Raw genomic sequence first — 115,343 nt, 5'->3', positions numbered from 1 at the left:
CGGAACTGAACCGGTGAGACGTTGACCGCGACGCGGATCTCCGCCGGCCAGTTGGCGGCCTCGGCGCACGCCGTGTTGAGCACCCAGTGACCGAGCTCGTTGATCAGGCCGGTCTCTTCCGCGACCGGAATGAACTCCGCCGGTGAAATCATGCCGCGTTGGGGGTGGCGCCATCGCAGCAGCGCCTCGCAGGAGGAGACCTTGCCGTCCTCGAGGTTGAGCACCGGCTGATAATAGACCTCGAGCCCGCCATCGGATATCGCCTGACGCAATTCGAGTTCCAGGACTCGTCGCGCCTTGGCACGGGCGTCCATACCGACCTCGAAGAAGCGATAGGTCCGCCGTCCGTCGCCTTTGGCGCCGTACAGCGCGAGGTCCGCGTTCCGGAGCAACTGGTCGAGATCGAGCCCATCGCCGGAGGCGAGCGCGATGCCGATGCTGGCATCTGTCGTGATCAGGTGGCCCGCGCACTCAAACGGCGCCCTGATCGCGGCGTAAATTCCTTCAACAAGTTGAATGGTTTCCGCCTGTTTCTTGATACCGGTTTGAATCACGGCAAACTCGTCACCGCCCAGCCGCGCCGCGACATCTGTATCCTTCAGGCACAAGCGCAGCCGTTCGCCTACGCCTTTGAGCAACTCATCGCCGATCGCATGGCCAAGCGCATCGTTGACGCTCTTGAATTCGTCGATGTCGATATAGAATACCGCCAGCTGTTCGCCCGGACGGACCGCCTTCAACGCCTGTTCCAGTCGCTCGCGAAACAGGAGCCGGTTGGGCAGGTCGGTCAGCCCGTCATAATGCGCCAGATGGGCGATTTTCTCGTCAGCGCGGGTGCGCTCGGTGATGTCCTCGATCGTGGCCACCCAGCCCCCCGCATTCAGCGGCCGGTTGACGATCTCGATCGCCCTGCCGCCCGGCGCTTCCGTGAGTTGCCGCGTGGCTTTGCCGAGCGACACGGTGCGGATGATGGCATTGCAGAACGCGTCGACATCGCCGTCAAAGGATCCGGTTTCTTTGCGGTGTTCGATCAAGCGATGCATCGTGCAGCCGGGCTTCGCCACATCGGGCGACAGGCCAAACATATCGATATAGGGCTGGTTGCAAATGACGATGCGCGCCGATGCATCATAGAGAACAAGACCTTGCGGGATATTGTTCACGGCAACGGTGAGCTGGCGCCGTTCGGCCGCGAGCCGCTGCTCGGACAATCGATGGCGCCTCAGCAGCAGAGCGACGACGAGTGCGAGGATCACGACGAGGGCAAGCAGTACGCGTTCGCGAAGCTCCCACGCCGATGTCGCCACGCCAGCCGAAATCGCCACGACGATCAGGACGGCACAAAGCGCCAGGCGCCTCACCGTCCCGGTCCGCTCTACAGGATTCGCAGCATCGCCCGGCATGTAATGGCCGCTATCGAAAGTCATCTCGTCCGTCCCAGCGTGACATCGTTACGCACGACAAATGGAAGGCGGGTTACAACATGCGGTTAGCAATCGGTTACCGCGATACAGGGACTGATACTTGATCTCGAGTCCGGTACCGGACGTTGCCGGCCCGATCAAATCCGGCCTCTCCCCGACGTGGTAAACGAATGATTAATCCGGAGCCGATCGCACGCGCGCGCACAAATGCAAAAAAGCACTGATTTTGCTGCACAACTGGCGTGTTTTGGCCATGGTGGGCGCCTGCTGCAAAACGAAGACTGAGCGGGATGCAACAGATTTAGCCAATCTGGAACCACGCCGGTTTAACCGTTTCGCTAGTCCCGGCCGCCCATAATGCGGCCAGACCAATCTCATGACATGCCAGGTTCAACATCGTGACATCCTTCGGACGTGTGATTTCGGTGCGCGGCTCCCTCGCCCGGGTCGGACTTCTTGCGGTAAGCCATATGGCTACCTCGGAAGTACGCGCCACTGTCGGCCGCTTCATCAGCATCCGCTGCGCAACTTCCACCATCGTCGCCATGATCACCGACGTAACCTGCGAGGATCTGCCGAGCTCCGATAATTACATTGCCAGCGCGGGCGTCGACCTGCTCGGCGAAATCCTCGGCGGCGATCGTCCGAAATTCCAGCGCGGCGTCACCAACTACCCGACCATCGGCGATGCCGTCGAGCTGATCACCAATCAGGAACTCCGCACGGTCTATGCCCCGACCGGTTCGGACCAGATCAATGTCGGCACGCTGCAACAGGACCGCTCGGTCATCGCCTATGTCGACGTCGAGGAAATGCTCTCCAAGCATTTCGCGGTGCTCGGCTCCACCGGCGTCGGCAAATCGACCGGCGTGTCGCTGCTGCTCAACGAAATCCTCAAATCGCGGCCGAACCTGCGCATCTTCCTGCTCGACGTCCATAACGAATACGGCCGCTGCTTCGGCGACCGGGCGCTGGTGCTCAACCCGCGCAACCTGAAACTGCCGTTCTGGCTGTTCAATTTCGAAGAGATCGTCGACGTCCTGTTCGCCGGCCGCCCCGGCGTGCCCGAAGAGCTCGATATTCTCGCCGAAGTCATTCCGATGGCGAAGGGCATCTACACCCAGTACCAGAACGCCGACCGCGTCGGCCTGAAGCGGATCGATCCCAAGGCGATCGGCTATACCGTCGATACGCCGGTGCCGTATCGCCTGGTCGATCTGATTTCGCTGATCGACGAGCGGATGGGCAAGCTGGAAAATCGCTCGTCGCGCATCATCTATCACAAGCTCATTTCGCGCATCGAAACCGTGCGCAACGACCCGCGCTACGCGTTCATGTTCGACAACGCCAATGTCGGCGGCGACACCATGGCGGAAGTCATCAGCCATCTGTTCCGCCTGCCCGCCAATGGCCGGCCGATGACCATCATGCAGCTCGCCGGCTTCCCCGCCGAAGTCGTCGATTCCGTGGTGTCGGTGCTGTGCCGCATGGCGTTCGATTTCGGCCTGTGGAGCGACGGCGTCTCGCCGCTGCTGTTCGTCTGCGAAGAGGCGCATCGTTACGCCGCCGCCGACCGCAATATCGGCTTCGGCCCGACCCGCAAGGCGGTCTCGCGTATCGCCAAGGAAGGCCGCAAATACGGCGTCTATCTCGGCCTCGTCACGCAGCGTCCGGCCGAACTCGACGCCACCATCATCTCCCAGTGCAACACGCTGTTTGCGATGCGCCTTGCCAACGACCGCGACCAGGCCCTGCTGCGCTCGGCCGTCTCGGACGCCGCCGCCAATCTGCTGTCGTTCGTGCCCTCGCTCGGCACCCGCGAAGTGCTGGCGTTCGGCGAAGGCGTGGCACTGCCGACGCGGCTGCGCTTCAAGGAAGTGCCGATCCACCAGTTGCCGCGCAGCGAGGCCACGATCGCGACCGCGCCGTCGGTCGCCGCCGGCCACGACATGCATTTCGTCAGCGCCGTGCTGGACCGCTGGCGCGGCGCGACCTCGCATCGCGACGTTCCCAACGATCCCATGATCAACGAACGGCCCGCCGCACGAACGCTGGAGCCGCGTTCTGTCGAAGCGCCGATGCTGCAGCCGTCGCTCGGCCTGGATCCCGACCGCTTCTCGCTGTTGAAGAAGCCGCTGCGCTGACAGCTTCTGCGGACCTCGCGTTCGCGCCAATTTTCCTGGCGCGAACCGGTATCCACATCATTCGAAAAAGCGATATGGTTCCGGCATGAGCGCCGCATCGCGCGGCCAAAGCCGGGACCATTCCATGACGCAGCCTGTTGCAAAGCGATTTCCGACGCCCTCCCTCGACAAGCTGCCGGAGGATATCCGCACCCGTATCCTGGCCGTGCAGGAGAAATCGGGCTTCGTTCCCAACGTCTTTCTGACGCTGGCCTACCGTCCCGACGAATTCCGCGCGTTTTTTGCCTATCACGATGCGCTGATGGAAAAGGACAGCGGCCTGACCAAGGCCGAGCGCGAAATGATCGTGGTGGCGACGTCCAGCGCCAACCAGTGCCATTACTGCGTGATCGCCCACGGCGCGATCCTGCGCATCCGGGCGAAGAACCCTGTCATCGCCGACCAGATCGCCGTCAACTACCGCAAGGCCGACGTCACCCCGCGCCAGCGCGCCATGCTCGACTTCGCCATGAAGGTTAGCCAGGAGGCGAACACGGTTTCCGAACAGGATTTTACCGAGATCGCCGGCCACGGATTCTCCGACGACGACATCTGGGACATCACGGCGATCTCCGCGTTCTTTGCGCTGTCGAACCGGCTGGCCAACGTCACCGCGATGCGGCCCAACGACGAGTTCTACATGATGGGGCGGCTGCCGAAATAGCCCGCGGTCGTCATGCGCAGGTTCCATGAGACTCTGCGGGGATAGGCCTGCGTAGATGCGCACCAACATTTTATGTTGGAAGCACGGCCGGCATGCTAAACTGGACCACAACCTTTGCGGACCGACTGCAGTGAAGACCCAGCTGCCCATACAAAGGGATGACGAGCACGTCGTGGTCAAATTCCGGCCGCGCACCTCGGCCCATCCCCCCAGCCGGCGGGACGACCCTGCCGCAGCCAATGCCCAGCCGGCCGCCCCGACCAATGCCCAGCCGGCGGCAAACGATCTGTCCCGCTACGAACGGTCCCGCGACGAGCCGGACGACTTCCGTCATCGCATGCTGGCCAATGTCGCCGCCTTGTCCTTTACCGTGGCGCTGACGGCGATCGGGATCTGGCTCGCGGTGAGCATTGCCGACCTGCGCAAGACTCAGGATTGCGTGCTGATGGGACGCCGGGACTGCGCCCGGATTTCCGCGATGCCGCACAGCTAGAAGGCAGGCCTAAACGGCCGTTTTTGCCTATAAATCGGTCCACGGTGGGGTTGCCAACCTCCATTGAACTCAGGGCTGCGCTCCGATATACGGGCTCTCGACTCCGGCCGGGGGAAAAACGCCGCGCCCGCCTCCTCCTAGCCGTCACGGATTTATCTCCAGTATATCAAAGGCTTAATGATGTCTTCTACATTCGATCAGATCGCCAACATTATCGCCGAGACTTGCGACATTCCGCGCGACACGATCAAGCCGGAGAGTCACGCCATCGACGATCTGGGCATCGACAGCCTGGACTTTCTCGACATCGCCTTTGCCATCGACAAGGCGTTCGGGATCAAGATGCCGCTCGAAAAATGGACCCAGGAGGTCAACGACGGCAAGGCGACGACTGAACAGTACTTCGTTCTGAAGAACCTCGCCGATCGTATCGACGAACTGGTCGCGGCCAAGAACGCGGGCACGGGCGCGTAACCGCCCACCATGGACCTTGATTATTTCAAGCTGATCGATCGTATCGTCGACCTCAATCTCGGCGAACGGACGATTGTGGTCGAAGCCCAGGTTCCGGAAAAGCACACCATTTTCGAGGGGCATTTCCCCGGCTTCCCGATCATGCCCGGCGTCCTGCTGACCGAAGCGATGGCGCAGAGTTCGGGCTGGCTTTTGCTGGGCGTCTTGAAGTTCGAGCGCATGCCGTTCCTGGCCATCGTCAAGGAAGCCAAGATGCGGGGTTTCGTCAGTCCCGGTCAGTTGCTGACGATCGAAGCCAAGGTTGAGCATGAAGGTTCCGGCTTTGCGGTCACCAAGGCCAAGGGCCGCATCGGCAAAGAATTGAAGTGCAGCGCTGAAATAACCTTCGGCCTTACCCCATTCCCCGACCCTGCCTTTCGCGTCCACATGGACGCGATGGCCGAAAAGATCGGGTTCCCCATGCAGGTGCTGAAGCATGACTGAACCCACGGCATCGGGTGCGAAGGAAGTCTGGATCACCGGCATCGGCATCGTGTCCTCGCTCGGTGAGGGACTGGACGCGCATTGGGATGCGCTGAACCAGAAGCGCATCAATGTCGACGACAAGCGCTTCGCGCCTTACATCGTCCATCCCCTCGCCCCGGTCAGCTTCGACGCCCAGATCCCGAAAAAGGGCGACCAGCGCCAGATGGAAGCCTGGCAGCGCATCGGCACCTATGCCGCCGGACTGGCGCTGGATTCCGCCGGCGTCAAAGGCAACCAGGAAATCCTGGGACGGATGGACATGATCGTGGCCGCCGGCGGCGGCGAGCGCGACATTGCCGTCGACCTCGCGATCATGAACGCCGACGCCAAGGGCAATTCGAGTCCGGCCTTCCTCAACGAACGGCTGATGAATGATTTGCGGCCGACGCTGTTTCTGGCCCAGCTCTCCAACCTGCTCGCCGGCAACATCGCCATCGTCCATGGCGTGTCCGGAACCTCGCGTACCTTCATGGGCGAGGAAGCAGCCTCCATCGACGCGGCGCGGATCGCGCTGGCGCGGATCGAATCCGGGCAGAGCGAGATCGCGCTGGTCGGCGCCGCGCATAATGGCGAGCGCCCCGATCTGCTCATCCTCTATGAATTCGGCGACTTCAATCTGACCGAGAAGTACGCCCCGGTATGGCAGCGCGACGATAAAGGCGGTTTCGCGCTTGGTTCCGCCGGCTGCTTCCTGGTGATGGAATCCCGTGAGCACGCCGAAGCGCGCGGCGCCAAGCCCTACGCCCGGCTCACCAGGGTGGTCGCCGACCTCGCCCAGCGCAAGCAACCCGGCGCGGTGACGAAATCGCTGGAAGCGTTGTGGCCGAAGCTCGGCGTCACCGGCGATGTCGGCAACCTGATTACCGGGGCGACCGGCGTCGGACCGGTGACGTCGGAAGAAAAGGAATTCCTGCGCCAGCACCCCGGCTTTGCCGTGCGCGCGACCGGGACGATGTTCGGCCACACGCTGGAAACCCAGTTTCCGCTGGGACTGGCGCTGGCGGCACTATCGCTGTCGCGCGGCGCGCTGTTTCCGCCTAACGATCCGACCGGGCTCGAGGTTGAAAAGCCTGGTGTGCCAGACCAGATTGTGGTGCTCGGGGCCGGTCACTGGCAGGGCGAAGGCATGGCGCTGGTCGAGGCCATCAAGTAGCGCGTGATCCGGAACCACAACGCTGTTCAGGAGAGATCACGCCGAGACCATAAATTGAGCGCGCGAGCGCTTGCAGTTGCGGCGCAGCATCGACGGGGGAAACATGTCAGCACCACGCGATAAATTCGGCAGGCCGATCGTCGTCGTCACCGGCATGGGCGTCGTGACGTCGCTTGGCGCCGGCAAGAAGGACAACTGGACCAGGCTGACCGCGGGCGAATCCGGTATTCGCACCGTGACGCGTTTTCCGATCGACGGCCTGAAGTCGACGATGGCGGGCACGGTCGACTTCGTCAGTGTCGATCCCGTCTCCTCGACGGGATTGACCGAGCAGCTGGCTAAACTGGCGACCGAGGAAGCGCTCGAACAGGCCGCCATCGGCGGCAAGGCCGACTTCCCCGGGCCGCTGTTCCTCGCGGTGGCGCCCGTCGAGGTCGAGTGGCCGCAGCGGCTGGAACTCGGACGCGCGATCGGAAAGACCGATTTCGGCTATGAGGACATGCTGCGCGTCAGCGGCGGCGGCCGGTTCTCGGCGTTCCATCACCGTTTCATGTTCGGCTCGGTGGCAAGCCATCTGGCCGAGACCTACGGCACCAAGGGCTCGCCGATCTCGCTCTCCACCGCCTGCGCGTCCGGCGCGACCGCGATCCAGCTCGGCGTCGAAGCGATCCGCCGCGGCGACGCCGACGCGGCCCTGTGCGTGGCGACCGACGGCTCGGTCAATCCGGAAGCCCTGGTGCGGTTCTCGCTGCTGTCGGCGCTATCGACGCAGAACGATCCGCCGCAAGCAGCTTCAAAACCATTCTCCAAGAATCGCGACGGTTTCGTCATGGCGGAAGGCGCCGGCGCGATGGTGCTGGAAAGCTATGAGTCCGCAATGGCGCGTGGCGCAAGGATATTGGGCGTCGTCGCCGGCTGCGGCGAACTCACCGACTCCTTCCACCGCACCCGCTCCAGCCCGGATGGCAAGCCGATCATCGGCTGCATGCGCAAGACGCTGGCGGATGCCGGCCTCGAGCCGGAGCAGATCGACCATATCAACGCGCATGGCACCGCGACGCCGGAAAACGACAAAATGGAGTACAACACCACCGCCGTCGTGTTCGGCGATCATTTGCCGAAGATCCCGGTGTCGTCGAACAAGTCGATGGTCGGGCATACGATTTCAGCCGCCGGCGCGGTCGAGGCGGTGTTCTCGCTGCTGACGCTCGAGCATCAGCGGATTCCGCCGACTATCAACTACGAGGTTCCGGATCCGGCCATTTTGTTCGACGTCGTCGCCAACAAAGCGCGCGACGCCCGCGTCACCGCCGTGATGTCCAACTCGTTCGGATTCGGCGGGCAGAATGCCTCGCTGATCCTGACGCGTGAACCGGCCTAGCAGCTGCGCTTTTTGAGAACATGAACCGCCTGCTCCTACGCACCAAGGCGCGCCTGCGCGACGCCGCCAAGCCGGCCACGGAAGCCGCCGTGGGCGCGCTGACGATCGCCCTGCTGCGCACCACGCGCTATTTCGATCCGGACAAGACCGCCAATTTCTTCGGCCGCGTCACGCGCTTCATCGGCCGCAGGCTGCGTGAGGACCGGATCGGGCGCGAGAATCTGACGGCCGCCTTCCCGGAAAAATCACCGGAAGAGATCGAGAAGATCCTGGCCGGCGTCTGGGACAATCTTGGCCGTATCGGTGCTGAATTTGCCCATCTCGATCACATCTGGGATTACGACGTCGATCATCCAGACAAGCCGAGCCGGGTCGAGTTCGGCGCACGGACCAAGCAGATCTTCGATCAGCTCAGGGACGACGGCAAGCCGGCCATCATCTTCGCGAGCCATCTCGGTAATTGGGAAATACCGGCGCTCGGCGCCGTCGCGCACGGGCTCGATTGCGCGATCCTGTTCCGGCGGCCCAACAGCGAATCCGCCGATCGAGCGATCGAGCGGATTCGCGCCGTCAAAATGGGCACGTTGATTCCGGCCGGCCGTGAGGCGCCGCTCAAGCTCGCCGAAGCGTTGCAAAACAACCAGCACGTCGCGATGCTGGTCGATCAGTATTTGACCAACGGCGTCGAGGTCACCTTCTTCGGCCGCAAGACCAAGGCCAATCCGACGCTGGCGCGGCTGGTGCGCCAGGTCGAATGCCCGATCCATGGGGTGCGCATCATCCGCCTGCCCAACCATCGCTTCCGCGCCGAACTCTCCGAAGAGGTCAAGCCGGTGCGCGATGCATCGGGGCAGATCGACATCGCCGGCACGATGCAGGCCGTGACCTCTGTCATCGAGGGCTGGGTGCGCGAATATCCGGACCAGTGGCTGTGGCTGCACCGCCGCTGGCGGTAGTACATCTTTTCTTTTCGTAGCCCGGATGAGCGAAAGCGACATCCGGGACTGGTCTCAGTGGTGTCCCCGGATATCGCGGAGCCTGTCATCGGGCGCGCATTCGCGCAACCCGTTGGCTCATCCGCGCTACAGGCTGGCCTAGCCACCGAACACCAAACCGAGGCTCCACGCCTTCATCGCGACGGTCGCCCCCAGGACAAAGATGATTTGCAGCAGCGTGCGCGTTGAAAAGAACGTGAGGATGTTGGTCATGTGATGCTCCCGGCGGCAGCTATAGAATCTGCCCCGGGTTCCGGCAACAGTAGCGCAGCAGAATCCGGGATCTCACGGCATTGCCCGATATCGCTCCGCTCATCGGGGCTACGGCTACACCGCCGCTGGCGGCCAGACGGGCCTCAGGCGTTGATGTCCGCATAGGCGCCGGCGGCCCCCTGCGGAACTGAATAACCCGTCTGCCGCTGGGCGACGGCCTTCTGCCCTTCCGCCTGCATCGCCTCGAAGGCCGCATCCAATTGCTGGCGTGTATAGCTTGTCGACACGCTCTGACGTGGCCGCCATGCGGATTGCGTGATCGCTGTGGAAGCCTTTTCGATCGTTCCGCCCACGGCCTTCGCGATACGTTCCGCGCGCGATTGCGCCAGATCAGGGCCACCGTTCAGGCCTGGCGGATCCTGCAGGTCTCCGACCGTTGCCGCAGCGGCGTTCGTCATCACCGACGACCCGCCGTTATAGAGGGTGGCAACGATCTTGCCGTTGACCTTGACGGTCGCATAGATGTTTTGCGGCGCATTGTCGGGCACATCGGTGGCGGCGGCAGCGCTAGCGGCTTGCGTCGTCAACCACATCATCGCCATCCGGTCGCGCAGCTCGGGATGGTCCTTGATCGAGATGGCCTTCAGTCCCGATGTGTCGAGCTTCTTCAGGTCCGAAACCGGAACGCCGGGCTTCGCTTTTTCCGTTGTGGTGCCTGCATCTGCCTGGGGCACGGGTAACGCGTCGGCCCGCGTCAACACCGTCGTCGATAAGGTTTGCGCGGGACGCAAATAGCTCCCGGCACCAGCCATACTCGTAATCATCGATACACCCTTCCGCAGCAACTAGGGTGGAAGCAATCACCGTGCCAAGCGGAAATGCCTGAAACTGCTGGTGTCCTGTCCGCGAAAGAAGTTTCACACCGGAAAATCTTGCCGACAACGGCATGTATTTCCACGCACGTGTATCTCGTCCATTACCGACGGCACCCTACACGTTTCCTCCGCAAGCAATGACCCATACGCGCGAATGCTCGCTGCCGACGGCGCCTGCGAGGACCGCGCCCATCGCCAACGCTCCGCTCGGCTCCGCCCGGATGCCGCATGTCTCGTGGAGCAGCGCCATTGCACCCTGCACAAGCTGGTCATCGACCGCGCACACCCGGACGTTCGACCGTTCCAGGATTTCGAATGCGCGCGTCCCGACCTGACGCGAGCGCAGCGCATCGCATATCGTATCCCCTGAAGGTTCGATCCGGACCGGCATCCCCGCTTCGCGTGCCCGGGCATATCGTCGGTGGGTGGCCGGCTCGACAACATAGATCGCAGCGGAAATAGACCGCGACCGCAGCGCAAGAGTCACGCCCGCAGCCAGTCCGCCACCACTGCAGGCCACGACCACCGCATCGGAAGCTGGACTGCTCGCCTCAATGGCGGCTGCCACCTCGGCACCAAGCGTATAGCTTCCCGCAATCATCTCGATGTCTTCGAAGGCATGCAGGTTGCGCCAACCGCGTCTTCGCGCTTCCGTCTGCGCACGTGCAGCCAACTCCGACCGCTCGGCGAGCTTTATCTCAGCTCCGGTTTTCCGCGCCTGATCTCGTTTGAGATCTGGTGCGTCGCTTGGCATCATCAGACATGCCGGTTTGTCGAGCACCTGAGCCGCCAAACCAACCGCGATTGGAAAATTTCCTGCTCCGGCAGCAACAACACCTCGCTCGGCGTTTCCTACCCCAAGTACGGCACCGCGAAACTTGAACGATCCGCTGCGTTGAACGGTCTCGTCCTTGACGTGGATCATCCGCCCGACCTGCGCGTCCAGCACGGGAGAGGTTCGCAAAGGAGTCTTTAGTGCGTGGCGAGCAATGAACTGGAGATCGCCGGGGGACGGAACGACCAAAGGACCAGGCATTAGCGGCAAATGCGAATGAACATCGCCGCTTATCGGGCGAATTCACATCTGTGTCTAATCAGCTGTTGTGACGGCCCGACTTTTCTCGTGAAGGCTGACCCGCAATATTTCGCCGCGCGATCGTGCCGATAGATTCTACTTCCCGGTCTTCACCCGGGTCCAGAGCCGGTTGATGATGCGCTGGGTCGCGGGATCGCGGGCGTTGATCACGAACAGCTTTTTCTGGATCGCCTCATCGGGATAGATGTTCTTGTCGCCCAGGATTTTGGGATCGACCAGCTTCTGGCTCGCCAGATTGCCGTTGGCGTAGGACAGGAAATCCGAATTCTTGGCGGCGATCTCCGGGCGGTAGAGGTAGTCGATCAGCTGATAGGCTTCCGCGACGTTCCTGGCATCGGCCGGGATCGCGAGATTGTCGAAGAACATCTGCGCGCCCTCCTTCGGGATGGTGTAGCCGATCTCGACATCGTTCCTGGCCTCCGCCGCCCGGCTGCGCGCCTGCATGATGTCGCCCGACCAGCCGACCACGAAGCAGATTTCGCCCGACGCCAGCGCGCCCAGATATTCCGACGAGTGAAACTTGCGGATATAAGGCCTGATCCTGGTGACGAGATCGGCGGCCTTTTCCAGATCGGCCTGCTTGGTCGAGTTCGGATCGATGCCGAGATAGCTCAGCGCCGCGGGCAGAATGTCGTCGGCGGAATCCAGCATATGGATGCCGCAATCCCTGAATTTTGCGAGGTTCTCCGGCTTGAAGACGATGTCCCAGCTGTCGATCTTGGCGTCAGCGCCCAAAATCTTCTGCGCCGTTTTGACGTTGTAGCCGATCCCGGTGGTGCCCCACATGTAGTTGGCGCCGTAATTATTGCCGGGATCGTAGGTCGCAAGCTGCTTCGTCACCACCGGCCAGGCGTTGGCAAGGTTGGGCAGTTTCGACTTGTCGAGCTTGAGGAAAACCTTGGCCGTGATCTGGCGCTGCAGGAAATAGCCGGTGGGAACGACGACGTCGTAGCCGGATTTGCCGGCCAGCAGCCGCGTCTCCAGCGTCTCGTTGGCGTCGAACGTGTCGTAAGTTACCTTGATGCCGGTTTCCTTGGTGAAATCCTCCAGCACGCCAGGCGCCATGTAGTTCGACCAATTGTAGAAATTGACCGTGCGCTCTTCGGCCCGCGCCGGCGACAACGACAGGATCGCGGCAACCGCGGCAATGAAACCGACAACATTGCGGGTCCGCTCGCGCATCTCGTCTACCTCTTTCGGCGATGCACCGCGTCCGACAGACGCTCCAGCGCCGTGTCCAGCGTGGCGTCCTTCTTGGAGAAACAAAAACGCACCACCGACGTCACGGCATCCTGTTCGTAAAAGGCCGACACCGGGATCGCGGCGACCTTGTAGTCGTTCACGATGCGATGGCAGAATTGCACGTCGGTCTCGTTGAGTCCGAGCGGCGACAGGTCGACGGTCAGGAAATAAGTGCCTTGTGATTTAAGGACAGGAAAGCCGATGCTCTCGAGCCCCTTCGTCAGGCGATCCCTGCTCCGCGCCAACTCCTTGCGCATGTCGTAAAAATACTCGGCCGGCTTGTCGAGACCGTAGGCGACGGCGGCCTGCAAATTGGGCGCCGTCGTGAAGGTGAGAAACTGATGCACCTTCGCTGCCACGCGCAGCAGCGGTGGCGCGGCGCAGACGAATCCGATCTTCCACCCCGTCAGCGAAAAGATCTTGCCCGCGCTGCCGACCTTGATGGTGCGGTCGCGCATGCCGGGGATCGTGATCAGCGGGATATGCTCGCGGCCGTCGAAGGTAACGTGCTCCCAGACCTCGTCGCAGATCGCGATGGTGTCGAACTCCTGGCAGAACCGCGCCAGCAATTCGAGGTCCTCGCGCGGATAGACTACCGCAGCCGGATTGAGCGGGTTGTTGAACAGCACCGCCTTGGTCTTGTGATTGAAGACGCTGCGCAGCATCTCCTCGCTGAGCCGCCAGTCCGGCGGCTCGAGGCGCAACAGCCGCGGGATGCCGCCGGCCTGCCGGATGATGGGCAGGTAGCTGTCATAGACGGGCTGGAAGCAGACGACTTCATCGCCGGGTTCGACGACGGCAAGAATGGAAGAGGTCAACGCCTCGGTGCCGCCCGACGTCACCATCACTTCGCTCATCGGATCAAGCGAGAGGCCGTGCCAGCGTCCATAGTGCGACGCGATCGCCTGCCGCAGCTCCGGAATGCCCATCATCGACGGGTATTGGTTATAGCCATTGATCGACGCGTCCGCGGCCGCGCGCCTGATATCCTCAGGCCCGGGATCATCAGGAAAACCCTGGCCGAGATTGATGGCGTTATTGTCGCGCGCGGCTTGCGACATCGCCTCGAAGACGGTGACGGGAAGGTCGGCGAAGACCTTGTTCATGGAGGTCATTTTTTCAAAGCAGTCCCTGCAAAACTCAGCCGCCGGCCTTGGTCTGCAATCCCGCAGCCTTCCAGCCGATGATGCCGCCCGCCAAATGCTTGTCATAGGGAAGCCCCGCGGCCTGCGCCGCCAGTGACGCCGTCACCGAGCGCTTGCCGGAACGGCAGGCAAAAACCACCTGCTTGCCCTTGGGGTCCGGAATCGCCGCCAGATCGAACGACTGCAGCGGAACCACCACGCCGCCAGGATAGGCTTCCACGGCGACCTCATTCGGCTCGCGCACGTCGACGAGCAGATAGCGTCCCTCCGCCATCCCCTTTGCGACATCTTCCGGCGTCAAATCGTGCACCTGATGGTCCGCCACGTAATATCCTCCCGACATCCTGCTTTGAGGGTCCCGCCCGCCAGCCGGGCGCCAAAGTCGCCTCTGGCGCGGCGAAAATCAAGCGCTGCGAACGGTTTAATGGACCACCGAAACGGGGTCACGCGGCCCCCGCGCATGGCGCCATTTATTCTCTGGCGGCGGCGTTTTCAGGTCGAAAGTTGCCTTGCTATGGGCCAGGCTCCGACCGACGTCAGCGAACCGGTCACCCTGTAACCCCGTCGCAGATAGAATCCCATGGCATTTGGGCTGGCTTCCGCACGAACCGTCTCAAAGCCCCGTCCACGCATCAGCGCTTCGAGCCGGTCAAGTAACCCGGCGCCGACGCCCTGCCCGGCATATTCGGGAGCCGTGTACAGCCCCTCCAGGACATCGCCGTGGATGGCGCCCCACCCGGCCACGACGCCATCCAGTTCGGCAATCCATATTTCCAGGTCGCGAAGCTTCCGCTCCATTCCGGCAGGCGCGAGCTTCCTCGCCCACGCCTCGGCGTCTGCGACCGGCATTTTCGGCGGCGCCAACTCTAGGATGGATCGTCGCCGCACCTCGAACAGAAGCGCCGCGTCGTCGAGCGTAGCCCGGCGGTGAATGGCAGCAGCAGCCATGTGACCTGTGATCCAGCGGCGGGACGCGAGTCCCGCGCGCGGACGTTATAGCAGGTCGCAGCGCCTAGATCGTCACCTGCGTTCCCACCTCGACCACGCGCCCGGTCGGGATCTGGAAATAATCGGTGGCGTCGTTGGAGCTGCGGCTCAGCGCGATGAACAAATGATCCTGCCAGCGCGGCATGCCCGAATGCGCGGCCGGCTTGAGCGCGCGGCGAGACAGGAAAAACGACGTTGCCATGATGTCGAACTGCCAGCCGAGCTTGCGGGCGAGCGCCAGCGTTCTCGGCACATTGGGCTGCTCCATGAAGCCGAACCGCAGCGTCATCTTGGAGAAGGTCTCGCTCAGTTGCTCCATGCGGATCCGTTCGGAATCATCGATCCGCGGCGTCGGCGCGGTTTCGATGGTGAGAATGACGTTCTTTTCGTGCAGCACCTTGTAATGCTTCAGGCTGTGCATCAGCGCGGTCGGCGCGCTCTCGGGGTCGCTGGTCAGGAACACCGCCGTACCGGGGACCCGCTGCGGCGGCCGTTTTTCCAGCATCGCCGCCAGCTCGACCAGCGGGAATTCCAGCTTGCGCGATTTCTCGAACAACAGGCGGCTGCCGCGCCGCCACGTATACATCAGCAGCATCACGATGCCGCCCAGCGCCAGCGGCACCCAGCCGCCTTCGAACACCTTGAGCAAATTGGCCGCAAGGAAGGTGAGATCGAGGAACAAGAACGGCGCGATCAGCGCGGCGGCGGCCACCGCCGACCATTTCCAGACCCGCCAGATCACGACAAAGCCCATCATCGCCGTGACCACCATGGTTCCGGTCACGGAGATCCCGTAAGCCGAGGCCAGTGCGCTGGAGGAGCGGAACAGCAGCACCAGCAGAATCACCGAAATGAACAGCAGCAGATTGATGCGCGGAATGTAGATCTGGCCGGAATGCGACTCCGAGGTGTGGCGGATTTCAAACCGCGGCATCAGGCCGAGCTGGATCGCGGTGCGCGTCAGCGAATAGGCGCCGGTGATGACGGCCTGGCTCGCGATCACGGTCGCGAGCGTGGCAAGCGCCACCATCGGGATCAGCGCCCAGTCCGGGAACATCAGGAAGAACGGGTTTTCGATGGCCTTGGGATCGCCGATCAGGAGCGCGCCCTGCCCCAGATAATTCAGCGCCAGCGACGGCAGCACGATGGAGAGCCAGGCGGTCTGGATCGGCCGTTTGCCGAAATGGCCGAGATCGGCGTAGAGCGCTTCCGCGCCGGTGACGGCGAGAAACACCGCGCCAAGCGTCACGAAGCCGATCACGCCATGATGGGTCATGAAGGAAACCGCATGGAACGGGTTGAGCGCCAGCAGCACTTCGGGATGACGCATGATCTGCGGCAGAGCCGCAACCGCGATGACCGCGAACCAGACGCACATCACCGGCCCGAAGAACGTGGCGACCCGCGCGGTGCCGCGCGACTGAACCGCGAACAGCACGATCAGAATGATCACCGTGAGCGGCACGACGTAGTGGTCGAACGTCGAAGTGACGAGCTTGATGCCTTCGATCGCCGACAGCACCGACAGCGCCGGCGTGATGACGGCATCGCCGTAAAACAACGCGCCGCTGATGATCCCGAGCAGCACGATCGCGGCGGCGCCCTTGCTGTTGCGGACACCGCGCTGCGCCAGCGCCATCAGCGCCAGCGTTCCGCCTTCGCCGTTGTTGTCCGCGCGCAGCAGGATGACGACGTATTTCAGCGTCACCACGACGACCAGCGCCCACAGGATCAGCGAGAGAACGCCGAGGACCGCCTGAGGATCGGCGCTGCTTGTGCTGCCGCTCGCCGCCACGATGGCCTCGCGCAGCGCGTAGAGCGGGCTGGTGCCGATGTCCCCATAGACCACGCCGATGCAGCCCAGCATCAGCGCCTTGAAGCCGGCGGTGCAATGCGCTTCCCCATGCCCGTTGGCCGCGGGCGTTTCCGCCGCGGTAATCGCAATCTGGGATGACATCAGACAGGCCCCGGTTTTTGCCGCACTGCACAATAAGGAAGTGCAGGCCTATACTCCTGTCGTGAATGCATAGGTTAGCCTGAATTCAGGCCTCCGATATGCATTCCGCGCATGGGTTCCAGGCGGCTGACGGGCCAATATTTCGTCAGATAATCAGATGGTTACCTGAGTGCCGACCTCGACGACGCGACCGGTCGGGATCTGGAAATAGTCGGTGGCATCGTTGGCCGATCGGCTCATGGCGATGAACAGGTGGTCTTGCCATTGCGGCATTCCCGACTGCGCCGACGGCTTCAGCGAGCGCCGCGAGACGAAGAACGAGGTCGCCATGATGTCAAACTGCCAGCCGAGCTTGCGGGCGATCACCAGCGCCTTGGGCACGTTCGGCGATTCCATGAAGCCGAACCGCAGCCGCACGGTGGCGAATTTTTCGCTGATGGTCTCCATCTTGACGCGTTCGGCCGGATCGACGCGCGGCGTCTGTGCGGTCTCGATCGTCACGATCACGTTGTGCTCGTGAAGCACCTTGTTGTGCTTGAGATTATGCAGCAGCGCCGTGGGCACGAAATTCGGATCGCTGGTCAGGAACACCGCGGTGCCCTTGACGATGTGCGGCGGACGCTTTTCGAGACTCTTGATCAGGTCGATCAGCGGCACCTCGATGCGCCTCGTCTTTGCGATCAGGATCGCCGCGCCGCGGCGCCAGGTCCAGATCATCACCGCCATCGCGACCCCGAACAGCAGCGGCACCCAGGCGCCCTCAAGCAGCTTCAACAGGTTGGCGGTGAAGAACGCCATATCGACCACGACGAGCGGCAGGATCAACGCGGCCGCTGTCGCCGCGCGCCAGTTCCACAATTTCCAGATCACGACAAAGCCCATGATGCCGTCGACGACCATCGTGGTGGAGACGGCGATGCCGTAGGCCGACGCCAATCCGCTCGAGGTGCGGAACAACAGCACCAGCAGGATCACGCCGAGCAGCAGCATCCGGTTGACCCGCGGCAGGTAGATCTGCCCGGCATGGGTCTCGGAGGTGTAACGAACCTCGAACCGCGGCAACAGGCCGAGTTGCACTGCCTGCCGCACCAGCGAATAGGCGCCCGTGATCACCGCCTGGCTCGCGATCACCGTGGCCGCCGTCGCGAGCACCACCAGCGGCAGCAGCAGGATTTCGGGGGCCAGCCGGTAGAACGGGCTTACGATCGCCGTCGGATTTGACAGCACCAGGGCGCCTTGCCCGAAGTAATTGATCAGAAGCGCCGGCATCACCAGATAGAACCATCCGGCCTGAATCGGCTTGCGTCCAAAATGCCCGAGGTCCGCATAGAGCGCCTCGCCGCCGGTCACCGCCAGAAACACCAGGCCCAGCGTCACCAGTCCGATCATGCCGTGCGAAAGCACGAACTGGATCGCGTAATAGGGATTGATCGCCTGCAAAACGGTAGGATCGTCGCTGATGTGGATGAGGCCCAAAATCGTCAGCGTGGCGAACCAGACCACCATGACCGGTCCGAACGCCGACGCGACGCGCGCGGTTCCGCTGCTCTGCACCGAGAACAACAGCACCAGAATGAATATCGTCAGCGGCACGACATAATGGTCGAGCGCCGGCGCGACGAGCTTGAGACCTTCGACCGCCGACAACACCGAAATCGCCGGCGTGATCATGGAATCGCCGATGAACATCGAGGCGCCAACGACGCCGAGCGCCATCAACACCCAGCTGCGCCGGCCCAGCGCCCGTTGCCCCAGCGCCATCAGGGAGAGCGTGCCGCCCTCGCCATGGTTGTCGGCGCGCAGCAGCAGCAGCACGTATTTGACCGTCACGACGATGAACAGCGACCACAGGATCAGCGAGAGTACGCCGAGCACGATTTCGCGCGACACCGGCCCGCCCGCAGCCGCATGGGTTACGGCTTCGCGAAAGGCATACAGCGGCGACGTGCCGATGTCGCCGAACACCACGCCGATGCTGCCCAGTGTCAGGGCCCAAAAGCCTGAGGTGACCTGCCCCTCATGGGCCTCGGTGGATGTGGCGCTGACAGTCATGACGCGGGAAACACGCTCTCAGTTATTTGCTCAGTTATTTGATCCGGGCGGCTATCGACGCTTCTGCGTCGCCTGTCAATCATCGGCGAGCATAGCACCGCTGGGGATGCGGCACCCAAGCAAAGCAAATTTCATCGCACCAATCGAGAGGTAAGATAGTAGTTGCGACGAATTATGGCTTCAGACCAGGTGGAAGCGGTGGATTTTCGCGCATTAATGTGATGGTCACGCGACGGTTTGCCGGCAACGTCGGATCATCGGGAAACAGCGGTTGACTATCGGCCTTGCCGGATACGGCAAAGACGTGCGATGGCGGCAGGCCCTCGCGCTCCAGAATCTGACGTACCGTGTTGGCGCGATCGGCAGAAAGATCGAACGCGCCATAGTCGCTTCGCGCCGGCAGGAAGCCTGCCGCCGTATGGCCGACGATCGACAACCGCAGCGGCGTCGCCTTCAGCGGAACCGCGAGTTTCTGGATCAGGCGGCGGGTGCGGTCATGGGGCACCTTGGAGCCATCGGCAAACATCGACCGCCCTTCCTGATCGACGATCTCGAGATTGAGGCCCTGGCTGGTCTCCTCGAACATGATGTGCTTGGACATCTCGGTCAGTTCCGGGAGGTCCTGCAACGCCTGCCGCAACGACGCCGAAGCCAGCGCGAACTCACGATCGACCGTAATGCGAGCGCCGCTTTCGCGGGAACGCTCCTTGTCGTCCGGGGTCGGCGTGGCGGAGGAGTCCTCCGGCGAAATATGGGCGGTGTTCTTCAGCTTCGGCCGCGTCGGCAGACCGTCGGATTCGACGATGCCGGAATAGCGTACTTCGGTCTGCACCCCGAACGCTTCCCGCATCGAGCCGGCAACGATCTTCAGCTTGTCCTTGTCCTGGCTGGAGAACGCGACCAGCATCACGAAGAAGGCCAGCAGCAACGCCATCAGATCGGCGAACGTCACGAACCAGCCGTGACCGCCATGTGCCTCTTCGCGTTTTTTCTTGGCCATGCTCTATGTCCGCGCCTGGATGCTGCCGAAGGGTCAGGCCGGCGCCAGTTCGCCTTCCTCGTGGCGATGCTTTTCGGGCAGATAGGCCAGCAGCATCTCGCGCACCAGCGCCGGGCTCTTGGAATCCCGGATCATCAGGATGCCGTCGATGATCAGCGTGCGATTGGTCTCCTCGTCGAGCAGCTTGCCATGCAGCTTGTCGGCGATCGGCAGACAGATCAGGTTTGCGACCAGCGCGCCGTAGAGCGTTGCCAGCAAGGCGACGGCCATGAAGGGACCGAGTTTGGAAGGATCCTGCATGTTCGAGAACATCTGCACCATGCCGAGCAGCGTGCCGATCATGCCGAACGCCGGCGCGCAATCGCCGATGGCGCGATAGATCTTCGAACCTTCGTTCAGGTGCATCAGGAAATTGTCGCGATCGCGCTCGAGGTTGTCGCGGATGAATTCGAGGTCGTAACCGTCGGCGACGTAGCGGATTCCCTTGGCGAGGAACGGCTCGTTAGTATCGACCTTTTCCAACCCGACCGGACCCTGCTTGCGGGCGATTTCGGCGATACGGGCGAGTTCATCGACCAGGTCGCGCGCCGACAGACGGCTCATCGTGAAGGCGAATTTGGCGCCGAGCGGCATGCCATGCAGGATCGCGCTGAGCGGAAACCGGATCAGCGTCGCCGCGAACGAGCCGCCGAAAATGATGATGACGGCGTGGATGTCGTAGAACATCCGGAAATCGCCACCCATCAAAATCAGCGTCGACAGCACGATGGCGCCGGCGACCAGGCCAATGAGCGTGGTGATATCCATTCTGAACTCCGACGCGTACGCGAACGACCTGCCCGTCCTGGACGGTGGCGCGCCCGATACGGGGCCGCGCCAATTGAACCCTACGTCGGCGCTGTTAAAGACGCGTAAAGGTTAAGCCGCGGCCGTGCCGTACAATTGCGAGGGCCGGCGTCCCGGGGCGCAGGAATCCGTCGAATATCGGCGCCATTTGCCGGATCAGGGCCCCGGCGCGATCGCAACCTTTCGCTAACCATAATGCGCCGGCCACCGCGGAGCGCAGGAGCAGTCAGTTCAATCGATCAACTCGCTCGGTCAAGTTCACTGCGCCTGTACGCCGATCCCGGCGGACTTGATGATCGGCCACCATTTGTCGATCTCGGCCTTCTGGAATGCGGCCAGTCCTTCCGGCGTCTGCTGCGCGCGCGGGGCGACGTCGAGCCCCAGCTCGGTAAAGCGTTTCTGGATCGCCGGATCAGCCAGCGCCTCGACGGTTGCCGCGTTGAGCTTGGCAATAATGTCCTTTGGCGTCCCCTTCGGCGCCCAGAAACCGAACCAGCCCGACATATAAAGTCCGGGCACGCCGGTCTCGTCCGCCGTCGGGATATCAGGCATCGAGGCGGAGCGCGCCACCGACAGATTGGCCAGCGCCTTGATCGCGCCGGCACGGATTTGCGGCAGCGCCACCGCACCCTGCACAACCAGAAGATCCACCGTACCTGCGACGAGATCGGTCATCGCCGGTCCTGCGCCGCGATAGGGAATGAACTGCACCTTCTGCTGGGTCAGCTTCTCGAACATGACCCCGGTGACATTGGCGGCCGCGTTCTGGTTGACGAAATTGATCTTGTCGGGATTGGCCTTCATCCAGGTGACGAGTTCGCCAAGCGTGTTCGCCGGCAGATTCTTCTTGGCGACCATCAGCTGCGGATTGTTTGATATCAGCGCGATCGGCTCGAAATCCTTTTCGAGATCATAGTCGAGCTTGTAGATGATGCTGCCAACATGGGTGTCCCACTGCCCGATGTCGAAGGTGTAACCATCCGGCGCCGCGCGGGCGACACGACCGACGCCGATGCTGCCGCCGGCACCGCCGACATTTTCGATCACGATCGATTGGCCGAGCGTTGCGCGCATCCGCTCGGCCATGATCCGGGCGGCGGCGTCGGTGGATCCGCCCGGTGGAAAGGGCACGACGAGCGTGATGGGCCGCGACGGATAGGTCTGCGCCTCGACCTCCGCGACGCCGGCAATGACAAGCAATGACAGCGCCGCCCAAAAGGCTCTCATGACGTTTCCCCTCGTCTGTTGATCACCCCGGCTTTTTGCCGGTGGCTTGTTGTCGCTAGAGCGTTTTCAAGCGAAGTGGACACCGGTTCGCATCAAGAAAACGCGTCAAAACAAAAAGGCAGAGCCCGGTTCTGATTTAATCAGAACCGAACCGGCTCTAGTGAATCTCGGCCGACCGCTTCAGCGCCTCTTTCAGTTTCTCGAGCGTGAAATCCGGGCTGCGCGCGATATCCAGGATTGGCGTCTCGCGGCGGCCGCAGAGTTCGGCGGCGTCCGGAATCTTGGCGGCGATATCGATCGGAATCACGATCGCGCCGTGCTGGTCGGCATGGATCAGATCATCGGAATGCACCGTCATGCCGGCGACGCGCACTTCGCCGCCAAAACTCTCGGCATGCACCCAGGCATGCGACGGACCGATCGATCCGGCCAGCGCCTGGAAGCCCGGCGCCCATTGCGGGATGTCCCGGATAGAACCATCGGTGATGACGCCGAGGCAGCCGAGCGCCTTGTGCACGTTGCTCTGCACTTCGCCCCAGAACGCACCATAGCCGACGTCGGCGCCGTCGATATCCTGGATCACGGTGATGCGCGGACCAAAGCCGGTGCCGACATATTCATAATAGGCGATGCGGCGCTTTGCCTGCTCGTCGGCCGGAAGGCCTGATTTGAGCACCGAGCGGATCGACACGGTACGGGCATAGCCGACCATCGGCGGCAGATTGGGAAACGGGCAGACCAGCGGCTTCGTCGTGTAGCCGATCAGCCGGCGCTCAGGCGCCACGATCTCCATCGCATTGCAGATCGTCGGCGTGTCGTAGCGGGCCAGCGCTTCAAGCACGGAAGCCGGTAGCGGGGCGGAAGCGGACTGGGTCACTGCGTTTCTCTCCTGATTTTTGGGCCGGAATTCTGGACAGCCGGATATCGCTAAGCCCTATAGCCGAGATCGGGTTCGAACCCAACTCGGCCAGCGCTCATGGCAGCTATCTTGGCAGATATAACGGAAGTCGCGTGGCCGCTCAGTTCAGCCGCGCCGGGCGGTCGTCATGCTCGGCTTCGGCGGGAGCCGCCGGGAATGCGGGCGCGGGACCTACGGGAGCGGCGGCATCGGTGGTCGCAGCCGCCAGCGCGGCAGCGGCGTTTCGCTCATGGTCGCGATAGGTTTTCCAGCCCCACGGCAGGGTCAAGAGATACACGACCGTCCCGACCGACAGAATGTACCAGGGATAGCTCACGAGCAGCGCGATGAAGAACACCACCGAGACGAAAACCGGCAGCACCATTTCCGGCGGCACGCGCATACGCACGGTCTTGCCGGAAAGCACCGGCAGCCGCGACACCATCAGGAATCCGATCAGCAGCGTATAGAACGCGGTCAGCAAGGCCGGCGGCTGCGGGACGCCCAAAAACACCAGGTAGATCGGCAGCATCACGGTCAGCGCACCGAGCGGCGCCGGGACGCCGGTGAAATAATTTGCTGCGAACGCGGGCTTGTTCGGATCGTCGATGCTGGCGTTGAACCGCGCCAGCCGCAGGCCACCCGAGATCGCATACACCATGGCCGCGATCCAGCCGCCATTGCCGAGATCATGCAACTGCCAGAAATACAGCATCAGGCCAGGCGTGACACCGAAATTGACGAAGTCCGCGAGGCTGTCGAGTTCGGCGCCGAATTTTGACTGGCCCTTGATCATGCGCGCGACGCGGCCGTCGACCCCGTCCAGCACTGCCGCGAACACGATCGCGGCAACCGCGAGTTCCATGCGGCCTTCGATCGACAGCCGGATCGCCGTCAGCCCGGCGCAGATCGCCAGCAACGTGATGAAGTTCGGCACCAGCATCCGGATCGGAATCGGACGAAACCGGCGACGGCGCATTTCCGGAGATTTGGGATCGGGTGTCATCATGGCTCGCCAATATATAGCAAGCGCCAGCCTGCGCCGCCATTGTGGCGGCCGGCAGGCGCCTCAGCCATTCGGATGGTTAATCGGCGCGGAAGGTCCGCTGCTCGCTGGCGCCGCCGAGATCGGCAAGCACGGTCTCGCCGGCGACCGCGGTTTGGCCCTCGGAAACCAGCGATTTGCCGCCTTCGGGCAAATAGACGTCGAGCCGCGAGCCGAACCGGATCAGGCCGAACCGCTCGCCGGCGCCGATCGTCTGCCCCTCGCGCACGAACGAGACAATACGTCGCGCCACCAGGCCTGCGATCTGGACCACACCGATGCGGCCATGGCCGGCGGTCGAGATCACCAGCGAGTTGCGCTCGTTGTCCTCGCTGGCCTTGTCGAGTTCGGCATTGATGAACGTGCCGGGCCGGTAGGCGATACGGTCGATCCGGCCTGCCACCGGACTGCGATTCACGTGGCAGTTGAACACGCTCATGAAGATCGAGATGCGCAGCAGCGGCCGGTCGCCGAGACCAAGCTCGGCCGGCGGCAACACCTGAGAGATCATCGAGACCCGCCCGTCGGCCGGCGACACCACGATGCCTTCGCGTACCGGGGTGACACGCACGGGGTCGCGGAAGAAAAGCGCGCACCATACCGTCAGGATCGTGCCGATCCAGCCGAGCGGCGTCCAGATCCAGAACAGGACGAGGCTTGCAAGCGCAAAGCCGCCGATGAAGGGATAGCCTTCGGGATGGATCGGCGGGATTTGCGCGCGGATGGAATTGGCAATCGACATCGAGGCTCACTATTGGCTGGCCCGGTCCCGTTCCTTCGGGATCGAGCTGTATTTCAATTATTCCGCAGCGGTGACCAGAGGGTCCTGGACCGGCGGCGGGGTGCGGTTGGGCGCCTCGTTGTCGTCGTCGATCTGCGCGAGTTTCTCCCGCGCCTCCTCGGCTTCGCGCTGCCTGTTCCACATACTGGCATAAAGTCCGCCGGAAGCCAAAAGCCGGGCGTGCGTGCCGCGCTCGGCAATGCGGCCCTGATCCAGCACGATAATTTCGTCTGCGCCGACGATGGTCGAGAGCCGATGCGCGATCACCAGTGAGGTGCGGCCGCGCGAGACCCGCTCGAGCGATTCCTGGATTTCATGTTCGGTATGACTGTCGAGCGCCGAGGTCGCCTCATCGAGCACCAGGATCGGCGGCGCCTTCAACACGGTGCGCGCGATCGCGACGCGCTGCTTCTCGCCACCGGACAGTTTCAGTCCGCGTTCGCCGACCTGGGTCTCATATCCCAGCGGCGACATCCGGATAAAACTGTCGATCTGCGCCAGTTGCGCGGCCTCCTCCACCTCCGCATCGCTGGCGTCCCAGCGGCCGTAGCGGATGTTGTAGCGGATGGTGTCGTTGAACAGCACGGTATCCTGCGGCACCATGCCGATCGAGGCGCGCAGCGACGCCTGGGTGACGTTCCTGATGTCCTGACCGTCGATCAGTATCTGGCCGCCGGAGACGTCGTAAAGGCGGAACAGCAGCCGCGAGATCGTCGACTTGCCCGCCCCCGAGGGCCCGACGATCGCAACCGTCTTGCCCGCCGGCACCTCGAAGCTGAGGCCTTTCAGGATCGGACGCTCGGGGTCATAGGCAAACCGCACGTCTTCGAAACGCACATTGCCCGAACCGACCACCAGCGGCACGGCGCCCGGGATATCCTTGATTTCAGGGTTGCGCGACAGCACGCTGAACATCTTCTCGATGTCGATCACCGCCTGCTTGATCTCGCGATAGACCATGCCCATGAAATTGAGCGGCTGGTACAACTGGATCATCATGGCGTTGACCATGACGAAGTCACCGACGGTGTTGGTGCCGTTGCGCACGCCGATCGCGCACATCAGCATGGTCGCGGTGAGACCGAGCGTGAAGATGACCGCCTGCCCGGTGTTGAGCACCGCCAGCGACGTGTAGGTCTTCACGCTGTTGTGCTCGTAGCGCTCCATCGAGCGGTCGTAGCGCGCGGCCTCGCGCTGCTCGGCGCTGAAATATTTCACGGTCTCGTAGTTCAGCAGCGAGTCGATCGCCTTGGTGTTCGCCTCGGTGTCGGAATCGTTCATCTTGCGGCGGATCTCGATCCGCCATTCGGTCGCGACGTAGGTGTAGTACATATAGATCACGACCGTGACCGCGGTGACCAGCACGTAGCGCCAGTCGAACTGCCACAGCAGCACCGCCATCAACAGCGACACCTCGACGATGGTCGGGATCAGTTGCAGGATCACCATCCGCACGATCACTTCGATGCCGGTGCGGCCGCGCTCCAGCACGCGGGTCAGTCCCCCGGTCTTGCGCTCGAGGTGGAAGCGCAGCGACAGCTCGTGCATGTGCACGAAGGTGATGTAGGCGAGCTTGCGCACCGCATGCATCGCAACGCGCGCGAAGATGCCGTCGCGCCACTGCGTCAGCACCGCCATCAGCACCCGCACCGCGCCGTAGCTTGCGGTCATCAGCAAGGGTGACGCGATCAGCCACAGCGTCCAGTTCGACGGTTCCACCGGCGCGCTGCCGTGGCCGTTGAGCGCGTCGATCGCCCATTTGAAGGTGAAGGGCACCGTCAGCGTCGCGAGCTTCGCGACCAGCAGCAGCACCATCGACCAGACCACGCGCATTTTCAGGTCAGCGCGGTCGCCGGGCCAGATATAGGGCCACAGATGCGCCAGCGTCCCGATCAGGGTCGCCTTTTCGAGGGAGGAGCTATCGGGCAGTGGCGCTTCGTCGGCTCGCGAATCAGTGTCGGCCATGGATCAAGCGCCCAAAAGTCTGATGGCGCGCCCGTTCGCCGTTACATGGTTTCCGTTGATCGTCATTCTGCTCGTCATATAGAGCGTTTAAACGCCGCGTACAGCCTTGAAAGGCAAAACTTTCTCCGGTTTGCCCGTATTTCGGGTTCAAAACCGCTGTGGCAGTATATTCTCGGACTTGAGCTTTCTACGCTGCAGTGCCACATAAATTGCATGAACCAAATCAAAACTGTCTGCGTCTATTGCGGCTCCGGCTCCGGCTCGAACCCCCGTTTCGTGGAAGCTGCGATCGCGCTGGGCAAGGTGTTCGCCGAGAACAGTATCCGCCTCGTTTATGGCGGCGGATCGGTGGGCCTGATGGGCGCGGTTGCCAAATCCGTGCTGGATCACGGCGGCGCCGTGACCGGGATCATTCCGGATTTTCTTGCCAACCGCGAGCGCATGAATCCGAACCTTACCGAACTGGTCGTCACGCCTGACATGCACGAGCGCAAGCGGCTGATGTTCGAACGCTCCGACGCATTCGTCGCCCTTCCCGGCGGCGTCGGCACGTTGGAGGAACTTGTCGAGCAGATGACCTGGCAACAGCTCGGCCGGCACACCAAACCGGTATTGCTCGCCAACATCGACGATTTCTGGGAGCCGCTGATCGCGCTATTGACGCATATGCGCGCCAATCAGTTCATCCGCCCTGCCCTGGACGTCGAGGTTCTGAAGGCCGAACGCGTCGAGGACGTCCTGCCGCGTCTGCGCGCCGCCGCAGCCCTTGCGCCCGCGGGCACCCAGGAGATGGCGCCGGACGTCGCGCGACGGCTGTAGCGGCTTGCGCCTTCACTCACTCGGAAACGTCACCGCCTCGATGCGGTTGCCGTCGGGATCGATCACAAAGGCCGCGTAGTATTTCACGCGATCGTGCGCGCGGATGCCCGGTGCACCATCGGAACGGCCGCCGGCGCTGAGCGCCGCGGCGTGGAAGGCATCGACAGCTTCAGTGGAGCGCGCCCGCAGGCAGATATGAACGCCGCTCTCCGGCGCGATCGGTGACATGCCGGCGCGCAGATTGATCCAGAATTCGGGATAGGTTTTGCCGAAGCCGATGGTCGCGGGGCGCGTCACCAGCTGTGTCAGGCCGAGCGCGGCAAGTGTCGGTTCATAGAAGCGCGCCGCGCGTTCGAGATCGGCAACGCCGACGGAGACGTGATCGAGCATGAATGAGCCCCCAATTTCTCAACGTCATTGCGAGCGAAGCGAAGCAATCCATCGTGCCGCGGAGAAAGTATCGATTGCTTCGTCGCTACGCTCCTCGCAATGACGATTGATAGAGTCGACGCCTAAGCCTCACACCGGCGCGCCTGATTTCACCAGCTTGTAGACCACCGAATCCATCAGTGCCTGGAACGAAGCGTCGATGATGTTGGGCGACACGCCGACCGTGATCCAGCTATCGCCGTTTTCATCCTCGCTCTCGATCAGCACCCGCGTCACCGCTTCCGTGCCGCCATTGAGGATACGCACGCGATAATCGATCAGCCTCAGGCCTTCGATGTACTTCTGATATTTGCCGAGGTCCTTGCGCAGCGCGACGTCGAGCGCGTTAACGGGGCCATTGCCTTCCGCGGCCGAGATCAGCCGCTCGCCGGCGACATCGACCTTCACCACCGCGAGCGCCACCGTGACGCGCTGGCCGTTGGAATTGTAGCGTTGCTCGACATTGACGTCGAACTGCTCGACCCGGAAATATTCGGGCACCCGCCCGAGCGTACGCCGCGCCAAAAGATCGAACGACGCGTTGGCGGACTCATAGGCGTAACCGGCTGCCTCGCGCTCCTTCAGCTCCTCGACCAGCCGCGCCAGCTTCGGGTCGCTCTTCTCGTAAGGAATGCCGGCGCGGTCGAGTTCAGCCATCACATTGGAACGGCCGGCCTGATCGGACACCAGCACCTTGCGATGGTTGCCTACCAGTTCGGGCAGCACGTGCTCATAGGTGTGCGGGTCCTTCATGACCGCGGAGGCGTGGATGCCGGTCTTGGTCACGAAGGCGCTTTCGCCGACATAGGCTGCGTGGCGGTTCGGCGCGCGGTTCAGCATGTCGTCGAGCGTCCGCGACACCTTCATCAAGGTCGCCATCTTTTCATCGGTGACGCCGATCTCGAAGGCGTCCGAAAATTCATTCTTCAGCCGCAAGGTCGGGATCAGCGAACAGAGATTGGCATTGCCGCAGCGCTCACCGAGCCCGTTCAGCGTGCCCTGGATCTGCCGCGCCCCGGCGCGCACCGCCGCGAGCGAGTTGGCGACCGCCTGCTCGGTGTCGTTATGGGCGTGGATGCCGACGTTACCGCCGGGAATGTGCTTGATCACGTCGCCGACGATGGTCTCGACTTCATGCGGCATGGTGCCGCCATTGGTGTCGCACAGTACGACCCAGCGCGCGCCGGACTCGTAGGCCGCCTTGGCGCAGGCCAGCGCGAACTCCGAATTCTCCTTGTAGCCGTCGAAGAAGTGCTCGCAATCCACCATCACCTCGCGGCCGGCGGCCTTGGCGGCGCTCACGCTGTCGCGGATCGAGGCAAGGTTTTCCTCATTTGTGGTCTCGAGCGCGACGCGCACCTGATAGGCGGAGGCTTTCGCGACAAAGCAGATCGCATCCGCCTTGGCCTCGATCAGTGCCGCCAGCCCCGGATCGTTCGACGCCGAGCGGCCGGGACGCCGCGTCATGCCGAACGCGGTGAAGCGCGCATGGTCGAGCTTCGGCTTGGTCGCAAAGAATTCGGTATCGGTCGGATTGGCGCCGGGATAGCCGCCTTCGACATAGTCGATGCCGAGTTCGTCGAGCATGCCGGCGATGATCTGCTTGTCATGCAGCGTGAAGTCGACGCCGTTGGTTTGGGCACCGTCGCGCAGCGTGGTGTCGAACAGATAAAGGCGTTCGCGGCTCATTGTGGCGCTCCCGGCGCGGCCTCGGCCAGCGTCTTCTGCATCGTGGTATTGGCGAGCCATTCACCGTTGATGGTGACGGTGTTGCGCTGCATGGCGACGTAACCGCGCTTCAGGAAGAATTCCTGCGCGTTGTCGCTGACGTCAACGGTAAGAATCTTGGCACCGCGCGCACCGGCAAGCTTTTCCAGCGCGTCACACAGCATGGCGCCGACGCCCTGCCCCACCGCGCTGGGGTGCACGAAGAGCATCTCGATGTGATCGGCGCCCTTCAGGGAAGCAAACCCGACCGGCGAATTCTGCAGCGTCGCGATCAGGGTCAATTCACCGGCCCGCTTCTTGCCGAATTGTTCCTCATCATCGGCCGCCGACGCCCAGGCCTCCTGTTGCGCCTCGCTGTAATCGTCGCCGGTCAGTTCCTGGATCGCGGCAACGAAGATCGCCGCCACGACAGGGGTATCCGCCGCAAGAAACGGCCGTAGTGCAGGTTTGGGCAGCGACTGTCCCATTGCGTCAAAACACTCCGAACAATCTCAGCACGAGCACGACCGCCGCAACGATCACGGCCCATTTGATGAAGATGTAGTAGCGCCAGTGTTTTGGGAAAGGCGTATCCGGTCTGGTCATCACGCAATCTCCCAGCTGGTCACGGGTTTGCCGTCGGCGTCTTTACCGTCCTTGATGACAACGCCCATCGCGGCGAGTTCGTCACGGATCCGATCGGACTCCTTGAAGTCCTTACGCGCCCGCGCGGCGGCGCGTTCAACGATCAGCCGATCGACCTGCGCTGCATCGATGCCGCTCGCCTGCTGTTTCCGACCTTTCCAGTCGGCCGCGCTCACGGACAGGAAGCCGAGTAGCCGAAGTGACGCGGCAAACTCGCCGCGTTCGCGCTTCCCACCGGACGCCGCTGCGTTGCGCAGGCCGTGCAAGACCGCCATGGCCTGCGCCGTGTTGAGGTCATCATAGAGGGCTTCGGTCAGGGCCGGCGCCGGCTCTCCGGCGTCGGCGTCGGCTGCGACGGCGTACCAATCGTCCAGCGTCCTGGCGCTTTCTTCCGCCCCCTTGGTGGTCCAGTCGAGCGGCGACCGATAGTGCGTCTTGAGCATGCTCAAGCGCAGCACCTCGCCCGGCCAATCGGCCAGCATCTCGCGGATCGTGAAGAAGTTGCCTGTTGATTTCGACATCTTCTCGCTCTCAAGCTGCAGGAATCCGTTGTGCATCCAGACCTCAGCCATGCGGTCGGAATGGAAGGCGCAGCAGGTCTGCGCCAGTTCATTCTCATGGTGCGGAAACACCAGGTCGATGCCGCCGCCATGGATGTCGAATTTCTCGCCGAGATGTTTCCAGGCCATCGCCGAGCATTCGATGTGCCAGCCCGGGCGGCCTTCCACGGTGATACCGGCCGGCGACGGCCACGACGGCTCACCCGGTTTGGACGGCTTCCACAGCACGAAGTCGGTGTTGTCGCGCTTGTAGGGCGCGACGTCGACGCGTGCGCCGGCGATCATCTCGTCGAGCGAGCGCCTCGACAAGGCGCCATAGCGCGGCATCACCGAATTTGCGGCGTTCATGGCCTGCGGCGAGAACAGCACGTGGTCTTCGGCGGCATAGGCAAAGCTGCCGGCAACCAGTCTCTCGATGATCGCCCGCATCTCCGGGATATGCTCGGTCGCACGCGGCTGCACGGTCGGGGCCAAGCAGCCAAGTGCGGTGACGTCGTCCTGATACTGCTGATAGGTGGTTTCCGTGACCTTGCGGATCGCCTCGTTCAGCGGCACGCCGGGATAGTCGCGCGCGGCGCGCACGTTGATCTTGTCGTCGACGTCGGTGATGTTGCGTACATAGGTCACATGATCGGCGCCATAGCGATGGCGCAGCACGCGGAACAGCACGTCGAACACGATCGCGGCGCGACCGTTGCCGATATGGGCGAAGTCATAGACCGTCGGTCCGCAGGCATACATGCGGACATTATCGGGATCGAGCGGCGTGAACGGCCGCTTCTCCTTGGTCAACGTATCGTAGAGGCGTAGTTGCATGGGAATCCCGTACCTTGCGGCCGGGCGTCCAGTGATCTCATTTTGAGAAAAGACGGCCTCAGCCAGCGAATCGCTAGCTAATAATCTCGCGGCAAATGCTGCAGATGGCGAGGAAACCGTTCATGGTTCCACCATGTCCCAGCCCGGGGGATGCCGTCAAGGCCCGCCTGCGGCCGTTTGTGAGCCAAATTCGCCGCTAGATGCCCGGCAACCGGCTCATGGTTAATCATTATTAAGACTTTGGGCTTATCTGAGAGCGGCGATCCCTTTTCCTTATTGGGTGCCCCATGCGAATTTCAGCAGCATTTTTTACCAGTGCATTCCTGCTCACCGCCTCGGCCGCTTATGCCGACAGCCGCGTTTTCATCATTGCCAATCAGGCCGACGGCTACGGCATCGACCAGTGCCTCGCCAAAGGTGACAAATGCGGCGCCCATGCCGCCCGCTCCTATTGCCAGTCACGCGAATTTGCTTCCGCCACCGCCTACCGCCGTGTCGATCCCGATGAAATCACCGGATCGGTGCAGAGGGGCGGAAACGACAGGTGTACCGGCAGCGGTTGTGACGAATACGTCGCCATTACCTGCCAGCGCTGACCCGGATCGCCGCAACGGGCCGTTGCTGCATTGCCACACCGGCGCCGCGGAAACGACGTGACGCTGCCCCGAGAAGCAGCTATCAGATGCGGCCTCGGCCGCACCATGCCGCCTTGGCCGCGCCTTTTCGGCTATAAAGCCGCGCGGATTCGTTATCGATGGCTGGACATGCCCCTGACGCTGACTACTCCCTTCTCCCGGTGGATTTTGACCTGCGCCGTGCTGCTAGCTGGCATCGCCGCGACGGATTCGGCTGCGGTCGCACAAGCCGATCCCGCACAATCCAACATGGACGCGCTCGCACAAATGCCTCCCGGAGCAGCGCCGCCTCCGCAGCAGCAGGGCGCGCAAGCCAACCCGATCTGCGTCCGGCTTGAAGGACAATTGGCGGCCGTCGATCGCGGCGCCAGCGGCGGCGATCCCGCCAAGGAAGAACAAATCCGCCGCTATCAGGATGCGGCAACCAAACAGCAGGCCGAGCTTGACCGCGTCACGATGCAAGCGAAGCGGATGGGCTGCGAAAGTTCCGGCTTCTTCTCGCTATTCAACGGCCAGTCGGCGCAGTGCGCGCCGGTCAATAACCAGATCCAGCAGATGCGCGCCAATCTCGAGCAGATGACGACCAGCCTCGAGCGGTTGCGCTCAGGCGGCATCGGCGGCGCCGACCGCGAAAACCAGCGCCGTTCGGTGCTGACGGCGCTGGCGCAGAACAATTGCGGCCAGCAATACGCTGCTGCCGCGCGCAGCGGGGGCAGTTTCATCGACAATCTGTTCGGCAACAACACCATCCCTCCACCGAGCGCCGATCTCGGTGCGCCATCCGGCACGTTCCGCACGGTCTGCGTGCGCACCTGCGACGGCGCCTATTTCCCGGTCTCGTTCGCCACCTACCAGGCGCGCTTCCAGGACGACGAGAGGACCTGCAAGGCGCTGTGCCCGGCGACGGAAGCCTCGCTGTTCACCTATCGTAATCCCGGCGAAGACATCAACCAGGCGGTCTCGGTCAGCGGCCAGCCTTACTCGTCGCTGCCCAACGCCTTCAAATTCCGCACCGAGTTCAACCCGTCCTGCGCCTGCAAAGCCGCGGGCCAGACCTGGTCGGATGCGCTGAAATCGATCGACGAGAAGGCCGCCGCCGAACAGCAGGGCGACATCATCGTCACCGAAGAGAGCGCGAAGCGGATGCAGCAGCGCGCGATGCCTCAGCAGAAGACGGCCCCCGTCGCCAAGAAAGGCACGGCACCGGCAGGCACGACGGCCGCCGCGCCCGCTCCTGCACCTCCGGCGCCTGCCGCCGAGTCTACCGGCGCGACGGACGAGAAGAAGCAGATCCGCACCGTTGGGCCGACCTTCATCCCGCCGAAACAGTAATTACCCGTCGAACACATCAGCCGAGGCGCGCCCCGCGCGAGCGACCAGTTTCTCGTCGGGCGCCGGCAGCGCCTTGCCGTTGTCGCGAAAACGGTTGGTGATGGGATAGCGGCGGTCGCGGCCGAAATTCTTTTCCGTAACCTTCACTCCCGGCGCCGCCTGCCGGCGCTTGTATTCGGCGATGTTGAGCAGCCGGTCGATCCGCGTCACCACATCGGCCGGGAAACCCGCCGCGATGATCGAGGCCAACGGCTCCTCGCGCTCGACCAGCCGTTCCAGGATGCCGTCGAGTATCTCGTAGGGCGGCAGCGAATCCTGGTCGGTCTGGTTCTCGCGCAATTCCGCGGTGGGCGGGCGGACGATGATGTTGACCGGGATGACCTCGCCCGACGGTCCCAGCGCGCCGTCCGGCTTCCATTCATTGCGCAGGCTCGACAGCCGGAACACTTCGGTCTTGTAGATGTCCTTGATCGGATTGAAGCCACCGTTCATGTCGCCATAGAGCGTGGCGTAGCCGACCGACATTTCCGATTTGTTGCCGGTCGTGACCACCATAGCGCCGGTCTTGTTCGAAATCGCCATCAGCAGTGTGCCGCGGGTGCGCGCCTGCAGGTTTTCCTCGGTGATGTCGCGCGGCAGGCCGGCGAAGGTGCCGGACAATATCTTCTCGAACCCGTTCACGGCGTCCGCAATCGGCAGCACCTCGTAGCGGAAGCCCAATGCAGTCGCGAGCTTTGCCGCATCGTCGAGCGAGACCTGCGCGGTGAAGCGGAACGGCAGCATCACGCCGCGGACACGCTCCGCGCCGAGCGCATCGACCGCGATCGCCGCGCACAGCGCAGAATCGATGCCACCGGAGACGCCGAGCAGCACGCCCGGAAAGCCGTTCTTGCGGACGTAGTCGCGCAGGCCCAGCACGCACGCCGCGTAATCGCCCTTGTCGCCTTCGATCAGCGGCACCACCGGTCCATTGCAGCGCCAGCCGTCGGCGCCCTTGGTCCAAATCAGCGTCGTGATGTTTTCCTCGAACGCCGGCATTTGCGTCGCGACCGAAAGGTCGGCGTTGAGCGCGAACGACGCGCCGTCGAACACCAGTTCATCCTGCCCGCCGATCTGGTTCAGATAGACCAGCGGCAACCCGCTCTCGGTGACGCGGGCGACCGCGATCGAGAGCCGCAGATCGTTCTTGTCGCGCGCGTATGGCGAGCCGTTCGGCACCACCAGAATTTCCGCGCCGGTCTCGGCGAGGCACTCGACGACGTTTTCATATTCTTCTGACTCTTCGAGCCAGATGTCCTCGCAGATGGGGACGCCGACCCGGACACCCTTTACCGTCACCGGCCCCGCGGCGGGACCGCGCGCGAACAGGCGCTTTTCGTCGAACACACCGTAGTTCGGCAGATTGGCCTTGAAGCGCAGCGCCGTGATGCGGCCGTCGTCGAGCAGCGCGCAGGCGTTATAGAGCTTGCCGTCCTCGACCCACGGCGTGCCGATCAGGACAGCCGGACCACCACCCGCGGTCTCGCGCGCCAGCTCCTCGATCGCGGCGCGGCAGGCCGCCTGGAACGCCGGCTTCAGCACCAGGTCTTCCGGCGGATAGCCGGTGATGAACAATTCCGGCAGCACCAGCAGATCAGCGCCGTCGGCCTTCGCCTTTGCACGCGCGGCGCGCGCTTTCGCGGCGTTGCCGGAGACGTCGCCCACGATCGGGTTCAACTGCGCCAGGGTAATTGTGAATTTCGGTTCGCTCATACGCCAATGGTGCCCTGCACACGCCGAAACTTCAATCGCCGCCTTTAGAACGCGCCTATGCGTTCGGCGATGGCGAACAGCCAGAACGCGCCGGACATCAACAGCGCCACGCCGACGGCCGCCGATCCCATGTCCTTGACCCGTCCGATCTGCGGATCATGGTCGGTGGTGAGCCGGTCGGCGAGCTTTTCGATCGCGGTGTTGAGGATCTCGACGACGAGGACGAACGCCACCGCCGCGACCAGTTCCACCCGGCGCATCACCGTGGCGCCGATCAGCCAGGCCAGCGGCACCGACAGCGCCAGCGCAAACAGTTCCTCGCGGACGGCCTGCTCCGACCGGATCGCAAAAGCGAGGCCGTTACGCGTATTGATCGTGGCGCGCCAGAGTCGCAGCAAGTCAGAAACCCGCTGCGGCCGGTATCGGTTTGACCTTGCCGGCGCGTTCCTGCTTGAGCAGTTCGGCGATCAGGAAGGCCATGTCGATCGATTGTTCGGCGTTCAGACGGGGATCGCAGACCGTGTGATAGCGGTCGTTGAGGTCCTCGTCGGTGATGGCACGGGCGCCGCCGATGCACTCGGTGACGTCCTGCCCGGTCATTTCCAGATGAATGCCGCCGGCATGGGTGCCTTCCGCCTGATGGATGGCGAAGAACGACTTCACTTCCGACAATATCCGGTCGAACGGACGGGTCTTGTAGCCTGAATTCGAGCTGATGGTGTTGCCGTGCATCGGATCGCACGACCAGACCACGACGCGCCCTTCCCGCTGCACCGCGCGGATCAACGGCGCCAGATGATCGCCGACCTTGTCCGAACCGAAGCGGTTGATCAGCGTCAGCCGGCCCGGCTCGTTGTCGGGATTGAGGATGTCGATCAGCTTCAGGAGTTCATCGGGCTTGAGCGACGGGCCGCATTTCAGGCCGATCGGGTTCTTGATGCCGCGGAAATATTCGACATGGCCGTGGTCGAGCTGGCGGGTGCGGTCGCCGATCCAGATGAAGTGGCCGGAGGTCGCGTACCAGTCGCCGGTCGTGGAATCGACGCGGGTAAAGGCCTGCTCGTAGCCCAGCAGCAGCGCCTCGTGGCTGGTGTAGAAATCGGTGGCGCGAAGCTCGGGGTGGCTTTCGAGATCGAGACCGCAGGCGCGCATGAAATTCAGCGCGTCCGAAATACGATCGGCCAGTTCCTTGTAGCGGCGTGACTGCGGCGAGTCCTTCAGGAAGCCCAGCATCCACTGATGCACGCTGCCGAGATTGGCAAAGCCGCCGGTCGCGAACGCACGGAGCAGGTTGAGCGTCGCCGCCGACTGCCGATAGGCCATCAACTGGCGCTGCGGATCGGGGATGCGTGCCTCGGGCGTGAACGCGATGTCGTTGATGATGTCGCCGCGATAGCTCGGCAGCTCGACGCCATTGATTTTCTCGGTGTTCGAAGAGCGCGGTTTTGCAAACTGCCCGGCGATGCGGCCGACCTTCACCACCGGCAGCGCGCCGGCATAGGTGAGAACGACGGCCATCTGCAGCAGCACGCGGAAAAAGTCGCGGATGTTGTTGGCGCCGTGCTCGGCGAAGCTCTCGGCGCAGTCGCCGCCCTGCAGCAGGAACGCTTCGCCGGCGGCGACGCGCGCGAGCGATTTCTTCAAATTGCGGGCTTCACCGGCAAACACCAGCGGCGGAAAGGTAGCCAACTGCGCCTCGACATCAGCCAATACCTTGGCATCGGGATAATCGGGCACCTGCAGCACCGGTTTGGCGCGCCAGCTATCGGGTGTCCACCGCTCGGACATGACGTTAACTCCTGAGCAAAAACCGCGACTTACCCGCGGTCACGAAGGGCCGGGTTATACACAGGGCGATGGCCAACCGCCATTAGATTTCCACCTGCCCCGTCAAGCCCTTGCGGGTCTCCCCGTCAAGCCTTGCGGGCCTCCCCGTCAAGCCCTTGCAGCAAAAGCCTAATTCGCATTTGTTAGGGCCAAATCGCGAAAGCGAGGAAGGAAATCGCGGGTGGCCGAGCTGGGGCTGGACGACGTATTCATCGACGATATCACGCTTCCCGCGGCGGATGGCTATCCGCTGGGGGCGACGCTGTTTTTGCCGCGCGGAGCCAAGCGCCACGCCGTGCTGATCAATTCGGCGACCGCGGTCCACCGCAAGGTCTATCGCGGCTTTGCCGGCTACCTCGCCAAGCGCGGTTGCGCGGTGCTGACCTATGACTACCGCGGCACCGGCGACTCGCGGCAGAAGTCGATGACCGGCTACAACCAGCCGAAATCGCTGGTCGGCTTCAAGGCCTCGATGTCGGACTGGGCCGCGCAGGATGTGACCTCCGCGGTGGCCTGGATGCGCGAGCGCTACAAGGCGCTGCCGTTTGCCTATGTCGGGCATTCCTTTGGCGGCCAGGCACTGGGCCTGCTGCCGAACAACACCGAGATTTCGCGCGCGCTGTTTATCGCAGCCCAAGCCGGCACCTGGAAACTGATCGCGATGCCCGAGCGCTATCGCGTCTATGCGATGCTCAATGTCGCTGTCCCCCTCACCCGCGCGTTCGGCTACACGCCGGGCTGGCTGGGGCTCGGGATGGACATGCCGAAGGATGTATTCCTGCAATGGGTCTCCTGGGTGATGAGCCCGCGCTACATGTTCGACGACAAGAATCTCGCGGCCTTGCAACATTTTCCGAACTACAAAGGCGCGTTGCGCGCGCTGTGCATGTCTGACGATCCCTGGGCGACGCGGCCGGCGGTGGAATTGCTGTGCTCGGGATTTACGTCGATCAAGCCCGAGATCATCACGGTGACACCAAAGGACACCGGCGCCAACCGGATCGGCCATTTTGGTTTCTTCCGCCCCGAACATCGCGACACGCTGTGGCGCGGGGCGGCGGAATGGATCGAGGCGGCGGGGTAGCGTGTTGCTGTCGTCCCGGTCACTCGTCGTCCCGGCGAACGCCGGGACCCGCGTGATCTCTCGGTGAAGGGTCGGTAGCAGAGACCGTTCGCAAAACTTCTTCCTGTGGCTATGGGTCCCGGGTCAAGCCCGGGACGACGGCGGTGTTTGTTGTTGCACCGTCTTTCAAACGCAGTTTCGCATTCTCGCGGCCTGATATGCCCGAGCTTTGCCAGAAACTTCCCGCCCTTTCATAGAGAGGGCGCAGGGAAGACCGGGTGCGCGCTGCACCCGCGGTCTCGTGTGCGGTTTGCACTAAGTAGGCTGCACACGAGCATACAGGGCAGCGGAGAACACCCGGCCTTCCCTGCGCAATGGCTTTACGGCTTATGCCGTGATCTCCCCGGAGACGAGTTCTTGGTTGACTCCGTCGCTGCGGGTTCAGCTCGCGCTTCTCCGGCAACTTGACGCCTGCAACGGGCGCCAGGACCACACGGTTTTGCCGTACGCTTATCGGCGCCGTCGTCGAGGCGTAAAAAAGCGTCCACCGCAACCCGTCCAACGTCCGTGACGACGGCCGACGCCCTCTGAGTGGGACGGGATGGCCAAAGATATATCCCTTATTTTCATTCTGGTAAACAGAAATATTTTTTATTTTAGAGCTTGACATCGATTCTGCAAATCAGAAGTGACCTGCCCGTCGAGACCGGTTTTGGCGCTGAAACGTGATGAGCATCACAGCCGACCACAACACAAACGCGAAGCGTTTTGCGCAAGAGATAAACATCCGTTCATCAACCTTGCCGGCAGATTATTCCTTCATCCCGGAGACATTCATTCGGGAAAAAGTGGAACATGCGCGCGCACCGCGCATTGATTGCCGATAGCCAGGAGGAGAAACACGATGTTCAAGAAATCCCTGATCGTCGCGGCGTCGCTCGCGTTGGCTTCGTCCGCCTTTGCGCAATCCGGAACCAAATCACCTGGCGCATCGGATAGCTCACCGGGCCATCAGATGCAGAGTGCCAAGAAATCAACGGCTCCGGGTGCGTCGGAATACGCGCCAGGTCACAAGATGAAGGCCGCCAAGAAGTCGACGGCACCGGGGGCATCGGAACACGCGCCGGGGCAGACCACGGGCAGCGCCACAAAGAAGAAATAGGCTCGCTCGCGAGAGCGACACGACGCGGAGGCCCGGCACCCAAAGTGTCGGGCCTTCGTTTTGCACATGGCAAGATTCAGGTCCGCAAGGCGGGTCAGGCTTCCGCCTTCACGCGCTGAGCTGTGTCGAACAGGTCCGCCTGCGCATGGGGCTCTACGGCAGAAAGGTCGTTGACCGGCCCTGCGCCTGCTTTGCCGGCGCTCAAGAACTTCACGCCGTAGGTCTTGCCGCGGCGCCAGACGACTTCACAGGACTGGTGCTTTGGGCGATCGCGCACCAGCGCCAATCCAAACTTGTCGCGGACATCGATCGCGACATCGGTCACGATCCTTGCGCCGCCCGGCGATACGTCGAGCACGAAGCATTCACGGTTGGTGAGGCCATCATCCACCGTCATCCAGGCCGGCTGCTTGTGCAGTTGCCGGCGCGGTTCGCGCACCACCTTTGGCTTAAGGGCATCCATCGTCACGGGTGACATCCGTTGGGTCAGCAGACCACCAACTTGAAGGCAGGGCCGTAAGGTTCCCTTAGCGGTTTAACGGCGCATTGAATCGAAGTTTACGGATTTGCAGCCGCGCGCCATAGGGGGCGGCCGGCATTGTGACGTCGGTCACAGTCGCTGACCGGCCGCTGTGGTTACTCCATCACCATCGCAAGTGGCTTTGCCACCAATGAATGGAGACTGACATGAACACCGACAATCGCGAACTCAACGCCATCGAACTCGACGCCGCGAGCGGCGGCATGAAGTGGACGCCCGGCACCAAGAACCCCGACGTGATCGACGCCCGCGGCGGTCAGTTCTCGTTCCTCGGATTGACCTTCACCTTGGACGTCAGAGGCAACATCAGCAGCGTCGGCCCGAGGCCGTAACCCCGGCGCGGCGCGGCGTGGATGCCCACGCTGCCGCCGCATTGCGGAACCGATAGTACCTGAGGGAGTTTTATTTCCATGACCGAACCATTGCCATTGCTTATGGAAAATTCGATCCAGATCGCCTGGGATTATCTCGAGGGGACCGGCGAACTCGGCGATGCAGAAGTCGCAGCGCGCTTCCTGACGGATGCCGTCGAGACTCTGATCCGGCGCGGCGAAACGCGAAAGCTGATGCTCGCGAACCGGGCGATCGACGCCTACAAGCGGTTCAAAGAAGAGCGCCTGTTGTCGCTGGTGTCCTGAACCCACCTGCCGACGGCAGCCCGCATGAGCACCGCGGCATGCGGGCTGATGGGTGCTCCGGCTTTCCCTGTGTGATTCAGCGCACGGTTGATCTTCACAACGACGGCTAGTCTGCCTGCATGACGCGCGATCACCGCGCGTCCTACGGACACAACGGAGCGGGACAATGACCAACGAAATTCGCGAACTGAATCTGAGCGAGCTTGCGACCGTCAGCGGCGGCACGGACCCCCTGCGCCTTCTGGCTACGGTGTCGCATTTGCAGGCCAGCACCGCGAACGACGCGTTGGCCGGTGCGCTGGCCGGCGCTCTGGGCGGCGCGGGGACAAAAGGCCCGTCGCGCAAGATTGGCTGACAGCAGGTAGCCCGCATGAGCCCCGCGATATGCGGGGACCAAGACCCGGATGTCGCGTTGCTCATCCGGGCTACGTCTACGGCGACAAATTAGACGAAGGTGCTGTCGCCGCCGTGGGAACCAACGCTTCGATTCAAACTTGAATCTGCGTTCCACGGAGTGCCCAGACCATGACTGGAATGCCGTTAACCGTGCCCTATGGCGCCGATGAAACGCTCTATCTGGTGATGGATACGTTCGGTCCGAGGGACTTGCAGCTTCAGAATCCGATCGAGCGCCCCGATCTCGACACCGTGATCAACGACCTGATGCTGGCGCGCTTCAACAACCCGGTCGGAATCTACGCCTTCAACACGCTCGAACACTGGACCGCCGACATCTCCAAAAATGTCGCAGAGGAAATTCAGTGTCGCTGTGATATTGAGGGAGCTCCGGTGCCGGCGCATCTCGAAGACTTTGTTGCGAACAGCCTGAGCGACGTTCGGACCCGGAAGCCCTAGATGGATTGGAAGCACCAATGAATTGGGTTTACTGGAATACGTTCTGGTCGCTGGTCGTCAGCTCGATCTGGTTCATGACCATCGTCTCGCATCCCGACTCCGTCGTCGTCGACAGGCATCCGTCCAAGCCGCCTGTCCGCTAGCGCATAAAATAGGCACTGCCAAAAAAGCAGCAACTCCGCTCCCCGCGGAATCCCGGACGCGCGTGCCGCGCGCGGAAATGCCGAGCATCAGGTGCGTGGGCCAAAGTTCGGTCGGAAGCGTGCACGAACGCCCCGAACTCCTGAATGCGCGCTAGGATTGCAGGCGGTCAGCGCCGAAACGTCGATGCAGGGAAACGCAATGACACCGTAGTGATACGGAAGACAAATCACCCGCAAATCATTTATGCACGTACGATGGAAATCGCCCTCACCGTCATGCTCGCCTTCGTCGGCATCGCCTCCTGCGCGGTCGTGATGATCAGGATGTGGGGCCCGGAGGCATTGGCTTTCCGGAGAAGGTCGCCGCGGGATCCGAAGTAGCGCGCACGCTGGTCAGGCAACGGCCAACGTCGGGATGTTCTTGATATCCTCTCCAAGTTCCCGCTCGGCTTGATCCAAATCGTACCGCTTTTGCAGATTGAGCCAGAGATCGGGACCGTTGCCGCACAACTTTCCGAGCCGCAACGCCATCACCGGGGTAACCGGCTGCTTCTCTTTCAGGAGATCATACAACGTCTGACGCGACACGCCGAGCAGTCTGGCGATCTCTGTCTTGGGCCGGTCGAGAGCGGGCAAAATCTCCTCTCGAAGAAGTTCACCGGGATGCATCGGCGGCAAACCACGCTTCGGAAGCTTCTTGGTCATGGCTTGATCCTCAATGGTCGTCCTCCAGATCGACGTCGAGGGCATCGCCTTCGATCCAACCGAATGTAATGCGCCAATTTCCGCTGGCGCTGACCGCATAGCGCCCCCGATCGCGGCCGACCAGCGCATGAAACCGGAACCCCGGTAAATTCATGTCCTCTGGCCGCGACGCGTCATCGAGCGCCCTCAGCATATTGGCGATCCGTTTCAGGTTCTGAACGCTGAGCCGGCGCCCGTCCCCGGTCGCGAAAAAACGTTCGAGAGCCTTGTCCCGGAACGAGCGGATCATGAGCGACATGTAAGGCAATACCTTACGATCGTCAAGCAGTACCTTACACGAGGCCGCGCTCTTCTTTCGCCTCGTGAGCAGCCGATTGCGTCACGGCCAGGGAAACCTTCGCTGCCTCGCGCGTTTGTTTTGCTGGGCAAGGGAATACGGAGGACGGCCGATGCGAAGCCTGGTTCCAGCCTTGGCCTTGAGCGGGATGGCGTGCCTGATGTTGTCGTCGTCGGCCGCATCGCAAACACAGGCCCAAGGCGCGGATGCTGCCGCCGGCCAGCAGGCGTTCAACAATGCGTGCCGGACCTGCCACACGGTCAAGGAGGGCGATAACCGGCAAGGCCCAAATCTGCACCGGATTATGGGGCGGAAGGCAGGATCGCTGCCGGACTACGGCTATTCCAGCGCCATGAAGGAAGCAGGCTTCGCCTGGGACGCCGACAAGCTCGAGCGTTTCATGGCTAACGCCGATGCGGTCGTGCCCGGCAACACCATGAAGCCGTATGGCGGTCTCGCATCGGCGGACGAGCGGGCGAAGATCATTGCTTATTTGCAGTCGGGCACGGCCGGTCAATAACTGGCTGAAGGGTTCCCGGATTTCGCGGCGCTCATCCGGGCTTCTGTAACGGGCCTCGATTAGTCAATCCCTTTTGCGTCATCCGCTCGCCGGGAACTTGCTTCTGTACGGGATCGGCGCAAGGGCCGTCGCCTGATGGGGTTCGTAAGAGGATAGGTCGGCCAATCTACGGAAGCGTGATCACATCGTTCGATGTGTCGACATCCCGGATGTCGGCCTGACCTGATCCATCGTCCCGGCGAAGGGACTTCGCTTCGGGAAGGCTGGTGTCGTGACCCGCCCGAAAACCTGTCGTTTTTGCTCCTAAGCCGTTGCAGCGTTAGCCTTGGTGGCCGGATTGAAGGGCGCACCGTCCTTGAGTATGCGATGCATGATCACGGCGAGCTTGCGGGCCAGCGCGACCTTAGCCTTGTTCATGCCGGCCCGTTTGGCGATCCGCATCGCCCAGCTCTTGAGCTGCGAACATCCCTTGATCGGCTTCGTCAGCATGATGTGAGCGGCCTGGTAGAGCGCCTCGCGCACGGAAGCGTCGCCGATCTTGCTGATCCGGCCCGATCGGTCGGTCTCGCCGGACTGGTGCTTCTTCGGCGTCAACCCAAAATGCGACCCGGCTTGCTTGGAGGATGTGAACCGCGCGGGATCATCGATCGCTGCGGCATAGGTCAGTGAGATGATTGGCCCCACCGCAGGCGTCGACATCAACAACCTGGCCTTGGCATTCATCAGCGACATCCTGCCTGCCCGCTTCTCGAAGGCCTTGAACTCGCTCAGCAGGACGGTCCGCACCTTGAGCAGCGCTTCTGCGATCACTTCCAGGTTGGGATGCCCCTTCACCAACTCGTTGATCCGTCCAGCAAAATCTGTTCCCGTCGTTTTGCCGACCTTCAGCCCAAAGCCGCGCAAGATCCCGCGCAGGCTGTTCTCGACGTCCAGAAGCTTGCTCTGAACCAGCTTGCGCGCCGTCAGCAAGGCTCTCACTTCCTGCGCCGCCACCGACTTGCAGTGAACCGGCCGGAACCAGCCCAGCCGCATCAGTTGCGCGATCCCCCGTGCGTCATTGCGGTCCGACTTCACTGGCATCGCCTTGAACGCGTCGTGCACGTGCCGCGTCTCCAACAGCTCAACTGCGAGCCCAGCCTGCTTCATCACCGCGTACAGCCATTGCGACAGCGGCCCAGCTTCCAGCCCGATCCGGCCCAGCCCGATCCCGAGCGAGGTGAACCAACCGATCAGCGCCGCCGGCTCGCTTGCCACCTTGCTCTCGCGGAAAATCTTGCCGTTCCCATCAACAACGCACACGCTTGAGCATTCCAATGACACGTCGATTCCTGCATAATACTCCATGGTCGTCTCTCCTTGATGCTTGGAGCGAGGTCCATCCTCGACTCCGTAAACACCATCCATGTGAGGGACGACCGCCCGCCTTCCAAGCAAGCCGCGCGAAGCGCGCACCCAACAGCGCCGTAGCAAGCGCGGCTTGCTTGGAAGGCAGACCGGGGCCCGTTACCCCATCTACGTGCGCGCCCGCTTCACGTGTGAACCTATCGGGAATACATTGACCTGGATCAATACTGCCGGCGGTCCAAATGCACCGGTGTTGTGCCGACTTCGAGGAAACTCCAATGCGCACTTTGGCTTTGACGATTTTGACGATGAGTATCGCCCTGGCAGGCGGGCAAGCCCGGGCTCAGACATATGGCCCAGGTTTTTACGGTCCCCAGGCTTATGAGAGCGTTCGGAATAGCTACTGCTTGCAAGGGCGCGTATGGGGCTATCCGGGGAATTGCCAATTCTCCAGCTACGCCCAATGCATGGCCACCGCGAACGGTACCGACGCCTATTGCGGGATCAATCCCCACTACGCCTTCGCACTCCAGCGGCGCGGCGACTATCGACCCCGATACTGAGCGGCAGTGAAGCAATGTTGCTGCAGTAGCTGATATCTCGTCGACAGCATCGTTCTCGGGGCGCCCGGACCGCTCGGCGGATCATGCGCGCCCATCCGGGCTACGCGCGCCCTACTCCGCCGCGGCTTCCCGCACGTAGCGCGCCGTCGGCGTCCGCATCGTCACCAGTTCTTCGGCCGCGGTGGGATGCAGCGCAATGGTGGCGTCGAAATCGGCCTTGGTCGCTTTCATCTTCACGGCGATGCCGACGGCTTGCGTGATTTCGGCGGCGGCGTCGCCGACGATGTGACACCCGAGCACGCGGTCGCTCGTGCCGTCGACCACGAGCTTCATCAGCACGCGGGTGTCGCGGCCGGACATCGTCGCCTTGATGGGGCGGAAGTCGGTCTTGTAGATATCGACGTGGCTGAACTGCGCGCGGGCTTCGGCTTCGGTGAGGCCCACGGTGCCGACTTCGGGCTGCGAGAACACCGCGGTCGGGATGGTGGCGTGATCGACCTGCACCGGGCGCTTGCCGAACACGGTGTCGGCGAAGGCATGGCCCTCGCGAATCGCCACCGGCGTCAAATTGGTGCGGTGGGTGACGTCGCCGATGGCGTAGATGTTCGGCGTTGAGGTTTTCGACCAGGCGTCGACGGCGATGCCGCCGTTCTTCGGATTGATCGCGACATCAGCGGTCTCCAGCCCGAGATTGGCGACGTTGGGATGGCGGCCGATCGCGAACATCACCTGGTCGGAGGCGATGCTCGACCCGCTCGACAGGTGCGTGGTGAATTCCTTGCCTTGCTTGTCGACCTTGCTGATGGTGCAGCCGGTGATGATGTTGATGCCCTGCTTCTCCATCTCCGCGCGCACATGCTTGCGCACGTCCTCGTCAAAACCGCGAAGGATGTTGTCGCCGCGATAGATCACGGTGACGTCGGCGCCGTAGCCCTTGAAGATGCCGGCGAATTCGAGCGCGATATAGCCGCCGCCCTGGATCACGATACGCTTGGGCAGTTCGGTGAGGTGGAACGCCTCGTCCGAGGAGATCACGTGCTCGATGCCGGGAATTGCCGCGCCGTGGTTGGGCCGGCCGCCGGTCGCGATCAGAATGGTTTGCGCCGTGATTTTCTTGCCGTCGGACAGGCGCAGCGTGTGGGCGTCTTCCAGCACCGCGCGGGCCTTCACCACCTGCGCGCCTGATTTCTCGACGTTTGTCGTGTAGATGCCTTCGAGCCGGGCGATCTCCTTGTCCTTGTTGGCGACCAGCGTCTTCCAGTCGAAGGAGATTTCGGGGATGGTCCAGCCGAAGCCGGCGGCGTCCTCGATCTCGTGACGGACATGCGAGCCGATCACGAACAGTTTTTTCGGCACGCAGCCGCGGATCACGCAGGTGCCGCCCATCCGGTATTCTTCGGCCACCATCACCTTGGCGCCGTAGCCGGCGGCGATGCGCGCGGCGCGGACGCCGCCCGACCCGCCACCGATGACAAACAGATCGACGTCGTATTCAGCCATGGCCTACTTTCCGCGAGTGGCGAATAGTGAATGGCGAATGGTGCGTTGCGAATAGCGAATAGTGAGCCGACCCCGCTTCGCTATTCGCTACTCCCTATTCGCCATTCGCCCTCTACCGCCATTCGCCTCTACCAGCTCAGATTTCCTTGCCGCGCTTCCTCATCTCGGTGCGGAACTGGCCGTTGATCACCTCGGCAAAGGACTGCGCCCAATCGTTCATATAGGCCATGCTGCCCGAGATCGCCCTCGGTTCGTTCAGGATCAGTTTCTGGCCGAGCGGCGATTTGTAGAACGTCACCAGATCCTTCAATTCCTGCTCGGTGAATTCGTTGGCGTAGATCTGCGCCATGCCGTCGCCGATTTCCTTTTCACGGCCGGTCAGATTCTTGGCGACGATCACCGCGACCTCGTTGAGGTCCTTCTGGTAGTTGAGGTTGGCCCCGAGCAGCACGTTCTTGGTCTTCTCGACGAGGCTGGGAATGGCGTTGGCGTACATCGCGACCGCGTTCTTCATGGTCAGGATTTCCTTGGCCGCGGCGATTGCGGCGGGCGACACCGGCTTGCCCGGTACAGTCACAGTGGCCGCAGGAGCGTTTTTCTGCTGCGCCATGGCCGGCGCTCCGATCAGCGCCAGCGCCACCGCGAGACCCGCAGCCGACAAACTTCCCGAAAAACTCTTCATTCCAATTCTCCTCAAAGATTCGGCGCTATCGCCGCTCAACTACGCGAATTCCCTGTGCGCCGGCCAGCACGGCCGTGCGGGCCAGGCCAATGAACAGACCGTGTTCGACGACGCCCGGGATCACGCTCAACAAGCCTGCCAGTCGGGGCGCATCCGGTATTTTCCCAAGATGGGCATCCACAATCCAGTGGCCGCCATCGGTGACAAAAACGTGGCCGTCTTTGGCCTTCCGGACCTCCATTTGCCCGGAAACGCCGCTTTGCGCAAATGCCGACAGGATCGCCCGCTGGGTCGCTGCAAGCCCGAACGGGATCACCTCGACAGGCAGGGGGAAGCGGCCGAGAACATCGACCCATTTGCTTTCGTCGGCGATCACGATCATGCGATCGGAGGCCGCCGCCACGATCTTCTCCCGGAGCAGCGCACCGCCGCCGCCCTTGATCAGATTGAGCGCGCTGTCGCACTCGTCGGCGCCGTCGACGGTGAGATCGAGGTGGTCGATCTCGTCGAGCGTGGTCAGCGGCACGCCGCAGGCCTGCGCCTGTGCGCGGGTCGCCTCGGAGGTCGGCACACAGACAACGCGCATGCCCATTGCGACCTTCTCGCCGAGCAGGTCGACGAAGTGTTTGGCGGTCGAGCCGGTGCCAAGCCCGAGCTTCATGCCGTCCTGTACATGCTCCAGCGCGCGCGCCGCCGCCTGCCGTTTCAATGCGTCCATGTCCACGTGGATATGCCCTTTGAAGATCCGCCGGTCTGGCGGCGCATATCTAGCGTCGTTTGGGCGGCAGGAATAGCGCTAACGAGGCCAAATCGGGCCTATCGAACCCTTGCATCATCGCGCCCGGGCCGGTAGCGAATGCCGAATGACAGCTTCCCGCACCCTCGTATTCGATCTCGACGGCACGCTGGTCGATACCGCACCGGATCTGATCAGCGCGCTCAATTTCGTGCTTCATCGCGAGGGCCTCGCCCCCGTGCCGCTCGCCCGCGCGCGTAACATGATCGGCGCCGGCGCGCGCAAGCTGATCGAGCGCGGCCTCGAACTCGAGGGCCGCACCATGAGCGTGGACGACGTCAACCGGCTGACCAGGGATTTCGTCGAATATTACGCCGCCCACATCGCCGACGAATCGCGCCCCTTCGAGGGGCTGGAAGCGGCGCTGGATGAACTGGAAGGACAAGGCTTTCGCTTTGCGGTCTGCACCAACAAGCTGGAATGGCTTTCAAAACTGCTGCTCGACAAGCTCGACCTCAGCAAGCGGTTCGCCGCGATCTGCGGCGCGGACACTTTTGGCGTCTCAAAGCCCGATCCGGTGATCCTGCAGCAGACGCTGGCCCGTGCCGGCACGCAGCTCGCGGGCGCCATTATGGTCGGCGATGCCGGTCCCGATATCGGCGTGGCCCGGCGCGCGGGCATTCCGGTGATCGGGGTCGAATTCGGCTACACCGACGTGCCGATTGCCGAGTTGAAGCCGGACCGGCTGATCGGCCATTTTCGCGAGCTGCCCGCAGCCGTGAACAGCCTGAACGGGGCCGCGACAACCTCGTAACATACTGATTTATATACGCTATCTTGAGAGCTACTGAGCCGGATTAACCATTCTTTAGTGAATCTGCACGGTGCGGTTGCAGCCCTGTTCTCACGCTCCTATGGTCCGGATCGGGGATTGTGGCTGATCGCCGCAGGTGAGTGATGATCATAGGTCGTGTGTTTGCGATTGCCGTCGCCGGAGTCTCTCTGGCCGGCTGTTCCTCGTTTTCCATGGATTCCTTCAAGCCGACGCCGCCGCCGATCCAGGTCCAGCTGGAGTCGGTGCCACCAGGGGCGGATGCCACCACCTCGGTCGGACCGGGCTGCAAGACCCCCTGCTCGGTTGCGGTCGCCGCGCCCGACGCCAACTTTACGGTCACCTTCGCGATGCCGAGGTTCCAGCCGGTCACGGTTCCCGTTCAGGTGATCCGCGACCCCGGCGACTTCACGACGCCCGGCTCCACCACGATCGATCCCAATCCCGTGATCGCCGAGCTGAAGCCCGAAGGGCCGCCGCCGCGCAAAAAACCGGTGCGGCCGAAGAAGAAGCCGAAGCCTGCGGCGGCCGCGCCCGCCGCAGGCTCGCCGTTCCCGAGCCCCGCCGCGCCGGCGACGCAGCCCGCCCGCTGACCGAAAGCTGTGGATTGTAGCGGTCTTGCTTCGTGCCTATATGCCGGCTCGGATTGAGATCAGAACCGGAATATAAGTCTTTCGTTTTAACGCAGTTTCTTCACGCGAACCGGTATCCACTTCGCTCAAAAGCGCTATAGGATGACGGGTGACAGACGTTGCGGCGGTTCCGCCGCACGCCGCGCGCAGGCAGGGTTTGCAAGGCAGTTTGGATGAGCGGATTGTCGACTTCTCCCGATCAGCTGTTCTCTCCGATGACCGATCCGTTCGGGCGGACCATCCGCTATCTGCGGGTCTCCGTCACCGATCGCTGCGACCTGCGCTGCTTCTATTGCATGTCCGAAGACATGACGTTCCTGCCGAAAGCCGATTTGCTGACGCTGGAAGAACTCGACCGGCTGTGCTCGGCCTTCGTCGCCAAGGGCGTGCGCAAGATCCGCCTCACCGGCGGTGAGCCGCTGGTCCGGCGCAACGTGATGTCGCTGGTTCGGTCGCTGTCGCGGCATCTTTCGAGTGGCGCGCTCGATGAGTTGACGCTGACCACCAATGGCTCGCAGCTGGCGCGCTTTGCCGGCGAGTTGCGCGACGCCGGCGTGCGCCGGATCAACGTCTCGCTGGACACGCTCGATCCCGCCAAGTTCCGCGCCATCACGCGCTGGGGCGACATCGACAAGGTGCTGGCCGGCATCGAAGCTGCGCGCGCGGCGGGCCTTGCGGTGAAGATCAACGCGGTGGCGCTGAAGAACATGAACGAGGAGGAAATCCCCTCGCTGATGCAATGGGCGCACGACAAGGGCATGGCGCTGACGCTGATCGAAGTGATGCCGATGGGCGACATCGGCGAAGGCCGGATCGATCAGTACGTGCCGCTGTCGTTGTTGCGTGCGCGTCTCGCCCAGCACTACACGCTGACCGACCTCGACGACGACACCGGCGGCCCTGCCCGCTATGTCCGCGTCAGCGAGACCGGCGGCAAGCTCGGCTTCATCACGCCGATGACCCATAATTTCTGCGAGTCCTGTAACCGGGTACGGATCACCTGCACCGGCACGCTGCACACCTGCCTCGGTCACGAAGATGCCTCCGATTTGCGCAAACCCTTGCGGGCATCTGCCGACAACGACCTGCTCTCCGCCGCGATCGATCGCGCCATCGGCCTGAAGCCGAAGGGTCACGACTTCATCATCGATCGCCGCCATAACCGCCCAAGCGTCAGCCGCCACATGAACGTTACCGGCGGTTGAAATTTCAGCGTGTATTTTGGCCGTCCCGTGCAACCAAGCGCGTCCTCTCCACGTAGCTGATAGGCCGCGTCAATTTGTCCATTTTCCGATTGACGCCGCTGCAACGCACTGAAATGGTGCGGCTGCTTTACGCCAGCACGGCCGGATGGGCCGCTGTTCCCTCATGGAGCAGCCAAGACGGCGGAAGCGTGCGAACGGGGGAGGACTATCGTTGCAATCGCTCCAGCGAATGAGCTGCGAACCTGCGCGTTTTTTGCGCGGGAACGAAGCTGCGCGTTTGCCGCGCGGCAGCGGCGTTTGCGCGCCTGACGCGGGGTGGCGACGCAATATCAATGAAGAAATCCGGCGCATGTCGATGACGTGCCCGAGGAGAACGTAATGCGCCCATTGTTGGCAATCAGTAACGGCATCGATTGGATCAACGAGCAACTGGGCGGCATCTGCAACTGGCTCGTGCTTGCCGCCTGCGTGGTCAGCGCCGCCAACGCGATGATCCGCTACGCGTTCGGCTACAGCTCCAACAGCTGGCTCGAACTGCAGTGGTACATGTTCGCCGTCTTCATAATGTTCGGCGCCTCCTATACCTTCAAGAAGAACGAGCACGTTCGCGTCGAAATTCTCTATCTCATGCTGTCCGAGCGTGGACAGCTCTGGCTCGACATGATCGGAACGCTGTTCTTCCTGATCCCGTCCTGCCTGCTGCTCGCCTATCTGTCGTGGCCGTTCTTCATGCAATCCTACGTGGTCAGTGAAATCTCCAGCAATGCCGGCGGCCTGGTGCGCTGGCCGATCAAGGCCGTCGTTCCCATCGGCTTCGTTTTCCTGGCGCTGCAAGGCGTCTCCGAAGTGATCAAGCGCATCGCGGCGTTGAAGGGCTATGTCATGATCGACGCCAAATACGAGAGGCCGCTGCAATGATTACGCTGGAGATGATGCCGCCGCTGATGTTCGGCGGCTTGATTCTGGCCATGCTGATCGGCTTCCCGGTGGCGTTCACGCTGGCCGCGCTCGGGCTGTCGTTCGGCTTCCTGTCGATCTATCTCGGCTTCTTCGACATGAACTTCCTGCAGGCGATTCCGGGCCGCATCTTCGGCGGCGTGGTCTCCAACGAACTGCTGCTGGCGATCCCGTTCTTCACCTTCATGGGCTCGATCCTGGAACGGTGCGGGCTGGCGGAAGACATGCTGGACTCGATGGGTCAGCTGTTCGGACCGGTCCGCGGCGGCCTCGGCTATTCCGTCATCATCGTCGGCTTCATCCTCGGTGCAATCACAGGCACGGTGGCCGCGCAGGTCATCGCCATGGCGCTGATCTCGATGCCGGTGATGATGCGCTACGGCTATAACATTCGCTACATCACCGGCGTGCTTGCCGCGTCCGGCACGATCACCCAATTGGTGCCGCCCTCGCTCGTGCTGATCGTGATGGCCGACCAACTCGGCAAGTCGGTCGGCGACATGTATCTCGGCGCCTGGGGGCCATCGATCCTCCAGATCGCGCTGTTCGCCAGCTATACGTTCATGCTCGGCCTCATCAAACCGGATCACGTCCCTCCGGTTCCGAGGGACGCGCTCACGCTGAGGGGCTGGCCGCTCTGGAAGAAATGCCTGATGGGCATCATTCCGTCGGCCGTTCTGATCTTCGTGGTGCTGGGTACCATGATGATGGGCCTGGCAACGCCGACCGAAGCCGGCGCGATGGGCGCCATCGGCGCCATCGTCCTCGCTGCGATCCACCACAAGGACCTGAGCAGCAAGGGGCACAAGATGCTCCTGATCGGCATCGCCGCCACCGGCGTCGCGGTGATCGTCGGCATCCTGCTCGGTGAAGGCAAGGTGCTGAAACTCACCTTCGCGGTGGTCTATCTCGCCGTCGTCTGGCTCTGCCTCGAAGCCGTCCGCATCCCGGACCTGCGCGGCCTGATCAAGCAGGGCTACGAGTCGACGATGCGCCTCTCCACCATGGTGGTGTTCATCCTGATCGGTTCGACCTGCTTCTCGGTGGTGTTCCTCGGCGTCTCCGGCGGCGTCTGGCTCGAGCATCACCTGACCTCGATCCCCGGTGGCGTCTGGGGCTTCCTGATCTTCATCAATCTCTTCATCTTCTTCCTCGCGTTCTTCCTCGACTTCTTCGAGATCGCCTTCATCATCCTGCCTATGGTGGCGCCGATTGCGCAGAAGATATTGGCGCCGGTCGTGGGCCCCGACGCTGCGCTGATTTGGTTCGGCGTCATGCTCTGCGTCAACATGCAGACGTCGTTCCTGCATCCGCCGTTCGGCTTTGCGCTGTTCTATCTGCGCGGCGTCGCGCCCAAAGAGGTGAAGAGCTCCGACATCTATTGGGGTGCCCTGCCCTGGATCGGCCTGCAGGCGATCATGGTGGCGATCGTGGTCGCTTTCCCCAGCGTGGTGACCGTGTTCCTCGACAAGCCTCTCGACGTCGATCTCAGCAAGGTCAGGATCGAGGTGCCGCAGATCGAACTGCCACCGCTGGATTTCGGGCAACCAAAACAATGACCAGGGTTTGATGCGCAGGTTGCGCGGAAGCCGCTTCAGAAAGCAGGTTGCGCCTTCACGGCGTCAATGCCTGCCGACGAACGCGAGGACGTCCCCACCCCAAGCCTCGGGACTTTCCGAAGGCACGGTACGTGAGCTACCGGCGATGACGATCCTGTCGCGGTTCGGCAGGCAATTCGCCAGTTGATCCATGATCAGATGGAAGAACTTCGGGCTGCGCTGCCCATTGGGCAGGAGCACCGGGGCGCTGATCGCTTTGGCCATCTCGCAGGTGAAGACAGGCCTCGGACGGGTCGTGATCGCATCAGCCTGGGCGGAAACCGCGTTGTCCCGGTTCATTTTCTTGTCTGCATCGGAACGGCGCTCATAAGCGCCCGCTCCGCCGACGGCATTTACGAAAAGCGGTATGGCGGCCGTGGTGTCGCCGGCCTTGAAGGCTTCCCTTGCCGGCGCCTGGCTACCGCCCCACTCCTTCAAGAGGTCCGCTGCACCCGGCACGCCCGCCAACAGGCCCGAGGCCGGCGGCTCATTGAGCACGAGACTGACGATCATGTCGGGGTTCTTGGGGCGAAGAAGAGCGCGGCGTGAGCTCCCGCTGAATGCGCCACGACGCGCACCTTGGAAAAACCAAGGGCACGCACGAAAGCCGTGAGATCCTCGCCATGCGCGTCGGCCGCGCCATCGGGCATGCCGTCGGGACTTACTTTATCGGGAAAATGGTTGCGGCGACTGTAGGCGATGGCTCGGTACCGACCGGCGAATTTCGGAAGATGTTCTGCCCACATACGGTAGTCTTGAAGGCCGCCGTGAACGAATATGATCGGCTCGCCCTGCCCGACTTCCACATAGGAAAGCTCAGTGCCGTTGGCGGCGACCCGTTTGAGCTCATCAGCCATGGCAGCGCCGCTTGTCAGGTTGACGATCAAAGCTCCAATAGCTGCTCGCAAATAGCAGCGACGGATAATTCCATTTGCCATGTCGATCTCCCATGGAAAGCGCTCAGATGCCGCCGATCAAAACACATCGAGGTCGTGCGCGGTAACCACTCGCCCCTTGTAAAGACGACTGATCTCGTCCAACAAAACCGCTTCGGGGTCCGGCAGCGTCATTGCGCCGCCCGCATTCGCGCGATGGTAGAGCAGCAACAGTTCAGGCCTGACACGCGCGGCGAGTTCGGCGAGTTCGCGCGATGATGTGTGGTGCTCGCGTCTGTAGCGCTGCCATTTGGGCGATACCTTCCGATAGGTCTGCTCCGAATAGGTCTCGTGGATCAGAACGTCGCAACCTTCGCAATGCTTGGCGGATTCGGGAATTGGAGCCGTATCACCTGATATCACGATGACCCTGTCGGATGTCTCGATCCGGAAGCCGAAAGCGTGCGCAAGCGCGCCGTGCCGGACCGGAAAAGCGCTGACCCGGATGTTGCGGTCGGAATAGATCTCTCCGGGCACAATTTCGTGCACGTTCACCCGGCAACCGGCGCGAGGCAGGCGGTCGATGCCGTTGGTGCGGTTTTCGATATCGACCTTCCAAGCTTCGAACACATGCCGGGTCATGGCCCGGAGACCGCGAGGTCCGTACGCATTGATAGGCTTCTTGCGACCAAGTATCCACGGCGTCAGGATCAGGTCTGGATACCCCGCCGTGTGGTCCGCATGCAGGTGAGTGAGAAAGACGGTCGTGATCTCGGCAGCAGCGGGACCGAATGCTGTTATGCCTTTCCGGTAAGCTGCCGCTGCGCGGCGAATGACGCCGGGCCCGAAGTCGAAGAGATATGGCACTCCATTCGCCACGATGGCAGTTGCAGGCCCCGACCGGTCAGGATCAGGCCGGGGCGTGCCGGTCCCGAGCATGACGATCTGCGTGCGCGCCGCCCGCGCACTTGAAAGTTTCTTCCCGGCCTTCATGACGTCACTCAATCCGGATATTGGCTGCCCTGATAACGGTCTGCCATTGTTCGGCAACACGCTTGAGCAAGGCGCCAGCTTCAGCCCCGGTACTTGCGATCGGCTCCACCGCCTGTGCGCGGAGGCGCTCCTGCAGCTCGGCGGACTGAACAATGTTCCGGACCTCACGCTCAAGCAGGGTCCTGACGGATTCCGGAATGCCCACCGGCGCGAGCATCACTTGATAGAAGCCAATTTCGAAGCCCGGATAGCCGCTCTCCGCGATGGTCGGGATATCAGCTGCGACGGATATGCGCCGGGGACCGGACACCGCGAGCGCTTTGAGCCGGCCGTCCTGCACGTTCGACAACACGCCAGGAGTCGCAAGGAAGCCGACCTCAATCTGCCCGCCGACGAGGCCCATCACGACTTCGGAATTGCCTTTGTAGGGCACATGCGTGCCCTCGAACCCGGCCTTCTGGCGGAAATACTCCATCGCGAGATGGCCGGGATTGCCGGGTCCGCCGCCGCTGCCGTAAAGGACCGGCTTGTCCTTTCGCGCTCGCGCGTAAGCCACGAATTCCGATACGGCCTTAACCGGAACTGACGGATGCACGACCAAGGTGAGTGAGAAACTTGCTACGTTCGAAATCGGTGTGAGATCCCGTCCCGGATCGAATCCGAGTTTGGGATAGAGCGATGGATTCACCGTGAGCGGAGTATCGAGGACCAGAAGCAGCGTGTAGCCGTCTGCGGGCGCCTTTGCGACGGCATCGGTCCCGAGATTTCCGGCAGCCCCCGGCCGGTTTTCCACGATAAAGGGCTGCTTCAGACTCGTCGCCAGTTTTTCCGCAAGCAGGCGTGCCGTGGTATCGAGCGGACCACCCGGCGGAAACGGAACAACAATTTTGACTGCCCTCGACGGATAGGTCTCAGCGTTCGCGGCGATCGGAAACAGCAGGGCCGCAGCAGCCAGAACCGCAAAAGCAAAAAGCGAGGTGGTGCGCCATGGGGCAGCCAAACCGGTCATGGGTGGCCTCCGGTTGCGAGAGACGCCGAGAAGCATGCAACCCCAGAGACATTACCGTCCAATGCTATTATCTTAGCATTCCATAACCGTTTTGATAGGTCCAAACCGTGACATGGGCTGATCGCATCGGACGTCGATTGAAGTTGCGCGACCTGCATCTGCTCATGACTGTCGTGCAATGCGGCAGCATGGCCAAGGCCGCGGCCGAACTTTCGGTCTCGCAGCCTGCGGTGTCGAAAGCCATCGCGGACATGGAGCACACGCTGGGCCTGCGCTTGCTCGACCGCGGGCGAAGCGGCATCGCGCCAACCACCTACGGCCAAGCGCTGGTAAAGCGCGGATTAATCATTTTCGATGAGCTCAAACAAGGCGTGAAGGAGCTCGAGTTTCTCGCCGACCCTTCGGTCGGAAGCCTGCGGATCGGCAGCACCGAGAGCGCCGCCGCCGGTATGCTTCCAGCCATCGTCGAACGCTTCTGCCGCGAGAATCCCGGCGTTCAGCTTGACGTCGCGCAAACCGTGATCAGCACCTTGCACTATCGCGAGTTGCGCGAGCGGAGCATCGATCTGCTGATCGGCCGCATTCCGATGCCATTCACCGAGGATGATCTGGAGGCCGAAATCGTGTACGATGATCGGGCCGTCGTGGTGGCGGGACGCCAAAGCAAATGGGCGCGTTCGCGCGGCCTCAAGCTAGCCGATCTCAGTGGTGCCCCCTGGATTCTTCCGCCACCCGACACACTGCCCGGTGGACTTGCGGTCGAGCTCTTTCGGGAAGGCGGCGCGGAGATGCCGCGCACGCCCATCACAACGCTCTCGATGCATCTGTGCTGCAAGCTCGTTGCAACCGGGCGGTTCGTCGCCTTGTTGCCGAGTTCGATCCTGCGCTTTGGCAGCCGCCATCTGCCTCTCAAGGTCCTGCCGATCAAGCTGCCCGCGCAGGCTCGGCCGGTCGGAATTGTGACGCTCAAAAACCGCACACTGAGCCCGGTCGCGATGGCGTTCATCGCGTGCGTTCACCAGGTTCTGCGGCGGGCGTCGAAGGCATGAATTGAAACCCCGGAGCTTCCGCTCCGGGGTTTTTGTTTGTTGAAGCTGCTGCTTGTTTGACGATCAGCCCTGCGGGTTGCGCGCCATGAAGCTGTCGTAGCCGAGCTCGGCGACCTGGAACCACTGGTATCCGTTGCTCGTGAAGCCGTTCAGCGAGTCCAGAACCTTCTTGAAGTTCGGATTGGTCGCCGCCGTTTCGGCGTAGATCTCCTTGGTGGCTTTCAGGCAGGCCTGCATGATCGGCGGCGAAAACGCATGCAGCTTGGTGCCACCGGCGAGCAGCTTTTTGAGCGACGGCGGATTGAGCTGGTCGTACTTCGCCATCATCCAGCTGTTGGCGGACTGCCCTGCCAGCTCGAGAACGGTTTGATAGTATTTCGGCAGCGAGTTCCACTTGTCGAGATTGACGATGGCGAGCAGCATCGGGCCGCCTTCCCACCATCCGGGATAGTAGTAATGCGGCGCGACCTTGTTGAAGCCGAGCTTCTCGTCGTCGTAGGGGCCGACCCATTCCGCCGCGTCGATCGTGCCTTTTTCGAGCGCGGGGTAGATGTCGCCGCCGGCCAGTTGCTGCGGCACCACGCCCAGTTTCTGCATGACGCGGCCGGCGAAGCCGCCGATGCGCATCTTGAGACCCTTCAGATCGTCGACGGTGTTGATCTCCTTGCGGAACCAGCCGCCCATCTGGCAGCCGGTATTGCCGGCCAGAAACGACGTGACGTTATAGCTCTTGTAGAACTCGTTGAGCAGTTCCCTGCCGCCGCCCTGCATGTACCAGGCCTGGTTGAGGCGCTGGTTGGGTCCGAACGGCACCGCCGTGCCGAACGCAAATGTCGGGTCCTTGCCGAAGTAATAGTAGGACGCGGTATGTCCCATCTCGACGGTACCGTTTTGCACGGCATCAAGAACCTGCAGGCCCGGAACGATTTCACCACCGGCAAAGGTCTGGAGCTGGAATTTGTTGTCGGTGGCTTCGGCGACCTGCTTGGCCATCACCTCAACCCCGCCCCACAGCGTGTCGAGCGATTTCGGCCAGCTCGCCGTCAGCCGCCATTTGATTTCCGGCATCGACTGCGCGATCGCCGGCGCCGCCAGAGTTGCGGCACCCGCGGCGCCAATACCTGTGACCTTGAGAAAATCTCTTCTTTTCATGGAATCCTGCCCTTGTGGATGTGTGTCCGATAGCCCTCTTGCCGAGGCTTTGGCGGCACCATGGAACATCCGGTTCCCGATTTCCATCCCGAATTGTGGGGCGTAACGCAAAAAGCCCGGCCTCCTCGCGGATACCGGGCCTGCTTGTGCGACTTAGGATGAGACCCCTGGGCCTGATTTCATCAGACCCAGGGGTCTCACTTTTGTTTTGACGCGTTTTCTTGACGCGAACCGGGATCCACTTCGCTCGAAAACGCTATGTATCAGCCGCGCGTGCGCGAACGGATCATGAAGCTGTCGAAGGTGTACTCGGCGACCTGCCACCACAGATACTGGTCGGAGCGGTACGCCTGCATCGAATCGATCGTCTTCTTGAAGTCGGCATTCTTGGCCGACAGTTCGGCCCACAGTTCGTTGGTCGCCTTCAGGCAGGCTTCCAGAACTTCGTTGGTGAAGGGACGGAGCTGGGTGCCGCCGGCAACCAGGCGCTTCAATGCCGCCGGATTGAGCATGTCGTAGCGTTCGTTCATCCAGCCGTTGGCGTGTGCCGCAGCGTTGGTGAGGATCGCCTGATAGTTCTTCGGCAGCGAATTCCACTTCTCCAGATTGGTGAAGGCGTGGACCATCGGGCCGCCTTCCCAGAAGCCGGGGTAATAATAGAACTTCGCGACTTTCTGGAAGCCGAGCTTTTCGTCGTCATACGGACCGACCCACTCGGCGGCGTCGATGGTGCCCTTTTCCAGCGCCGGGTAGATGTCGCCGCCGGCGATCTGCTGCGGCACGACGCCGACCTTCTGCAGCACCTGACCGGCGATACCGCCGATGCGGAATTTGAGGCCCGACAGATCGGCGACCGTCTTGATCTCCTTGCGGAACCAGCCGCCCATCTGGGTGCCCGTGTTGCCGCAGGGGAAACCGATCACGCCGAACTTCTTGAAGAACTCGTTGCCGAGCTCCCCGCCGCCACCCTGCGACCACCAGGAGTTCTGCTGGCGTGCGTTGAGGCCGAACGGGACCGACGCATAGATCGCAAAGGTCGGATCCTTGCCGACGTAATAATAAGAGACGGTGTGGCACATCTCGACCGTGCCGTTGGAGGTGGCGTCGAGCGCCTGCAGACCGGGAACCACCTCGCCCGCGGCGAAGACCTGGATCTGGAATTTGTTGTCGGTCATTTCAGCGACGTATTTCGACAGCTGGTCAGCACCGCCGTAAATCGTGTCGAGCGACTTTGGGAAGCTCGACGTCAAGCGCCATTTGATTTCAGGCGAGGATTGCGCGATCGCCGGCGAGGCAACGGCGGTCGCGGCAGCACCGGCCGCTGAAACTTTCAAAAAATCACGACGCTTCATTCAGGCATCTCCTTAAAGGCGGGGGCGTTTCCCAATTTCCGCGAGCGATCCTCCGGCGGGGCGAATTCCACGTCATCCGGGGCGCTCTGGCGGGGGCGCTTTAACATGGAAGTTGGCGAACGAAAACGCGACAAAGGCATGACTGCACTGATTAAACGAAAGTCTCAGGGAAGCCGAATAAGGCCCTCAGGCGGCAGCATTTGCGCCCTGAAGCTGGTCGCGGACCTTGGTACCGATCTCGCGATAGATGGCGGCGTGCGGACCGTCCGGCTCGCTCGCCACCACCGGGTTACCGGAGTCCGAGGTGGTGCGAATCGACATGTGCAGCGGGATCTCGCCCAGAAACGGCACACCCAGCCGCTCGGCCTCGTGCCGCGCCCCGCCATGACCGAAAATGTCCGACCGGGTGCCGCAATGCGGGCACTGGAAATAGCTCATGTTCTCGACGATGCCGAGCACGGGCACGTTGACCTTCTTGAACATGGCAAGGCCGCGCCGCGCGTCGATCAAGGAGAGATCCTGCGGGGTCGAGATGATGACCGCCCCCTTCAGCGGCACGTTCTGCGCCAAGGTCAGTTGCGCGTCACCGGTGCCGGGCGGCATGTCGACCACGAGAATGTCGAGCGTGCCCCATGCCACATCGCGCAGCATCTGGGTGATCGCCGACATCACCATCGGTCCGCGCCAGATCATCGCGGTCTCTTCCTCGACCAGAAAGCCGATCGACATGATGGCAAGACCGAAGCGTTCGATCGGAATCATCTTGCGGTCGTCGTTCAGTTTCGGCTTCTCGTGAATGCCGGTCAGCCGCGGCACCGAGGGGCCGTAAATATCAGCGTCGAGCAGGCCGACGCGCAGGCCGAGATCGCGCAAGCCCAGTGCGAGATTGAGCGCCGTCGTCGATTTGCCGACCCCGCCCTTGCCGGATGCCACCGCAATCACGGCGGCGACACCAGGAATTTCTGCTTGCCTGGACATCGGGGACGCCGGGCTTTGCGGCGGCTTATGCGCCGATACCGGCTGCACGCCGTGCGCGTGGCGGTGCGGTTGAGGTGGCGGCGGCGCGGCTCCACCACCGGGTGACGGCGAAGACGCCGCACCGGGCTTGCGCTCGGCGGTCAGTGCGATCATCGCCACGCTGACGCCGGGAATGGCGCGAACCGCGGCTTCCGCCTGCGCCCGCACGCTTTCCCACGCGCGGGCCTCCGCGGCGTCGACATTGATGGAGAAGAACACCTTGCCGTCGGTGGCCGTGATCGCCGACAGCACATTGGCATTGGTCAAGGCGACGCCGCGCGGCGAGGCCACCTTGGCCAGGGCATCGAGAACCTGTTGCTGCGTTACGCTCACGGCACGTCTCCTGGAGCCTAGAGCCTTGTCCGTTCCGATTGAATCGGAACGGGGCTCTAGATTCTTGATTGACGCGTTTTCTTGACGCGAACCGGGTCCACTTCGCTGGAAAACGCTCTAGTCGGTTCCGATGGCATCAGAACCGGGGCCCTCTTAGAGCGTTGCAGCCCAAAAGGCTACCTTGCTCCGACGTCGTCCCGGCGTTCGGCCGGAGCCACGACCCCGCCCTCCTTGGCGGCCTCGTAGTTCAATTCGACCATCACGCCGTTGGGATCCGTGACGAATATCTGCCAGAGATCGCCGCCGGGAACCTGGCGCGAGTCGAATGCCATCGCCTTGGATTTGAGCCGCTGCTGCATGCCGGCAAAGCCCGTACTGGCGAAGGCCACGTGATGGACCACGCCGGAGTCAGGCTTTTGGGGTTCGTCGGTCTTGGAAATATCGACCAGATGCACCACCGCCTTGCCTTCCGAGTACATCCACGCCCCCGGGAAGGCGAAGTTCGGCCGGGCGCCCTTTTCCAGGCCCAGGATATCTTCGTAAAAGCGGACCGTGTCGGCGAGATTCCGGGTCCGGATGTTGAAATGATCGAGCACGCCCACACTGACGCCCATGCGATCTCACTCCCTTTTTTTGTGAGTTGTTTAAACCGGGTGATCCTAGAGCATAATCGGTTCTGATGGAATCATAACTAACTTCTCTAGACTCTTGTTTTGACGCGTTTTCCTGACGCGAACCGGTGTCCGGTCGCGCCAGCCAAACGAAGGCGTTGCCCTTCATGGCGCAGAGGTTATGGTGCGGCCACCCGCCTCAGGGTTCCGCCCGGCCCTTCCCAGCTTCGGTCGAAGTCCGGCCCCCCAAAGATCAAGCCCGCACGGGCGAACGATAAGGTAGCACACATGGCTAAAGTCGCTTTTCTCGGTCTCGGCGTGATGGGTTTCCCGATGGCGGGCCATCTGGTGAAAAAAGGCGGCCACGAGGTCACCGTCTACAACCGGACCGGAGCCAAGGCGAAGGAATGGGCGGACAAGTTCGGCGGCCGCACGGCGCCGACGCCAAAGGCCGCTGCCGAAGGCCAGGACTTCGTGATGTGCTGCGTCGGCAATGACAATGATTTGCGCGCGGTCACGATCGGCGCTGACGGCGCCTTTGCCGGCATGACGAAGGGCGCGACCTTCGTCGACCACACCACCGCCTCCGCCGAAGTCGCCCGCGAGCTCGATGCCGCCGCCACGAAAGCGGGATTCAAATTCATCGATGCGCCGGTGTCCGGCGGCCAGGCCGGCGCCGAAAACGGTGTCCTGACGGTGATGTGCGGTGGCGCCGCGGACGCCTATGCCGGCGCCGAGCCCGTGATCGCGGCCTATGCGCGGATGTGCAAGCTGCTCGGACCGGCCGGTTCCGGTCAGTTAACAAAGATGGTCAACCAGATCTGTATCGCGGGGCTGGTTCAGGGCCTCTCCGAAGGCATTCATTTCGCGAAAAAATCCGGCCTCGACGTCCAGGCCGTGATCGAGACCATCTCCAAGGGCGCCGCGCAGTCCTGGCAGATGGAGAACCGCTACAAGACCATGAACGACGGCAAGTTCGATTTCGGCTTTGCAGTCGAATGGATGCGCAAGGATCTGTCGATCTGCATCGCCGAATCCCGCCGCAACGGCGCCAATCTGCCGGTCACCGCGCTGGTCGATCAGTTCTATTCCGAAGTCGAAAAAATGGGCGGCAAGCGCTGGGACACGTCCAGCCTGCTGGCAAGGCTGCAGCGCTGAGCGAAGAGGTTAATTTAACCTCGCGTTAACGGGATTCTTTAGCTCTTTAAGTCATCGCTTAAGGATTTGGGCTCACAGATAGACAGTACAAAAAGCCCGCGCGGTTCGCGGGCAGGGTTTGTGTTGTTTAATGAGTAATCCCGCAGAAAAGCCCGAGGTTGTCCAGCTTCCGGCGGAACAGCCAGTCGCCGCGCCGGTCAACACCCGGCGCGCCGCGGCGCAGCGGGTGCGCGAGGCGCGCGACCGGTTAACGTCGACCAGCGGAACCCGCCCGGCTTTCGACACCGAACTGCTCCGGCAATATGCCCAGACCCGGATGTCGGCCTCATACGTCGTCATGCTGCTGGTGGTTGCGACCGGCGTGCTGTTCGGCTTTTGGATGCACATGATTGCGGCCATGGCCTGGACCTTCGGCATGCTGTGCATCCATGCCGTCATCATCCGCAATTGCCGGAGATTTCTGGCGGTGCAGCCCTCGCTCGTCGCCACGCGCAAATGGCGCACGCGATTTGTGTTGCTCGACCTGCTCTACGGGCTGTGCTGGACCGCGATCCTGATCCACCCCGCCGGCCTCGACGTCGTCTCGAACACGATGATGATGTTCCTGATGCTGCTGGTGATCGCGGTATCGAGCATGCTGGCGGCCAGCCTGCCGATCGCGGCGCTGGCGGCCACCGCGCCGGTGACGGCCGCGATCGCGCTGAACTTCGTGCTGGGCGGCACCTTCGACACCTACGCCCTCGCCATGCTGGCGCTGGCCGCCGAAGGCTATTTCGCGCTGCTCGCTCATCGCCTGCACTCGACGACGCTGGCGACGCTGGAGGCGCGCGCCGAAAAGGATGCGCTGATCGGCGAGCTTGAGCAGGCCAAGGCGATCTCCGACGAGGCGCGGCATCGCGCCGAATCCGCCAACGTCGCCAAGTCGCGCTTCCTCGCGCAGATGAGCCACGAACTGCGCACGCCGCTGAACGCGATCCTCGGATTCTCCGAGGTGATGAAGAGCGAGATTTTTGGCGCGCACACCGTGCCGGTCTACAAGGAATATTCCGCCGACATCCACAATTCGGGCGTGCACCTGCTCAACCTCATCAACGAGATCCTCGATCTGTCGCGGATCGAGGCCGGCCGCTATGAACTCAACGAGGAAGCGGTGTCGCTGGTGCATGTCGTCGCCGACTGCCATCATTTGCTGAAACTGCGCGCCACCAGCCGCGGCATCACCATCCACGAAGTGTTCGAACAGGGCATGCCGCGAATCTGGGGCGATGAGCGCGCCACCCGCCAGATCGTGCTCAATTTGCTGTCGAACTCGATCAAGTTCACCCCGCAAGGCGGCGATATCTGGCTGAAGGTCGGCTGGACCGCGTCCGGCGGCCAGTATCTGAGCGTGAAAGACACCGGCTCCGGCATTGCCGAAGACGAAATCCCGATCGTGCTGGCATCGTTCGGCCAGGGCTCCAACTCGATCAAGTCGGCCGAACAGGGCGCGGGGCTTGGACTGCCGATCGCAAAAAGCCTGATCGACATGCATGGCGGCACCTTCACGCTGAAATCGAAGCTGCGGATCGGCACCGAAGTCATCGTCACCTTCCCGCCGGAGCGCGTGATGTCGGCGCTGGCGCCGATGGCCGAGGAGGCCCCGCCCCTGCAGCCGGAGCCCGTCATCATTGCGACCGCCGACGAGAAACGCCGGGCGCGCCACAAACCGATCATGAGCGCCGGAACAGGACTGTAACTGGAGCGCTTGCGCAAACCACCGAAAGCATTTCACACTCCCTGAATGAGCAAAGAAACGCCGTGTATCGCAGTCTGCATGATGGACCCCAAAACCAAACTCTGCTTCGGCTGCGGACGAACGCTGCCGGAAATCGCGCAATGGCACCGCATGGACAGCGCGCAGCGGCTGGCCGTGATGGCAGGATTGCCGGCCCGCATGGCAGAGGCCGGTCTGGCGCAGATCGCGGAGCGTCCGACGTCCAGCTGATCGATCGCAGGACCGCCCAGGGGGGCGCGCGATGAGCCGCATCCTGCTCGTCCTGATCATGCTCGCCGCCACCGCCGGCGCCGTCGTTGCTTACGGCGACCCCGAACAGATCGCACGCGCCAGCGATTCAGTCTCGCAGATGCTGCGGCGGCACAGCGTGCAGCCGGCGCCCGCGGTGCAGATCGCGCGCGGCCAGGCCGGCGAGTTCGCGCTGCATGCCAAAATCAACGGCGTCAAGGCACCGATGGTGATCGACACCGGCGCGACCTCGGTGGTGCTGACCTGGGAAACCGCGAAGGCGATCGGGCTGCCGCTCGAGATGCTCGAATACAATGTCGACGTCGAAACCGTGGGCGGGCACACCAAGGCGGCGCGGCTGACGCTCGATCGGCTCGCGGTCGGTCACCTCGTCGAGAAATCGGTCCCCGCGCTGGTGGTGCAGCGCGGACAGATGAAGACCAACCTGCTCGGCATGAGCTTTCTGGATCGCCTGGAAAGCTGGGGCGTAAAGGCCGACCAGCTGATGCTGCACGGCTATCCCGACGTGACGGGCAGCGTCAGCACCCCGCGCCGCCCCCGGCGCGACCGCGCGGCTGCCAACTAGCGCGATCGCATCGCGCAAGGCGGGTGCCTTGCAGATCAATTCGGCCCGACGACCGCAGCGGCGACCTTTGGCACCACATACTCGATCTGCACCTTCTTGCGTTCGGCATCCCGGCGCGCCTGCAGCCAGCCTGGAAACCACATCGCGATCGCAGGGAAGATCAGCACCAGGACCACGCAGAGAACCTGGATGACCATGAAGTCCGCCATGCCGCGGTAGATCAACCGCAGATTCCATTCCCTCACGACCTGCTTGAGATAATAGGCCGACATGGCGACGGGTGGAGACAGGAACGCCGTCTGCAGAACGACCGCGACGATGCAGCCGAACCACACCATGTCGTAGCCGAGGCCCTTGGCCACCGGCGCCAGCATGGGCAGAAAGATAAACACGATCGCCGGCCATTCGAACGGCCAGCCGAGCAGGAATATCAGCGTCAGCAGCAGCGTCATGGTGCCCCAGGCCGGCAGCGGCGAGGCTAGCAGGGCATTCGTCATCCAGCTGGCCGTGCCGAGCCACGCGAACACCGCACCGAATACGTTGGAGGCGACCGCGAGCAGCAGCACCATGCTGGTGGTCGCCATCGTGCTGTAGCAGGCCTGCAGCAAACCGCTCCACGTGAATTTGCCGTAGAGGATGACCAGAAGGATGGCGCCGAGTGCGCCGAGTGCCGCCGCCTCCGCCGCGGTCGTGATGCCGGCCAGGATCGCACCCAGCGTGACGATGGTCAGCACCGTCACCGGAACGAGGCCGACCAGGCACTCCCACAGCACGATCTTCATCGATTCCGGCCGCTCGTCGAGCGGCACCGGCGGACCGAGCTTCGGATTGAAGTGACAGCGGATCAGCGTGTAGGCGATGAACATGCCGGACAGCAGGAAGCCCGGGCCGAACGCGGCCGCGTACAAATCGATGATCGAGATGTCGAGCACGGGCGCCATCACGACCAGCATCACCGACGGCGGAATCAGGATACCGAGCGTGCCGCCGGCCGCGATCGCGCCCGCCGACATGCGCACGTCGTAGCCGGAGCGGATCATCATCGGCCCGGCCATGATGCCGAGCAGCGCCACCGTTGCGCCCACGGTTCCGGCAGCGATGCCGAACAGCGTCGCGGTGACGATGACGACGACGTAAAGCGCGCCCTTCAGCGGCGCAAACAGATCGCGGAACGCCCTGAACAGTCGCTCCATCAACCCGGCCTGGTCGCAGATGAAGCCCATCAGGATGAACATGGGCACCGCGACCAGCTCGTCCTGCTTCATGATTCCGATGGTCTGCAGGTAAGCGAGACTGAGCACCCGCGGCCCCATGCCGATGTAGCCGAACACGCCTGCGAGAAACAAAAGCGTGAAGCTGATCGGCAGACCGATGAAGATCGCCCCCAGCATCACCAGCAGCATGAATAGGCCAAGCAGCTCGAGTCCGGTCATATCTCGATCTTTTCCTTGTGCTCGAACTCGCGCCCGAACTGGATCTGATACCAGCACTTCAGGACTTCGGAGACGCCCTGAACCATGAGAAGGACCGCCGCCAGCGGGATGGTGGCCCGGAACGGCCACATGATCACGCGCCAAACGCTTTCCTGCGACCTCTCGCCAGTGTCCCAGGAATGCAATGCGGCGTCGTAGCTGACCACCATGAAGGTGATCATGACCGGGTAGAACAGCAGGATGTAGGAGACCATGTCGATGATCCCCTTGGTACGGTACGAAAAATTCTCCCAGTAGATATCGGTTCGAACGTGTGCACCCTTGTAGAGCGCATATCCGCAGGCGAGCATGAAGGCCGAGCCGTTGGCCATGAAGCTCGACTCGTAAACCCAGGCGGTCGGGGCATTGAACCCGTAACGCATCACGACCTCGTAGGTGATCGTCACCACGAGGAACAGCATCGTCAGGGAGATGAGTTTGCCGGTGACGTCCGAGAACCGGTCGATGGCCCGAATGATCGTGTAAAAGGCGCGTGGAAACTCACTTCCCACGCCAGCCGGATACGAGGCTCCGCCGTCAGTCGACATCATGATCCCCCTTGGAAAGCAACTGGCGCCTGTCAATGACGCCAGTTGCGCGCGCGAAAGCGGATCACTTCTTCTGCAGATAGACCTTGTCCTTCCAGTAGTACTCGCCGGCGAAATTATAAGGCGGGAACCAGGAAAGCTTGAACGGGACGATTTTCTCGGCGTAGGCCTTCTGACTGTCCATCGCCTTCTTGTAGAAGGGGTTCTTGGCGGCGTACTCGGCCTGGATCTTCTCCCACTCGTCGAGGAAGTTCTTCAGGATCTCGTCCGGCGTGCGATGCAACTGGACGCCCATCTTGAGGAGGTCCTGGCAGGCCTGCGCGGTCTCGCGGTTGAAGGAGAAATTGCGCTGCGTTGTGGCGTAGACGCTGGCAACCTTGATGATCTCCTGCAGATCCGGCGTCAGCTTCTTCCAGACATCGCCGTTGATCATCAACTGGCCGCCGGTGACGGGCTCGTGCATGCCAGGGGTGTAGTAGTGCTTCGCGACCTGGTGCAGACCGAGCTTCTTGTCTTCCTCGCAGTTGATCCATTCAGCGCCTTCGATCACGCCGCGCTCCATCGCCGGGACGATCTCGCCGCCCGGTATGGTGACGACCGACACGCCAAGCCGGCCGTAGGTCTCCGCGCCGATGCCGTAGATGCGATACTTCATCCCCTTGAGATCGGCGAGGCTGTTGATCTCTTTCTTGAACCAGCCCATGCCTTGCGGATAATCGGTCGGAATCGGGAAGCCCACGACGTTGAGCTTGAGGACGTCGCGGTAGAATTCTTCCAGCAGGGCCATGCCGCCGCCGTCGTAGTACCAGGCCCAGTAGTCGCTTCCGTCCATGCCGAACAGCGGACCGTGCGACATCGGAATCGTCGCCGTGTTGCGGCCGAGAATGTAGCCGAACGGCGCCATTCCGACGTCCAGAACGTTCTTCGACGTTGCGTCGAAGACCTCGAACGGCGGAACGATCGCGCCGGCCGGAAGCGTTTCAATCTTGAGACGGCCGCCCGACATCTTTTCGACGGTCTCGGCCCACAATTTGAAGATGAGGTGGAAGTTCGCAGATGCGGGATGGGTCGATTGCCCTTTTAATACAAGGGGCTTGGGCGCCGGAGCCGCGGTTTGGGCTTGGGCTGGCTCCGTGAAGGTGGCGGCGAGTCCGAGGGCAGCAGCCACGACAACAGACGTGTACCTGAGCATTCTCACTCCTCCCTTTTTGGCAGCGATTTCTCCTTGGTTGATGTTTTTTTGATTTTGTGAGCTGAAGTTACGGACGGGATGATTGCGCTGTCAAGGCGATATCTGTCGGACCGGCACGTGAGCCGGTGAAAGATGGAGTGGCCTGGCTCGTGAAAGCGAGGCGGCCAGTTGAAGAAGTTGCCGGCAGCAGCAGCGCGGCCATCAGCCCGGATCGCGCGCCAGAAGCGTTGCCGTCAGGCCGCGATCGAAGCCGCCGCCCTGCTATCAACCAGCGCAATCGCATCGCACAATACGTTGGCGCCGGCGCCTTGCCTGACGCCGTTCTCGGCGAGATGGCGGCGGAAGGCGCGCGCCCCCGGCACGCCGTGAAACGCGCCGACAAAGTGCCGCGTCATCGAATGCAGCCGCGTGCCCTGCCCGAGCTGGTCTTCGATGTAGGGCATGACAGCCTCAAATACGTGCTTCATCGTCGCATGCGGCGCCGCCTCGCCGAACAATTCGGGATCGACGTTGAGCAATCGCCACGGCTCCTGATAGGCCGCCCGCCCCAGCATCACACCATCGACATGGGCAAGATGCGCCTTCGCTTCGGCGAGGCTGCCGATCCCGCCATTGATGATGACGGGCACATCGGGCAGTGCAGCCTTCAGCCGATAGACTCGGTCGTAATCGAGCGGCGGAATGTCACGGTTTTCCTTCGGCGACAAGCCGTTGAGCCAGGCCTTGCGGGCGTGCACGACCAGCGCATCGGCGCCGGCGGCAACGACGCCGCGCGCCAGCACGTCCAGCGCCACTTCCGGATCCTGGTCGTCGATGCCGATGCGGCATTTCACCGTGACGGGAATGTTCACCGCACGCTTCATCGCCGCGACGCCGTCCGCAACCAGCGCCGGCTCCGCCATCAGGCAGGCGCCGAAGCGGCCGTCCTTTACCCGGTCGGACGGGCAGCCGACATTGAGGTTGATCTCGTCATAGCCGAAATCCTCGCCGATCTTCGCAGCCGTGGCGAGATCGCGCGGATCGGAGCCGCCAAGCTGCAGCGCAACGGGGTGCTCGCTCTGGTCGAAGCCGAGCAGCCGCATTCGGTCGCCATGGATGATGGCGCCGGTCGTCAGCATCTCCGTGTAAAGCCGCCCCCGCCGCGTCATCAGACGGTGGAACACGCGGCAGTGCCGGTCAGTCCAATCCATCATGGGCGCGACGGAAAAGCGATAATCTTGATGCTTCAACAGCCTAGACTACTCTCTCAATGTGATGAACTGCAAACATGTGCATCCAGACTAAACGGAAACTGCGCGCGTTGGTACCCGTTTCGACCTGCCGTTGCACGCATGCTCTGCAACGAAATCCGCCTTGATCCAATGCGAACTGAAGAGATCATGCGTGCTCCAATGTCGGCGCATGTCGAGAAACACCTCAATAGAATGTGAGCAGTGTGACGACGCTGGCTCAGACTTCGAGCACCCATCTGGCGAACATGGGCTGCTAGGACGATCCGATCAGGGACATCCGGCAGGCGGGTTATACTAAAATCGCAAAAATAGTATAACACTATTATATATCAAATACTTAGGTGGATACCTTTTCGCGGTTTCGCGAATCGATCGGAGGTAGCCTAGCTCGCCAGGCCGAACATGGTAGGCCGCCAAAAGCCGCCGCGCATGCGCCAACCATCGCCGCCTCGACTGCCTCTCGGTTGCCGGTAGTACCATGCTCACCATAGACGCTGTCAGTCGGCTTTCGCCTTCACGTATCGACCGGGTGCAGATTCGCCCGGAGGATAGAGGTTGCTGCCGAGTTGCGTTCGCGCCGGCAATTGCTCTTCCGCCCGCGGCTTGAGCCAGGCCATCCAGTCGTTCCACCAGCTGCCGGGCTTTTCATCGGCGCTTGCCTGCCAGGTCGCCGGGTCGTCGGATCGCTTGGTCGACACCCAATAGCTTCGCTTGTTCTTCGACGCGGGATTGATCACACCGGCGATATGTCCGCTTGCGCCGAGGACAAAGCGCGTATCACCGCTGAACAGGCCGGTCGTGCGATAGGCGGATCGCCACGGCACGATATGGTCCTCGACGGTCGCCAAAACATAAGCCGGCAGATCGACCCGCCCCAAATCGACTGGCGTGTTGCACATCGTCAACCTGTTCGGGTGCCGGAGATTGTTCTCCAGGTACATGTTCCTGATGTACCAGCAATACATCGGTCCCGGCAGATTGGTGACATCGGCGTTCCAGAACAGGAGATCGAAACGCTCGGGCGACTTCCCCTTCAGGTAATTATTGATCACGTTCGGCCATATCAGCTCTTTCGAACGCAGCGTCTGGAACACGAAGCCGAGCTCGGCACCGCGGTAGATGCCACCACTCCCAATCGTCTGCTCACGCTGTCGCACGCTCTCCTCGTCCACGAATACGCCGAGGTCACCCGGTTCGCGGAAATCGAGCATGGTCGTCAGCAGCGTTACGCTGGCAACCGACTCGTCGCCTCGCGTCCGCAGGATAGCGAGCGCAGACGACAGGATGGTTCCCCCGACGCACCAGCCGACGACGTTGACCTTGTCGGCGCCGGAGATCGACCGGGCGATCTCGATTGCGAGCATGGCGCCATGCTCGACGTAATCATCCCATCCAAAATGCCCGCAAGAGGCGTCCGGGTTGCGCCAGGAAACGATGAAGACCGTCATGCCGTGCTCGACCGCAAACCGGACGAAGGAATTGGCGGGCTGAAGGTCGAGAATGTAGAACTTGTTGATGCAGGGCGGCACGATCAGCAACGGCCGAACGGCCACCCGCTCCGTCGCCGGTTCATATTGAATCAGCTGGAACAGATCGTTCTCGAACACGACCGCGCCCCTGGATGCCGCGACGTCCTTCCCGACCTCGAATGCGCCCTCATCCGTGATCGTCAGGCTGCCCCTACCCAGATCGGACATCAGATTGTCCAGGCCCGCCTTGAGGCTTTGGCCTTCGGTGTCCGACGCAAGCTTGAGGATTTCGGGATTGGTGGCGATAAAATTGGTCGGACTCATTGCCTCGACGAGTTGACGCGTGAAGAAGCGCAGCCGGTGCTTTTCCTTTTCGTCCAGATCCAGCGCCTCGACGAAGTCGGTGCAGTAGCGCGAATTCAGCAGATAGCATTGCTTGAGCAGACTATGGAGAGGATTGTCCCGCCAATCGGTGCCGTTAAACCTGCGGTCGCCGCGCGTAGGTTCGAGGGCCGCGTCGGTCTGCACGCCCGCGGCCGATTTGATCACCTGCTCCGTAAGCTGGTAGAGACGCATCAGGTGGTCGGCCTGCAGTTCGGCGATGCGCCCCGACGAGCTTAGCGCCGAGCTGGCGCTCGCACCGTCACGATCGGCATTCGGTGTCCACCCCAGCGACCGCCACAGGCTCGCACCCGCCTTCATGAACCCTTCGACAAACTCGTCAGGCATATTGAATGGCCGATTCATCGCTTCCCTCGCTCAGCAAGATCGAATGCTTGGTTCGTTTCCTCTTCGGGCCGCTTCTGTCTGGCGCCCTTCGCTCTCGTATGCGCCGAGAGCTTGTCAGCTATCCGGCCGGACCCGTCGCAATGGCCGCTTGTCGTCGTCAGGCGCCGAAGCGAACACTTGTCCCCTCCCTGATCCCGTCAACGTTGACGGAAAGGCGCTTAATCTTGTCGTACAGCGTCTGCTTCGGGATGCCCAAAAGCGTTGCCGTCGCCTGAACGTCGCCCTGCTTGCGCCGCAACGCGTCCTCGATGATCGACCGCTCGATGTTCTCCAACTGTCGAGGCAACGACACATCCGGTGCATCCAACCCGGGCTTGTTGATGGCCTTGCCGTCGAGCACGCCAAGCACGAAGCGATCGGCGACGTTACGGAGCTCCCGCACGTTTCCCGGCCACGAATAGGCCAGCAGGGTGGACAGCGTTTGCTCGTCCAGTATCGGCGCGTCGCGCTCGAACCGCCTGGCGGCGTCCAGCGTGAAGTGCTCGAACAGCAAGGGAATGTCCTCGCGTCGCTCGCGAAGCGGCGGCAGTTCGATGAATGCGACACCAAGGCGATAGTAGAGATCGGCGCGAAACAGTCGCTTCTCGCTCAACTCGAGCAGATTCGTCTTGCTCGCCGCAACGACGCGGCAATCCACCGAGATCGGCTTGTTCGTTCCGACGCGTTCGATCGATCGATCCTGCAGCGACCTCAGCAACTTCACCTGCACGCTCAGCGGCATGCTCTCGATCTCGTCGAGGAACAGCGTTCCACCATTCGCATATTCGATCTTTCCGATACGCTGACGGGTGGCGCCGGTGAACGCCCCTACCTCATGGCCGAACAACTCGCTCTCGACCAGCGATTCGGGGAGGCCGCCGCAGTTCACCGCGACATAGTGGCCGCCGCGTCGCCCGCTGTGATTGTGGAGACAGCGGGCAACCACATCCTTGCCGGTTCCGGTTTCGCCATAGATCGTGACGTCGACATTGGTCGCGGCCAATGTGGATACGAGTCTGCGCACCTCAAGTATCTGCGGCGAACGGCCCATCAGGCTCGCCTCGATGCCCTGGCGGTCCGCAAGGACGGATCGCAACGCGCGCACTTCCAGGGTCAACCGCCTCTTTTCGGCCGCCCTGCGCACCACCGAGACGAGTTGCTCCGACGAGCACGGTTTCTCGATGAAGTCGTAGGCGCCGTTTCGCATCGCCTGCACGGCCATGGAAATATCGCCGTGCCCGGTAATCAGGATCACCGGCAGATCCTGATCCAACCTGTGCAGATCGGACTGCCATTCAAGGCCGCTCTTGCCGCGCAGGCGCACGTCGCAGACCACGACGAACGGCATGTCGGCACGGACGGACACACTGGCGGTCTCGACCGAGGCGAACCCCGAGACGGAAAACCCGGCAAGTTCAAGCGCCTGAACGCCGCCGATCCGGACATCGTTGTCGTCCTCGACGTAGATCACGCCGATCGATTGGTCATCGCTCATGCGAAACCTCTGATGTGCCAGCCAACGGAAGGGTCACTGCAAATTCGGCGCCGCATGGCGTCAGGTTTCGTGCGCGCAGTTCGCCGCCAAAGGAGTGCGCGATGTGGTTGGAGAGCATCAGACCAAGACCGAGCCCTTTGCCCGCAGGTTTGGTCGTCACAAAAGGTTCGAACATGCGCTGCAGGACATCGGGCGCGATGGCAGGACCGCTGTTGCTGATGACGATACGGCAGCGCGCGGCCTGCCCCTCTTCCCGGCTCGCGCGGATCAGGATCGACTTCCGATCGGCGATCTCCACGGCGTCCAGCGCATTCGCCACGATGTTGCACAACAGCTGCTCAAGCCGCGTCTGATCGGCGACGACGCAGATATTCGCGTCAATGTCGGTCACGACGGTCACTCCTCCTTCCTTGACGCGCCCGGCGAGTATCTTGAGCGATTCGGCCACGGCATGTTCGACGGAGACCGCGTCAAGCGGGCTGCTCGACTTGTATGCGAAAGTCCGCAGCTGACCGGTCAGGCGTCCGAGCCGGCGCACCAATTCGCCAATCCGGGTCAGATTTCCGCGGGCATCGCCGATCGACCCGCGGTCGACGAGCAAAACCGCATTGTCGGCGGCCGTCTGCAGGGCGGCCAGAGGCTGGTTCAGTTCATGCACGATTCCGGCCGACATCTGGCCGAGGGCGGCGAGCTTGCCGGCATGGACCAGATCATCCTGCGCGGCCCGCAGCTCGGCGGTTCGCTCCTGCACCCTGATCTCGAGCATGTCTTTCGCCGCCTGCAACGCCGCCTGGTTGGCCAGGCGTTGCTTGATCGCTCGCCGGCGCTGCTCGACCAGACCAGCCGCCAGCAACGCAACGATGCAGGCGAGGCCCGACATCGCGCCGATGATCAGCGCGGTCTGCCGCGTCGGCCCCTCATCGTCGAGCAGGACCAGCTTCCACAGACCGTGGTTGATCGGCCGCTCGCTGAGGGTGTAGGCCGCGCCGTTTTCAGTAGTGATGCGTGCAGCGCCGTCCGAGAACTGAGCGACGAAGGTCCATCCGAGCGGCGTCAGTTCGTGGTTTCCGTATGGCTTGGATCGCGAAATCTCTTCGTACATCTGAGGCGACAGCGGCGCCATCGGATGAAAGCGCCACGCGTCGCGGGACGAGAGTATCGTGACCCGGCGTTCGTCGAGCAGAAGGATATCGCTCTCAATGTCGCGCCATCCGCGCTCGAACGAATCCAGGTTGACCTTGACGGTGGCAACACCCCTCGTCTCCCCGCCGTCCTTCAGGGCGTAGGAGAGATAGTAGCCGGCGCGCGCGCTGGTAATGCCGACGCCGAAGAACGTCCCTCGACCCTTCGAAAGAGCCTCGCTGACATAGGGACGGTACGACAGGTTTTGGCCAAACGGTGTACCCGGCTGCTCGAAATCAGCCGCGGCCAGCGTATCGCCGGAGACGCCGAGGACGTAGAGATTTTCGGCTCCCGCAAGCAGATTGATCGACTTCAAGTACTGGCTGACGGTTTGCCGCAGTGCGGGATCGCTGGGCGCACCGAGCAGCCGGAAAACGCTGGGAGACGTCTCGAGCAAGGACGGCAGGTATTCAAATCTTGAAAGATGACCGTCGAGCCGGGCGGCCTCCACGGCCAGCCGCTGCTGCGCGGCCGCGCGCAAATGGTCCAGCCCGCGCTGGAAAGCCATTGCATATCCGAGCCACGAAGCGGCCACGACCAGCGCGACTGCGATCGCTCCGCGCACAAGCCAGCGTGTGGAACCTGACGCCACCGAACTGATTTCGGGTCTCGCCCTGATGTTCACCAGCGATGGAAGGTCCGTCATCTTGGGAACCAGACAAATCCGAAGCGCGCCGGCCATGACGGTCGACCGCTTATGCATAGTCTAACTCTATGGTCTTGCCCCGGAATACGCGATAGGAAAATCCGGTGTAGGCGATAATGACGGGCAGCGTCACGCACACCCCGATCAGGATCACCTTGAGCGCCTCGGGGCTGCTGGCGGCTTGCCAGACGGTAAGCCTGTCGATCACCACAAAGGGATAGATGCTGTAGCTGAGGCCGAGAAAGCTCAGGAAGAACACGAGCACAAGCAGTGCGAATGGCAGCCAGCACAGGCTGCCGCGCACGGCAGGCGAGCCGAGCAGGAGACGCGCCGCCAGCAGCGCAACCCCTGTCGTGATCGGGATCGATACCACCGCGATCATCGCAGGCAGGCTGAACCATCTGACGCGAACGGTCTCGCTGATCCACGGCGTCGCCATCGAGATCAGGATCAAGCCCAGGACCATGGGCGGCCAGGCGATCTTGCTCCACTCGATCGCCTTGTCCTGCAGCTGGCCGTCCGTCTTCATCACCAGCCAGGTCGCCCCCAGCAGCGCGTATGCCATCGGCAGCGCTATCGCAATGGCCCCGGCGAAGATCGGATAGTTCCAGCCCTCGCCGAAGCCGCTGATGTACCGGCCGAGCATCCACCCCTGACACACGGACGCCAGCATCGAGCCTGCGATGAACAGGCGGTCCCACATTTCCTTCCGGCTGGCCTTGCCCTTGACCCTGAAATCGAAGGCTGCACCGCGCAGGATCAGGCCAACCAGCATCAGAGCGGTCGGCAGGTACAGTTCCGACAGAACCAGCCCGTGCGCCTTGGGGAAAGCGACGAGGAGCAGACCGACGCCAAGAACCAGCCACGTTTCGTTGGCGTCCCAGAACGGACCGACGGACGCGACCATGGTATCCCGCTCCTCGGGCGTCGCGCGGTGCATGAGCATGCCGACCCCGAGATCGTATCCGTCGCTCACGACGTAGACGAGCAGCGATACCCCCATCAACCCGATGAAGATCAGAGGAAGCAGCTCGTCGAACGACATCGAGATCATGCGAATTCCCCCCGGCGCTGATATTGCTGCGGGCCCTCCGCCAGGCCCTCCGATGTGATCATGCCCGGCTTCTTTTCCGATGTTTCCGACATGTGCTTCAGCACGCCGACATAGGCGACAAGCAGCGCCAGATAGACCGCAATGTAGATGCCGAGCGTCAGGGCAATGCTCGACGACGGAACACGAGAGGCGACGTCGCTGGTTCGAATGAGGCCGGCAACGATGAAGGGCTGGCGCCCGATCTCTGTGACGTACCATCCGGCGATGGTCGCGACCCAACCTGAGAAGGTCATCGCCGCGAACAGCTTCAGCATTGGCCGCGACATCCGGGCGAAATCCCAGCCGTCGCGCCAATGCCGCCACAAGCCGAACCAGCTGACCAGCAGCATCAGGATGCCGGTCCCCACCATGATCCGAAAACACCAGAACACCGGAAAGACCGGCGGATGGGCCGATGGAAACTCGTTCAGTCCCTTGATTTCGCCGTCAGCATCGTGCCGGAGGATCAGACTCGCGAGTTTCGGCACCGCCAGTTCGAAGCGGTTCGTTCGCGTCGCGTCATCCGGGATCGCGAAAAGAAGAAGCGGTGCGCCTCGCGTTGTTTCCCAGATACCTTCCATCGCCGCGACCTTCTGCGGCTGATGCTGGAGGGTATTGAGCCCGTGAAGATCACCCGCCACTATTTGCGCTGGTATAGCCAAGGCGGCGAAGATGAGCCCGGTCCGCAGCACGCGCGATGCACTGGCGGTCGCGACACCTTTCAGGAGCTGCCAGGCGCTGATCCCGATCAGCAGGAACGAACAGGTCAACGCGGATGCCAGCATCATATGGACAAAGCGGTACGGGAAGGACGGGTTGAAGATGATTTCCAGCCAATTCTTGGCTTGAAACTGGCCATCGATGATTTCGTATCCCGCCGGCGTCTGCATCCATGAATTCAAGGCAAGGATCCAGAATGCGCTCAGCATCGTGCCGAATGCGACCAGGAAGGTCGACCCGAGGTGGATCACCTCGCCGACGCGGCGGTGGCCGAACAGCATCACGCCGAGAAATCCGGCTTCCAGAAAGAAGGCGGTCAGCACTTCATAGCCGAGCAGCGGGCCGGCGATGTTGCCGACGCGCTCCATGTAGCCCGGCCAGTTGGTGCCGAACTGGAAGCTCATGGTGACGCCGCTGACCACCCCGAGCGCGAATGTCAGGGCGAATATTTTTGTCCAAAGCCGGTAGGCGCGGAGCCAATCGAGCTTCTGCTGCGGGTCGGTCGCGCGCAGGTGCTTCAGCCGAAAAAACAGCAGAACCCAACCCAGCGCGATCGAAATCGAAGGAAACAGAATGTGGAACGTGATATTGGCGGCGAACTGGATGCGCGCAAGGACCACGACGTCCATCAGCATTCCCTCCAGGTTCGGCGCAGTGCCTCACCGCCAATCATGTGCACAACGGCCGACACAGCACCCATCCCATCCATGCCCTGCAATCAATGGAGCTTCACGTGCGGCTCGGTGCGCCGGGTGATCAGGCGGGCCAGCGTATCGAGCGCCACCTTCACCGAACCATGCAACGCGTGTTCGTGCATCTTGTAGAGCGACAGGTACATCATCCGCGCGAAGATGCCGGCGAAGACCAGATTGCCGCCGACGAGCGCGCCCATCATCGAGCCGACCGTGCTGAATTCACCGAGCGACACCAGAGATCCGAAGTCCCTGTACCGATAGTCCTTCAACGGCTTGCCCTGCAAGTGCTTCGGAATCTGAGCGTAGAGATGGGAGGACTGCTGATGAGCCGCCTGCGCGCGCGGCGGCACATTGCCGTGTTCTCCCCACGAGCAGGCCGAACAGTCGCCGATGGCAAAGATATCGTCGTCACGTGTCGTTTGCAGCGTCGGCCGGACAACGAGCTGATTGATGCGGTTGGTTTCGAGGCCGGCGATATCCTTCAGGACGTCGGGCGCCTTGACGCCCGCAGCCCATACGATCAGCTCAGCGGGGATCGTCCGGCCCTCCGCCAGACTTACCTGGTCGGAACCGACCTCGGCGACCTTGGCCCCGACGAGCACATTGACCCCGAGCCTGCCAAGCAACTTCTCCGTCTCTTTTGAAACCCGCTCCGGTAGCGCGGGAAGCACCCGTTCGGCGGCTTCGATCAGCGTAATCCTGATGTCCTTCTGGGGATCGACCTGATCGAGGCCATACGCCACCACTTCACGTGTTGTCCTGTGGAGCTCTGCCGCAAGTTCAACGCCGGTCGCGCCGGCGCCGATGATGGCGACTTTCAACTGGTGCGCGCCCAGAGGCGAGGATTGTGCATGCGCGCGGATACATGCATTGACCATTCTTTCGTGGAACCGTCGTGCGTCCGCCTGCGATTCAAGCTTGATCGCATGCTCCACGACTCCGGGCGTACCAAAGTCGTTGTTCTGGCTTCCGACGGCGATGACAAGGACATCATAGTCAAAGGTCCGCTTCGGCGTGACCTCGCGGCCCTCGGCGTCGAAATACGGCGCCACCAGCACCTGACGGCGGTCCCGATCGATCCCGATCATCTCCCCGATCCGGTAGCGAAAGCCGTGCCAGTAGGATTGCGCGAGGTAGTCGACCTCGTGAGCGGAGATATCCATGCTTCCGGCGGCAATTTCGTGCAGCTTCGGCTTCCACACATGCGTGCGGTTTCGCTCGATCAGCGTGATGTCGAGCTTTCCCTTGCGCCCGTATTTGTCGCCGAGGCGCGTCGCCAGCTCCAAACCGCCGGCTCCGCCTCCGACGATCACGATGCGGGATTTTCCCAACTTCGGCTCACTCATGATGGCCTCGACCGATCGAGTTCACAGCTCGTCCAAGCGCGTCCCGGTCAAGCTCGCTCCGAAACGGCGTCTGCGACCGCGACGGCAGCCATGTTCACGATGCGCCGCACCGTGGACGATGGTGTGAGGATATGGGCCGGCTTTGCCGCCCCGAGCAGAATGCCTCCCACGGTCAGCCCCTGTCCCGCGGCCATCCGCAACAGATTGTAGGAGATATTGGCGGCGTCGAGATTCGGCATCACCAGCACATTCGCCGGACCGACGAAGCCGGAATCGGGAAACTCGTGATCAAGCACCGACTGCGACAGCGCGGCATCGCCGCGCATCTCGCCTTCCACCGCCAGATCCGGCGATCGTTCGCGTATGATCGTGCGCGCCTCCCGCATCTTGTGCGCTTCCGGGACAGCCGAGCTACCGAAGCTCGAATGCGACAACAGCGCCACCCTCGGCGTGATGCCAAACCGCCTGACCTCGGCGGCCGCCAGCAATGCGATGTCGGCGACCTGCTCGGCGGTCGGGTTGAGATTGCAGTGGGTGTCGCAAATGAACAGCTGATGCTGCGGCAGAATGAGCATCTGCATCACCGCAAGCGTCCGCACGGTCTCCCGCGTCCCGATCACGTTGCGGATGGCGGCCAGGTGATCGGCGGTCCGGCCGATGACCCCGCACAGCATTGCATCGCCGATGCCCCTCTCGAGCAGGATCGATGCGAGCACCGTCGCGTCGCTCCGTGTCTCCGACAGCGCCAGCGCGGCCGACACGCCATCGCGCTTCCTGCTCGCATGGTAGACGTCGGCGCATTTGGAATAGACCTGCGTATCATGCGGATCGATGATCTCGCAATCGCTGCCCGGCTGGAGCCGGAGACCGAACGCCTTGATCCGCTCTTCGATCATCGACGGCCGACCGAGAAGCAGCGGCTTTGCGATCCTCTCGTCAGCGATGACTTGTGCCGCGCGCAGCACCCGCTCATCCTCGCCTTCCGCCAGCAGGAGCGATTTGCCACTCCCCTTCGCCACCGAGAAGACCGGCTGCATCGCGTTGCCCGACTGATAGACAAACCGTCCAAGTCTCTGCCGATAGGCTTCCATATCGACGATCGGACGCCTGGCGACGCCGGTGTCGGCGGCGGCCTTGGCTACCGCCGGGGCGATCATTTCGATGAGACGCGGGTCGAACGGCTTGGGAATGAGATAGTCGCGACCAAAGCGCAGCCCCTCTCCCTTATACGCGGCGGCAACCACCTCGGGCACTTCGGTCATGGCCAGATCCGCAAGCGCGCGGACCGTCGCAAGCTTCATCTCCTCGTTGATGGTGGTCGCTCCGCAATCGAGTGCGCCCCTGAAGATGAACGGGAAGCACAGCACGTTGTTGATCTGGTTGGGGTAGTCCGACCGTCCTGTCCCGATGATCGCGTCCGGACGAACGGCCAGCGCGTCCTCCGGCATGATTTCGGGGATCGGGTTGGCCATGGCGAAGATCAGGGGATCTCGCGCCATCTTCTTGACCATGTCGGGCGTCAGCACGTTGCCGGCCGACAGGCCGAGGAAGATGTCCGCATCCTGGATGATCTGGTCCAGCTTTCGCGCTTCCGTCTTCACGGCATAGCGCGCCTTGTTGTCGTCCATGCCCTCAGTGCGGCCGGCATAGACCACCCCCTTTGCATCGCTCACGATGATCCGATCGTGTCGCAACCCGAGGCTGACGATGAGATCGAGGCATGCCAGCGCCGCCGCGCCGGCGCCGGAGCAAACCAGATTGACATCAGCGATGTCCTTTTTGACCAGCTTCAACCCGTTGAGGATCGCCGCCGCCGCGATGATCGCGGTGCCGTGCTGGTCGTCGTGAAAGACGGGAATCTTCATGCGGGCGCGCAGCTTCTGTTCGATGTAGAAGCATTCCGGCGCCTTGATGTCCTCCAGGTTGATGCCGCCGAAGGTCGGCTCCATCCTGGCGATCGTCTCAATCAGGGCGTCAGGATCGTTCTCGGCGAGTTCGATGTCGAATACGTCGATTCCCGCGAACTTCTTGAATAGGCATGCCTTGCCTTCCATGACCGGCTTGCCCGCCAGCGGGCCGATATTGCCGAGACCGAGCACGGCGGTGCCATTGGTAATGACGGCCACGAGGTTGCTGCGCGCCGTCAGCTCATCGGCCTGCAACGGATCCTTGGCGATGACCAGGCAAGGCTCCGCCACGCCGGGCGAATACGCCAGCGCCAGATCGCGTTGCGTTGCCATGGACGTCGTGGGCACGACGGAGATCTTCCCCGGCCTCGGCAGGCGATGATATTCGAGTGCGGCTTCCTTCAGATCCTGATCCTGATCCATCATATTCCCCGATTCTACTCTTGGTTCGAGAGAGAGGCGGATGCGCCCCTCTCCTGCTCGTGTTCGGTCAGCAGCTCTCAGGCGCTTCCGCCACGGGCGCGCATCGCAGCCATCCCCTCTTCGAAGCGCTGGTGCATGATTTCGATCGTCTGCTTCTGGGACTCGGTCGCGGTCTCGGCGAGCTGGCGCATGTTGGCGAGCGCTTTCTCGAATCCCTGCCGGGCGATCTCGGTGCGCCGCCCCGCAACGGTTTCGCTGCCTGCCTCTGCGGCGATCGCCTTCATGGTTTCCTGGAAAACCTCGGTCTGCCGCACCATCAGGTTTCGCCAGCTCTCATAGGCCGAACGATTGACCTCGGTGAGCGCGTCGATGCTCTTCTTCTCCATGTCGATCAACGACATCATGTCGACGCCGCTGATCTGGCAGGATTCGATGAGCTTGGCGAAGTCGAACCCGGGGAGGCCCCAATCTATGTTCGGCGTTGATTTGTTGTCAGACATGTCCGTCTCCTTCATGAGTGATTGGTGCGGTGTCAATTTGTGGCGGCGCCGTCGGTCACGATGCCTTCCTTGGCGGTTGATCGGGTCCGGCGCCTGCGATCGGCGCCGGCCGTCCTTCGGCGTCGAGCGCGACGAACGTAAAGATGCCTTCGGTCACCTTCACACGGTCCCCCAGGCGGCGGCGCAGCGCCCAGGCTTCCAGGCGGATCGCCAGCGATGTCCGCCCCACCCGCTCGGCCGCGGCGTACACGCAGAGAACGTCTCCGACATGGACCGGCTTGATGAAATGCATCGCCTCGATTGCCACCGTCGCAACACGCCCCTGCGCACGCTGGCCGGCATGGATGCCACCCGCGATATCCATTTGGGAAAGCACCCAGCCGCCGAAGATATCGCCGCTCGGATTTGCATCCGCAGGCATGGCGAGCGTTCGTGTCGTCAGATCCCCTTGTGGCTGCGTCGACATCGCGATGCCTCAGACCATGCTCTGGCCGCCGTTTGCGGATATCGTCGAGCCGGTGATGAAGCCGGCATCGTCGGATGCCAGGAACAGGACCGTTCGCGCGATCTCGTGCGGCTCGCCCAAGCGGCCGACCGGGATCAGCGGAAGAATGTTCTTGGCCACGACCTCGGGGTTGATCGCCTTGACCATCTCGGTGGCGATGTAGCCGGGACAGATGGTGTTGACGGTGATGCCGGAGCGAGCTCCCTCCTGGGCCAGAGCCTTGACGAAGCCCATATCACCCGCCTTGGCGGCGGAGTAGTTGACCTGGCCCATCTGGCCCTTCTGGCCGTTGATCGAGGAGATGCAGATCACGCGGCCGAACTTGCGCTCGCGCATGCCTTCCCACACCGGCCTCGTCATGTTGAACAGCGAGTTCAGGTTGGTGTTGATGACGGCATACCATTGGTCCGGCGTCATCTTGTGGAACATGCCGTCCTTGGTGATTCCAGCGTTATTGACCAGCACCTCCACCGGACCCAGATCGACCTCGACCTGCTTGAGACCTGCGACGCAGGCGTCGTAGCTCGACACGTCCCATTTGTAGACGTTGATGCCGGTCTCGCTCTTGAACTTCGCCGCCGCCTCATCGTTGCCGGCATAGCTCGCAGCCACCTTGTAGCCGGCCGCCTTGAGCGCGATCGAGATCGCCTCGCCTATGCCTCGCGTGCCGCCCGTCACCACTGCAACTCTGGACATTGTGTCTCCTCCTGTTCCTGATCGGTTCAACTTGTATTTCTCGGCTCTCGAGAAGCCGTTGTCGTATGCGGACGGCCTCTGCCGTCCGCATCTCGCTCTGGTCGCAACGACCGGGCCAGTTCGCGGGCTTAGCGCTCGACCGTCAGAGCGACGCCCATGCCGCCACCGATGCACAGCGTGGCAAGGCCTTTCTTGGCACCGCGCTTCTGCATCTCGAACAGCAGCGTCGTCAGAACGCGTGCACCGGATGCACCGATCGGATGGCCGATGGCGATGGCGCCGCCGTTCACGTTCACGATCGACGGATCCCAGCCCATGTCCTTGTTAACGGCGATCGCTTGCGCCGCGAACGCCTCGTTGGCCTCGACGAGATCGAGATCCCCAACCTTCCATCCGGCCTTTTCGAGCGCCTTGCGCGACGCCGGAATTGGGCCCGACCCCATAACCGCCGGATCGACGCCGGCGGTCGCCCAGGACACGATCTTCGCAAGCGGGGTAAGGCCGCGCTTGGTGGCCTCGTCAGCGCTCATCAACACAAAAGCTGCCGCGCCGTCGTTGAGGCCGGAGGCGTTGCCGGCGGTCACCGTGCCCTCCTTGTTGAAGGCGGGCTTCAGCTTTGCTAACGCGTCCTGCGTCGTGCCCGCACGGATATATTCGTCCTGGTCGACGACGACGTCGCCCTTCCTGGTCTTGACGGTAACGGGAACGATCTCGTCCTTGAACCTGCCAGCCTTCTGCGCGTCTTCGGCCTTGTTCTGCGAGCTGGTGGCGAACGCGTCCTGCTCTTCCCGGGTGATCTGCCATTTGGTGGCGATGTTCTCCGCGGTGACTCCCATGTGATAGCCGTGGAACGCATCGAGCAGGCCGTCCTTCAGCATGGAGTCGACAAACTTGGTGTCGCCCATCTTGGTCCCGTTCCGCATGTGCGACAGATGCGGCGCCATCGACATCGACTCCATGCCGCCGGCGACGATGACCTTCGCATCCCCATTGGCGATCTGCTGCAGTCCGAGCGCCACCGACCGCAGGCCCGAACCGCAAAGCTGGTTCATGCCCCACGCCGTCTTCTCCTGCGGAATGCCGGCCGCCATGGCGGCCTGCCGCGCCGGATTCTGCCCCTCCCCGCCGGACAATACCTGGCCCAGGATCACCTCATCGACGTCACCGGGCGAGACCTTGGCGCGATCGAGCGCGCCCTTGATCGCCACAGCCCCGAGTTCGTGGGCAGTCAGCGAGCCGAACGCTCCATTGAAGGAACCAACCGGCGTCCGCGCGGCGGATACAATTACGACATCAGTCATATTCAACTCCTCGTTTGATGTTCCCTGCGCTGCCCAAGCCGTTGCCAAGCTCGGTAACAGGCTCCAGGCTGGCAGCCTCTGCCGTTTCTAGGGTCAAGCGACGACTGGCCGGGGCGCGCCTGCCTCCATCTCGTCATCCGCAATCTTTACCGACTCCGGATCATCAGCCTCGGCATCGCGCTCCTGATTTAGACGTTGATGGAGCACTCTTTCATCGAGCGCCCCTTCCCACTTGGCGACGACGACGGTCGCAACGCCATTTCCTATGAGGTTGGTGAGCGCGCGCGCCTCCGACATGAAGCGGTCGATGCCAAGGATCAAGGCGATACTCGCGACCGGAATCGTCCCGACGGATGCAAGTGTTGCGGCCAGGACGATGAAGCCGGATCCCGTGACACCAGCGGCGCCCTTGGACGTAAGGAGCAGAACGCCGATGATGCCGAGCTCTTGCCAGATCGTCAGGGGCGTATTCGTCGCTTGCGCCAGGAAGATCGCGGCCATTGTCAGGTAAATACAAGTGCCATCGAGGTTGAACGAATAACCGGTCGGAATAACCAATCCGACGACCGACTTTTCGCAGCCAAGATTTTCGGTCTTGGCGATCATGCGCGGCAGCACCGATTCAGACGACGACGTGCCAAGCACGATCAGGAGCTCTTCCTTGATGTAACGGATGAACTTGAAGATCGAAAAGCCGCTAAGGGCCGCAACGGAGCCGAGCACGACGAAGACGAACAACAGGCATGTTACGTAAAACGCCAACATGAAGTTCGCCAGCGAGATCAGCGTCGCCACGCCATACTTGCCGATCGTGAACGCCATTGCACCGAACGCTCCGATCGGCGCAAGTTTCATGATGTAACCCACGATCTTGAAGAACACATGGCTCACGACATCAATCAGCCGCAGCACGCCCTCACCGTGTTGACCGAGAGCTTGCAAGCCAAATGCAAACAGGATTGCAAAGAACAACACCTGCAGAATTTCGCCATTGGCAAAAGCGCCGACGACGGTCGACGGGATGATGTCCATCAGGAACTGGACCGTGCCCTGCTCCTTCGCTTTTGCGGTGAAGGCCGCTATCGATTTTGTGTCGACGGTCGACAGATCGAGGTTCATGCCGACGCCAGGCTTCCACAAATTGATAACGATAAGCCCGATAATCAGCGCAGCCGTCGTCAGCACTTCGAAATAGATCAATGCCTTCAAGCCAACACGTCCGACCTTCTTCATGTCGCGCATGCTGGCGATACCGTGCACAACCGTGAAGAAGATGATCGGCGCGATGATCATTTTGATGCATTTGATAAACGCATCGCCGAGCGGCTTCATCTGCTCGCCAAGCTGAGGATAAAAATGGCCCAGTAATACGCCGGCTGTGATTGCAGCCAGAACCTGCACGTAGAGGTGCTGATACCATTTTACGGAATGGGGACCGCCTGTCGTTGCAGCTGTTGCCATATCTTATTCCCTCCCTAAAGACTGCTTCTCAGTCCGCATTCACAACCCCGGGCGTAAGCCTGCTGCGATACCAACTGACAGCGCCGCCATGCAGCGGAATGAAGTTATTGCGCGTGATGTTCGAGGGGATCGTTTCCGCCGCTGCCGGATGAAATTCGATCATCTGCTCGTTATTGGCGAACACTGTGTTGACGATGGCTGTGACCAGATCGTCAGGCAGATCCTTGTGCGCAACGGCAAAATTGAACAGCCCGACCGTGTCGTAACGGCGCCGCAAGGTTGGATACGAACCCGCAGCGACAACGGATGCGGAGAGTTCCGGCATCGTCAGGCGCAGCGTTGCGATCTCCTGCCGCGTGAGAGGCAGGTAGCGCACCTTCGCCTTTCGCTCGATATCGATAAGCATCGGAGCCGGTACGCCGGCGCCGACCGCGAGCGCATCGATGCTTCGCGCCACCGACTTCTCCGCGAGCTCCGCCCAATCACCATGGACCAGGATGGCATCGATCTTCAGCGCCTTGAGGAACTCGGGAAAGTAGGCGGCGGTGGTGCCGCCCTCGGGGCCGACACCGATGCGTTTGCCGGCGAATTCGGCAAACGATTGAATCGGCGAGTCGCTGAGCACCTGAAACTGAAACGGCGTATCATACATCGCGAACATGGCGCGCATGCTTCGGTATTGCCGCCCACCGGTCCAGGCAACGTTGGCATTCCAGGCCTGCAACGCCACGCCTTGTGTGACGAAGGCCAGCTGAATTTCACCGGCCTCAATCAGCTTGATATTGTCGACCGGGCCGCCGGTCGGTCGCGCCACCACCGCAATGCCGAGTTCTCGCGAGAGCAATCGAGCCAACCCTTCACCATAGACGTAATAGGTGCCGCCTTCCGACGCGGTGCCGAGAGTGAGCGTCTGGGGCCAATGCGCCTCCGCCGCCGACGCCAGCTTGGGCGGAAGCAAAACAAATGCGAGAAGGATCAGAATCCGCCACGTTCTTGAAACCATGACTGCCTCCTTCATTTCAACCGCACCCTTGTTCTGGCAATTGATTGGACTTCAGCGTCACTTTTTCTTTTGCGGCGGCAGGTCTGTGCAGTGGCCTTCGAACACCTCGGCCGCCATGCCGATGGACTCGCCCAGCGTCGGATGCGGATGAATGGTCTTGCCGATGTCGGCCGGCTCGCAGCCCATCTCGACCGCCAGGCAGATTTCGCTGATCAGGTCGCCGGCATGGGTGCCAACTATGCCGCCGCCGACCACGCGATGGGTCGCCGTATCGAACAGCAGCTTGGTGAAGCCCTCGTCGCGGCCGTTGGCGATGGCGCGGCCCGACGCCGCCCATGGAAACACCGCCTTGCCGACCTTGAGACCCTCGGCCTTGCACTGTTCCTCAGTCTTCCCGGCCCAGGCTACCTCAGGATCGGTGTAGGCGACAGACGGAATCTGCCGCGCGTCGAAATAGGACTTCTCGCCATGCGCGACTTCCGCGGCGACATGGCCTTCATGCACCGCCTTGTGCGCCAGCATCGGCTGGCCGACGACGTCGCCGATCGCAAAGATATGCGCCACATTGGTGCGCATCTGCCTGTCGACGTCGATGAAGCCTCGCTCGGTCACGGCAACGCCGGCCTTCTCGGCGCCAATCTTCTTGCCGTTCGGGCTGCGGCCGACCGAGACCAGAACGAGGTCATAGACCTGCGGCCCGGCAGGCGCCTGCTCGCCCTCGAAACTCACCTCGATCCCGGCTTCCGTCGCCTTCGCACCCACCGTTTTGGTCTTCAGCATGACCTTGTCGAAACGGCCCGCGTTCATTTTCTCCCAGACCTTGACCAGGTCGCGGTCGGCTCCCTGCATGAGGCCGTCGAGCATTTCGACAACGTCAATGCGTGCACCGAGCGTCGAATAGACCGTCGCCATTTCCAGACCGATGATCCCGCCGCCGATCACCAGCATGCGCTTGGGGATCGATTTCAGTAGCAGCGCGCCGGTCGAATCGACGATGCGCGGATCCTCTGGCAGGAACGGCAGCTTCACGGCCTGGCTGCCGGCAGCGATGATGGCGTTGGCGAACTTGACCGTCTTCTTAGCCCCAGCCGAGACGACTTCGAGGTGGTGCGGGTCGAGGAAGGCGCCGACGCCGGTCACAACCTCGACCTTGCGGGCCTTCGCCATGCCGGCCAGGCCGCCGGTCAGCTTCTTGATCACGCCGTCCTTGAAGCCGCGCAGCTTGCCGAGGTCGATCTTCGGTGCACCGAAGGAGATGCCGTGGTCGGGCAGATGTTTGACTTCGTCGACCACGGAAGCCGTATGCAGCAGCGCCTTGCTCGGGATGCAGCCGACGTTGAGGCACACGCCACCGAGCGTGTCGTAACGTTCGACCAGCACGGTCTTCATGCCTAGATCGGCGGCGCGGAAGGCGGCCGAGTAGCCACCGGGACCGGCGCCCAGCACCACTACGTCGCATTCGATGTCCGCCTTGCCGGCATAGGACGCGGCCGAAGGCGCGGCCGGCGGCGGGCTGGCGGTCGCCGCCGGCTGCGATGCTGGCGCGGGCTTCGGCGCTGCGGCCGCGCCTTCTGCCTCCAGCACGAGGATGGTCGATCCTTCACTCACCTTGTCGTCGATCTTGACCCTGACTTCCTTGACGACGCCGGCGTGGGAAGATGGAATCTCCATCGACGCCTTGTCGGATTCCACCATGATGAGGCTGGTGTCGACCGCGACGGTCTCACCGGGCTTCACCAGGACCTCGATAACGGCAACGTCCTTGAAGTCACCGATATCGGGGACATTCACTTCGATCTGCTGAGCCATGCTGCTTTCCCCCGGTCTCAGAACAGCACGCGCCGCAGATCGGCGAGCACGCTGGCGAAGTAGACGTTGAAGCGCGCGGCCGCCGCTCCGTCGATGACACGGTGGTCCCAAGACAGCGACAACGGCAGCGTCAGCCGCCAGTTCGATGTCTTGCCGTCGGAGGAGTGCTGTTTCCAGTAACCCTTGCAGACGCCCATGATCGCGACTTCGGGCGCATTGATGATCGGCGTGAAATAGATGCCGCCGATGCCGCCGAGCGAGGAGATCGAGAAAGTCCCACCCTGCATCTGGTCGGGCTTGATCTTGCCTTCGCGCGCGAGCTTGGCGAGGACGTTCATCTCCTTGGCGATTTCGGGCACCGATTTCTTGTCGGCGTCACGGATCACAGGCACCATCAGGCCGTTCGGCGTGTCCGCGGCAAAGCCGATGTGCCAGTAGTTCTTGTAGACGAGCGTGTCGCCGTCGAGGCTGGCATTGAATTCCGGGAATTTTTGCAGCGTCGCGACCGCGGCCTTGACCATGAACGGCAGGAGCGAGAGCTTTACGCCACTCTTCTCCAACTCCCTGTTCATCGTCACCCGGAATTGTTCGAGATCAGTGATGTCGGCCTCGTCGTGGGTCGTGACGTGCGGGATGACGACCCAGTTGCGGTGCAGGTTGGCCGCGGAGATCTTCTTGATGCGGCCGAGGTCCTTGCGTTCGACCGGCCCGTATTTTGCAAAATCGACCTTGGGCCAGGGCAGAAGGTCGATGCCGCCGACGCCGCCTCCGCTTGCGGCCGCTGCCTGCGGCTTCGCCGAAGGTGCCTCGCCTTTGCCGAAGGCTTCGACGTCTTCACGCAGAATGCGGCCGTGATTGCCCGAGCCCTTGACCTTGCCGAGATCGACACCCCGTTCGCGCGCCAGCTTGCGCACGGCCGGACCGGCATAGGCGAGCGCGAAGCTTTTTTCGTCAAAGGCGCCGACCACCGCCGTTCCAGCGGCGGTGGTCGACGAGGACGCAGGCGGTGACACGGGAGGGATGTCGGCCTGCAACGGTGTTGCCCCAGTTGTGAGCGATAGGATGATAGAGCCCTCACTGACCTTGTCACCGGTCTTGACCTTGATCTCGCGCACGGTGCCCGAGAGAGGCGCTGGCACTTCCATCGTCGCCTTGTCCGACTCGAGCGCGATCAGCGGATCCTCCGCTTTCACGCTGTCGCCGGCCTTCACGAAGATTTCGATGACCGGAACGTCTTTGAAGTCGCCGATATCGGGGACTCGCACCTCGGCAACTCCAGCCGGTGCGTTGACCGGAGATGGCGGAGCGCTGACGACCGGGCGCGCCTCGGCCTGCTCGGCGCCGGCGCCCTCGAACTGTACGATCACCGCGCCTTCGCTTACCTTGTCGCCAACCTTCACGACCACCGACTTCACCACGCCATCGCGCGGCGACGGCACCTCCATGGTCGCCTTGTCGGACTCCAGCGAAACCAAGGGATCTTCGGCCTTTACCTTGTCGCCGGGCTTGACGAAAACCTCGATCACCGGGACGTCCTTGAAGTCACCGATGTCGGGAACCTTGATGTCGATCAGACCATTCATCGCTCTGTCCTCGGCTCCGCTGGCTCACACGGTCCAGGGCGCAGCACGCCCGGTGTCAATTTTGTATTTGGCGATAGCTTCGGCCACGATCGCCGGCTTGATCGCTCCGTCGTCGGCGAGCGCCTTGAGCGCGGCGACGACGACGTAGTGGCGATCGACCTCGAAGAATTTTCGCAGCTTCACGCGATAGTCGCTGCGGCCAAAACCGTCCGTGCCGAGCACGACGTAGCGACGGCCGGCTGCCTGGACATATTCCCGGATCTGATCGGCGTAATTGCGCATGTAGTCGGTCGAGGCCACGACCGGCCCGGGATGTCCTTCGAGCTGCGCTTCCACCCAGCTCTTGCGGCGCGGCTCGGTCGGATGCAGCAGGTTCCAGCGCTCGGCCGCCATGCCGTCACGGCGCAGTTCGTTGAAGCTGGTCGCGCTCCAGATGTCGGCGGTGACGCCGAAGTCGGCCTTGAGCAGATCGGCGGCCGCGATCACCTCGCGCAGGATCGTGCCTGAGCCGACGAGCTGGACGCGAAGTCCCTTCTTCGCCGTCTCTCCGCCGTTCTTCAGGAGATAGAGCCCCTTCAGAATCCCCTCCTCCGCGCCCTTGCCTGCCTCGGCGAGCGAAGGATGCTGATAGTTCTCGTTCATCAGGGTGATGTAGTAGTAGACATCCTCCTGCGCCTCGTACATGCGGCGCATGCCTTCGCGGATGATCGTCACGACCTCGTAGGCAAAGGTCGGATCGTAAGAGATGCAGTTCGGGATGGTGGCGGCTAGCACGTGGCTGTGGCCATCCTCATGCTGCAGCCCCTCGCCGTTGAGCGTGGTGCGGCCGGCGGTACCGCCGAGCAGGAATCCGCGGGCACGCATGTCGCCGGCGAGCCAGGCGAGATCGCCGACGCGCTGCAGGCCGAACATCGAGTAATAGATGTAGAACGGGATCATCGGCACGTTATTGGTAGAGTAGGACGTCGCCGCGACGATCCAGCTCGACATCGCGCCGCCTTCGTTGATGCCCTCCTGCAGCACCTGGCCGGTCTTGTCCTCGCGGTAGTACATCAATTGATCGGCGTCCTGCGGCCGGTAAAGCTGGCCGACCGATGAATAGATGCCGAGCTGGCGGAACATGCCTTCCATGCCGAAGGTCCGGGATTCGTCAGGCACGATCGGCACGATGTGCTTGCCGATTGCCTTGTCGCGCACGAGAGTGCCGAGCATCTGCACGAACGCCATCGTGGTCGAAATTTCGCGCTCGCCGGTGGCGTCGAGCAGCCGCTGGAACGTCGACAGCGGCGGAATTGGCAGGGATGCTGACGTGCGCCTGCGCTGCGGCAGACTGCCGCCGAGCTTTTCGCGCTGCGCACGGAAATACTTCATCTCCGGGCTGTCCTCCGGCAGGCGGAGGAAGGGAACCTTGGCCAGGTCCTCGTCTGCGACCGGCACCTGGAAGCGATCGCGGAAGCCGCGAAGCGCGTCCTGCGTCATCTTCTTGGCCTGATGCGCAATCATCTGGCCTTCGCCGGACTCGCCCATGCCGTAGCCCTTGACGGTCTTCGGCAGGATCACCGTGGGCTGGCCCTTGTGCTTCACCGCCGCTGCGTAGGCCGCAAAGACCTTTTCCGGATCGTGGCCGCCGCGCGCGAGCTTCCAGATTTCGTCGTCACTCATGTCGGCGACGAGCTGTTTCAGTTCGTCGTACTTGCCGAAGAAGTGTTCGCGAATATAGGCGCCGCTCTTGCTCTTGAAATCCTGGTACTCGCCGTCGACGCACTCCTCCATGCGCTTCAGCAGCAATCCGCTCTTGTCCTTTTCGAGCAGGCGATCCCAGCCCGAACCCCACAGCACCTTGATGACGTTCCAGCCCGCGCCGCGAAAAACGCTTTCGAGCTCCTGGACGATCTTGCCGTTGCCGCGAACGGGCCCGTCGAGCCGCTGGAGGTTGCAGTTGATGACGAAGATCAGATTGTCGAGATTTTCGCGACCGGCCAGCGAGATCGCGCCGAGCGATTCCGGCTCGTCGGTTTCGCCGTCGCCCATGAAGGCCCAAACCTTGCGGTTGGATGTTTCGGCCAGCTTGTGGTTCTGGAGATACTTCAAGAACCGCGCCTGATAGATTGCCAGCAACGGCCCCAGTCCCATCGACACCGTCGGGAACTGCCAGAAATCCGGCATCAGCCAGGGGTGCGGATAGCTCGACAAGCCCCCGCCACCGGTTTCCTGCCTGAAGCCGAGAAGTTGCTCCTCGCTCAGCCGTCCTTCGAGAAAGGCGCGCGCATAGATGCCGGGCGAACAGTGCCCCTGCACCAGGATCAGATCGCCGCCATGGCTGTCCGTCGGCGCGTGCCAGAAATGGCCGTATCCGATGTCGTAGAGTGTGGCAGCGGACTGGAAGCTCGCGATATGGCCGCCAAGCTCCGAGCTTTCCTTGTTGGCGCGCAGAACGATGGCCAGAGCGTTCCATCGGATGATCGAACGAAGCTTGTGCTCGATTGCGCGATCGCCCGGCAGCGCCGGCTGCTGGTCCGGCGGGATCGTGTTGCAGTAGGGCGTGGTCAACGTCTGTTGAATGCTGAGGCCGCCGCTGCGCGCGGCGTCGATCACCGCGTTGACGACGAACCCGGCGCGGTCATTGCCGCGATGGCCCTGGACCGCCGACAAGGCATCCAGCCACTCCCGGGTTTCCAGCGGATCCAGATCATGCGCGTCCGCGACCTTCATTACCTTCTCCCTTGCAGGCCAAGCCGTAGTCAGGCGTCAACATTCATTGCGCTCCGCAGTGTGCGGAGACGCGCAATACCATGCAGGCGATATCGCCCGTGGCTCTAGGTGATGAATTGAATACTGGCTGGCATCGGAACGTCCCCTCACATCGCCTGTTCTTGAGCTGCCGCTTTTTTGCGGATAGCTTCTTTTGTAGATAGTGGTGCAGCATTCGTGCCAGACCGCGAAGGGCACGACGGTTCCCGCCCATGTCATTCATTTTGCTGAAGATTGCGATGCGAGCCGTCGCAGCCTGCGATGCGATCAGAATGGATTCTGTCCGAGGCTCCGGAAAACCAGGTGGACCGATCGCCCGAAATGTCGGACCGGCGCGCCGACGGATACCAAATGCAAGACCAGAAGCCGGAACCCTGCCGACGGGCGCGCGGCGAGAGCGCCCGCACAACGCCGCGCCAGGTCACGAAGGGCTCGCTGCCGGAGGAAGAAGAATCGAGTTGACGAACTTCGTTTGGATAGTCGAATGTCCGCGATCTGCCGCACTCGCGAGGCTGACCAAATGACCGTCATACTCGATCTCCTCAACAACGATCCGCGAGAAGGGATGCGGCCCGACAGGCCGCGTCACCCTGAGAAAGCCAAACGACCCGACACGCCTCTGCAGAGCAAGCCCGCGTGGATCCGCGTGAAAGCTCCCGGCTCCGCCCAATGGGCCGAGACGAAGCGCATCGTGCGCGAGAACAAGCTCGTGACCGTTTGCGAGGAAGCCAGCTGTCCGAACATTGGCGAGTGCTGGGCGAAGAAGCACGCGACCTTCATGATCATGGGCGACACGTGCACGCGCGCCTGCGCTTTCTGCAACGTGCGCACCGGCCTGCCCGGACCGCTCGACGCCCATGAACCGGTCAAGGTCGCCGAAGCCGTCGCCAAGCTCGGATTGGAGCATGTGGTCGTCACCTCGGTCGATCGCGACGACCTTGCCGACGGCGGTGCGGCACATTTCGCGGCGACGATCGCGGCCATCCGCGCGACAAGCCCGGCCACGACGATCGAAATCCTGACCCCGGATTTTCTGCGCAAGACGGGCGCGCTCGAAACCGTCGTCGCGGCGAAACCCGACGTGTTCAACCACAATCTGGAGACCGTGCCGTCGAAATATCTCACGGTGCGGCCGGGCGCGCGCTATTTCCATTCGGTCCGGCTGCTGCAGCGCGTGAAGGAACTCGACGCACAGATCTTCACCAAGTCCGGAATCATGGTCGGCCTCGGCGAAGACCGGAGCGAGGTGCTGCAATTGATGGACGATTTGCGTTCCGCCGACGTCGACTTCCTGACTATCGGCCAGTATCTCCAACCCACACGCAAGCACCACGCCGTCGTACGCTTCGTGCCCCTTGATGAATTCGACGCCTATGAGAAGGTCGCCTATGCCAAGGGTTTTTTGCTGGTGTCGGCCACGCCGCTGACACGCTCCTCGCACCACGCCGGAGACGACTTCCGCAAGCTGCGCGAGCGCCGACGCGGTTTGCGACTGGTTGCGGCTGAACGGCACATTGCGGTGCTCGACGATCAGGCTCGTGGTGAAGACCGGCCTGTTGGCTCAGCAGAACCATTGTAGTCGAAACAAACGGAAGAATCGGCAAGAGATAAAGCGGGCGTAACCTCACATTCCATGAGGGGAAGTTGTCTCCTGCCATCCTGTGCCTGCGAATTCAGACCATATCCCCAGCCAACGTAATGCAACGCGTTGGCACGACGAGCGCTTAGCTGGCTGGCTTACGCTAGCTGTACCAAGATTTTCTTTAATCTCCCGGTGCACACATCGTGCGCACTAATTGAAAAACTTGAACTCTCGTTCCAATCCATCAAGGGCCAATTTGGGCAAGCCTCGCGATCGCTAGGATGCTCGTACACGCACGCGCCCGCCTTTTCATTCTAGGCCGACGGCAGCCGGTGCTCGGCACTCAGCCTCGATGTATCGGCCATCAGCACCCGCACCAAGCGATATCGTCCTTAGCGCGTCGAAGAAGCCGACGAATGGATTGAGCATGCTGTCGCCCGAAGGCTGCCTCTGCAAAGGTGGCATGCCCGACTCGGAGACAACGTTTTACGACCTTGCACTCGCTCCAAACTCGATAGTGATGTGTCTGACCGACGCTCCGGCGGTTTGCTGCGCGCATTGCAAGGTGCCTCGCCGAACCTTCGGCCGAACGATCGCGCCGCCGTCACCCTCGACCGCTATCACCCGGGTGACGGCTTGCCCCCGGCAGGTCAATTCCCAAACTTGGTTGGCCACCCACTCAATGTATAGGGCGAAGTCAATGCGATATGGAAAAGGTGTTCGTAGATTGACAAAATCGTCGAGCCGGCCCGTCTCCTTGAGAAAGTTGACGAAAGTATAGGGGCTGGTCGGCTTGCGGTGAGTCAAAAGGTCTTTGAGGAATGAAACCTGAAGGGTCGCTTCGGGCAGCAACACGCCCGGATCCCATGGGCTCCGCGGCAGCTCCTCCAGAAAGGCCACCCTTCCGGCGAGTGCAGTACGACCCATCAGTTCCTCGAGCGCAATGGCCAGCGCGGCGACGCCATCGAACTGGCGGCGCGCCATTTCGAACACTGGCCCCCGATAGATTGTCTGGCGAGTGATTGATTGCCTCCTCTGAAGTCCGAAAGGGCTCGCGATGAAGGCGATCAGTATCAGGCTGCAGTGGCGCGAACTGCCGAACATCGTGGCATTTCGGCATTGGTTTCTTCGGAACCGCCACCGAACGGCAAGCAATGCCGCTCAAACGCACGAAGATGATCCGACACCAAATCGGGAGCTGAAGCATGTCTCAGTCGGTACACGTTCACGCCTTTTGCGACCTTCTGGACGTCGGGGGCGTCATTGACGACCCGGAGCGGATCGCTACCTACACAACGGATCAACGCCAGCTCTTCACGGGGTCAACGCTGGCCGTACTGAGGCCGGCGACGACGAAGCAGGTCGCCGACATCGTGCGGCTGGCGGCACAACAAGGCATCGGTATCGTTCCGCAGGGCGGCAACACGAGCTACTGCGGCGGTGCGACGCCGGACGCCTCCGGACGGCAGATCATCGTGAGCCTCGAGCGGATGGACAGGATCCGCGAAGTCGATCCCCTCTCCATGAGCATCTCCGTCGACGCCGGCGCCATCCTGAAGAACGTACAGGACGCTGCTGCGATCGCCGGCCTTCTGTTGCCGCTCAGCCTCGGCGCGGAAGGCAGTTGCCGGATCGGCGGCAACATCGGAACGAACGCCGGCGGACTGTCCGTCGTCAGATACGGAATGACTCGCGATCTGCTCCTCGGGATCGAAGCGGTTCTGTCGGACGGCACGGTGGTTTCGGACATGCGAAAACTACGGAAGAATAATACGGGCTACGACATCAAACAGTGCTTCGTTGGAAGCGAGGGAACTCTCGGCATCGTCACGGGCGCTGTGTTGCGCCTCGCGCCCTTGCCGATCCGCCGCGCGACCGCCTGGCTGAAGCTCGCGACGGGCGCCCCGCTCGCCGAGCTTCTCGCCCTGGTACGTCGCGAATCCGCGGACCTGCTTACCACGTTCGAATTCATGACGGCCCGATCAATCGCGCTCGCGAGCGAAGCGATGACCAACCTGCCCTCCGTCCGCGCCGGCACTGGGGGCACCGTACTTGCCGAGCTCACCTCCTCCTCGCGCCATCTCGATCTCGACGGACTGATGGAAGCCGTTCTGGCCGAAGCGATCGAGTCCGGATGGATCGAGGACGCCTTCCTGGCGCAGAGCGAATCGCAACGGACCGCGATGTGGGAGGTACGCGAGACCATCCCGGAGGGCGAGAAGCGCCGGAGCGGGTCGGTGAAGCACGACATTTCTGTACCGCTTTCCGCTATTCAGCGTTTTCTGGATCTAGCCGGCTCGCAGGTACGGTCGTATGACGCGGATCTTGAGCTGTCCGTCTATGGACACGTCGGCGATGGCAATCTGCACTACAACGTGCTGGTGCCTCCCGACGTCGACCGGATAGAGTTCACCAACCGGATCGAGAGCGGCCTGTCGCTGCAACTCTACGACACGGCCGCAGCGCTCGGCGGCACGTTTAGCGCGGAGCACGGCGTCGGCCGATTCAAGAAGCATCTTCTGGAGCGGTACGGCGACGCCGGCCGCATCGCTGCGATGCGCCGTATCAAAACCGCCTTTGATCCAGCGGACATCATGAACGCTGGCGCGATGGTGCGCCCGTTGGGGAAAGAGTCTGCCTCTTGATGATGCCGGGGTCTGGCAGCGAAAAAGGGAGCCACTCCGAAGGAGTGGCTCAAGTTGGGGAGGAAATGTCCCATAGGGACCTCTTGGGGACCTCTTGGAGCAGATCAGGCGGCAACCTGCTCGATCGGGGAGCATGGCAGGCCGAGACTCTCGGCTACGGCCTGATACGTTAACCGACCACGATGGACATTCAGGCCAGCACGCAGATGCGGATCTTCCAGCACGGCTGCGAAACCCTCGTTGGCGAGTGCCAGACCAAACGGCAGCGTGGCGTTGTTCAAAGCCTGGCTTGAGGTCAGCGGAACAGCTCCCGGCATATTGGCGACGCAGTAGTGGATAACGCCGTCCACCTCGTAAGTTGGGTCGGCATGCGTCGTCGGACGCGATGTCTCGAAGCATCCCCCCTGATCTATAGCTACATCCACGATCACTGCCCCCTTGCGCATCGAGCTCAACATGCCGCGGTTGACAAGTTTCGGCGCGCTCGCACCGGGAACGAGCACTGCGCCAATGACAACGTCGGCGGCAAATATCTCGTTCTCGATGGCCTCAATCGTCGAGTACCTGGTACGAACACGTCCTTCGAACAACTCATCCAGTTCACGAAGCCGCGGTATCGACCGATCGAGAATAGTGACCTCGGCACCCAAGCCTGCCGCCATGCGCGCTGCATGCGTACCAACTACGCCACCTCCGAGCACCACGACGCGCGCCGGTTGAACGCCCGGTACGCCACCCATCAAGAGCCCTCGCCCCCCGGCATACCGCCGCAGGGCCGCACCCGCCGCTTCGATCGCGAGCCGACCCGCGACTTCGCTCATTGGCGCAAGGAGAGGAAGTCCGCCGTGGCCATCAGTCACGGTCTCGTAGGCGATTGCCGTGCATCCGGACTTCAGGAGGCCCTTCGCCTGCTCCGGGTCGGGCGCCAGATGCAGATAAGTGAACAGTATCTGGTTCTCTCGAAGCAGCGCCCATTCGGAGGGCTGAGGCTCCTTAACTTTTACGATCATATCGCTCGATGCAAATACGTCGCGCGCGGACTCCAGAATCGTTGCGCCGACCTTGCGATAGTTCTCGTCCGTCGCGCCGATACCGGCGCCCGCATTGGCCTCGACTGACACGCTGTGACCAGCCGCCACATATTCTCGGACGGCTCCAGGCGTCAGGCCTACGCGATATTCGTGCGTCTTGATTTCCTTGGGCACACCGACTTGCATTTCCAATCTCCTTGATGGACGACCTCTTCTCAGACGAACGGCGATATTCATCTGACGAACTTGACGCTGGCCGCAGCGTATCTTGGGTTCGACGGCATTACGCAATCAGACTGAGGCGAAGTCCGGCACGGTATTGCATTGAAGAAGCGGCAGATGAGACGATATGCTGTCAGCGCCGGCGCGACACAGTGCAATCCTGCAGATCGCGCTGGATGATGACCGCCATAAGCCAGGCAATGCCCCGATAGAGTGGGATGGCGATAGTCTCGTGGGGTCGCCGACATGCGGCGCCTTAGTTTTGAACGGCTCGCCCTAGAGGTGGCGTTTCATCGGTAGAACCCGAGAACGGCTTTGGTCTCGAGATATTCCCCCATTCCCTCGAGGCCGTATTCGCGGCCGTTGCCGGAGCGCTTGTACCCGCCAAAAGGTGCGTTCGGGTCCCAGTCGGGATAGTTGAGATGGACTTGACCGGACCGGATCTGCCCGGCGACCGTCCGTACCGTCTCGATATCCATGCCCTGCACATGAGCGCCGAGGCCGTAGACCGTGTCGTTGGCGATCTCGACTGCCTCCTCCACGGTATCATAGGGAATGATCGACAGCACCGGGCCGAAGATCTCCTCGTGCGCAATCCTCATGTCGCGACGGACGTTCGAGAAGATCGTCGGCCGCGCATAGAAGCCAGCCTGAAGATTGCCGGGCCGCCCAGGCCCGCCAATGACAAGCTTGGCGCCCTCCTCCAGACCGACGCCGATCATGGCCTGGATACGCTCGAACTGCGGCCGGTTGGCGATCGGACCATGGGTCGTGCTTTCCACAAGCGGATCGCCGACCACCATTTCGGAAGCAGCCGCCGCGGCCAGAACTTCGACCTTCGCCATGTGTGAGCGGGAAACAAGCATTCGCGTCGGTGCGCTGCAGGATTGCCCGAGATTGCGGAAGGCGGCGCCGACGCCGAGAGGAACGGCCCGGCTCAGTTCGGCATCCGGCAGAATGATATTCGGCGACTTGCCACCGAGTTCCTGGGCGACGCGCTTGACGGTGGGCGCGGCCGCTTGCGCAACGAGAACCCCGGCACGGGTCGAGCCCGTGATCGAGATCATGTCCACCTGCGGATGCGACGCCAGACCGGTCCCAACGATTGGACCTGTTCCGTTGACTAGGTTGAATACGCCGGGCGGACAACCGGCATCGTCCATCACCTCGGCGAACAGCAAGGCGCTCAGGGGCGACAATTCGCTGGGCTTCAACACCACCGTGCAGCCCGCCGCGAGCGCCGGACCGACCTTGGCTGTGATCTGGTAGAGAGGCCAGTTCCAGGGAGTGATAAGGCCGCAGACGCCGATCGCCTCGCGCATGATCGCGGTGCTGCCGCGCGGACTGATGAACGAATAAGTTGCGAGATTGTCACGCGCGACGCGGATATGTTCGGCGGCCAACGGCACCTGGGCGCGGCGCGCATAGGTGATACCGGCTCCCATCTCGCTCGTGATTGCCTGCGCGAACAGCTCGAGCCGCTCGAGGAGCAAACCATGGATCCGGTCGAGCAGCGCCGCCCTCCCAGCAGTTGGCGTGCGGGACCAGCCGGCGAAGGCTTGTCTGGCGGCGGCGACCGCGTACTCGACATCCTCGTCATTGCCGAGCGCGACTTCGGCGATCGGCTGCTCGGTCGCCGGGTTGACGACGACCGCCGTCGCCGATCCGTTCGGCTTCCGCCATTCTCCGTCGATGTAGAATTTGCCGAGGAAGCCGGCTTCCGTCAGGTGTCGAACGGTCGAGGTCATTGGAAACGATCCTTGATCCGGTAATAGGCGCCGACCAGCGGGAGGAACCAGGGAGGACCGAGATGGCCCGGAATGGCGCGGCCAGGTGAAGTCCTTCCAGGGATTGAGCTCGGTGCGCCCGTCCATGACTTCCGCCATGATCGTCCCCATCAGGGTCGACATCTGGGTACCGTGGCCGCTGTAGCCCATGGAATAGTAGATGCCGTTGCGTTCGCCTGCGCGTGGCAGCCGGTCGCGCGTCATGTCGACCATCCCGCCCCAGCAATAGTCGATGCGCACGGTACGAAGCTCGGGAAAGACGTCGTGCAGCGCAGCCTGCAGGATCGCGCCGCTCTTCTCGTCTGAGGCCGGGTTGGAGATGGCGAAACGGGCGCGGCCGCCGAAGAGCAGCCGGTTGTCAGGCGTGGTTCGGAAGTAGTTGACCAGGTTCTTCGTATCGACCGCCATTCGGCGCCGCGGCAGGAGCCGATCGAGTGTCGCGACCGGCAAGGGCTCGGTGACGATCAGGAAGGCGCCCACCGGCACGATCCGGCGTCGAAACCAACCCAGCGGCCCCGTATGCGAAGTGCCGCTCGCCAACAGAACCTGCGAGGCCCGAAGCCGGCCCTTCGGTGTCTCGATATCGTGACCTCCGCCGGCGGCGGGTCGCAGGCCCATCATCGGCGCATGCTCGTGGATATCGACGCCGCGCCGCGCCGCCGCTTCCGCAAGGCCGCGGACGAAACGCCCAACGTGCATGCCGGCGCTCTTTCGGTAGATCAGCCCGCCGTAATAGCGCTCCGATCCCACTTCGCCGGCCAGCTCGGCGCGGCTCACCATCATCGTGTCGGGATCAACATTGGCGGCGAGCAATTCCTGGCTGCGCGCCAGCTTGTCATAGTGCTCAGGCTTGGCAGCGAGCTTGATCTTGCCGACGCGCGCGAAGCTGCAGTCGATGTTCTCTTCCGCCACCAGGCGCTCGACCGTATCGACCCCGGCGTCGAAGGACCGGTAGAGCCGGTCGGCGACTTTCTTACCGAGCTTGGTCGAGAGCGTGCCGTAGTCCTGAGCGAACCCATTATTGCACATGCCGCCGTTCCGGCCGGACGCCGCGTGCCCGATCGTCTCGGCTTCGAGGAGCACGACACGCGCGCCCTTCTTGGCGAGAGCCAGAGCGGCCGAAGAACCGGTCAAGCCACCGCCGATCACCGCAACGTCGCAGGTACCTTGCACCGGTCCTGCGGTGGCGCTCCTGCACGGCTCCGATGTGTCCAACCAATAGGATGTGAGCTTCATATCGACCTCGGATTCTCGCTATCTGAATGCTGGGCATCCGCAAATCGTGACGGCGCGACTCTGTTTGAGAACCTACCAGCCGCGCATTCGCGGCCACTGAGCTTCGATTGCGTCGCTTCCCGCGGAGACGACATTGTACAGCTCGTGCTGTGACGCCGTCGCGCAGGCGTGATTGGGCAGGATCCTGACCTTCGTGCCGATCGGCAGATCCGGCAGGGTTGCAGCCGATCCGGATCTGATGGCGAGGATGCCGTGCTCCTGGCTCGCCTGCCAAACAATCAGGTCCGGATAGAGTTTGCCGGACAGATCGCAAACGAGACCGTAACCCTGGTCGATCCGCTGCGCGGCGGTGCCGCGATCACGCGACAGGGCCATCCAGCCCGCATCGACCAAAATCCACCCCTTTTCCGGCTTCGTGCCGATGACGGTAGCGAGAACCGAGACCGCGATGTCGTCGGTGGTGCAGACCCCGACACCGTGCATCACCAGATCGAAGAACATGTACACACCGGCCCGCATTTCCGTGACGCCGCTCAGGTCTTCGCCGAAATGGGCCGTCGGCGTCGAACCGACACTCACGACCGGGCATGGATGCCCTGCCGCCCGCAAGTTCTTCGCGGCGGCTACAGCCACGGCCCTTTCATTCTCAGCAGCCGCGACAAGGGCATCGGGCGTGTAGAGGCTATAGGATTCGCCGGCATGGGTGAGAATGCCGGCGAGCTTGACGCCGGCCTCGGCCAGGGCGACCGCAACGGTGATGAGCCTGGGATCGGTGGCGGTCAGACCGCCGCGGTGGCCGTCGCAGTCGATCTCGATGAAGGCGGACGGCGTCACACCAGCGGCGCGACCGGCCTCGCCCAGCATCGTCGCCTGCTCAGGCGAATCGAGCAGCACCTTGAGGTCGACGCCGGCTTTGCGGAGACGCATCGCCCTCGTGGCGGTGTGCGGTGCCACGCCCACGGCATAAGTCATGTCGCGGAAACCGTACTGCGCGAAGTATTCCGCCTCCGCCAGGGTGGAGACGGTGATCGGCCCGGGCCCGGACGGACAGGCGCGCCGGGCGACCTCGATTGATTTCGCGGTCTTCATGTGGCGACGCAGCACGACGCCCCGCGCGGCCATACGCGAGGACAGACGGGCGAGATTGCGATCCAGCCGGTCTCTGTCGAGCAGGAGGGCCGGCGTCGCGAGCGCGCCGAGTGTCGTGGCCGCCTCGCCCGGTCCGGCGTCCGGGGTATCCGTTTCGTGCACCTCTGAGCGCAGCATCCCGATGTCTCCTAACCGAATGACTGGTTGGCGAGCGCGAACGTGCGCGCCGGCCCGGTCGATGGCATCTGCGTCCCAAGGACCATGGTGGTGGCATCGCTGACCTGCTGCAGGCCGATGCCTTCGAGCCACTCCCCGAGTTGCGAGGTGGCAGAGGTATCGACGCGGACGAAAACACTCCCGAGGGGCGCGAGCGCGGCCTCGATCAACGCGCGCGCATCAGACGGGCTTTCGGCGACCACAGGGCCGACGACATGCCCACGACCAAAGAGACGGGAAATGGCGTAGCCGCGGGGTATGCCGTCACGCAAGAGAACATAGCCGTCGCCGACCTCGATCAATCGGTTCAGCATCTCCCGCCTTGTCCAGCCGGTGGCCTCGTGATCGAGACCCACGATCGCCCCGATATCCGATGGAGCCATTGCCCTGACGAAGCACGGACCCGGCGCCTCATGGCGTTCTCTGGGAATTCCGTGATGCTGGTGGATGACCCCGATGGGAACGAAGTCACGGCGCTGGTAAAGCGCCATGCCTTCGACAGTCGAATTCAGCGTGACGATCCGTGGTCGTGCCGCCGCGAGTAGCGCGTCCATCAGGCGGGCGCCGTAACCGCGTCCCTGAACGGCTTTCGAGACGATGATCATTCCAGCGGAGGCGTGGGTGTCGCCGTAAGGCCACCAAAGCGCGGTCCCCACTACAGCACCTGCCCTAATGACCACGAAACCGCGACCAAGCTGCAGCGCAAATTCCCAATCCCTGAGCAGGTACGGCCAAGACATCTCCTGCGAGAGCTTCAGGGCACCTTCCAGATGCGATCTCGCGAAAGGGACCAGGGCCACGTCTTCATTCTCGCGATCTCCGGCCTGGGTAACTGCGGATGCCATGATGCTTCGACGTCTCTTGCTTTAGTTGCCGGACCAATCGCCAGTGCCTGACGCGGTGAGATCCATTTTGACAATGCTCACACGAGTTGCAGCGTATCTTCGGTCCGACAGCATTACGCAATCAGACGGAAGCAAAGTTCGGCACGGTATTGCATTGATGGTACGGTAGAAGGGACGATGTGCTGTCAACGGCGGTCGCGCCACAGCGCGAACCGATCCTGCATCCAATATCCCCAGATGATGGCGGGCATGAACCAGGGATCGCCACGATAGAGCGGGATGGAAGCCGGCGGACGGAAGTCAAAGGCGGTGCGTGCCGCCTCGTCGTGTCCCATCAGCTTGTGGGCCGCATGCATTCCGATCCACGGCGCCCAGACGACGCCTGAGCCGCAGAAGCCGGTGGCATAGACCACACCGTCCTTTTCGAAGATGCGCGGGAGCATGTCGCGATTCATCGCCACATTGCCGAACCAGCTGTGCGAAAGGCGAACATTCTCCAGTTCCGGAAAAAGGTTCACCAGCCCCTTACGCAGAAGGAGCTTCGGAGCCACCGGGTTACCTACACGAGAACTGTCGCGCCCCCCTAGCAGGATACGTTTGCCGTCCGGCGAAGGTCGGTAGTAGAAGCCGACCTGGCGGTTCTCCGTCATCATCATGCGTTTTGGCATCAGCCGCACCATGACTTCAGGTGCAAGCTCTTCGGTTGCAATGATCCGGCTGCGAACCGGGACCAGCCTGCGGCGCAGGAAGGGTACCGCGCCGTCGGTGTAGCCGTTCGTACAAACCAGCACCTGACGCGCCTGTACCGATCCGGCCGAGGTCACGACGCGGAATCCGGAGCCATCCCTCTCGATTGAGATGACCGGCGTGCGTGCATGGACCATCACTCCCGAAGCGAGCGCCACTCGAAGGAGTTCAGCGTGAAACTTCGCCGGGTGTAGTCCACCGATATCCATCCGGACCGTGCCACCACGGTAGAAGTCGGTGCCGATGTAGTTGCGCTGCTGGGCATACGGAACCGCGTGAGACTCGATCCGCAATTTCTTCGCCAACGCGTCAGCGCTGCGCGCCATCGTTTCGTATTGTTGATATCCGAACGCGCATTTGAACTGTCCAACCAGCTGAAAGTCGCATTCGAGCCGTTCCGTCCTGATGAAATCGTACAGGAATTCGCGTGCGATCTTGCCTTCCGCCTCGATCGCCAGCGCCTTGTCTTCGCCGAAGCGGCGGGAGATCGTCGCGTAATCATGCCGTATGCTCGCGCTGGTTATTCCACCGTTGCGCGTCGAAGCCCCCTCGCCCGGGTCCATTGTGTCAAAGGCCGCAACCGAGCGACCCTCGCGCGCCAGCACCAACCCGGCCGAAAGGCCAGCATAGCCCGCGCCCACGATCAGCACGTCGAGCTTCTTGGGCAGTGGCTGCTGAGGCAGCGGTTTTAGCGGTGAGGCTTCCCACCAGTAGGGCGTATCCTTCTCGGCGACTCTCGGCTCGTGCATGTGGCTGACTTCTCGTGTGTTAACGCGTGGCCTGGGATTATTGACAAAATCAGTTGTGATCAGCGGTGCTTGCGACGTCTACGCTCGTCACGAAACATTGCCGTAGCCTTCAACGCTTTCCTGCCACCCGCATCGCATTGAACTCAAATGTGATCGTTTCGAACGTCGAGCGCATCGCGCAGCCCGTCGCCGATGAAGTTGAAGCTTGTCACCGCGATTGTGATCGCAGCGCCAGGAATGATCGCCAGCCAGGGCGCGCTGGCCAGGTACTTCTGGGCGCCGTTGAGCATGTTGCCCCAGCTGGGCAGCGGCGGCTGGATCCCAAAACCGAGGAAGCTGATATACGCTTCCAGGAGTATCGCGCGGGCGACCGTCAAACTGGCGGCTACGATGATCGGACCCATGGCGTTGGGCAAGATCTCCCGGAACATGATATGCGTTCCGCTTAGCCCAAGCATCCGGCCGGCCTGGACAAACTCGCGTTCGCGTAGCGAGCGAACCTCAGCCTCGACGATGCGGGCAACCTCCATCCATTTGGTGACTGCGATGATAACCGTGATCATGACGGGGCTGGGCCGCAATGCTGCAGCCAGCGCCAGTACGAGAAAGATCGACGGAAACGACAAGAAGCCATCGACCGTACGCATGAGGACTGCGCTGATCCAGCCGCCGCGATACCCCGCGATCACGCCGACGAGTGTTCCGATCACTATCGACAATAGCATCGCCGAAAATCCCACCAGCAGCGAGATCCGCCCTGCCATCAACAGTCGAGCCGCCACGTCACGCCCCAGCGGATCGGTGCCAAGATAATGATGTCCGGTCATCGGAGGAGCGAAGCGGGCGCGCAAGTCAATGTGGAGCGAGTCGTATGGCATCAGATAGGGGCCTAAGACGCACGCCAGCGTCAGCAGCGTGATCATTGTCAGACCTAGCAGCGCCAGGCGATGGCTAATGAAGCGGTGTACCGCGCGGCTGTGCCACCATCGGCTTGGAGCTGTGCTTACGGCGAGAGCGGTCATATCGGTTGGCTCCTCTGTCGGGGCTTTTGTGGGTTCAAGCCAGACGAATGCGCGGGTCGACGATGGCGACGACGACGTCGGCGATCAGGTTTCCGAGAATGACCAGGATGGCGGAGAATATCAGCAACCCCATCACGACCGGGTAGTCGCTGTAACCGAGGCTGTCGAGAAACAGCCGTCCCATTCCCGGCCAGGTAAAGACCGTCTCGGTCACCAATGCCCCCGTTAGAATGCTGGGCAGCTGCACTCCTGCAAGCGTGATCATTGGCAGGAGTGCGTTGCCGACAACATGCTTCAAGAGAATTCGGCGCTCGCTCAGGCCCTTGGCGCGGGCAGTTTTGACGAAGTCCTGACTAATGGCGTCGAGCGTCGCCGTCCGCATGTAGCGGCTCCAAACCGCGACATGGACGAGTGACAGCACCACGCTTGGCAAGATCAGATGGTGCAGGTAATTCAGAACGGAGCCGTCGCCGATAGTGTACATGTTCCCGGCAGGCACCCAACCCAGCTGCAGCGAGAAGACGTAGATCCCGACAAGCCCGAACCAGAAGGTCGGGATCGATAGCGCGACCATGGCGCCGATCGTTGCCAGATAGTCAAACATCGAATAGCGGTGGGTGGCGCCACGAATACCAATCCAGGTGCCGATGGCGATCGCGATCACCGTCGAGGTACCCATCAGCAGTAGCGTGGCAAAGATATGCCGTCCGATCACGGCCAGCACGGATGTTCCGTCACGGAAGGAGCGGCCCCAGTCGCCTTGCACAAGGCGCCATACCCAGTCGAAATACTGGATCCATAGCGGCCTGTTCAACCCCAACTGTTCCGCCAGCCGCTCCATATCCTGCTGGGTCATGCTTGGATCCCGCGCGTATTGCGACAGGGGACCGCCTGGAATAAGGCTCAGAATGACGAAGCCGATGATTGAGACGATCACCAGCAGCGCGAGGCTCTGTGAGAGGCGATTCAGCAGAAATCCGCGCATTCGGCCCTCCTCGTAACAACGAGAAATTCAGTAGTACGTTGCCGCCCCGACTGGCTTTCGCCAGACGGGGCGGCGGCTGCGAATATCAGCTCGCCCAAGACCAGGCGCCGGCATTCCAGGATTCGGTGCGCGTGTTGCCGTTAGACATCGCACCTTGGATCCCTTTCTTGTGCCCCTGCACTGCAATGTTCTGGTAAAGCGGTAGCAAGGGCAGGTCATGCCGGACCAGTTCTTGAACGCGGAAGTAGATTGCGCGCCGTGCTTCCGGATCGAAGGTGCGGCTGCCTTTCTCCAATAGAGAGTCGACCTCCGGATTGACGTATTGCGCATTGTTTGAGCCGCGGCCGCCTTTATTACCGATCGCATTCGAATGCAGGCGGTTGGTGACGTCCGGGTCTGCGCCGATCAAATAAGTGCTGCCTACTATGACCGAATCGAAACGCGATCGTTGCCAGAATTCGCCCCACATCACCGCGGCGGGAAGGTTGGAGATGGTCATTTCGACGCCGATCTCTGCAAACGCCTGCTGCAGATACTGCTGCACCTGCTCGCGAAGGGGGTCGCCTGACGTGGTCGAGTTGGTAAAAGACAGACGCACCCCGTCTTTTACCCGGATCCTATCCTTTCCTGGCACCCAGCCGGCCGCGTCGAGGATCTGCTGCGCACGCTTGACGCTGAACTCCTGCACCGGCAGGCCCGGATTATAATAGAAAGACTGCCGCGGCATGAAGGTCTCAGTCGGAGTCGGTACGCCGTAATAGAGCCCGTCGATAATTGCCTTCTTGTCGATCGCTGCATAGAGCGCCTGACGGACCTGCAGCTCCTTGAACTGCGGGCGCTCGAGATTCAGGTAAAAAGACTCGAATGAGGATTTCGGCTCCAGCGTCACCACCCGGCTCGGCAGCTTGCGAGCTTCCTCGTAATGATCGGGGCTGATGTATGTCTGGCCCACGAGGTCTATGTCACCGCTCTTGAATTGGGTGTAGAGGACGGTGAGATCGGGGATGTATTTGAAGATCAGGCGCTCGATATAAGGACCATCACCGAAATAATTCGAGTTGGCGACAAGCTCGACGCGGTCGCCGGGAACGCGCGTGCCCCACTTGAATGCACCAGTACCGATTGGCGCTTGGTTGAAGGCGGCATTGTTTGGATCAGCCTCCTTCTCCAGGATGTGCTTCGGCACAACGAAGGTTTCGGTCAGGAACGACAAATACGGTGCGAAGGCCTGCTCCATCCGCCATGTGATCTCGACAGGCGAGACCACGGCGATGTCGCGCACCAACGAGTGCCCCGTTGTACGCCAACTGCGGAAGTTCGGCTTCGTGATGAGTTCGAGGGTGAATTTCACGTCCTCAGCCGTGAAAGGCTTGCCGTCGTGCCAACTGACATCGTCGCGCAAGCGGATCCGCCATTTCAGACCGTCCTCGGAAATACCGCCGTTCTTTTGGGTCGGCACTTCGACGGCAAGGTTCGGCTGAATTACGCCTTTGGGATCGATGCGAAAGAGCGCATCGAAAACCGAGAAATGCACACCGTCATCGACCTCGATATGTGCCATCAGCGGATTAAAGACCGTGGGTTCCTGCGAGAGCCCGACGACAATCCGGCCCTTGGGAGTTCGTGCGGCCTTTTGGCCGAAGGCGGGTCTGGTCAACAGATTGGGTGCGAAGACGCCGGCGGCCCCGCCTAAGGCCATCATTCGCAATGTGTCGCGCCGCGAGTAGTTGGATGCAGGTTTGGAATGTTTGGTCATGGCTTGCTCCTTATGGCGGTATCCGCAGTTACTCTCATCGGTTTGCCGAAGCCTGGCGATCGTGCGCCCGCTGCTCTCCAGGAATCGCCGCGACCAGTTCGCGCGTGTAGGGGGATTTCGGGTTCAGGAATATCTGCGAAGGTGGTCCGCGTTCCACGATCCGCCCGTACTGCATCACGGCGATTTCGTCGCAGATCTGGCTGGCCACGCGCAGATCGTGGGTGATGAAGATCATTGAGACGCCGGTCTCCCGCTGGATTTGATCCAGCAATCTTAAGATCTGGGCCTGGATCGACACGTCGAGCGCTGAAACTGCTTCATCGGCAATCAGCAGCGTCGGCTTGAACATCAGCGCCCGAGCAATGCCGATGCGTTGGCGTTGCCCGCCGGAGAACTCGTGCGGATAGCGGCCAAAGGCGCCAGCGTCGAGACCCACATGCGATAGTAGTCCCCGGGCCTCCTCGCGTGCTTGCGCAGAAGACATTCCATGCGCGATCGGACCTACCGTTAGGATATGACCGATCGTCGAGCGCGGGTTGAGGGAGGCGAAAGGATCTTGAAAGATCATTTGGATCCGCGGCCGCAGTGGGCGGAACTCGGTCTCAGAAAGCCCGGCAACGTCTCGGCCCTCGAACAGAATGCGACCGCCGTCACTGTCCATCAATTTGATCAGAAGCCGCCCTAGCGACGACTTGCCGGAGCCGCTTTCGCCCACGACGCCAAGCGTCCGCCCAGGTGCCAGGTCGAACGATACGTCGTTTACCGCCGGCACGGTCCGCGTCGCGCCGAACCATTTGCTGCCGCTGCGATAGGTTTTCATCAAACCGTCAACCTGCAGGATCGGCGCTTTCCCGGCAGCTTCCAGAGGAATCCGGTCCTTGCCTGTCAGATGTGGGACGGCCGCAATGAGCCGCCGCGTGTAAGGGTGGCCGGGCGATTGCAGAACCTGAACGGCGCTGCCCTGCTCGACCACATGGCCTTTCTCCATCACCACGACGCTGTCGGCGATCTCGGCCACCACCCCAAAATCATGCGTGATGAACATCACGCTCATTCCCTTGCGGCGCTGAATGTCGCGGATCAGCTTCAGGATCTGCGCCTGGGTGGTTACGTCGAGTGCGGTTGTCGGTTCGTCCGCGATCAAGATCGCGGGCTCGAGCGCCAGGGCTATCGCGATCATCACGCGTTGTCGCTGCCCACCCGAAAGCCGGAACGGGTACTGATGATACATCAGTTGCACATCGGGCAGACCCACTTCGGTCAGCAACTCAATTGCGCGGTTGCGGCGGGATTTCGCTGTGCCGATGCCATGCGCCGCTATGGCCTCCTCGATCTGCGCACCCACAGTCATCAGCGGATTGAGCGCCGAAAGCGGATCCTGAAAGATCATTGACACGACCCGTCCGCGCAGGCCCCGCAGCTTTTCGGCAGGCAGACCTGCGATGTTCATTCCGTCCAGGTGGATTGCGCCCGAGGAAACCCGGATCACCTTGGGCAGAAGCCCCATGATCGCATTGGCTGTGACCGACTTGCCCGATCCGGATTCTCCAATGATGCACAGGATCTGACCACGCTTCAGATCGAAGGAGATATTCTCGACGGCGTAGGCCCGCTCCATCCCGCCCGGCAGGCTTACGCAGAGGTCGCGCACCGAGAGCGCGACTTCTTGGGAGTCCACAGCCTGGATGCTGGAGGCCATTAGAGTATCCTCCCCCTTCAACGGCATCGGGACATCCTGCTGCGGATTGAGACGATCGGACAGGTCGGAAACTCGCCGTTCATACCGGCATTCCCTGGTCGGAAGCTGCGACATGATTCTGATCTCTTTGCTCGACGAGCAAGAGCTGTGTCGCTCACGACGCAGCGTTGTCCGCGTTCGCCAACCCGGTCAGCGAGCGAAACTGATAGTCGGGCTTGGTGAACTGCCCAGCCTCGGCCGCGATGACGGCAGGTCTATCCTCGGTCACGCTCGCGAAATCGATCATCGTACCTACGACATTGAAGCGTTTGTAGCGGAACGCCATGAGAGGCGTGACGGCTTCCGCTAAGGTCAGTTCCTCGGCAAGACCCATGTCGATGGCTCCCATTTTGATCCTCGACTCATTGATCGAGATTCTTGGATCGAGATTCTTGCTTGATGCCCACGAGTTTGGCCGCTTTGATCCTCCCAGAGTCGCCGAAAGGCGGCACGCCGGCGGCAGGAACTTCTGAAAAGGAAGTCCGATTTGGCATTTCGCTCTGCGCTGCGATGCCTCCAACATCCACCGGGGGACGCGCGCCCGATACGCCCGCGGCTGACGACAACCCCCGCAAGCTTGTCCATAAGGTTCTTCAGCCTGGCACGTACCGCCCCCGCGGCAAGGACCCGGCGGGCCCGAAGACAACCTTCAGCGGCCCTGCAAAGAACGCATAACCACCACAAATTTCATTGCTGCACGCTCCCATTCTCGCTGACGCCGATCTCATTGCGGAGAGCACATGCCTGATCTCAGCCTATGCGGCGCGACGCGAGCGATCAGTTCTCGCAATAAAAGCTTGTAGCGAAGGTAGCAAACCGCAGGATATTCCGTCTGACCACAAAACTCGGCAAGGCGCATCCGCGGAAGCTCGGTACGATACCTCAAACGCCGGAGTCCTCGCTCGATGAGCGCGCCACTGATACATATCGAATCCAGTCCGTCTCTGCCTCAAGAGGCTGACGTCGTCGTCATTGGCGGCGGCGTGGTGGGCGTATTCACGGCCTACTATCTTGCCCGCCGCGGCGTTAAGGTCGCCTTGCTCGAAAAGGGGCGTGTCGCCGCCGAGCAGTCCAGTCGCAACTGGGGATGGTGTCGTCAACAGAATCGCGATGCGCGCGAGCTACCGATCGCCACCAAGAGTCTCGATCTCTGGGAGAGAGTAGCACAGGAGACCGGGGAAGACACGGGCTTCCGTCGCTGCGGGCTTCTCTATCTGTCGAACGACGAGAAAGAGCTGACCGGCTGGGCGAACTGGCGCGATTTTGCAGGGACGGTCGGCGTTACGACGCACATGTTGAGCACGGAAGAAGCGAGCGAGAGAGGCAAAGCGACGGGCCGCAAATGGAAAGGCGGCGTCTTCTCGCCAACCGACGGAACGGCGGACCCTTCGAAGGCTGTGCCCGTCGCCGCGCGTGCGATCATGACGGCTGGCGGCACGGTGCACCAGCACTGCGCCGCTCGCGGCGTAGAACGCAGTGCCGGCCGGGTGAGCGGCGTGGTGACCGAACTGGGCACAATCCGGACGAAGACGGTGGTCATGGCAGGAGGGGCGTGGGCTTCTTCTTTCTGCAACCAGCTCGGCATTCGCTTCCCGCAGGCTTCCGTTCGCCAATCCATTCTCGCGACGGCTCCAGGCGCAGCCGGTCTGCCCGATGCTTTGCACACTGCGCGCGTGTCACTTACGCGGCGAAGCAGCGGCGGGTACACGCTGGCAATTAGCGGGCGCGCGCGAGTCGATCCAACGCCGCAGCAATTCAGGTTCGGCCGCGAATTCGTGCCGATGTTCGCTCGCCGTTGGCGCAGTCTCGCTCCTGGAGCATTCGAGGGCATGCGCCAGGGTCACGAATCCCTGGCGAAATGGGCGCTCGGTGAGGTGACCCCGATGGAGCTGAACCGGACACTTAATCCCCGCCCCGACATGCGGCAGATTCGGGCGACACATCAAAGAGCTTGCGAATTGCTGCCCGAGCTTCGGCACGTCGCAATCTCCAATGTCTGGGCCGGCTATATAGACAGCACACCGGATGGCGTTCCCGCAATCGGTGAAGTGGAGGCGATCCCAGGCTTTATCCTCGCGGCCGGATTCAGCGGTCATGGTTTCGGGATTGGCCCTGGCGCGGGACATATGATTGCCGACATCATCACCGGCAGCGAGCCGATCGTAGATCCGCGTCCCTACAGGCCGGAGCGTCTGAAAATGGGCGCTTGGGGCAAGGTCGCCGACTTCTGAAAAGCCTGCTCCGCGAATATTCGATTGACGGACGCCGAGGGGTGGCATCACCTTGGAGAGCCACCCGGCGTGTCTTCATGGGCGAACACACGGTGGCCCGCCGAGGTGGCACGGGAGTTGATGCTATGAAAGCGCGCATGTTGCCGACGCCCCAGAGTAACGATTACCATCGTCGCCCCAATTACTCCGCCGGCATACCATCCGGCCTGGCTGGCGCGGGCAGCCCCGGGGGTAGATCGACCGCCAGCATGGACGCCAGAGGGCTTCGGCGAGCCGCGGCTCGAACGTCTGGTGGGGCCGTCCTATGAAGCTCGACAAGATCGACATAAGGATTTTATGCGAACTGCAAAAAAATGGACGGATTTCCAACGTCGAACTCGCGGAGCTGATTCACCTTTCTCCGAGCCCGTGCCTGATGCGCGTCAAAAGGCTCCAGACGGAGGGCTTCATCACCGGTTATTCCGCTCAAATTGATGTTTCAAAGCTTGGACGAACTCTGACCGTCTTCGCCGAGATCACGCTCAAGAACCACCGCCAGATCGATTTCGCTCGCTTTCTCACGACCATCGAAAAGCTGGATTCGGTCGTCGAATGCCATCTGGTTTCGGGCGGATATGACTACCTCGTGAAGTTTATCACAGCTGGAATAAGTGAATACCAGGCGGTTATGGAACGTCTCGTCGAACTGGATATTGGCATCGATAAGTACTTCAGTTTTGTCGTACTGAAGTCGCCTATCGTGAAATCCCATCTGCCTCTCGAAAGCATATTCAACAGCTAAGGAACAGTCCTCGACCCTTTGCGATGACTTGAGCAGATTGACTTGATACTCGCCGCCGATCGGGTCGACGTCGCATGTCGCGGGAATGCGGGTCGATGCGATATTTCTGCTCTGAACCAGGCGCCGCCTCAACGGCAGGCGCAAATGATTATCCTTTCATCGCCGCGCGAACGTCCCTGTCTTCGAGCGTTTGGTCGAGCGTCGTCCGAGTTCGTTCGATGATGCCGTCAATCTCCTCATGCGTGCAGCAAAGCGGCGGCGCATAGCCCAGCACGCCCTGGGCAAAGGCGCGGATGACGAGGCCGTTATCCCATGCGCGATCGAAGATGCGGCGCGCCGCCTCGGCCTCCGGTGGAAGGGGCGTCTTTCGCTCCTTGTCCGTGACGAGTTCGATTGCGGCCAGCATGCCGCGACCACGGACATCACCGACAAGTGGATGATCGCCAAGGGAGCGAAGCCCCTCCATCAGGCGGTGCCCGGCCTTGCGCCCGTTTTCCAGCAAGCCATTTTTGTAAAGGTCAAGGCACGCGAGCCCAACCGCCGCACTGACGGGATGTCCGGAATAGGTATAGCCATGGCCGACGGCCGTCTTGCCGGCTCCGTCCGCAATCGTATTGTAAACGCGGTCAGACATGAAAACCGCGCCCATCGGCACATAGCCTGACGTCAGTCCCTTTGCGGTGGTCATGAAATCCGGCACGACATCGTCTTCTTCGCAGGCGAAAAGGGGCCCGACACGACCAAAGCCGGTGATGACCTCATCGGCAACGAACAGAATATCGTTCTCCCTGCAAACCGCATGCATGGCTTTCAGCCAAGACGGCGGCGGCACCAGAACGCCCCCTGACCCCTGAATTGGCTCGACATAAAAAGCCGCAACGCGATCTGCGCCCAGTTCGGCGATCTTCGCTCGCAGGGCCACGACCGACGCATCAATGATCGCCTGGGGATGGGAGCCGACAGGATTGCGATAAGCATAGTGCGACGGAATTTTGTGCTGCCAGCTATAAGGCACCCCAAAGCCCGCATGAAAGGCCGGCAGTGCTGTCAAACCGGCCCCCGCCGTCGAGGATCCATGATAGCCTTGCTCCACAGAGATGAACTGGTCCTTCTGCGGCATACCCTTGGCGTGATAGTAGTACCGAATGAAGCGGATCGTGCTGTCGACCGCATCGGAACCACCGAGTGTGAAATAGACATGGTTCAGATCGCCGGGCGCCAATTCAGCCAGTCTGGCGGCGAGACGAATGGCCGGCTCGGAGCCCAACCCGAAATAGCCTGTCGCATAGGGCAGTTCGCGGAGTTGCCTCGTTGCTGCTTCAACGATGCCGTCTTGTCCGTACCCGGCATTGACACACCACAGACCAGCAAACCCGTCGAGCAATCGATGTCCCGAGGCATCGGTCAGGGACGCGCCCTTCGCTGATTTTATCACCCGCACGCCCAACGCCTCATGGCTGCGATAAGATGAGACCGGGTGAATCAGATGCGCGCGGTCCAACTCGATCAGCGAATTGCTCAACATTTCATTCTCCAAATCAACCCGAAGAGCAAAGTACGTCATCGAGGACGGCAGTTCCTCCCAAGCAGC

Annotated in this window: 104 protein-coding genes and 2 pseudogenes (1 of these 106 running past the window's edge); 35 read left to right on the top strand and 71 right to left on the bottom strand. The window is 62.2% G+C overall.

What is annotated here, in order from left to right; all coding sequences use genetic code 11:
- Nucleotides 1-1,337, bottom strand: a pseudogene (locus ABIE49_RS37130) (putative bifunctional diguanylate cyclase/phosphodiesterase); its annotated part reaches 484 nt to the left of the window's first position; the annotation flags it as partial.
- 485 nt (nt 1,338-1,822) lie between these two features.
- On the opposite strand from ABIE49_RS37130, the gene ABIE49_RS37125 reads away from it, so the two are divergent.
- From ABIE49_RS37125 to ABIE49_RS37090, 8 genes are all read left to right on the top strand, one after another.
- Nucleotides 1,823-3,568: an ATP-binding protein gene (locus ABIE49_RS37125; protein WP_192740417.1), complete on the top strand. Its 1,746-nt coding sequence runs from the start codon at nt 1,823-1,825 to the stop codon at nt 3,566-3,568.
- Between the two features lie 124 nt (nt 3,569-3,692).
- Complete coding sequence (locus ABIE49_RS37120) at nt 3,693-4,271, top strand: peroxidase-related enzyme (RefSeq protein WP_192740418.1); 579 nt, start codon at nt 3,693-3,695, stop codon at nt 4,269-4,271.
- 55 nt (nt 4,272-4,326) lie between these two features.
- Nucleotides 4,327-4,764 (top strand): hypothetical protein, encoded by a 438-nt coding sequence (locus ABIE49_RS37115; RefSeq protein WP_502915960.1) that lies wholly within the window; start codon nt 4,327-4,329, stop codon nt 4,762-4,764.
- Nucleotides 4,765-4,944: 180 nt separating this feature from the next.
- Complete coding sequence (locus ABIE49_RS37110; protein ID WP_192740419.1) at nt 4,945-5,238, top strand: acyl carrier protein; 294 nt, start codon at nt 4,945-4,947, stop codon at nt 5,236-5,238.
- Between the two features lie 9 nt (nt 5,239-5,247).
- Complete coding sequence (locus tag ABIE49_RS37105; protein WP_192740420.1) at nt 5,248-5,721, top strand: 3-hydroxyacyl-ACP dehydratase FabZ family protein; 474 nt, start codon at nt 5,248-5,250, stop codon at nt 5,719-5,721.
- Complete coding sequence (locus ABIE49_RS37100) at nt 5,714-6,916, top strand: beta-ketoacyl-ACP synthase (protein ID WP_192740421.1); 1,203 nt, start codon at nt 5,714-5,716, stop codon at nt 6,914-6,916. The genes ABIE49_RS37105 and ABIE49_RS37100 overlap by 8 nt, the downstream gene beginning before the upstream one ends.
- Before the next feature lie 103 nt (nt 6,917-7,019).
- Nucleotides 7,020-8,297, top strand: coding sequence for a beta-ketoacyl-ACP synthase (locus tag ABIE49_RS37095; RefSeq protein WP_192740422.1), 1,278 nt, complete (start codon nt 7,020-7,022; stop codon nt 8,295-8,297).
- Between the two features lie 20 nt (nt 8,298-8,317).
- On the top strand, nt 8,318-9,253 hold the full coding sequence (locus ABIE49_RS37090; RefSeq protein WP_192740423.1) for a lipid A biosynthesis lauroyl acyltransferase: 936 nt from the start codon (nt 8,318-8,320) through the stop codon (nt 9,251-9,253).
- A gap of 395 nt (nt 9,254-9,648) precedes the next feature.
- On the opposite strand, the gene ABIE49_RS37085 is transcribed toward ABIE49_RS37090, so the two are convergent.
- The 15 genes from ABIE49_RS37085 to ABIE49_RS37015 all read right to left on the bottom strand — a co-directional run bounded on the left by ABIE49_RS37085 (nt 9,649) and on the right by ABIE49_RS37015 (nt 26,621).
- Entirely contained in the window at nt 9,649-10,317 is a 669-nt protein-coding gene (locus ABIE49_RS37085) for a hypothetical protein (protein ID WP_354067169.1), read from the bottom strand.
- Between the two features lie 178 nt (nt 10,318-10,495).
- A complete protein-coding gene (locus ABIE49_RS37080) occupies nt 10,496-11,416 on the bottom strand; it encodes a threonine ammonia-lyase (protein WP_354067168.1) in 921 nt (306 codons plus the stop codon).
- Nucleotides 11,417-11,551: 135 nt separating this feature from the next.
- Complete coding sequence (locus ABIE49_RS37075) at nt 11,552-12,658, bottom strand: polyamine ABC transporter substrate-binding protein (protein ID WP_192740426.1); 1,107 nt, start codon at nt 12,656-12,658, stop codon at nt 11,552-11,554.
- Nucleotides 12,659-12,663: 5 nt separating this feature from the next.
- Nucleotides 12,664-13,833, bottom strand: a complete 1,170-nt coding sequence (locus tag ABIE49_RS37070) for an aminotransferase (RefSeq protein WP_192740427.1) — start codon at nt 13,831-13,833, stop codon at nt 12,664-12,666.
- A 25-nt stretch (nt 13,834-13,858) separates the two neighbouring features.
- On the bottom strand, nt 13,859-14,206 hold the full coding sequence (locus ABIE49_RS37065) for a rhodanese-like domain-containing protein (RefSeq protein ID WP_192740428.1): 348 nt from the start codon (nt 14,204-14,206) through the stop codon (nt 13,859-13,861).
- Between the two features lie 149 nt (nt 14,207-14,355).
- Nucleotides 14,356-14,811, bottom strand: a complete 456-nt coding sequence (locus tag ABIE49_RS37060) for a GNAT family N-acetyltransferase (RefSeq protein WP_192740429.1) — start codon at nt 14,809-14,811, stop codon at nt 14,356-14,358.
- 64 nt (nt 14,812-14,875) lie between these two features.
- Nucleotides 14,876-16,807 (bottom strand): potassium transporter Kup, encoded by a 1,932-nt coding sequence (locus ABIE49_RS37055; RefSeq protein WP_192740430.1) that lies wholly within the window; start codon nt 16,805-16,807, stop codon nt 14,876-14,878.
- A gap of 153 nt (nt 16,808-16,960) precedes the next feature.
- Nucleotides 16,961-18,859, bottom strand: a complete 1,899-nt coding sequence (locus ABIE49_RS37050) for a potassium transporter Kup (protein ID WP_192740431.1) — start codon at nt 18,857-18,859, stop codon at nt 16,961-16,963.
- A 172-nt stretch (nt 18,860-19,031) separates the two neighbouring features.
- Nucleotides 19,032-19,859, bottom strand: a complete 828-nt coding sequence (locus tag ABIE49_RS37045; RefSeq protein ID WP_192740432.1) for an OmpA/MotB family protein — start codon at nt 19,857-19,859, stop codon at nt 19,032-19,034.
- Nucleotides 19,860-19,892: 33 nt separating this feature from the next.
- On the bottom strand, nt 19,893-20,666 hold the full coding sequence (locus tag ABIE49_RS37040; RefSeq protein ID WP_192740433.1) for a motility protein A: 774 nt from the start codon (nt 20,664-20,666) through the stop codon (nt 19,893-19,895).
- 297 nt (nt 20,667-20,963) lie between these two features.
- Nucleotides 20,964-21,932: a tripartite tricarboxylate transporter substrate-binding protein gene (locus ABIE49_RS37035; RefSeq protein WP_192740434.1), complete on the bottom strand. Its 969-nt coding sequence runs from the start codon at nt 21,930-21,932 to the stop codon at nt 20,964-20,966.
- 157 nt (nt 21,933-22,089) lie between these two features.
- Nucleotides 22,090-22,809, bottom strand: coding sequence for an RraA family protein (locus ABIE49_RS37030; protein WP_192740435.1), 720 nt, complete (start codon nt 22,807-22,809; stop codon nt 22,090-22,092).
- Nucleotides 22,810-22,951: 142 nt separating this feature from the next.
- The gene (locus ABIE49_RS37025) at nt 22,952-23,836 is read right to left on the bottom strand and encodes a CDP-alcohol phosphatidyltransferase family protein (RefSeq protein WP_192740436.1); all 885 of its coding nucleotides are present in this window, start codon (nt 23,834-23,836) and stop codon (nt 22,952-22,954) included.
- A 79-nt stretch (nt 23,837-23,915) separates the two neighbouring features.
- Complete coding sequence (locus ABIE49_RS37020; RefSeq protein ID WP_192740437.1) at nt 23,916-24,617, bottom strand: phosphatidylserine decarboxylase; 702 nt, start codon at nt 24,615-24,617, stop codon at nt 23,916-23,918.
- Nucleotides 24,618-24,674: 57 nt separating this feature from the next.
- Nucleotides 24,675-26,621, bottom strand: a complete 1,947-nt coding sequence (locus tag ABIE49_RS37015) for an ABCB family ABC transporter ATP-binding protein/permease (protein WP_192740438.1) — start codon at nt 26,619-26,621, stop codon at nt 24,675-24,677.
- A 213-nt stretch (nt 26,622-26,834) separates the two neighbouring features.
- Here ABIE49_RS37015 and ABIE49_RS37010 point away from each other — a divergent pair, with 213 nt between their 5' ends.
- On the top strand, nt 26,835-27,440 hold the full coding sequence (locus ABIE49_RS37010; protein ID WP_192740439.1) for an LOG family protein: 606 nt from the start codon (nt 26,835-26,837) through the stop codon (nt 27,438-27,440).
- 12 nt (nt 27,441-27,452) lie between these two features.
- Here ABIE49_RS37010 and ABIE49_RS37005 read toward each other — a convergent pair whose 3' ends face one another.
- From ABIE49_RS37005 to cysS, 4 genes are all read right to left on the bottom strand, one after another.
- Nucleotides 27,453-27,830: a VOC family protein gene (locus ABIE49_RS37005; protein WP_192740440.1), complete on the bottom strand. Its 378-nt coding sequence runs from the start codon at nt 27,828-27,830 to the stop codon at nt 27,453-27,455.
- 129 nt (nt 27,831-27,959) lie between these two features.
- On the bottom strand, nt 27,960-29,558 hold the full coding sequence (gene cimA / locus ABIE49_RS37000) for a citramalate synthase (RefSeq protein WP_192740441.1): 1,599 nt from the start codon (nt 29,556-29,558) through the stop codon (nt 27,960-27,962).
- On the bottom strand, nt 29,555-30,064 hold the full coding sequence (locus ABIE49_RS36995) for a GNAT family N-acetyltransferase (RefSeq protein WP_192740442.1): 510 nt from the start codon (nt 30,062-30,064) through the stop codon (nt 29,555-29,557). Before ABIE49_RS36995 ends, cimA begins: the two co-directional genes overlap by 4 nt.
- Before the next feature lie 117 nt (nt 30,065-30,181).
- Nucleotides 30,182-31,597, bottom strand: a complete 1,416-nt coding sequence (cysS, locus tag ABIE49_RS36990; protein ID WP_192740443.1) for a cysteine--tRNA ligase — start codon at nt 31,595-31,597, stop codon at nt 30,182-30,184.
- Nucleotides 31,598-31,884: 287 nt separating this feature from the next.
- Here cysS and ABIE49_RS36985 point away from each other — a divergent pair, with 287 nt between their 5' ends.
- Nucleotides 31,885-32,193 (top strand): hypothetical protein, encoded by a 309-nt coding sequence (locus ABIE49_RS36985; protein WP_192740444.1) that lies wholly within the window; start codon nt 31,885-31,887, stop codon nt 32,191-32,193.
- Between the two features lie 168 nt (nt 32,194-32,361).
- Nucleotides 32,362-33,564, top strand: a complete 1,203-nt coding sequence (locus ABIE49_RS36980; protein WP_192740445.1) for a DUF2865 domain-containing protein — start codon at nt 32,362-32,364, stop codon at nt 33,562-33,564.
- Here the strand turns inward: ABIE49_RS36980 and ABIE49_RS36975 are convergent, their stop codons facing one another.
- The 3 genes from ABIE49_RS36975 to ABIE49_RS36965 are packed head-to-tail and all read right to left on the bottom strand — an operon-like array spanning nt 33,565 to nt 37,104.
- Entirely contained in the window at nt 33,565-35,316 is a 1,752-nt protein-coding gene (locus ABIE49_RS36975) for an NAD+ synthase (RefSeq protein ID WP_192740446.1), read from the bottom strand.
- Nucleotides 35,317-35,360: 44 nt separating this feature from the next.
- Entirely contained in the window at nt 35,361-35,714 is a 354-nt protein-coding gene (locus ABIE49_RS36970; RefSeq protein WP_192740447.1) for a diacylglycerol kinase, read from the bottom strand.
- Between the two features lies 1 nt (nt 35,715).
- Complete coding sequence (locus tag ABIE49_RS36965) at nt 35,716-37,104, bottom strand: class II 3-deoxy-7-phosphoheptulonate synthase (protein WP_192740448.1); 1,389 nt, start codon at nt 37,102-37,104, stop codon at nt 35,716-35,718.
- A 220-nt stretch (nt 37,105-37,324) separates the two neighbouring features.
- Between ABIE49_RS36965 and ABIE49_RS36960 the strand changes: the two genes are divergently transcribed.
- The 3 genes from ABIE49_RS36960 to ABIE49_RS36950 all read left to right on the top strand — a co-directional run bounded on the left by ABIE49_RS36960 (nt 37,325) and on the right by ABIE49_RS36950 (nt 39,368).
- A complete protein-coding gene (locus tag ABIE49_RS36960; protein ID WP_192740449.1) occupies nt 37,325-38,227 on the top strand; it encodes an alpha/beta hydrolase family protein in 903 nt (300 codons plus the stop codon).
- 707 nt (nt 38,228-38,934) lie between these two features.
- A complete protein-coding gene (locus ABIE49_RS36955; protein WP_192740450.1) occupies nt 38,935-39,093 on the top strand; it encodes a hypothetical protein in 159 nt (52 codons plus the stop codon).
- Nucleotides 39,094-39,110: 17 nt separating this feature from the next.
- Entirely contained in the window at nt 39,111-39,368 is a 258-nt protein-coding gene (locus ABIE49_RS36950) for a hypothetical protein (RefSeq protein ID WP_192740451.1), read from the top strand.
- Nucleotides 39,369-39,462: 94 nt separating this feature from the next.
- On the opposite strand, the gene ABIE49_RS36945 is transcribed toward ABIE49_RS36950, so the two are convergent.
- Nucleotides 39,463-39,831, bottom strand: coding sequence for a PilZ domain-containing protein (locus ABIE49_RS36945; RefSeq protein ID WP_354067710.1), 369 nt, complete (start codon nt 39,829-39,831; stop codon nt 39,463-39,465).
- Between the two features lie 224 nt (nt 39,832-40,055).
- On the opposite strand from ABIE49_RS36945, the gene ABIE49_RS36940 reads away from it, so the two are divergent.
- From ABIE49_RS36940 to ABIE49_RS36920, 5 genes are all read left to right on the top strand, one after another.
- On the top strand, nt 40,056-40,241 hold the full coding sequence (locus tag ABIE49_RS36940; RefSeq protein ID WP_192740453.1) for a hypothetical protein: 186 nt from the start codon (nt 40,056-40,058) through the stop codon (nt 40,239-40,241).
- A gap of 78 nt (nt 40,242-40,319) precedes the next feature.
- Nucleotides 40,320-40,547, top strand: coding sequence for a hypothetical protein (locus ABIE49_RS36935; RefSeq protein WP_192740454.1), 228 nt, complete (start codon nt 40,320-40,322; stop codon nt 40,545-40,547).
- A gap of 166 nt (nt 40,548-40,713) precedes the next feature.
- A complete protein-coding gene (locus ABIE49_RS36930; RefSeq protein ID WP_192740455.1) occupies nt 40,714-40,902 on the top strand; it encodes a Blp family class II bacteriocin in 189 nt (62 codons plus the stop codon).
- Between the two features lie 170 nt (nt 40,903-41,072).
- Nucleotides 41,073-41,402, top strand: coding sequence for a hypothetical protein (locus tag ABIE49_RS36925; protein ID WP_354067167.1), 330 nt, complete (start codon nt 41,073-41,075; stop codon nt 41,400-41,402).
- 17 nt (nt 41,403-41,419) lie between these two features.
- Complete coding sequence (locus ABIE49_RS36920; protein WP_354067166.1) at nt 41,420-41,545, top strand: hypothetical protein; 126 nt, start codon at nt 41,420-41,422, stop codon at nt 41,543-41,545.
- A 393-nt stretch (nt 41,546-41,938) separates the two neighbouring features.
- Here ABIE49_RS36920 and ABIE49_RS36915 read toward each other — a convergent pair whose 3' ends face one another.
- Nucleotides 41,939-42,250: a HigA family addiction module antitoxin gene (locus ABIE49_RS36915; protein ID WP_192740456.1), complete on the bottom strand. Its 312-nt coding sequence runs from the start codon at nt 42,248-42,250 to the stop codon at nt 41,939-41,941.
- A gap of 10 nt (nt 42,251-42,260) precedes the next feature.
- Entirely contained in the window at nt 42,261-42,548 is a 288-nt protein-coding gene (locus ABIE49_RS36910; RefSeq protein WP_354067165.1) for a type II toxin-antitoxin system RelE/ParE family toxin, read from the bottom strand.
- A 151-nt stretch (nt 42,549-42,699) separates the two neighbouring features.
- Here ABIE49_RS36910 and ABIE49_RS36905 point away from each other — a divergent pair, with 151 nt between their 5' ends.
- Nucleotides 42,700-43,107 (top strand): c-type cytochrome, encoded by a 408-nt coding sequence (locus tag ABIE49_RS36905; protein ID WP_192740457.1) that lies wholly within the window; start codon nt 42,700-42,702, stop codon nt 43,105-43,107.
- Between the two features lie 303 nt (nt 43,108-43,410).
- Here ABIE49_RS36905 and ABIE49_RS36900 read toward each other — a convergent pair whose 3' ends face one another.
- The gene (locus ABIE49_RS36900) at nt 43,411-44,451 is read right to left on the bottom strand and encodes an IS110 family RNA-guided transposase (protein WP_192740894.1); all 1,041 of its coding nucleotides are present in this window, start codon (nt 44,449-44,451) and stop codon (nt 43,411-43,413) included.
- Between the two features lie 308 nt (nt 44,452-44,759).
- On the opposite strand from ABIE49_RS36900, the gene ABIE49_RS36895 reads away from it, so the two are divergent.
- A complete protein-coding gene (locus ABIE49_RS36895; protein ID WP_502916013.1) occupies nt 44,760-45,014 on the top strand; it encodes a DUF3551 domain-containing protein in 255 nt (84 codons plus the stop codon).
- Nucleotides 45,015-45,125: 111 nt separating this feature from the next.
- Here the strand turns inward: ABIE49_RS36895 and gor are convergent, their stop codons facing one another.
- From gor to rpiA, 3 genes are all read right to left on the bottom strand, one after another.
- Entirely contained in the window at nt 45,126-46,514 is a 1,389-nt protein-coding gene (gene gor / locus ABIE49_RS36890) for a glutathione-disulfide reductase (protein ID WP_192734721.1), read from the bottom strand.
- A gap of 136 nt (nt 46,515-46,650) precedes the next feature.
- Nucleotides 46,651-47,196 (bottom strand): DUF2059 domain-containing protein, encoded by a 546-nt coding sequence (locus ABIE49_RS36885; protein WP_192734720.1) that lies wholly within the window; start codon nt 47,194-47,196, stop codon nt 46,651-46,653.
- Nucleotides 47,197-47,221: 25 nt separating this feature from the next.
- Nucleotides 47,222-47,914 (bottom strand): ribose-5-phosphate isomerase RpiA, encoded by a 693-nt coding sequence (rpiA, locus tag ABIE49_RS36880; protein ID WP_192734719.1) that lies wholly within the window; start codon nt 47,912-47,914, stop codon nt 47,222-47,224.
- A 145-nt stretch (nt 47,915-48,059) separates the two neighbouring features.
- Here rpiA and ABIE49_RS36875 point away from each other — a divergent pair, with 145 nt between their 5' ends.
- From ABIE49_RS36875 to ABIE49_RS36855, 5 genes are all read left to right on the top strand, one after another.
- On the top strand, nt 48,060-48,746 hold the full coding sequence (locus tag ABIE49_RS36875; protein ID WP_192734718.1) for an HAD-IA family hydrolase: 687 nt from the start codon (nt 48,060-48,062) through the stop codon (nt 48,744-48,746).
- A gap of 143 nt (nt 48,747-48,889) precedes the next feature.
- Entirely contained in the window at nt 48,890-49,357 is a 468-nt protein-coding gene (locus ABIE49_RS36870; RefSeq protein ID WP_192734717.1) for a hypothetical protein, read from the top strand.
- A gap of 212 nt (nt 49,358-49,569) precedes the next feature.
- The gene (moaA, locus tag ABIE49_RS36865; protein WP_192734716.1) at nt 49,570-50,601 is read left to right on the top strand and encodes a GTP 3',8-cyclase MoaA; all 1,032 of its coding nucleotides are present in this window, start codon (nt 49,570-49,572) and stop codon (nt 50,599-50,601) included.
- A gap of 378 nt (nt 50,602-50,979) precedes the next feature.
- On the top strand, nt 50,980-51,519 hold the full coding sequence (locus ABIE49_RS36860) for a TRAP transporter small permease subunit (RefSeq protein WP_192734715.1): 540 nt from the start codon (nt 50,980-50,982) through the stop codon (nt 51,517-51,519).
- Complete coding sequence (locus ABIE49_RS36855) at nt 51,516-53,117, top strand: TRAP transporter large permease (RefSeq protein ID WP_192734714.1); 1,602 nt, start codon at nt 51,516-51,518, stop codon at nt 53,115-53,117. The genes ABIE49_RS36860 and ABIE49_RS36855 overlap by 4 nt, the downstream gene beginning before the upstream one ends.
- Before the next feature lie 63 nt (nt 53,118-53,180).
- On the opposite strand, the gene ABIE49_RS36850 is transcribed toward ABIE49_RS36855, so the two are convergent.
- From ABIE49_RS36850 to ABIE49_RS36835, 4 genes are read right to left on the bottom strand one after another with little or no spacing between them, the layout of a single operon-like run.
- On the bottom strand, nt 53,181-53,669 hold the full coding sequence (locus ABIE49_RS36850; RefSeq protein WP_192734713.1) for an alpha/beta fold hydrolase: 489 nt from the start codon (nt 53,667-53,669) through the stop codon (nt 53,181-53,183).
- Nucleotides 53,666-54,094, bottom strand: a complete 429-nt coding sequence (locus ABIE49_RS36845; protein WP_192734712.1) for an alpha/beta fold hydrolase — start codon at nt 54,092-54,094, stop codon at nt 53,666-53,668. The genes ABIE49_RS36850 and ABIE49_RS36845 overlap by 4 nt, the downstream gene beginning before the upstream one ends.
- 36 nt (nt 54,095-54,130) lie before the next feature.
- The gene (locus tag ABIE49_RS36840; RefSeq protein ID WP_192734711.1) at nt 54,131-55,024 is read right to left on the bottom strand and encodes an MBL fold metallo-hydrolase; all 894 of its coding nucleotides are present in this window, start codon (nt 55,022-55,024) and stop codon (nt 54,131-54,133) included.
- 4 nt (nt 55,025-55,028) lie between these two features.
- Complete coding sequence (locus tag ABIE49_RS36835; RefSeq protein WP_210337150.1) at nt 55,029-56,033, bottom strand: Bug family tripartite tricarboxylate transporter substrate binding protein; 1,005 nt, start codon at nt 56,031-56,033, stop codon at nt 55,029-55,031.
- A gap of 107 nt (nt 56,034-56,140) precedes the next feature.
- Here ABIE49_RS36835 and ABIE49_RS36830 point away from each other — a divergent pair, with 107 nt between their 5' ends.
- The gene (locus ABIE49_RS36830; RefSeq protein ID WP_192734709.1) at nt 56,141-57,082 is read left to right on the top strand and encodes a LysR family transcriptional regulator; all 942 of its coding nucleotides are present in this window, start codon (nt 56,141-56,143) and stop codon (nt 57,080-57,082) included.
- Between the two features lie 63 nt (nt 57,083-57,145).
- On the opposite strand, the gene ABIE49_RS36825 is transcribed toward ABIE49_RS36830, so the two are convergent.
- From ABIE49_RS36825 to ABIE49_RS36810, 4 genes are all read right to left on the bottom strand, one after another.
- A complete protein-coding gene (locus ABIE49_RS36825) occupies nt 57,146-58,234 on the bottom strand; it encodes a TRAP transporter substrate-binding protein (protein ID WP_192734708.1) in 1,089 nt (362 codons plus the stop codon).
- A 263-nt stretch (nt 58,235-58,497) separates the two neighbouring features.
- Nucleotides 58,498-59,586 (bottom strand): TRAP transporter substrate-binding protein, encoded by a 1,089-nt coding sequence (locus ABIE49_RS36820; protein WP_192734707.1) that lies wholly within the window; start codon nt 59,584-59,586, stop codon nt 58,498-58,500.
- A gap of 186 nt (nt 59,587-59,772) precedes the next feature.
- Nucleotides 59,773-60,936, bottom strand: a complete 1,164-nt coding sequence (locus ABIE49_RS36815) for an Mrp/NBP35 family ATP-binding protein (protein ID WP_192734706.1) — start codon at nt 60,934-60,936, stop codon at nt 59,773-59,775.
- A gap of 176 nt (nt 60,937-61,112) precedes the next feature.
- Nucleotides 61,113-61,550 (bottom strand): VOC family protein, encoded by a 438-nt coding sequence (locus tag ABIE49_RS36810; RefSeq protein ID WP_192734705.1) that lies wholly within the window; start codon nt 61,548-61,550, stop codon nt 61,113-61,115.
- Between the two features lie 285 nt (nt 61,551-61,835).
- Here ABIE49_RS36810 and ABIE49_RS36805 point away from each other — a divergent pair, with 285 nt between their 5' ends.
- From ABIE49_RS36805 to ABIE49_RS36790, 4 genes are all read left to right on the top strand, one after another.
- Nucleotides 61,836-62,705 (top strand): NAD(P)-dependent oxidoreductase, encoded by an 870-nt coding sequence (locus tag ABIE49_RS36805; protein WP_192734704.1) that lies wholly within the window; start codon nt 61,836-61,838, stop codon nt 62,703-62,705.
- 130 nt (nt 62,706-62,835) lie between these two features.
- Nucleotides 62,836-64,440 carry a sensor histidine kinase gene (locus tag ABIE49_RS36800; RefSeq protein WP_192734703.1) on the top strand — a complete coding sequence of 535 codons (1,605 nt, stop codon included), beginning with the start codon at nt 62,836-62,838 and terminating at the stop codon, nt 64,438-64,440.
- 45 nt (nt 64,441-64,485) lie between these two features.
- Nucleotides 64,486-64,689 carry a DUF1289 domain-containing protein gene (locus tag ABIE49_RS36795; protein WP_192734702.1) on the top strand — a complete coding sequence of 68 codons (204 nt, stop codon included), beginning with the start codon at nt 64,486-64,488 and terminating at the stop codon, nt 64,687-64,689.
- A gap of 31 nt (nt 64,690-64,720) precedes the next feature.
- Nucleotides 64,721-65,293: a TIGR02281 family clan AA aspartic protease gene (locus ABIE49_RS36790; RefSeq protein ID WP_192734701.1), complete on the top strand. Its 573-nt coding sequence runs from the start codon at nt 64,721-64,723 to the stop codon at nt 65,291-65,293.
- Nucleotides 65,294-65,328: 35 nt separating this feature from the next.
- Here the strand turns inward: ABIE49_RS36790 and ABIE49_RS36785 are convergent, their stop codons facing one another.
- From ABIE49_RS36785 to aceE, 20 genes are all read right to left on the bottom strand, one after another.
- Nucleotides 65,329-66,726, bottom strand: a complete 1,398-nt coding sequence (locus tag ABIE49_RS36785; RefSeq protein ID WP_192734700.1) for a TRAP transporter large permease — start codon at nt 66,724-66,726, stop codon at nt 65,329-65,331.
- Nucleotides 66,723-67,313, bottom strand: a complete 591-nt coding sequence (locus tag ABIE49_RS36780) for a TRAP transporter small permease subunit (protein ID WP_192734699.1) — start codon at nt 67,311-67,313, stop codon at nt 66,723-66,725. The genes ABIE49_RS36785 and ABIE49_RS36780 overlap by 4 nt, the downstream gene beginning before the upstream one ends.
- A 64-nt stretch (nt 67,314-67,377) precedes the next feature.
- Nucleotides 67,378-68,505 carry a TRAP transporter substrate-binding protein gene (locus tag ABIE49_RS36775; protein ID WP_192734698.1) on the bottom strand — a complete coding sequence of 376 codons (1,128 nt, stop codon included), beginning with the start codon at nt 68,503-68,505 and terminating at the stop codon, nt 67,378-67,380.
- A gap of 233 nt (nt 68,506-68,738) precedes the next feature.
- A complete protein-coding gene (gene dusA / locus ABIE49_RS36770) occupies nt 68,739-69,734 on the bottom strand; it encodes a tRNA dihydrouridine(20/20a) synthase DusA (RefSeq protein ID WP_502915959.1) in 996 nt (331 codons plus the stop codon).
- A 500-nt stretch (nt 69,735-70,234) separates the two neighbouring features.
- Complete coding sequence (gene phaC, locus ABIE49_RS36765; protein ID WP_192734697.1) at nt 70,235-71,953, bottom strand: class I poly(R)-hydroxyalkanoic acid synthase; 1,719 nt, start codon at nt 71,951-71,953, stop codon at nt 70,235-70,237.
- Nucleotides 71,954-72,092: 139 nt separating this feature from the next.
- Entirely contained in the window at nt 72,093-73,469 is a 1,377-nt protein-coding gene (locus ABIE49_RS36760) for a sigma-54-dependent transcriptional regulator (RefSeq protein WP_192734696.1), read from the bottom strand.
- Complete coding sequence (locus ABIE49_RS36755; RefSeq protein ID WP_354067164.1) at nt 73,459-75,159, bottom strand: sensor histidine kinase; 1,701 nt, start codon at nt 75,157-75,159, stop codon at nt 73,459-73,461. Before ABIE49_RS36755 ends, ABIE49_RS36760 begins: the two co-directional genes overlap by 11 nt.
- A gap of 187 nt (nt 75,160-75,346) precedes the next feature.
- Nucleotides 75,347-76,351, bottom strand: a complete 1,005-nt coding sequence (locus tag ABIE49_RS36750; protein ID WP_354067163.1) for a cytochrome d ubiquinol oxidase subunit II — start codon at nt 76,349-76,351, stop codon at nt 75,347-75,349.
- Entirely contained in the window at nt 76,348-77,739 is a 1,392-nt protein-coding gene (locus tag ABIE49_RS36745; protein WP_210337148.1) for a cytochrome ubiquinol oxidase subunit I, read from the bottom strand. The genes ABIE49_RS36750 and ABIE49_RS36745 overlap by 4 nt, the downstream gene beginning before the upstream one ends.
- Nucleotides 77,740-77,828: 89 nt before the next feature.
- Nucleotides 77,829-79,151 (bottom strand): NAD(P)/FAD-dependent oxidoreductase, encoded by a 1,323-nt coding sequence (locus ABIE49_RS36740; RefSeq protein WP_192734694.1) that lies wholly within the window; start codon nt 79,149-79,151, stop codon nt 77,829-77,831.
- A 47-nt stretch (nt 79,152-79,198) separates the two neighbouring features.
- On the bottom strand, nt 79,199-81,481 hold the full coding sequence (locus tag ABIE49_RS36735; RefSeq protein ID WP_192734693.1) for an NADP-dependent malic enzyme: 2,283 nt from the start codon (nt 81,479-81,481) through the stop codon (nt 79,199-79,201).
- A gap of 77 nt (nt 81,482-81,558) precedes the next feature.
- A complete protein-coding gene (phaP, locus tag ABIE49_RS36730; RefSeq protein ID WP_192734692.1) occupies nt 81,559-81,981 on the bottom strand; it encodes a TIGR01841 family phasin in 423 nt (140 codons plus the stop codon).
- A gap of 55 nt (nt 81,982-82,036) precedes the next feature.
- Nucleotides 82,037-82,447 carry an acyl-CoA thioesterase gene (locus ABIE49_RS36725; protein ID WP_192734691.1) on the bottom strand — a complete coding sequence of 137 codons (411 nt, stop codon included), beginning with the start codon at nt 82,445-82,447 and terminating at the stop codon, nt 82,037-82,039.
- 9 nt (nt 82,448-82,456) lie between these two features.
- Nucleotides 82,457-83,182, bottom strand: a complete 726-nt coding sequence (phbB, locus tag ABIE49_RS36720; protein ID WP_192734690.1) for an acetoacetyl-CoA reductase — start codon at nt 83,180-83,182, stop codon at nt 82,457-82,459.
- Between the two features lie 128 nt (nt 83,183-83,310).
- Entirely contained in the window at nt 83,311-84,483 is a 1,173-nt protein-coding gene (locus ABIE49_RS36715; protein ID WP_192734689.1) for an acetyl-CoA C-acetyltransferase, read from the bottom strand.
- Between the two features lie 93 nt (nt 84,484-84,576).
- Complete coding sequence (locus tag ABIE49_RS36710) at nt 84,577-85,944, bottom strand: dicarboxylate/amino acid:cation symporter (protein WP_192734688.1); 1,368 nt, start codon at nt 85,942-85,944, stop codon at nt 84,577-84,579.
- A gap of 28 nt (nt 85,945-85,972) precedes the next feature.
- Entirely contained in the window at nt 85,973-86,947 is a 975-nt protein-coding gene (locus ABIE49_RS36705; protein ID WP_192734687.1) for a TAXI family TRAP transporter solute-binding subunit, read from the bottom strand.
- A 57-nt stretch (nt 86,948-87,004) separates the two neighbouring features.
- Nucleotides 87,005-88,756: a dihydrolipoyl dehydrogenase gene (gene lpdA / locus ABIE49_RS36700; protein WP_192734686.1), complete on the bottom strand. Its 1,752-nt coding sequence runs from the start codon at nt 88,754-88,756 to the stop codon at nt 87,005-87,007.
- A gap of 17 nt (nt 88,757-88,773) precedes the next feature.
- Nucleotides 88,774-90,339 carry a dihydrolipoyllysine-residue acetyltransferase gene (locus tag ABIE49_RS36695; protein WP_192734685.1) on the bottom strand — a complete coding sequence of 522 codons (1,566 nt, stop codon included), beginning with the start codon at nt 90,337-90,339 and terminating at the stop codon, nt 88,774-88,776.
- Nucleotides 90,340-90,363: 24 nt separating this feature from the next.
- Complete coding sequence (aceE, locus tag ABIE49_RS36690; RefSeq protein WP_192734684.1) at nt 90,364-93,051, bottom strand: pyruvate dehydrogenase (acetyl-transferring), homodimeric type; 2,688 nt, start codon at nt 93,049-93,051, stop codon at nt 90,364-90,366.
- 559 nt (nt 93,052-93,610) lie between these two features.
- Here aceE and lipA point away from each other — a divergent pair.
- Complete coding sequence (gene lipA, locus ABIE49_RS36685; RefSeq protein ID WP_354067161.1) at nt 93,611-94,669, top strand: lipoyl synthase; 1,059 nt, start codon at nt 93,611-93,613, stop codon at nt 94,667-94,669.
- A 489-nt stretch (nt 94,670-95,158) separates the two neighbouring features.
- Here lipA and ABIE49_RS36680 read toward each other — a convergent pair whose 3' ends face one another.
- The gene (locus ABIE49_RS36680) at nt 95,159-95,776 is read right to left on the bottom strand and encodes a SidA/IucD/PvdA family monooxygenase (RefSeq protein WP_210337146.1); all 618 of its coding nucleotides are present in this window, start codon (nt 95,774-95,776) and stop codon (nt 95,159-95,161) included.
- 101 nt (nt 95,777-95,877) lie between these two features.
- Here ABIE49_RS36680 and ABIE49_RS36675 point away from each other — a divergent pair, with 101 nt between their 5' ends.
- Nucleotides 95,878-97,317, top strand: a complete 1,440-nt coding sequence (locus tag ABIE49_RS36675) for an FAD-binding oxidoreductase (RefSeq protein ID WP_354067160.1) — start codon at nt 95,878-95,880, stop codon at nt 97,315-97,317.
- Nucleotides 97,318-97,421: 104 nt separating this feature from the next.
- Here ABIE49_RS36675 and ald read toward each other — a convergent pair whose 3' ends face one another.
- The 11 genes and pseudogenes from ald to ABIE49_RS36620 all read right to left on the bottom strand — a co-directional run bounded on the left by ald (nt 97,422) and on the right by ABIE49_RS36620 (nt 111,089).
- A complete protein-coding gene (gene ald, locus ABIE49_RS36670) occupies nt 97,422-98,534 on the bottom strand; it encodes an alanine dehydrogenase (RefSeq protein ID WP_192734683.1) in 1,113 nt (370 codons plus the stop codon).
- 326 nt (nt 98,535-98,860) lie between these two features.
- Entirely contained in the window at nt 98,861-100,318 is a 1,458-nt protein-coding gene (locus ABIE49_RS36665) for an aldehyde dehydrogenase family protein (protein ID WP_192734682.1), read from the bottom strand.
- Nucleotides 100,315-101,593, bottom strand: a pseudogene (locus ABIE49_RS36660) (NAD(P)/FAD-dependent oxidoreductase). Before ABIE49_RS36660 ends, ABIE49_RS36665 begins: the two are co-directional and overlap by 4 nt.
- A gap of 72 nt (nt 101,594-101,665) precedes the next feature.
- On the bottom strand, nt 101,666-102,859 hold the full coding sequence (locus tag ABIE49_RS36655) for an alanine racemase (protein ID WP_192734680.1): 1,194 nt from the start codon (nt 102,857-102,859) through the stop codon (nt 101,666-101,668).
- 11 nt (nt 102,860-102,870) lie between these two features.
- Nucleotides 102,871-103,743: a GNAT family N-acetyltransferase gene (locus tag ABIE49_RS36650; RefSeq protein WP_192734679.1), complete on the bottom strand. Its 873-nt coding sequence runs from the start codon at nt 103,741-103,743 to the stop codon at nt 102,871-102,873.
- 185 nt (nt 103,744-103,928) lie between these two features.
- Complete coding sequence (locus ABIE49_RS36645) at nt 103,929-105,239, bottom strand: NAD(P)/FAD-dependent oxidoreductase (protein WP_192734678.1); 1,311 nt, start codon at nt 105,237-105,239, stop codon at nt 103,929-103,931.
- Nucleotides 105,240-105,382: 143 nt separating this feature from the next.
- On the bottom strand, nt 105,383-106,261 hold the full coding sequence (locus ABIE49_RS36640) for an ABC transporter permease (RefSeq protein WP_192734677.1): 879 nt from the start codon (nt 106,259-106,261) through the stop codon (nt 105,383-105,385).
- A gap of 34 nt (nt 106,262-106,295) precedes the next feature.
- Entirely contained in the window at nt 106,296-107,246 is a 951-nt protein-coding gene (locus tag ABIE49_RS36635) for an ABC transporter permease (RefSeq protein ID WP_192734676.1), read from the bottom strand.
- A gap of 85 nt (nt 107,247-107,331) precedes the next feature.
- Complete coding sequence (locus ABIE49_RS36630) at nt 107,332-109,002, bottom strand: peptide ABC transporter substrate-binding protein (RefSeq protein ID WP_192734675.1); 1,671 nt, start codon at nt 109,000-109,002, stop codon at nt 107,332-107,334.
- 34 nt (nt 109,003-109,036) lie between these two features.
- Nucleotides 109,037-110,701 carry an ABC transporter ATP-binding protein gene (locus ABIE49_RS36625; protein ID WP_192734765.1) on the bottom strand — a complete coding sequence of 555 codons (1,665 nt, stop codon included), beginning with the start codon at nt 110,699-110,701 and terminating at the stop codon, nt 109,037-109,039.
- Nucleotides 110,702-110,855: 154 nt separating this feature from the next.
- A complete protein-coding gene (locus tag ABIE49_RS36620) occupies nt 110,856-111,089 on the bottom strand; it encodes a hypothetical protein (protein ID WP_192734674.1) in 234 nt (77 codons plus the stop codon).
- A gap of 556 nt (nt 111,090-111,645) precedes the next feature.
- On the opposite strand from ABIE49_RS36620, the gene ABIE49_RS36615 reads away from it, so the two are divergent.
- Nucleotides 111,646-112,971, top strand: coding sequence for an NAD(P)/FAD-dependent oxidoreductase (locus tag ABIE49_RS36615; protein WP_192734673.1), 1,326 nt, complete (start codon nt 111,646-111,648; stop codon nt 112,969-112,971).
- Nucleotides 112,972-113,275: 304 nt separating this feature from the next.
- Nucleotides 113,276-113,752 (top strand): Lrp/AsnC family transcriptional regulator, encoded by a 477-nt coding sequence (locus tag ABIE49_RS36610; protein ID WP_192734672.1) that lies wholly within the window; start codon nt 113,276-113,278, stop codon nt 113,750-113,752.
- Nucleotides 113,753-113,900: 148 nt separating this feature from the next.
- Here ABIE49_RS36610 and ABIE49_RS36605 read toward each other — a convergent pair whose 3' ends face one another.
- Nucleotides 113,901-115,277, bottom strand: coding sequence for an aspartate aminotransferase family protein (locus ABIE49_RS36605; RefSeq protein WP_192734671.1), 1,377 nt, complete (start codon nt 115,275-115,277; stop codon nt 113,901-113,903).
- Nucleotides 115,278-115,343: the final 66 nt, after the last annotated feature.

The organism is Bradyrhizobium sp. OAE829 (genome assembly GCF_040546575.1).
Lineage (GTDB): Bacteria > Pseudomonadota > Alphaproteobacteria > Rhizobiales > Xanthobacteraceae > Bradyrhizobium.
The sequence above is the reverse complement of the archived record's forward strand: the minus strand, read 5'-3'. Positions and strand labels throughout refer to the sequence as shown.

Bases quoted from the DNA above. Each gene is read 5' to 3' on its own strand.
- ABIE49_RS37120 (WP_192740418.1), top strand. From the start codon at position 3,693: ATGACGCAGCCTGTTGCAAAGCGATTTCCGACGCCCTCCCTCGACAAG.
- ABIE49_RS37115 (WP_502915960.1), top strand. From the start codon at position 4,327: ATGCGCACCAACATTTTATGTTGGAAGCACGGCCGGCATGCTAAACTG.
- ABIE49_RS37110 (WP_192740419.1), top strand. From the start codon at position 4,945: ATGTCTTCTACATTCGATCAGATCGCCAACATTATCGCCGAGACTTGC.
- ABIE49_RS37105 (WP_192740420.1), top strand. From the start codon at position 5,248: ATGGACCTTGATTATTTCAAGCTGATCGATCGTATCGTCGACCTCAAT.
- ABIE49_RS37100 (WP_192740421.1), top strand. From the start codon at position 5,714: ATGACTGAACCCACGGCATCGGGTGCGAAGGAAGTCTGGATCACCGGC.
- ABIE49_RS37095 (WP_192740422.1), top strand. From the start codon at position 7,020: ATGTCAGCACCACGCGATAAATTCGGCAGGCCGATCGTCGTCGTCACC.
- ABIE49_RS37090 (WP_192740423.1), top strand. From the start codon at position 8,318: ATGAACCGCCTGCTCCTACGCACCAAGGCGCGCCTGCGCGACGCCGCC.
- ABIE49_RS37085 (WP_354067169.1), bottom strand. From the start codon at position 10,317: ATGGCTGGTGCCGGGAGCTATTTGCGTCCCGCGCAAACCTTATCGACG.
- ABIE49_RS37080 (WP_354067168.1), bottom strand. From the start codon at position 11,416: ATGCCTGGTCCTTTGGTCGTTCCGTCCCCCGGCGATCTCCAGTTCATT.
- ABIE49_RS37075 (WP_192740426.1), bottom strand. From the start codon at position 12,658: ATGCGCGAGCGGACCCGCAATGTTGTCGGTTTCATTGCCGCGGTTGCC.
- ABIE49_RS37070 (WP_192740427.1), bottom strand. From the start codon at position 13,833: ATGACCTCCATGAACAAGGTCTTCGCCGACCTTCCCGTCACCGTCTTC.
- ABIE49_RS37065 (WP_192740428.1), bottom strand. From the start codon at position 14,206: ATGTCGGGAGGATATTACGTGGCGGACCATCAGGTGCACGATTTGACG.
- ABIE49_RS37060 (WP_192740429.1), bottom strand. From the start codon at position 14,811: ATGGCTGCTGCTGCCATTCACCGCCGGGCTACGCTCGACGACGCGGCG.
- ABIE49_RS37055 (WP_192740430.1), bottom strand. From the start codon at position 16,807: ATGTCATCCCAGATTGCGATTACCGCGGCGGAAACGCCCGCGGCCAAC.
- ABIE49_RS37050 (WP_192740431.1), bottom strand. From the start codon at position 18,859: ATGACTGTCAGCGCCACATCCACCGAGGCCCATGAGGGGCAGGTCACC.
- ABIE49_RS37045 (WP_192740432.1), bottom strand. From the start codon at position 19,859: ATGGCCAAGAAAAAACGCGAAGAGGCACATGGCGGTCACGGCTGGTTC.
- ABIE49_RS37040 (WP_192740433.1), bottom strand. From the start codon at position 20,666: ATGGATATCACCACGCTCATTGGCCTGGTCGCCGGCGCCATCGTGCTG.
- ABIE49_RS37035 (WP_192740434.1), bottom strand. From the start codon at position 21,932: ATGAGAGCCTTTTGGGCGGCGCTGTCATTGCTTGTCATTGCCGGCGTC.
- ABIE49_RS37025 (WP_192740436.1), bottom strand. From the start codon at position 23,836: ATGACACCCGATCCCAAATCTCCGGAAATGCGCCGTCGCCGGTTTCGT.
- ABIE49_RS37020 (WP_192740437.1), bottom strand. From the start codon at position 24,617: ATGTCGATTGCCAATTCCATCCGCGCGCAAATCCCGCCGATCCATCCC.
- ABIE49_RS37015 (WP_192740438.1), bottom strand. From the start codon at position 26,621: ATGGCCGACACTGATTCGCGAGCCGACGAAGCGCCACTGCCCGATAGC.
- ABIE49_RS37010 (WP_192740439.1), top strand. From the start codon at position 26,835: ATGAACCAAATCAAAACTGTCTGCGTCTATTGCGGCTCCGGCTCCGGC.
- ABIE49_RS37005 (WP_192740440.1), bottom strand. From the start codon at position 27,830: ATGCTCGATCACGTCTCCGTCGGCGTTGCCGATCTCGAACGCGCGGCG.
- cimA (WP_192740441.1), bottom strand. From the start codon at position 29,558: ATGAGCCGCGAACGCCTTTATCTGTTCGACACCACGCTGCGCGACGGT.
- ABIE49_RS36995 (WP_192740442.1), bottom strand. From the start codon at position 30,064: ATGGGACAGTCGCTGCCCAAACCTGCACTACGGCCGTTTCTTGCGGCG.
- cysS (WP_192740443.1), bottom strand. From the start codon at position 31,597: ATGCAACTACGCCTCTACGATACGTTGACCAAGGAGAAGCGGCCGTTC.
- ABIE49_RS36985 (WP_192740444.1), top strand. From the start codon at position 31,885: ATGCGAATTTCAGCAGCATTTTTTACCAGTGCATTCCTGCTCACCGCC.
- ABIE49_RS36980 (WP_192740445.1), top strand. From the start codon at position 32,362: ATGCCCCTGACGCTGACTACTCCCTTCTCCCGGTGGATTTTGACCTGC.
- ABIE49_RS36975 (WP_192740446.1), bottom strand. From the start codon at position 35,316: ATGAGCGAACCGAAATTCACAATTACCCTGGCGCAGTTGAACCCGATC.
- ABIE49_RS36965 (WP_192740448.1), bottom strand. From the start codon at position 37,104: ATGTCCGAGCGGTGGACACCCGATAGCTGGCGCGCCAAACCGGTGCTG.
- ABIE49_RS36955 (WP_192740450.1), top strand. From the start codon at position 38,935: ATGAGCATCACAGCCGACCACAACACAAACGCGAAGCGTTTTGCGCAA.
- ABIE49_RS36950 (WP_192740451.1), top strand. From the start codon at position 39,111: ATGTTCAAGAAATCCCTGATCGTCGCGGCGTCGCTCGCGTTGGCTTCG.
- ABIE49_RS36945 (WP_354067710.1), bottom strand. From the start codon at position 39,831: ATGGATGCCCTTAAGCCAAAGGTGGTGCGCGAACCGCGCCGGCAACTG.
- ABIE49_RS36940 (WP_192740453.1), top strand. From the start codon at position 40,056: ATGAACACCGACAATCGCGAACTCAACGCCATCGAACTCGACGCCGCG.
- ABIE49_RS36935 (WP_192740454.1), top strand. From the start codon at position 40,320: ATGACCGAACCATTGCCATTGCTTATGGAAAATTCGATCCAGATCGCC.
- ABIE49_RS36930 (WP_192740455.1), top strand. From the start codon at position 40,714: ATGACCAACGAAATTCGCGAACTGAATCTGAGCGAGCTTGCGACCGTC.
- ABIE49_RS36925 (WP_354067167.1), top strand. From the start codon at position 41,073: ATGACTGGAATGCCGTTAACCGTGCCCTATGGCGCCGATGAAACGCTC.
- ABIE49_RS36920 (WP_354067166.1), top strand. From the start codon at position 41,420: ATGAATTGGGTTTACTGGAATACGTTCTGGTCGCTGGTCGTCAGCTCG.
- ABIE49_RS36915 (WP_192740456.1), bottom strand. From the start codon at position 42,250: ATGACCAAGAAGCTTCCGAAGCGTGGTTTGCCGCCGATGCATCCCGGT.
- ABIE49_RS36910 (WP_354067165.1), bottom strand. From the start codon at position 42,548: ATGTCGCTCATGATCCGCTCGTTCCGGGACAAGGCTCTCGAACGTTTT.
- ABIE49_RS36905 (WP_192740457.1), top strand. From the start codon at position 42,700: ATGCGAAGCCTGGTTCCAGCCTTGGCCTTGAGCGGGATGGCGTGCCTG.
- ABIE49_RS36900 (WP_192740894.1), bottom strand. From the start codon at position 44,451: ATGGAGTATTATGCAGGAATCGACGTGTCATTGGAATGCTCAAGCGTG.
- ABIE49_RS36895 (WP_502916013.1), top strand. From the start codon at position 44,760: ATGAGTATCGCCCTGGCAGGCGGGCAAGCCCGGGCTCAGACATATGGC.
- gor (WP_192734721.1), bottom strand. From the start codon at position 46,514: ATGGCTGAATACGACGTCGATCTGTTTGTCATCGGTGGCGGGTCGGGC.
- ABIE49_RS36885 (WP_192734720.1), bottom strand. From the start codon at position 47,196: ATGAAGAGTTTTTCGGGAAGTTTGTCGGCTGCGGGTCTCGCGGTGGCG.
- rpiA (WP_192734719.1), bottom strand. From the start codon at position 47,914: ATGGACGCATTGAAACGGCAGGCGGCGGCGCGCGCGCTGGAGCATGTA.
- ABIE49_RS36875 (WP_192734718.1), top strand. From the start codon at position 48,060: ATGACAGCTTCCCGCACCCTCGTATTCGATCTCGACGGCACGCTGGTC.
- ABIE49_RS36870 (WP_192734717.1), top strand. From the start codon at position 48,890: ATGATCATAGGTCGTGTGTTTGCGATTGCCGTCGCCGGAGTCTCTCTG.
- moaA (WP_192734716.1), top strand. From the start codon at position 49,570: ATGAGCGGATTGTCGACTTCTCCCGATCAGCTGTTCTCTCCGATGACC.
- ABIE49_RS36860 (WP_192734715.1), top strand. From the start codon at position 50,980: ATGCGCCCATTGTTGGCAATCAGTAACGGCATCGATTGGATCAACGAG.
- ABIE49_RS36855 (WP_192734714.1), top strand. From the start codon at position 51,516: ATGATTACGCTGGAGATGATGCCGCCGCTGATGTTCGGCGGCTTGATT.
- ABIE49_RS36850 (WP_192734713.1), bottom strand. From the start codon at position 53,669: ATGATCGTCAGTCTCGTGCTCAATGAGCCGCCGGCCTCGGGCCTGTTG.
- ABIE49_RS36845 (WP_192734712.1), bottom strand. From the start codon at position 54,094: ATGGCAAATGGAATTATCCGTCGCTGCTATTTGCGAGCAGCTATTGGA.
- ABIE49_RS36840 (WP_192734711.1), bottom strand. From the start codon at position 55,024: ATGAAGGCCGGGAAGAAACTTTCAAGTGCGCGGGCGGCGCGCACGCAG.
- ABIE49_RS36835 (WP_210337150.1), bottom strand. From the start codon at position 56,033: ATGACCGGTTTGGCTGCCCCATGGCGCACCACCTCGCTTTTTGCTTTT.
- ABIE49_RS36825 (WP_192734708.1), bottom strand. From the start codon at position 58,234: ATGAAAAGAAGAGATTTTCTCAAGGTCACAGGTATTGGCGCCGCGGGT.
- ABIE49_RS36820 (WP_192734707.1), bottom strand. From the start codon at position 59,586: ATGAAGCGTCGTGATTTTTTGAAAGTTTCAGCGGCCGGTGCTGCCGCG.
- ABIE49_RS36810 (WP_192734705.1), bottom strand. From the start codon at position 61,550: ATGGGCGTCAGTGTGGGCGTGCTCGATCATTTCAACATCCGGACCCGG.
- ABIE49_RS36805 (WP_192734704.1), top strand. From the start codon at position 61,836: ATGGCTAAAGTCGCTTTTCTCGGTCTCGGCGTGATGGGTTTCCCGATG.
- ABIE49_RS36800 (WP_192734703.1), top strand. From the start codon at position 62,836: ATGAGTAATCCCGCAGAAAAGCCCGAGGTTGTCCAGCTTCCGGCGGAA.
- ABIE49_RS36795 (WP_192734702.1), top strand. From the start codon at position 64,486: ATGAGCAAAGAAACGCCGTGTATCGCAGTCTGCATGATGGACCCCAAA.
- ABIE49_RS36790 (WP_192734701.1), top strand. From the start codon at position 64,721: ATGAGCCGCATCCTGCTCGTCCTGATCATGCTCGCCGCCACCGCCGGC.
- ABIE49_RS36785 (WP_192734700.1), bottom strand. From the start codon at position 66,726: ATGACCGGACTCGAGCTGCTTGGCCTATTCATGCTGCTGGTGATGCTG.
- ABIE49_RS36780 (WP_192734699.1), bottom strand. From the start codon at position 67,313: ATGTCGACTGACGGCGGAGCCTCGTATCCGGCTGGCGTGGGAAGTGAG.
- ABIE49_RS36775 (WP_192734698.1), bottom strand. From the start codon at position 68,505: ATGCTCAGGTACACGTCTGTTGTCGTGGCTGCTGCCCTCGGACTCGCC.
- phaC (WP_192734697.1), bottom strand. From the start codon at position 71,953: ATGAATCGGCCATTCAATATGCCTGACGAGTTTGTCGAAGGGTTCATG.
- ABIE49_RS36760 (WP_192734696.1), bottom strand. From the start codon at position 73,469: ATGAGCGATGACCAATCGATCGGCGTGATCTACGTCGAGGACGACAAC.
- ABIE49_RS36755 (WP_354067164.1), bottom strand. From the start codon at position 75,159: ATGGCTTTCCAGCGCGGGCTGGACCATTTGCGCGCGGCCGCGCAGCAG.
- ABIE49_RS36750 (WP_354067163.1), bottom strand. From the start codon at position 76,351: ATGATCTCGATGTCGTTCGACGAGCTGCTTCCTCTGATCTTCATCGGG.
- ABIE49_RS36745 (WP_210337148.1), bottom strand. From the start codon at position 77,739: ATGGACGTCGTGGTCCTTGCGCGCATCCAGTTCGCCGCCAATATCACG.
- ABIE49_RS36740 (WP_192734694.1), bottom strand. From the start codon at position 79,151: ATGAGTGAGCCGAAGTTGGGAAAATCCCGCATCGTGATCGTCGGAGGC.
- ABIE49_RS36735 (WP_192734693.1), bottom strand. From the start codon at position 81,481: ATGGATCAGGATCAGGATCTGAAGGAAGCCGCACTCGAATATCATCGC.
- phaP (WP_192734692.1), bottom strand. From the start codon at position 81,981: ATGTCTGACAACAAATCAACGCCGAACATAGATTGGGGCCTCCCCGGG.
- ABIE49_RS36725 (WP_192734691.1), bottom strand. From the start codon at position 82,447: ATGTCGACGCAGCCACAAGGGGATCTGACGACACGAACGCTCGCCATG.
- phbB (WP_192734690.1), bottom strand. From the start codon at position 83,182: ATGTCCAGAGTTGCAGTGGTGACGGGCGGCACGCGAGGCATAGGCGAG.
- ABIE49_RS36715 (WP_192734689.1), bottom strand. From the start codon at position 84,483: ATGACTGATGTCGTAATTGTATCCGCCGCGCGGACGCCGGTTGGTTCC.
- ABIE49_RS36710 (WP_192734688.1), bottom strand. From the start codon at position 85,944: ATGGCAACAGCTGCAACGACAGGCGGTCCCCATTCCGTAAAATGGTAT.
- ABIE49_RS36705 (WP_192734687.1), bottom strand. From the start codon at position 86,947: ATGGTTTCAAGAACGTGGCGGATTCTGATCCTTCTCGCATTTGTTTTG.
- lpdA (WP_192734686.1), bottom strand. From the start codon at position 88,756: ATGGCTCAGCAGATCGAAGTGAATGTCCCCGATATCGGTGACTTCAAG.
- ABIE49_RS36695 (WP_192734685.1), bottom strand. From the start codon at position 90,339: ATGAATGGTCTGATCGACATCAAGGTTCCCGACATCGGTGACTTCAAG.
- aceE (WP_192734684.1), bottom strand. From the start codon at position 93,051: ATGAAGGTCGCGGACGCGCATGATCTGGATCCGCTGGAAACCCGGGAG.
- lipA (WP_354067161.1), top strand. From the start codon at position 93,611: ATGACCGTCATACTCGATCTCCTCAACAACGATCCGCGAGAAGGGATG.
- ABIE49_RS36680 (WP_210337146.1), bottom strand. From the start codon at position 95,776: ATGTTCGGCAGTTCGCGCCACTGCAGCCTGATACTGATCGCCTTCATC.
- ABIE49_RS36675 (WP_354067160.1), top strand. From the start codon at position 95,878: ATGTCTCAGTCGGTACACGTTCACGCCTTTTGCGACCTTCTGGACGTC.
- ald (WP_192734683.1), bottom strand. From the start codon at position 98,534: ATGCAAGTCGGTGTGCCCAAGGAAATCAAGACGCACGAATATCGCGTA.
- ABIE49_RS36665 (WP_192734682.1), bottom strand. From the start codon at position 100,318: ATGACCTCGACCGTTCGACACCTGACGGAAGCCGGCTTCCTCGGCAAA.
- ABIE49_RS36655 (WP_192734680.1), bottom strand. From the start codon at position 102,859: ATGCTGCGCTCAGAGGTGCACGAAACGGATACCCCGGACGCCGGACCG.
- ABIE49_RS36650 (WP_192734679.1), bottom strand. From the start codon at position 103,743: ATGGCATCCGCAGTTACCCAGGCCGGAGATCGCGAGAATGAAGACGTG.
- ABIE49_RS36645 (WP_192734678.1), bottom strand. From the start codon at position 105,239: ATGCACGAGCCGAGAGTCGCCGAGAAGGATACGCCCTACTGGTGGGAA.
- ABIE49_RS36640 (WP_192734677.1), bottom strand. From the start codon at position 106,261: ATGACCGCTCTCGCCGTAAGCACAGCTCCAAGCCGATGGTGGCACAGC.
- ABIE49_RS36635 (WP_192734676.1), bottom strand. From the start codon at position 107,246: ATGCGCGGATTTCTGCTGAATCGCCTCTCACAGAGCCTCGCGCTGCTG.
- ABIE49_RS36630 (WP_192734675.1), bottom strand. From the start codon at position 109,002: ATGACCAAACATTCCAAACCTGCATCCAACTACTCGCGGCGCGACACA.
- ABIE49_RS36625 (WP_192734765.1), bottom strand. From the start codon at position 110,701: ATGGCCTCCAGCATCCAGGCTGTGGACTCCCAAGAAGTCGCGCTCTCG.
- ABIE49_RS36620 (WP_192734674.1), bottom strand. From the start codon at position 111,089: ATGGGAGCCATCGACATGGGTCTTGCCGAGGAACTGACCTTAGCGGAA.
- ABIE49_RS36615 (WP_192734673.1), top strand. From the start codon at position 111,646: ATGAGCGCGCCACTGATACATATCGAATCCAGTCCGTCTCTGCCTCAA.
- ABIE49_RS36610 (WP_192734672.1), top strand. From the start codon at position 113,276: ATGAAGCTCGACAAGATCGACATAAGGATTTTATGCGAACTGCAAAAA.
- ABIE49_RS36605 (WP_192734671.1), bottom strand. From the start codon at position 115,277: ATGTTGAGCAATTCGCTGATCGAGTTGGACCGCGCGCATCTGATTCAC.